This is a genomic window from Enterococcus aquimarinus (genome assembly GCF_001885765.1).
In the GTDB taxonomy this organism is placed as follows: Bacteria; Bacillota; Bacilli; order Lactobacillales; family Enterococcaceae; genus Enterococcus_I; species Enterococcus_I aquimarinus.
Genome location: NZ_JXKD01000009.1, coordinates 1 through 96,991, shown reverse-complemented (window position 1 = coordinate 96,991; position 96,991 = coordinate 1). Strand labels below are relative to the sequence as shown.

The window sequence follows — 96,991 nt, the reverse complement described above, 5'->3', positions numbered from 1 at the left end:
TCCGACGACTTTAGTCGTGTGGAGTGTCAACCCCTCAACTACCAATTGATCCAAAGACAGGTAACCTTGTAGGCGAAGATATTCAAACGCAAACGCCCAGTGTTTGACGCATATTCAAACGATTGTTGAAAGTATCGGACATGTCCTAGAAGATGTGGTCAAAGTGAATCTCTATGTCACGAATGTATCCGATATGCCAATAGTGGATGAAGTCTACGCAACGTTTTTCAAAACAGCGACACCCGCTTGTCGAGTTGTGGGTGTGAAGCATGTACCACAAGGGCATTAATTCAAATTGACGTTGTTGTTGGGAATGCGGAAGGAACGCTGATTAAATCATTCGTTTAGGAAAAAGATTCAAACGGAATCATTCAAAAAACGAGCAGCTTTCAAGGATAAACTTGAAAGTTGCTCGTTATTATTTTTATAACACTTCGATAATCCAGTTTTCTGGCGCTTCTTTATCACCAAATTGAATCCCCGTTAGTTCATCGTATAATTTTTTAGTCACTGGACCAACTTCTGTTTCGCTGTAAAAGACATGGAATTTCTCACCGTATTGAATGCCACCAATCGGCGAAATAACCGCAGCTGTCCCGCAAGCACCTGCCTCGATAAAACGATCGAGGTCATTGACAAAGACATCGCCTTCAATAGCAGTTAATCCTAGACGATGCTCTGCTAAATACAGTAAAGAGTACTTTGTAATACTTGGTAAAATGGAAGGAGATTGAGGTGTGACAAATTCATTGTCTTTGGTAATCCCAAAGAAATTCGCTGATCCCACTTCTTCAATTTTTGTATGAGTTTGCGGATCTAAGTAAATACAATCAGAGAAGTTTTTATCATGTGCCTCTTGCCCAGGTAATAAACTTGCGGCATAATTGCCACCAACTTTGATCGCGCCAGTTCCATTCGGCGCTGCTCGATCATAATCAGAAACGATGAAGTTCGTTGGTGTGAGTCCCCCTTTAAAGTAAGGACCTACCGGCATACAAAAAACAGTGAACAAGTATTCAGGTGCTGGTTGAACACCAATCATGTCGCCAATCCCGATTAATAATGGTCGGATATATAATGTTCCTCCCGTGCCGTAAGGTGGTACAAATGCTTCATTTGCTTTCACAACTTGTTCAACCGCGTCAATAAACATCTCTTCTGGAACTTCAGGCATATATAAACGACGTGCACTGCGATTTAAGCGTTGACTATTTTGGTCCGGTCGAAAGAGGTTCACCCCACCATCTTTTCTCCGATAGGCTTTCAAGCCTTCAAAACACTGTTGTCCGTAATGAAGAGCGGTCGAAGCTTCGCTGATGGTCAACTGGTTATCGCCCGTTAGAGCACCGTGACTCCATTGCCCATCTTGCCATTTCGCGGTAAACCGCCACGGCGTTTTGATGTAACTAAAACCCAACTCTTCCCAATTTATCTTATTTTCCATTGCGTTATCCCCTTTTTAATTTTCATTAGTATAGCATTTATGAAATTAATTGTCATTATTTTCTGACAATTAATGTAAAAAAGCAGAAACAATGAAAAAGTCTCATCATTTCTGCTTGGCGAATTTCAGAATTAAAAACTTCTGCCACCGCCACCAAATGTACCGCCACCGCTTGAATGGGTGGTGCTTCCGCCGCCGGAACCACCGCCAGTATTTGCTGGTGGCTTTGGAATCCGTCGAGTCGTGATGAAAGAATTGGTTAATCGATCTTCTTTTTTGTTTAATTGAAAGTTTGATTGTTCAAGAAACGGATAGGTGTACGTCCCAGATTTCATTTGATAGCGTGATTTGACGATAAAGAAGACGACGCCGCTAATAATCGCAGCCGTGATGATGGCAAAAAGGATTTCGCCAAACGTCAGCACATTATAATAGGTAATTTTCCCGGTGTCGCGATCAACCCGATAATGACCTCTTGGAACGCCACTTTCGATGAAGGATTGACTCATCGTTAAATAACTTCGAGCAGCTTGAATATAATTTGCTTCAGTCATGCCTTCATACACGCTATCTAAGATTTGCTCAATCCGCGAGTCCGTGAGGTAATCAATCATGTTCCCAGAAGTTGAAATATAAATTTCTCTTTGTCCCATATCTAAAAGTAAAACGGAACCGTTATTGTCATTGCCAATTTGTTCGCGTAAGAAATCATCGGCAAATGTTTCAGGATCTTGCGTATTGTCAGTCGTCGTGACGATGAAGACTTCCCCTTTAATGGTTTGGTTGATATCCGTCGCTAAGTCAGTTAATTCTGCGATTTCTTCAGCGGTAAAGAGACCCGCATTGTCTGTGACGGTCACGCCTTGCGCAAAGACTGCTGGTGTGAACAAAAGAAAACTGAAAATGAATAGGAGACTGACGAGCGTTTTTTTGACGTTCATATGAAATACCCTCCAATCATCAGCAAGATCGCGATCACGGCAAAAATGCCGCCTGTCACTAAACCAAGTCGCTTATAACTAATCGGTAAGACACCGCTCACTTTACCTGTTTGGCCATTCATCGCATAGTAAAAGATCGTATCTGAGTCTTGTTTGTTGCGATACGTCACTAACCAAACCGGTAATAGCATGTACTGCTTGTCAATTTTTTCGAGTGTTAACTGGCTATTTGATTGACGGAAATTCGTGTAGCCATTAACGGAATTTCGTAAGATTGATTCGCCGTACTCTGTTAATTCTTTTTTGACATTCTCAGAAAGGGTTTGGTATTCAATATCTCTTTTTTCTGCTTGAAAACCGGCTAAATATTGATTTTTAAAATCAATCGCTTGGTCAATCGGGAAGGGTTGTACACTTTCCACCATCTTTTGTTGCGTATTTTTCGACAAGGCATTCTTGACTAAATCATTAAATTGAATGTTCCCTTGACGCTCGACGGCGAATTGTTTGGTTTCTGTGTATTCAATCTCACCGACACGCCAAATGCGCAAGGTCGTGCCAGTTCCTGAGAGTTCTCCTTGACCATTCGCATTTACGACCCAGTAAGGGAAGTAGACACCTGTGAGTTTTTCAATTTGGCTTTGGTCAAAGAAATAAGGCGGCACGAACCACTTCTTCTTAGTCCAAGCAAGGAACTGTTTGACGGCTTCTTCTTTTTCAATTTTAAATGGCAAAACCTTATTTGGTAAAAAATCGCCACTTAAACGGCCAGATAAAACAACTGGGTTATGACAGAAATAACAATAGGTAGCAGCTGTCGTTTCATCCGTCACAATCTCAGCGCCGCAACTTGGACAAAGAAAGAGACTCATTGTGTTTTCAGGTGGTGACTCGCTGTGTTCGTCTGTCACAGGAGGTGCTTCGTTTTGCATTGTGGCTTCTTTTTGTTTTTCTTCAAAATCGGTCACTTCTTGCTCCGTAAAAATACTGAAACAATACGGACAGTGGAATTTTTGATCACTTGGATCAAAGGTTAACGCACCACCACAGTTAGGACATTTATGTGTAATAATATCCATCAGAATCCTCCTTTACTAGTCTAGGGGTACTCCTTGAAACGGCTGGCCGCACTCGGGGCAAAACTTTGGAACGCCATTTGCTAATTCGACAGGCTGGCCACAAGCGTGACATTTTAATTTGATACTCACTGCGGGCGCGGTTTGCGCTTTGGGTTTGGCTGTGCCGCACTGACTACAGAAGTTCCCGGTATTCTCAGTGCCACACTCGGAACACGTCCACTGATCGGCTTGTTGTGCTTGTTGCTGCGCTTTTTGTTGTTCCATTTGCTGTTGGTTGGTTTGCGAAGCTTGTTGGAAGAAACCACCTGAGGCATTCATGCCCATCCCAACACCCATAAAACCGGTTGTGGCACCCGCTGCGTTACTACCAGCTGCTTCCATTCCTTTGGCAATCGAACCTTGCACAAAGCCTTCGCGAATACTTGGATCACCAAGCATGGCTCCTTGGTTACGCATATTAATTAATTTGGTTGAATCATCCGTATAAGAAATACTTGCGACCGCAACGGAGACAATTTCCATCCCGCGTAGTTGGTTCCAACTTTCATCTAAGACAGTCCCCATGTAACGACTTAATTCCATACTTTTTGAAGGAACATACGAAATCCGTTCTCCGTTGGCTGACATTTGATTAATCGTTGCTTGCAGGGCAGTTAAAAATTCCGATAAGTACTGCTCGTTGATTTCGTTAATATCCACGCGATCTTTGTTTTTAGGAATCGCATTCGTATAAAATAAAATCGGATCGGTAATTCGAATCGAATAATTCCCATGTGCGCGCAAGAAGAGCTCGGCATTATAAAAATTATCAAAATAGTTTAAGGGCGAAGATGTCCCAAAACGGATGCCTTTAATTTCTTGTAAGTTCACATAAAAAACTTGTTGCTTTTGGGGCGTTACGCCACCGAATTTAAAGCGATCAAATGTTTCAGCAATCGCTCCTTTTAAGGAACCATTAAACATGGAAGGGGCTAGATCATTTTTGATTGTGTAATAGCCTTCTTCTGCGGTATAGTCAATAATTTTCCCGCCATCGACGAGTAGCATCATCATATTGGGATAAACGTGTACGACTGAACCATCGGTAATGACATCATCCGTGCCCTTGCGATTTGATCCTCTTTTACTGTCTTTACGAACTTTTACCCCTTTTGTAAAAACAGTCGTATCACTCATGTCGTTTGGCTCAATAATCTCTAACCATTGATCGGCAAAACCACCACCAATTGTACTTGTTGCTGCTTTAATTAAACCCATGTTAGATCCTCCATTCAATTTTTTTGATGAAAATATGATTATAAATTGATTATACCATAAGTCCATTTCTTTTTAGTATCCGTCGCAAGGAGGAGAGGCTAAGAATAGTTTTGGTAAATTGTAGTTTTTTCAGGAAATATTTCGTATAATAATAGATAGTGATTTAAAAATGAGGTGGATGAAGATGGCTTATCAAGCATTGTATCGTGTATGGCGTTCTCAGCGATTTGAAGATATTGTTGGGCAAAAGGCAATCACACAAACATTGAAAAATGCAATTGTGCAAAATCAAATATCCCATGCTTATTTATTTACGGGCCCTAGAGGAACAGGGAAAACAAGTGCCGCAAAAATTTTTGCCAAGGCCATTAATTGTCCCAATAAAGAAGACGGAGAACCGTGTAACACGTGTGAGATTTGCCAGTCAATTACGGCGGGAACGCAAGAAGACGTCATCGAAATCGATGCGGCAAGTAACAATGGCGTGGAAGAAATCCGGTTCATTCGTGAACGAGCTAACTATGCACCGACCCAAGCAACGTATAAGATTTATATTATCGATGAGGTTCATATGCTTTCTACCGGTGCCTTTAATGCATTATTAAAGACGTTAGAAGAGCCAAAAAAGAATGTCATTTTTATTTTAGCGACCACAGAGCCGCATAAAATTCCGGCGACCATTATTTCAAGAACCCAGCGGTTTGATTTTAAACGAATCCAAACGCAAGATATTGTCGACCACTTAGTCCATATTTTGACGGTTAATGAGATTGCGTTTGAACCAGAGGCACTACAAGTGATTGCGCAAGCGGCACAAGGTGGGATGCGCGATGCGTTAAGTATTTTAGATCAAGGCATCTCTTTTAGTGACGGTAAAATCACGTTAGCGGACGCCTTTGAAGTGACGGGAAGTTTAACGTTTGAGTTAATGGATCAACTCGTGTTAGCCTGGCATGAACAACAAGTCGCGATTGCTTTGCAGCAGTTGGATGACATTTTAGCTTCAGGGAAAGAAAGTCGACGCTTACTGGAAAATTTACTCGCGTATTGTCGCGATTTATTAATTTACCAACAGGCCCCTTCTTTGTTAGCGGATCAATCCAATACCTTGACGGATCAGTTTAAAGAAATGGCCCAAACGATTGATCCCACGCAAATATATCAATGGATTGATATTTTAAATGCAACCCAAAATGACGTGCGTTTAACGACAAATCCAAAGATTTATTTAGAAGTTGCGATGGTGAAGTTAGGAAGTACGCAAGCTAAACAGCCAACCACGCTTGCGCAAAGTAGTCCTGTTGATCAACAAGAAATCACGCAATTAAAAGAAGCGATTAAACAATTGCAACAAGAAGTTAAGGCATTTAAAACAAATGGTGTGCAAGTAGCGACTAATTCGGTGGATCAATCAGCCAAACGAGTCAAAGCAACACCGTCAAGTTTCCGCTTGCCAAGAGAAAAAGTATTTCGCGTCTTACAAGAGGCGACTAGACCGAACTTAGAACAAGTTAAGTTCGCTTGGGAAGAACTGCTAGGGTTTTTACCGGCTACGCATAAAGCAATGTTACGGTCGAGTGAACCAAAGGCGGCAAGTCCAAATGGCTTAATTATCGCCTTCGAATACGAAATTATTTGTCAAAGAGCCGCGAACGATGATGCGTTAAGCTTATCTTTACATAATCATTTAAGTAATTTAATTCAAGATTATGCACCTGAAATTGTCTTCATCCCGAAAGAAAATTGGGGAGAACTCCGGCAAGAATTTTTAAGTGGCTATCAGGCGCAAGCAAGTCAATTGTCAGTGGTTGAACCTTCGGAAGAAGAAAGTGGTACAATAGATCATATGCAACAAGAAGAACAAGAAGCCCTTGTCGTTGAAAAAGCGCAAGAATTATTTGGCGATTTAGCGACAATTATTGAAGAAGAATCTTAATTAAAAGAAATGGAGCGAGGCACAATGATGCGAGGAATGGGTAACATGCAAGGCATGATGAAACAAGTACAAAAAATGCAAAAAGAAATGGTTAAAGCACAAGAAGAATTAAATGAACGCGAATTTGTCGGTGAAGCGACGAATGGGTATGTCAAAGCTTACGGTAAAGGAGATAAACGGATTCAAGAAATTATCATTGATCCGGCGATTATCGATCCAGATGATGCGGAAATGTTACAAGATTTAGTGACAATGGCCGTGAATGATGTCATTCAAAAAATTGAAAAAGAAACGGAAGCTGTCATGGGTAAATACACCAAAGGGCTACCTGGATTTTAATCAAAAGTTAGGGGAATGAAGAGTGCAATATCCTGAGCCGATTGCAAGATTGATTGCAAGCTATATGAACTTACCAGGGATTGGTCAAAAAACAGCGACCCGTCTTGCTTTTTATACGATTGAAATGAAAGATGAAGTCGTGACGGAATTTGCAAAATCGTTGTTAAGTGCCAAAAGAGATTTAAGTTTTTGTCATATTTGTGGGAATTTAACCGAGGAAGATCCTTGTAGCATTTGTCGTGATAAAACAAGGGATCAAGGAACTATTCTCGTGGTGGAAGAAGCCAAAGATGTGATGGCTTTAGAAAAAGTTCGCGAATATCACGGACTCTATCATGTCTTACATGGGGTGCTGTCACCGATGGAAGGAACTGGTCCAGAAGACATTAACTTAGCAAGTTTAATTAGTCGTTTGCACAACGAAACGGTGAAAGAAGTGATTATCGCAACCAATGCGACGACCGAAGGCGAAGCGACAGCGATGTATCTTTCTCGTTTAATCAAACCTGCCGGGATTAAAGTGACGCGTTTAGCCCATGGATTATCGGTTGGTAGTGATATTGAATACGCCGATGAAGTGACGCTACTAAAAGCGGTTGAAGGTCGCAGAGAGCTTTAATCGATAGAAATCGAAAAGAAGGATTAGATGGGGGAGTAAATCGTGAGTGGAATTTTCATAACAATTGAGGGGCCAGATGGTGCAGGAAAAACGAGTGTCATTAATGAGTTGTATCCTCGCTTGCAAATGCTTGCAAAAAAAGGCATTATTAAAACAAGAGAACCCGGTGGGAGTAAGATTGCCGAAAAAATTCGTCAAATTATTTTAGATCCAAGACATGGCGAAATGGATGAACGGACAGAAGCGTTACTTTATGCAGCTGCTCGTCGTCAGCATCTAGTAGAAGTCATTTTACCTGCTTTAAATGCAGGTAAAATCGTGATTTGTGATCGATTTGTCGATAGTTCTTTGGCATATCAAGGAGCGGGACGTCGAATTGGGATGGCTGAAATTGCCCAACTAAATGAATTTGCAACAGAAGGGACCCAACCTGATTTTACCCTGTATTTAGACGTTGATTCGGATACAGGATTACGTCGGATTCAACAAAATCGGACGCATCAAATTGATCGTTTAGACTCAGAAGGACTAGAATTCCATCAGCGAGTGCGTCATGCTTACTTAAAATTGTTAGAAGAAAATCCGTCACGCATTCATCGAATCGATGCGCGAACGGGATTACAAGAAGTTGTCGATGAAAGTTTTAAAGTGATTGTTGCGAGTTATCCAGATTATTTTAAAGGAGATGGACGTGTATGAAATTAGTAATGGCCATTGTTCAAGATAAAGATAGTAACCGATTAGCGAATGCTTTTATTGATGCCAATATTCGTGCAACAAGATTGCCTTCTACCGGAGGTTTTTTAAAAGCAGGGAATAGCACGTTTATGATTGGGATCGAAGAAGTTCGGGTACCGGAAGCACTGGAAGTCATTAAAAAAACGTGTCAATCAAGAAAACAATATTTATCAAGTTCGATGTCACTCGATGTTTCGATGGATGGTCAAGTACCCTATCCTGTTGAAGTTGAAGTGGGAGGCGCAACGGTGTTTGTGTTGCCAATTGATGGTTTCTACCAATATTAATCGAGGAGGAAAGAAATGTCTGTGCAAGATTTTTTAACGACAAATCAAGCCCATGTCTTTTCTCTAATGAAAAAAAATATTAAGCATGGGCGAATCGCTCATGCTTATCTTTTTGAAGGAGACAAAGGAACAGGGAAACATGAGTTGAGTCTATGGTTAGCCCAACGTTTATTTTGTCAGCAAGTAAGGGAAGAAGAACCATGTGGGAATTGTGTTCAGTGTAAGCGAATTGAGATGGAGGAACATCCTAACGTACGCGTGATTCAACCAGAAGGACAATCGATTAAAGTCGATCAAATTCGTCAGTTACAAAGCGAATTTTCGCGTAAAGGGTTTGAAAAAGGGATGCAAATTTTTATCATCCAGCAAGCCGATACGATGAATGTCAGTGCCGCAAATAGTTTGTTGAAATTTTTGGAAGAGCCTGAAGGGGAAATGTTAGCGATTCTGGAAGTCGAGAGTTTAGGCAAGATGTTGCCAACAATTCAATCACGGTGTCAAATCATTCATTTTAACCCATTAAACAAACAACAATTAGTCAAACAATTACAAGATAATGGAATCAATGAAAAAAGTGCCAATCTCTTAGCTAGTCTAACAAATAGTTATCACAAAGCAGTTGAAATCTCGGAAGATGAATGGTTTAATGGTGCTAAGGATGTTATTGAGCAGTGGTTTCTTTATTTAAAGAAGAAAGATTCCCAAGCTTTTATTTACGTTCAAAAAGCGATTATGACAATCGCCAAAGAAAAACAGCAGCAACAAGATATTTTGGCAATTTTGTTGTTTTATTTTCAAAATGAGCGAAACCAAATGTTGCAGCATCAAGTATCTGGAGTCGCAGCCAACCGTGAAGTCGAAATTATTTTACAAGGACAACAAAAATTAGCAGCAAATGTCCCTTTTCAAGGAGTAGCGGAGCAACTGAGCTTAAGAATACTGTTCAAAGAATGAGATTCAATGGATAGGAGGAAACCCCATGGTTGAAGTCATAGGCGTTCGTTACCGTAGTGCCGGTCATATCTATTATTTTTCACCAGGTAAGACGCAGTTTTCGTACGGTGATTACGTTTTAGTCGAATCCCAACAAGCAAAATACATGGCCCAAGTGGCAATTCCCAATAAAGAAATGGCAGAAGAAGATGTTCCTGATGAACTCAAACCTGTGCTACATCTCGCTTCAGAAAAAGAAGTTCAGCAACATGAAGATAATATCAAAGAGGCGAAAGAAGCCTTGATTATCGCGAAGCAAAAAATCCATCAACACCAATTGGCAATGAAATTGGTGGATGTGGAGTATACGTTTGACCGTAGTAAGATGGTCTTTCAATTTACCGCGGATGGACGAATTGATTTTCGCGAACTTGTAAAAGATTTAGCGGGTGCTTTTCGAACGCGTATTGAACTGCGTCAAATCGGTGTGCGCGATGAAGCGAAAATATTGGGTGGTATTGGCCCATGTGGTCGTCAGTTGTGTTGTTCCACTTTCCTAGGTGATTTCGTGCCAGTTTCGATTAAAATGGCAAAAGATCAAGGCTTGTCTTTAAATCCAACTAAGATTTCGGGATTGTGCGGCCGTTTAATGTGTTGTCTGAAATACGAAAATGATGAATATGAAGCGGCGAAAAGAGAATTACCTGACTATGGGACAGAAGTGATGACACCAGACGGCAAAGGACGTGTCGTGGGGTTGAATCTTATGAGTCGTGTCTTAAAAGTTCGATTAGTTGGAAAAGAAGTACCGGTGGAATATGATGCAGAAGAAATTGAAAAAGTAGTCAAAGCAGGTGGCAAACATGTCCATGGATAAACGTTCTTTATATGATGGCTTGGATGATTTTGAAACTGAATTGCAAGGTCTCTTAAAAAAAATGGCTGAAATGAAGTCTTCCCTACAAGAAGTTGTCGAAAAAAATACGACGTTAGAGATGGAAAATCAGCGATTACGTCAGCATTTAAGAGAATTGGATCAACCCGCACAACATGCGAGCGGAAAAATGAAGCAAGAACTATCGAAATCACGTTTAAATCTTGAAAAAATTTATGAAGAAGGGTTTCATGTCTGTTATGATCTTTATGGCTCTCGACGGGACAATGATGAACCTTGTGCGTTTTGTTTAGAAGTGATTTATCGCGAAAGTGGTCTATCCTAAGAAGAAGTGAGACTGGTGCAAGATGATTGTGACCAGTCTTTTTTAAGAGGTGAAAGAAGTGGAAGTACAAATGAGTTTTAAAGGGGTTGAATCGGGTATTTTATATTTAGTCCCGACCCCGATTGGGAATTTAGAAGATATGACGTTTCGTAGCGTTCGGACGTTGCAAGAAGTGGCGTTGATTGCGAGTGAAGATACACGTAATACCCAAAAATTATTGAATCACTTTGAAATAACGACCCCACAACGGAGTTTCCACGAACATAATTATAAAGAACGCATTCCCCAATTGATTGAAATCTTACAAAGAGGCGAATCGATTGCGCAAGTGAGCGATGCGGGGATGCCATCGATTAGTGACCCAGGACACGAACTCGTCGTGGCTTGTCTAGCAGCAGGAATCAAGGTCGTGGCTTTGCCAGGGCCAACTGCCGGATTAACGGCTTTGATTGCTTCAGGGTTAATGCCACAGCCCCATTATTTTCATGGGTTTTTACCACGAAAGAAAAAGGAACAACTGACCGTCCTTGAGACATTTAAAGAACAAGAGGCGACAATCATTTTCTATGAATCACCGCACCGGATTCAAAAGACGGTTCAAGTCATGATGGAAGTCTTTGGAGAAAGCCGCCAAGCAGTCGTTTGTCGTGAACTAACAAAGCTCCATGAAGAATACTTACGTGGTACTTTAGAAGAACTAAATCGCTATCTAAAGGAGCATACCATTAAAGGGGAATGCTGTCTGATGGTTTCAGGCTCGACAGAAGTCGCTGAAGGCATCGTCGATCCACGCAGCTTAAAAGAGCAAGTCGAAGCGTTAATTGCATCCGGCTCTAAACCAAATGACAGCATTAAAGAAGTCGCAAAACGCAATCAATTAAAAAAACAAGTCGTTTATAATGAGTATCATGAAATTGAGTAGGAAAATAGGATAAGGGAAACAGAAGTCGAGGTAGGCTTCTGTTTTTCGTGCATCGATTCGTTAAAAACAGGAGGAACTTGATCATGAAACAGAAGCGGACTTTTTATTTTTTGCTCTTTATTTTTATCCTCGGGCTGCTAACAGGTTTACTATGGCCTAAAAAAAGCGTTGCGCACTATCTCGAGATAAAAAGTGAAGAAGCAATTGCTTTACCAATTGAAATTCGGCAAGTGGGTTTAAATGAAGAGAGTCTCCTTTATCAGGCTTCCACCATTAAAGGAGTTAAGATACCGTTACCTGAAAAAGAAATCAAAGGGGATACGCATCTTGAACTATTGATTAACAATGAATCACACGTCTTATTAGGTTATCTAGATGCCGGAGAGCAACTGTTACAGATTACATTGGAAATGACAAGTGCTTCGAAAGAGACGATAACCGTAAAAACCCTCGTTCATACAACCCTTGATACCTCAAAGAATGAGTTAACGTTTCCTCGGTAGTCTTTCTTTTGCCGTTCATCGAACCTTGCATGAGAACATCTGTTTGTATTATAATGATAATGAGGTGAGACAGATGACAGAAATGGCTTTTCCATTAAAAAATGATCTCTCAAGAAAAATTATTCATATTGATATGGACGCTTTTTTTGCTTCTGTGGAAGAGCGTGATCAGCCGGAACTCGCCAAAGCACCGCTAGTAATCGCACGCCATCCAAATGACACGAAAGGGAGAGGCGTTGTGACAACGGCCAATTACTTAGCCCGTCAATATGGGATTCATTCCGCAATGAGTGCGCAAAAAGCCTATGAACTTTGTCCGCATGCCGTTTTTGTTCCTGGAAATTATGAAAAATACCAACAAATCTCGCAAGAAATCCGCAAAATTTTTCACCGCTATACTGATATCATTGAACCGGTGTCAATTGATGAAGCGTATTTAGACGTCACAACGAATAAAATAAATAGTACCTCAGCGATTAAAGTTGCCAAACTCATTCAACGAGATATTTGGCGGGAACTGCAGCTAACCTGTTCGGCGGGAGTGAGTTATAATAAATTTTTAGCGAAACTCGCATCGGATTTTCAAAAACCAAAAGGATTAACCGTCGTAACGCCGGAAGATGCGCTCGATTTTTTGCTGCCCTTACCGATTGAGAAATTTCATGGCGTCGGCAAAAAAACAGTACCGAAAATGCATGAGTTTGGTATTTATACGGGACAAGATTTGTATGAAAAATCAGAGATGGCGTTAATTCGTCAATTTGGCAAAAGAGGATACTCGCTTTATCGTAAAGTTCGTGGGATTCATAATGCACCCGTTGAAACGACGCGCGAGCGAAAATCGATTGGGAAAGAGCATACGTATGCTTCCCCTTTAGTGACGGAAGAAGACGTGTTGCGCCAATTACGCCAACTCGCAGAAGAAGTTGCAGGTGCGTTAAAGAGACATCAGAAACATGGGAAGACGGTTGTATTAAAAGTGCGCTACGACGATTTTATGACGATTACGCGACGCGCCACGTTACCGGATTATCTTCATACAAAAGAAGCAATTTTCTCACAAAGTAGCACCATTTGGGAAGAAATTTTAGGTATCGAAAAAGGCATTCGTTTATTAGGTATTACGTTGACGAATTTAGATCCAATTACGTATGAGAATATTCGTTTACCGTTGTGGGAAAATACGAACCATTGAAATACTTAGTCAGGTAGCACGATAGCTGTCATACAAATGGCTCTAATCTGTTTCAATAGAATGCAAAACAGCGCCTCATTTTTTATGAGTGCGCTGTTTTTCGTTTAAATTGATTTTTGAATTTGTTCAAATTTTTGATCGGCATCATGACATTTTTCCCAGATGATAGCTTTTCCTTGAGCCAAGGATTTTTTAACATCAATGATTCGTTGATTTCGACTGCCGCGAAATTGTAAATTTAAATCTTTTTGATTTAATTCAAAGCGACCGTCTACTAAGATATCGATCGAAGCGAGGAGTTCTAATTTATCTTCGGTTTCTAGTAATAATTCCTCAAATGTATAACCCGACCAACTCCAGATATCTTTAGTATTGCCAAAGGTTTCTTTGACTCTTTTGACGACCGCTAAACAGACTGCTGTATTTAAGAAAGGTTCGCCGCCGAGTAACGTGAGTCCTTGGACGGAAGGGTGCGCGAGGTCGGCGATAATTTGCTCTTCCAATTCTTTGGTGTAGGGTGTGCCGTATCGGAAATTTTGGACAGCTTTATTAAAGCACCCTTCACAAGCAAAGAGGCAACCACTCACGTATAAACTATTTCTGACGCCTTCGCCATCAACGAAATTAAAAGCTTTATAATCGGCAATGTAGTTTTGGCTATAATCTTTTGCTGCCCATTCTTTCGGTTGGGGATTCCTCATGGCCTATTACTCCTTCTTTTTTTGGTTATTTCATGTGTTTAACACGAGCTGAAATTTCTTTGTGACGGCCGTGAACCATCGGACGCGCTTGCGGATTCCCTAAATAACCACACGTTCTTTTTACCACGTCACAGGTTTTTGGATCATGGTTTCCACATTGGGGACATTCAAATCCGCGTTCAGTTGGATTGAAGTCACCTTCAAATCCACACTCATAACAATGGTCAATCGGGGTATTTGTGCCTAAATAGCCGACACGATCATAAGAATAATCCCAAACAGCTTCTAATGCTTTTGGATTTTGTTGTAAGACAGGATATTCACAGTAATGAATAAAGCCGCCGGAACAAAATTCAGGATAGTCTTTTTCAAAATCTAGTTTTTCAAATGGTGTTGGATTTTTCCGAACATCATAGTGAAAACTATTCGTGTAATAATCTTTGTCCGTAATATCAGGTACGACACCGAATTTTTCGGTATCTAAACGACAGAAACGATCGGTTAGACTTTCACTCGGTGTGGAATAAACGCTAAAGTGATAGCCATATTCATTGGACCAATCATCGACGTGTGCTTTGAGCGATTTCAAAATAGCTAAGGTGAAATCTTTGGCTTCTTTATTTGTTTCCCAATCACCACCATAAAAGGCAGCAGCTGACTCGTAAAGACCAATATAACCTAATGACACCGTTGCCCGACGATTGTTAAACAGTTGATCGACTTTTTCGCCGCGTTTTAGACGATTACCAAAAGCACCATACATATATAAGATAGGAGCGTTTTCTGGTGAGGCTTCTTTGCAACGCTCGGTGCGGTAAATCAAGGCATCTTTGACAATACTCAAGCGTTCTTCTAACAGACTCCAGAAGCGTTCCATACTGCCATTTGCTTCCAAGGCAATTCGAGGGAGATTAAGCGTCACGACACCTAAATTCATTCTTCCAACATTGACCTCGTTGCCATTTTCATCTTTCCAACCTTGAAGGAACGAGCGACAACCCATAGGTACTTTAAAACTACCAGTCAGCTCGACTAATTTGTCATAGTTTAAAACATCTGGATACATCCGTTTGGTTGCACATTCCAAGGCGAGTTGTTTGATGTCGTAATTTGGATCTTCTGGATTCGCATTGACACCGCGTTTCATTGAGAAGATTAATTTAGGGAAGATAGCTGTTCGGCCTTCTTTACCTAGTCCTTTGATACGATTAAGCAAAATTGCTCGTTGAATTTCACGTTCGAACCAATTCGTGCCAAGACCGAAACCAAGTGATGTAAAGGGTGTTTGGCCATTTGACGTAAACAAGGTATTGATTTCATATTCTAGACTTTGCATGGCGTCATAAATATTCTTTTGCGTTTGTTGTCGCGCATAGGCTTGTTGGCGTTCCTCGCCGTCAATCCATTCTTTGGCATCTAGTAGATGTTTTTCATAGTTTAATTTCGCAAAAGGCGCAAGTAATTCATCAATTCGGTCAGCAGAACAGCCACCATATTGGCTAGATGCAACGTTTGCGATAATTTGTGAAATTTGAGCAGTCGCTGTTTGAATCGATTTTGGCGATTCGACTTCTGCATTTCCAATCTTAAAGCCATTGTTTAACATTCCTTGAAAATCAATTAAACAACAATTGGTCATTGGTGAATACGGATGATAATCCAAGTCATGGTAATGAATATCGCCTTTTTGATGCGCATTTGAGACATGTGGTGGAAGCATTTTTAGGCCAATCGATTTTCCGACAATTCCAGCGGTTAAATCGCGTTGGGTATTGAAGACATCACTGTCTTTATTGGCGTTTTCATTGACGACTTGCTGATCTTTATTCATCAGTTTTTCAATTGTAAAATTAATATCTGTCGCTTTACTACGTTCAAAATCGCGTCGTGTGCGATAACTAATATAATGTTCTGCTAGGGCATACTCGCCGCTTTCCAAGAGGATATGTTCGACGATATTTTGAATTTCATAAATTTTAATATTATCAACAAATCGTTGGGCAATTTCGAGATCAACTTTTTCAACAATCGTTAAAATTAGTTGATGATCAAGAGGAGAAAGTTCACCTGAAATTTGGCGTTTGGCATTAACTAATGCATCATAAATTTTCTGATCATCAAAATCGACTAGACGACCATCACGCTTGATAATCTTCATACTATCTAATCCTTTTTGTGCATGATGCATTTGTGTATCTTTTCTCTTAAGGTTCATCATTCGTACTCACTCCTTTAAATTCTACTCTCTTATAATAGGATAAAACTTTAGGATAATCAACCTATATATTGTGTTTAAAAGACTTGACAAGGAAAAAAAGACACCATATATAGTGTTTATACATTAAATATACGTTCGTAAAATAGATGAAATATCGCATTTTAGTTTGTTTTGTTCTACACATAATGAATAAAAAAAGATTGTATTGTATAATTCAAATTCAGAAATAAAAAGAGAAAGGCTAGTAAAGAAGATTAGAAATGCTATAATTAAGAGCGTATTCAAACTTAAAGGAGTGGCAATTCATGTTAGAACAAAAAGAAGAACAATTATTGATTGATTTAACTTCTGCTCGCGGTGTACCGGGCAATGAAGAAGAAGTTCGAGAAGTCTTTAAAACATATGCGAAAGACTATGCAGATGACATTTTCTTTGATGGTATCGGGAGCGTCATCGCAAAACACGCCGGCAGTAAAGGTGGTGGACCAAAAATCTTTATTAGTGGTCACATGGATGAAGTCGGTTTTATGGTAACAAAAATTACCGAAAAAGGCTTTATCGAGTTTCAAACGTTAGGTGGTTGGTGGGGTCAAGTCATGTTGGCTCAACAAGTCGAAATTAAAACGCAAGACGGTCAGATTATTCATGGCGTGATTGGGTCAAAACCGCCGCATGTTTTAAGCGTTGAAGCACGCAAGCAACCTTATGAAGTTAAAGATATGTTTATTGATATTGGGGCTTCTAGTCAAGAAGAAGCAAAAGGTTGGGGTATTCGTCCAGGCGATATGATTACGCCGTATATTGAGTACAAACGCATGAACGGCAGTAAATTTTTACTTGCAAAAGCATGGGATAACCGTGCGGGTACAGCTGTTGCATTACGTGTGTTAGAAAATCTAGCCAAAGAGGGACACGATAATTGTTTATTTGCTGGTAGTAGCGTTATGGAAGAAGTCGGTCTTCGAGGCGCACGCACGAGTTCTTATTTAGTCAATCCTGACATTGCGATTTCGCTTGATACAGGGACAGCTGGGGATACACCAGGTATGACACCTAAAGAAGCCGATTCTGTCTTAGGACAAGGACCGCAAGTCTTAATTTTTGATGCTTCTTTAATTCCGCACAAAAAATTATTGAACTTTGTCGTGAATGTGGCAGAAGAGCTAGAGATTCCTTTCCAATATACGGTGATTGCAGGTGGCGGCACGGATGGTGGACAAATGCACTTAAATCGTAAAGGAGTTCCAACGATTGCCATTACAGTTCCGATTCGTTATTTACATTCACACACTTCTGTGATGCATGAAGATGATTATTTAAATACCGTTAAATTAGTGACTGAAGTCGTTCGTCGTTTAGATGACGCTGCGGTGAAAGAATTATTGAGTTATTAATCACATAACGGTCAAAAAGACTTGAGTCGTACATGACTCAGGTCTTTTTGATGCATCGCACGCGAATAGGCAGCAATAGGCTATTCAAAAAATGCTTCATTTCATCTATTTTTTTGAATTTATGATAATCTATTGTTGGAGGTGTCGACCAATGAAAATTACGACTTTAGGCTGTTTAGGGGCTTATCCTTATCAAGGAGAGGGAACGACCAGTTTTTTGTTACAATCAGGTGAATTTAATTTATTGCTTGATGCAGGTAGTGGCAGTTTGCTTCAGTTACAAAAAGTACTCGATCCATTGGCGTTAGATGCGGTGATTTTGAGTCATTATCATCATGATCACATCGCAGATTTAGGCGTTTTACAGTATTACTGGCAACTGTACCCAAAAACAAGTGACCGCAAACTCTTGCCGATCTATGGTCATAAGGAAGATTCGGTTCATTTTGATAGCTTATCACTCCCGAATGTTTCACAGGGATATAACTACTTGGCAGACGAAAGCCTTGAAATGGGGCCTTTTTCCATTACCTTTATGAAAACGATCCATCCGGTTGTGTGTTACGCGATGCGGATTGTGGAAAAGTCGACCGGAAAAGTATTCGTCTTCACGGGGGATTCGGGCTATTTAGAAGGATTTATCGAATTTGCAAAAGAAGCGGACTTATTTTTAGCAGATACGTATTTATTTGCCGGAAATGAACGGCATTTTGCACATTTTACTTCCCAAGAAGCCGGTGAATTAGCGCGTTTAGCGGGTGTGAAACAGTTAGTTCTAACCCACCTACCTCAATTTGGGGATTTACAACAATTACAAGAAGAAGCCCAACTCGCAGCAGGGGAAGACGTGGTCGTCTCACTCGCAGCAGTCGGAAAAGTTTTTACACTCTAGGAGGAATCTTACATGATTTTTGTGCCAAATGAATTAACCGATCCACGAATCAATCTAGCCTTAGAAACATTTTTATTGCAGGAATTAACAGTGGATGAACCAATTTTATTGTTTTATATTAATGAACCGTCCATTATTATTGGGCGCAATCAAAATACGATTGAAGAAATTAACCAAGAATATGTCGATGAAAAAGGAATCCATGTTGTGCGTCGTTTAAGTGGCGGGGGCGCAGTGTACCATGATTATGGAAACTTAAACTTTAGTTTTATCATGCCGGACGATGGCAATTCATTCCGTGATTTTGCCAAAGTGACGCAACCAATTATTCAAGCGTTACATGAGTTAGGGGTGACGGGTGCCGAGTTAAAAGGGCGCAATGATTTGGTAATTGAGGACAAGAAGTTTTCAGGAAATGCGATGTATGCAACGAACGGCCGGATGTTTGCGCATGGAACGATTATGTTTGATAGTGAAATTGATGAAGTGGTAAATGCATTAAAAGTACGTGCGGATAAAATTGCGTCAAAAGGGATCAAATCGATTCGCTCACGTGTGACAAATATTAAACCATTCTTAGATGAACATCATGAAGCAATGGATACGAGAGATTTTCGTCAAGCTATCTTGCTTAAAATTTTTGGGGTTGATTCAATGGATGACATTAAAACATACGAATTAACCGAAGAGGATTGGCAAAAAGTAAACGAAATCTCCGCTAAATACTACGCGAATTGGGACTGGAATTACGGCAAATCGCCGAAGTTTGAATTGGAACGCCGTAAACGATTCCCAATTGGTTCCGTCGAAATAAAAATGAATGTCCAAAAGGGAGTCATCACGGATTTAAAAATCTTTGGCGATTTCTTTGGATTAGGTGAAATCAAAGATGTGGAAGAGCAGTTAATTGGCACAAAATATGAAAAAGAAGCCTTAAAAGAAGCTATCAGTAAGATTGATATTGCGAAATATTTTGGCAATATTACAGCAGAAGATTTATTCACATTGATTTACTAAGCAGTCAATCACCAGAGCATCGCGTCTAAGAAATTAGGCGCGATGCTTTTTTTAGGAGCAAAAGACCGAGAACAGATAAGGACTTAAGGCTGATTTTTTCCGAAAAAACCTGTGATAGATTTAATAAAGATACAAAATATGGAGGGAAAAGCAATGAAACAAAACGTTGTGACAGTGAATCAAGTAAAAAAAGTCTATGGAAAAAAGGGCAGTGAGCAGTATGAGGCCTTAAAGAAAATTGACTTTTCAGTCGGAGAAGGCGAATTTGTCGGAATCATGGGGCCTTCTGGTTCAGGTAAAACGACCTTATTAAATATGTTATCTGCCCTCGATCAACCAACGCAAGGGGAAGTGATGATTGCCGGTCAACCATTAGCGGGGATGAAAGAAAATCAATTAGCGCAGTTTCGTAGTCAAAACATTGGCTTTATCTTCCAAGATTTTAATTTACTAGAAAATTTAACGATATTCCAAAATATCGCTTTGCCCTTATCATTACAAGGCGTTGCGTCGAAAAAAATTGAGACACAAGTTCGAAAAATGGCTAAGATACTAGCAATTTCAGAAATCTTGGATAAATATCCGGCAGAAGTTTCAGGGGGCCAAAAACAACGAGCAGCAGCTGCTAGAGCCTTGATTCATCAACCCAAGTTATTACTAGGAGATGAACCAACAGGGGCCTTAGATTCTAAGAATGCCAAAAATTTACTTGAAGCGTTACGTCACCTAAATGAAGACTACCAAACAACGATTTTAATGGTGACTCATGATCCGATGAGTGCCAGTTATTGTAAACGAATCTTATTTATTCAAGATGGGAAAATCTATAAAGAAATTACTCGAAATGCCAGTCAACAAGTTTTTTACCAAGAAATCTTAACGATTTTGTCACACGTTGATTTCGATGAAAGTCAGGTGTAAGCCATGACTTGGAAATTATCCTTTATTAGTGTCAAAAAACGGTGGCAAGATTATGTCGTTTTATTAGCCGGTTTAGTGATATCTGTTGCTATTTTTTATCTCTTTCAAACAATGGCGTTTAATTCAACTTTTCTTGCAGAGGTCATCCCAACACTCGCAGATATTGGAATCATTTTTCAATTAGGGACAGTCTTGCTTGCTATGATTACGGTTGTTTATATTTTTTATGCCAATTCCTTCTTACTTTCAATGCGCAAAAAAGAATATGGTATGTATTTAATGCTTGGCGCAAAGAAAACGAAAATCAAACAAATGATGGCGATCGAAACACTCGTAATTGGTTGTGTCTCGTTAGTGATCGGGTTAGTCATTGGGATGGGCCTAGCGCAAGGAATGACGCAATCTTTAATGGCCCGTTTAGACGTGACTAGTGAACTTTACCAAGCCTTCTCACCGATGGCCATGAGCGTCACTATTCTATTTTTTAGCATCTTATTTCTATTCACGGCGCTTTTGAATGGCTTGAAATTTTCTCGCACGAAGTTATTACAACTCTTGAAAGAAGAAGACGTCGTTGAAACATTTCGTCCTTCTCCTCTTTTGACAGGTGGTTTAACCTTCTTTTCGCTCATTCTCTTAGGGGTTGGGTACGCCTCTTTATGGAATTTGATGACCCTTGGGGTGACAGGTCTAGTGATTGCCTTATTTACGATTACTTTTGGGACATTTTTATTCTTCAGCGCGTTATTTCCATTTGTCACCAATCGCTTAAAAAATCACCGTCGCTTCGCCAATAAAAAATTACGCATGTTTACCTTATCTCAATTAAGTTTTAAAGCCAGCGCCTTGAGTCGTGTTCTGGGAATGGTGGCGATGTTAGTAGCGCTTTCTTTAGGTGCGGTATCTGTCGGGAATGCTTTTAACAATTACAAAGAAGCGTTATTAAATCAAATGCCATATGATCTTGTTTTATACAATCCAGGAGAAGAAACGTTAAATCAAGTGGATTCGTTGTCAATCGAGAAAGAATATACGTACCATATCAAACAGGAAGGTACAACCTCTTTCTTTTTAGTAGATGAATTAAAAGAAGCACCGATTTTTGTGAAAGATGGCGGTGATTTTGGGAATAAAGTGGTTCCTTATACGAAAATAAAAGTAGGGGATAGGTATAGTTACGAAAGTGATGAAGAAGGCAATTATGACATCATGCAAGGATTTGGTTTATTAGCTGATCCATATACGCCATATCTTGGTGCGCCGGAATATCAAATCGTCGATCAAGCGACATTTGAACAATTGAGTGGTGAAGTTGGAACGATTCATACTTATCAAATGGCAAACTTTCAAGAGGCTATTCCAGTCTTGAAAACAATCGATCAAATCGAAAGTGCAGGCCTAGAAGAGCCAGCGATGGTTACGAGTAAAATCGTGATGTACACGACGATTGATGGTTTAGTAGGTGGCTTTGTCTTTATGGGTGTTTTCTTAGGGATTGCCTTCTTAGCGATGTTAGCGAGCTGCTTAATGTTCAAAGTGCTATCGAGTGCGTATAAAGATATCCAACGTTACAATATGCTACACAAAATTGGCGTCTCAAATAGCCTGTTATCCCGTTCAATCGCACAAGAAATAGCCGTCGTCTTTTTTGTCCCAGGATTGCTTGGTACGTTACATGTCTTGTTTGGCTTAAAAATGTTTGAACTGCTGATTCCAAAGCCTTATCAACATATTGGCGTGCCATTTTTAGGCTTTCTAGTCATTTATTTCCTCTATTATGTTCTCACAGTGATGTTGTATAAAAACATTGTATTGCCGAAAAAATAAGGGAAAGGTTGTGCGCCAATATCCTAGAAGTAATCTATAAAGTTCGTAGTTTTAAGCTGTCGTAGCAATTCGACTGTTTGACATTCAGTATCGTACTGAATGTCAAACAGTCGATTTTTTCAATCGTAACTTAAAAAGAATCGATTTCGATTTGTAAATAGCATTCCTCTGAATCTGTCGAAAAAACCTCCGAGATTGATGGTGATCAATCTCGGAGGTTTAACAATAGGGAAAAAATGATTTGATCCTATTTGACGATGTCTCACTCACTAACAAGGTAGTCAATCACAATCGCTTCTGTGACGACGAACCCTCATTAAATTAGTAAGCGCGAGCGATCCATAGTGTATGTTTGGCAGGTTCGCCTGTCACGATATCGGTTGCTTTTTCCATTGGGACTTCAAATGGAATATTACGAGTGGTGAAGCCTGTTTCTTCTTTGATTTTCGCTTCGGTTTCATCCGTGCCATCCCAACCAACTAACACAAAACCAGTTGGGGTATTTTCTGCTTTACATTTTTCAATGTGAGCTTTTAATTCATCTAACGTATTAATGTGGAAATGTTCGTTTTCTTTGTTACGAGCTTTCGCATTTGCTAATAAGCGAGGAGTCATCGCCGTTAAGTTTGCTTGGATGTTTTCAATTAACGTCTCAAAGCTCACTTTTTCTTTCTCTGCTAAGTCACGAACTTTTAGCATCACGTGACCATTTTCTAAGTCGCGAGGGCCACATTCGATCCGAATACATGCGCCTTTTAGTTCCCACTCATTGAATTTATAACCAGGTGAGTTATCTGAATCATCGAGACGAACACGGATACCGAGTGCTTTTAATTCAGCATAAATGTCATCGAGTTTTTCCATGATGGCAGGATTTTTCTTCCAAGGACCTACCGGCATTAAGACAACTTGATGCGCCGCAATCGTTGGAGGTAAGATCAAGCCTTTTTCATCGCCATGTGTCATGATAACAGAACCGAGTAGGCGTGTTGACACACCCCATGAAGTCGTATGCGCATGGACGTGTTTGTTTTCTTTATTTAAATAAGTGATATCAAAAGCTTCGGCAAATTTTGTTCCCATGTAGTGAGAAGTTCCAGCTTGAACGGCTTTCCCATCTTGCATCATGGCTTCAACAGAATAGGTATCTACCGCACCTGCAAAACGTTCAGAAGGTGTTTTTTGTCCTTTATAGACAGGAATCGCTAAGAATTCTTCACATAAACGAGCATACTCATCTAAAACAGAGAGCGTACGCGTACGAGCGTCTGCTTCATCTTGATGCGCTGTATGTCCTTCTTGCCATAAAAACTCAGATGTCCGTAAGAATGGCAATGTTTTTTTCTCCCAACGGAAAACGTTCGCCCATTGATTAATTTCATAAGGCAAGTCACGATAAGAATTAATCCAGTCTGAAAATGCCGAACCAATCATCGTTTCAGATGTTGGACGAAGTGCTAAAGGCTCTTCTAATTTTTCATCTCCAACCTCTGTTACCCATGGTAATTCTGGGGCAAACCCTTCAATATGATCGGCTTCCTTCATGAAAAAGTGTTTTGGAATTAACATTGGGAAGTAGGCGTTGCGAATCCCTTCGTTGCGTAAAAATTTGTTGAATTCTTCTTGAATGTGCTCCCATAATTCATAACCGTCAGGACGGAAAATAATTGAGCCACGAACCGGTGAATAAGACATTAACTCTGCTTTTTGGACGGTATCTAAATACCATTGTGTAAAATCATTTTTTTGTTCAACCATTACTAAAAATCCTCCTTTATAAAATAAAAAAAGTATCCCGTCCTAAAAAAGGACGAAATACTTGAATTTCGCGGTACCACCTTGATTGCTTTTTCTTTATCTGAAAAGGCCTCTTGCTTAAAGGATAAGGGCTTTCCCCCGATTACTTTCATAATCATTACCATTGGTAGGTTCGCAAAAAACAGGGGTTGTTTACCTCTCAGCCAAGGGTGAACTCTCTAAAAACATTTTTTTTGCTACTATTCCAAATCTTACTTCTATATACTAATCAGAATAGGCGAAAAAAGCAAGGTAAAGTTTTTTTCGATTGCAAGAAAAGCTGGAACTTCGTATAATAGCAAACAGTGAGAAAAGAACTGGAGGAAAAATAGATGCGAAACGAAATGATGCATCGTCCTGTCGTGAAACCGGAACTCGTCGATTATTTACGGACAGAACAAAAACAATTACCCGGTGAACTGGGACAGATTCAAAAAGAAGCAAATGAAAAAGGGGTACCGATTATTCCCCATGAGACGGTTGTCTTTATGCAATTTTTACTCGGACAACTGCAACCAAAAAAGATTTTAGAAATTGGAACCGCAATCGGCTTTTCATCTAGCTTAATGGCGCAATATGCAGGTGAAGGCGCTCATGTGACAACGATTGATCGGTTTGATGTCATGATTCGCAATGCGAAAGCGACGTATGCGCGTCTAGGTAATGAGGAGCAAATCACGCTATTAGAAGGTCAAGCAGCGGATATTTTCCCTACATTGAGCGGATCGTATGATTTTATTTTTATGGATAGTGCCAAATCCAAATACATTGAATTTTTACCGGAGTGTCTACGTCTCTTACGCAAAGGCGGCGTCTTGATGGTTGATGATATTTTCCAAGCGGGAACGGTATTAGATCCAATCGAAACGATTCCGCGTAGTCAACGAACGATTCATCGTAAATTAAAAAAATTCTTACATGTGATCAATACCCATCCTGATTTAACGACGAGTCTAGTCCCATTAGGCGATGGCGTCGCATTAATTACAAAAGAAGCAGATGACGTGCAGATTGTTGCCGAAGATTAGCTTGTCTTTGCGGAGGCATTTCCTTCGCAAAGCATCTTTTGTGTAAAAGAAGTTAAAATAACGAGTTGAAATGCTATTGCTTTAGCGCTTAAATTGTGATAAACTCATTTTTGTTGGTAAATTAGCAATTGAACATTTCAGCTTATTTGTACCAGTAGCTCAGCCGGATAGAGCATTCGCCTTCTAAGCGAACGGTCGGGGGTTCGAATCCCTCCTGGTACATCTTTAAACCTTTAGAGACGTTGGTTTCTAAAGGTTTTTTTTGTGTTTTTTTAATTTCTACTCCTGGTGAAAAGTAGGAGAAATGGTCGTTTTTTCATTGTCACAATCCTTATTGACTTGGTGAATTTTTAATTTTTTTCTTAAGAATAGGTTGTTTGATTTGTCATAAGGGATAATAAAAGTCTATAATGGATTTTGCAAATCGCTGATAAATAGTAAAAAAGAAAAAGCGAATAAAGATTACTGAAAGGAATGAATTTTAATGAAACTAACCAACGCGACTGAACAAGCACTTGCGATTATGGCGATGCTCGCCGTTCAACATCAAAGCATCCCAGTCTCTTCCGAAACGATTTATACAAAACTTGCGGTTTCGCCAAGTTATGTCAAAAAATTATTACGGAAGTTAGTCGTGGCTCGTTTAATTGGTGGGGTCTCGGGAAATAATGGCGGCTTCTATTTGGAAAAAGCCCCGTCAGATATATCTCTGTTAGAAATTGTCGAAGCAATCGAAGGGCCGTTCCTCTCTTTTCCTGATCAAGGAGTATTGCAACGAGCATTTACCGGCTTTGATGACTATGCGCAAAACGGTCATCACATCATCTCCTCTTATTTTTCAGAAGCCGATCGCCTTTGGGAGGCACGACTGCATCAAGTCTCGGTGAACGAAATATTGGAGAAAGTGTTTGAAAATGAATTTCCCCTTCCAACTAAAAATTGGAATGAACTCTAGGTTGAAAGAAGAAGATAGAAATGACTCAATGGATGAAAAAAACACTAAAACTATTTTGTTTAGATTGGCAACGAATTTTTCGTTCTAAACTGACTTTTATATTAATGATTGCGTTGATGGTCATCCCATCACTCTACGCATGGTTTAATATTGCCGCGCTATGGGATCCTTACGCCAATACGAAAGATATTACGATTGCGGTCTATTCCGACGACCAAACAGTGAGCGTATTGAATAAAAAAGTAAATATTGGCGATCAAATTGTCGAGAATCTGAAAGAGAATGAAACGATCGGATGGCAATTTGTTGATTCGAAGGCAGAACTCGATCAAGGAGTGAAGAGCGGAAAGTTTTATGGCGGGATTTATTTACCGAAAGATTTTTCTGCGAACTTGGTTAGTTTTGTGGATGGAGAGATTCAAAAACCCGAGATCAACTATAGTGTCAATCAAAAAATCAACGCGATTGCACCGAAAATCACCGATAAAGGTGCCAATACGATTAAAGATACGATTAGTCAAGAATTTATTGGCACGGTCAGTGAGACGTTACTCACGGTTTTTAATGAGGTTGGTTTTAGTTTGGATGACAACCTCATCAGCATTCATAAAATTACGGGTAAACTCCTTGATCTGGATGATCGTTTAGGAGAAATCGATGGGTATACGCAAGAAGTGGTTGCGCTGAATGAAAAACTACCCGAATTTCAAGAAAAGTTGAACAAAGCCAATGAGATGTTGGCCTTTATCCCTGAAGTCAATCAAATCGGTGAAAAAGTGCTTGAAGTGAACAAACTGATGCCGAAAGTAAAAGAATCGGGGCAGCTCATTTTGACGCTCGAAGAAAAAATTCCCGAAATTGAACATGCAGGGAAGCAAATTCAAATGATTGACGATGATTTTGATACCATTGCGCAGACACTGGATGACACATTACAAGAGGCAGCGAATGGATTGGTGCTGATCGAACAGGCACAAATGATTTTACCTGATGTACAAAAATTAGCGGTGACAGCAAATCAGATGATTCCGGAAATAGCTACGAGCATTGGAGAGATCCAAACGGCCTTGCCGCAAATTGCGAATGGGATCGGAACGGGGATTCAAATTGTGGCAACAATCGCCCAAGATATTCAACAAACAACGCAACGTTTAGCGGAGTTATTAGGCGATAACGAGTTGACTGACACGCAAAAGAGTGAAATCAAGACAACCTTGGCACATTTAAATGATCAATTGAACGCCTTATCGGAGATGCTCACTTCAACAATTGGGATGTTGCAGCAGCTTCAAGCGATGACGGAAAACACCTCTTTAGATTCACTAATTCAGCTATTAGCGACCGCTCAAAGTGAGATTCCAACACTGCAACAGACCATTGCTTTTGTGAGTGCGAATGTCGATCAATGGTCTTTAGCACAATTAAAACAACAATTGACGATTATTAGTCAAGAATCAGGGGACTTAGCGAACTTGTTAGCACCGATTACGCCAACTTTAATTAATGAAAAAGTCGCGCCGATGCTTGAGCAACTTCAAGAAATGTTAGAGACAGCCAAAAAAATTACGGGAAAAGTTGTGGATGAGGCCTTTATACAACAACTGGATACGTTACTGACGAATACAACAAAAACGGTCACCCAAGCGATGACTTTTCTAGAGAAGTATCAAGCGCAACTTCCGGCAGTGAAAGAAGAAATTCACCAAGCAAATGAGCTCTTAAATGGGAATATGACAACGATTATTGCGGCAATTCATACAGCTGCCGATTTATATGAAAATGAATTGCCAAAAATAGAAGCGAAATTAACGAAGGCGGCGACTTTTATTCAAAATGATCTTCCTAGTGTTGAAGCAGATCTGGTATCAACCGTTGAAATGATGAATGAAAAAATGCCACAAGTGACGGAAGCGTTAGCGCAAGCCACTACAATGATTGAAGAAGATTGGCCGAATATTCGAACCGGGATTCATAAAGTAGCCGATCTGGTTCGTCAAGGACAAGAAGATGTCAATTTAAATGAATTAATCAAACTGCTTAAATCCGATGCGCAAATGGAAAGTGATTTTCTATCAAATCCGATTACCATTGATCAAAAGGATGTTTATCCTGTCCCAAATAACGGTTCTGCCAGTGCACCGTTTTACACCGCACTTTGCTTATGGGTAGGAGCCGTCTTGTTTTCAAGTATTGCGGCGACGGAATTTGAATTAACAAAGGAAGAGCAAAAGTGCTATACAAAGCGACAGCAGTTTGTCGCACGAATGGGCACGTTCTTAGTTGTGGCGCTCTTTCAAGCGCTGATTGTGAGTGTGGGCAACCATTGGTTACTCGGTACGTACAACGTCAATCCTTTTTATAGTGTTTTATTTGCTTTACTAATCGGTCTCGCTTTTATGATGATGGTTTACGTCCTCGTTGCGCTTTTTGGCAATTTAGGAAAAGGAGCGGCGATTATTATTTTAGTCTTATCGATTTCAGGCGGTGGTGGGAACTATCCGGTAGAAATGTCTGGTAAATTCTTCCAATTCATCCACCCATTTCTACCATTTACGTATGCTGTTAACTTATTACGTGAAAGCGTGGGTGGTATTTATTGGCCGAATACGTGGCAGCCGATTCTTATTCTTACAAGCATCACCTTTATTTTTGGCATACTCGGAACTTGGCTCTATCCAAAAGTTCGACCATACTTTAAAAAACTAAATGAACAGTTACATGAAGGTAAAATTTTACATTAAGCTCCCACCCGTCATCTTAATAAACGGTGTTATGATAGTTGTCATAGCACCGTTTATTTTAGCTTTGCGAAAGTTGACGTAAAGCTAAAAAAGCTAGACACGTCAGTCTTTCATTGCTACACTAGAAGAAATGAATAGCGGAAGGGGCGTTTTGCATGGCTTTATTTTTTGATCCTTTTTCAGGTTTTGATTTTTTTTCGTTCGTTGTGCCCATTTTTTTCGGAATCACCCTGCTGATTATATTTGGCATGCTAGGTTATCGTTTAGTGGAGGGGTTGAAGAACTCTCAAGCATCAGAAGAAACCGTTCAAGCAACGTTAATCGATAAAGTCACCTCTACGAATCATTCGACGGACTCAAATGGGATGAATTCTTCGTGGACCAATTATACGTTGACGTTTGAACTTGCGACAAAAGAGCGAAAAACATTTGAGGTGAAACGAAAAGATTATTTGAAGTATGTCGTCGGAGATCGTGGTCAACTTTCATTTCAACGAAAAAGATTTAACGATTTTAAGATCTAAATGCATTTCTCATACAGAGCCTGCTTGCTCTGAGAGAGATGCTTTTTTGTTGTGCTGTTTTTGCTCGATTCTTTTCGGAAAAAATGATCGTTGTGGGATGCAAAGATGCAAAACGGAGTGTCTTATGCAAAAACGCGTAGCTTCCCTCATCTTTTTTTAATTTTTTTTTCATCTTTCGCTGTCGACTAATCAAAATAAAGTCATTTCTACTATAAAATAAAATGAACCCCATTTGTATTTATGTCGAATTTACTATAATTCTAAAAAGAGTTAGTTATCAATCTTTGTGAATTATAGTAAAAATTAATGTAATTCACGAGGTAAAAAGAGTGTTTTTTACTTTAATTATCAAGCTTTCTAGCTTATATTAGAATTGAAAATTTATTCTCAAATAGCGATTGACCCCTCAAAAACACTATGCTAAATTTGAACACGTTGCGTACAGAAGTGTATCTTAAAATAACATGTACGAAGAGCGTTTTTTAAAACAAGGGGGAATTATCGTGGAAATTCATTTAGTCGGATTAGGAAAAATGGGGTTAAACATTGCCATCAATTTACTGGAAAAAGGACACTCGGTCAAAGCATTTGACCAAAATACAGCGGTTGCCAAAACGTTAGAAGAAAAAGGTGGTCTCTTTTTTTCATCGTTAGAAACATTACTGGCAAGAACAAAATCAAATGACACGGAAGCCAAAATTGTCTGGTTAATGTTACCTGCTGGAGAAATCACGAAAATGGTCATGAATGATTGCTTAAGATTATTAAAGGCTGGCGATATCCTCATTGATGGGGGGAACTCTAAATATAGCGAAAGTAAAAAACATAACGAAGCATTTACAGCCAAAGGGATTACCTTTTTTGATGTCGGCACCTCTGGCGGTGTTTCAGGTGCTCGACACGGTGCTTGTATGATGATTGGTGGCAATCGTGAAGTCTTCCAATTGATTGAACCGATTTTTGCGAGCTTATGTGTGGACAATGGCTATGTTTTTTGTGGCGAAGCCGGTAGTGGCCATTACTTAAAAATGATCCACAACGGCATTGAATATGGTATGATGCAAGCAATAGGTGAAGGTTTTAATATTTTACACCATTCAGAATATGACTATGACTTAGAAGCGGTAGCGAAAGTCTTCAATCATGGATCGGTTATCCGGAGCTGGTTAATGGAGTTGACGCAAAACTTACTCTCACAAGATGCAGATTTAAGCGAAATTGAAGGCGTTATTGCTTCTTCTGGTGAAGGCAAATGGACAGTCGAAGAAGTCTTACGCTTAGAGTTATCCGCACCAGTGATTACGCAGTCGTTATTAACACGCTATGCGAGTAAAGATGAAGAAAAATACGGAGAAAAAGTGATTGCATCGCTCAGAAATCAATTTGGCGGGCATGCAATGACGAAAAAAGGAGAGTAATTCATGCAAACGATTCTGGGGATTGACATTGGTACCACCGCCATCAAATTCACCTTATTTTCATCAGAAGATTATGTCATATTAGATGCGATTAAATATCCTGTCCCTATGAATGAATCGGATGCAATCCAAAGTACACAAGTTCCCCAGGTCGTCTTGCAACTCGTTTTAAAAGGGATAAAAGCCCTCAGTGAACGCTATGGGATTGATTCGCTCGTCTTGAGTAGTGCGATGCATAGTTTAATACCCGTCGTCAATGGGCAGGCAGAGCAGATGTATTTGTGGTCTGATAAACGAGCGTCATCGATTATCGCGCAATTTAAAGAGAATCAGCCTGAATTGGCTAAACGATTTTATCGCCATACAGGCACTCCAATCCATGCGATGTCACCCTTTGCCAAACTGCTTTATTTTAAAGAAGAGCAGCCTGCTTTTTTTGCCAGCGTAGACCAATGGCTCGACATTAAAGCTTATGTCATGCAAGGTCTGACCGGTCAAACTGTAGTCGATTACTCGGTCGCATCGGCAACGGGCTTGTTCAATACGCTTTTGTTTGAGTGGGATCATGAAATATTGACGTATGTATCTGTTAATCAGAGTCAACTCCCCCAAGTAGTCGATACGAATCAAGCATTTTTCATCACACCAACAATGATTGAACGATTAGGGTTGCCTTTTGGTACTCAAGTTTATATTGGTGCGAGCGATGGTACATTAGCGAGTTATGCAAGCTTGATTGGAACGGGACGAAAAATTAGTTTGACCGTTGGTACGAGTGGGGCAGTTCGTTATTTGTCTTCAGAACGGAAAATTTCTGATAGACAAATAACGTTTTGTTACTATCTCGCAAAAAATCAGTGGGTGATTGGCGGAGCCACAAATAACGGAGGACGAACACTCGAATGGGTCAATGAGTTATTTTATGATCAGCCATTTAAGATTTTTACTGAGATACCAAAAGCACTCCTAAGTAGTCCGATTGGCGCCAATGGTCTTGTGTTTTTACCTTATATTAACGGTGAACGAGCTCCTTTATGGCAAGAAGATGTTCAAGGGGTGTTTGCGGGGATGACACTCGCTCATCAACGACACGATTTTATTCGAGCCATTTGCGAAGGAATCTTATTTAATTTAAAGGTGATTCACAGTGATTTGCGACTTCATGAAAAGGAAGGGATTGCCTTATCCGGTGGCTTCTTTGCGATTCCAAGTCTGGCGCAAGAAACAGCTGCGATTTTTGGCACTGAATGTCTTCAAAGTGACTATACAGAACCGGCTTTTGGTGCGGTGGCACTGGTTGGCCCATCGGTTGTTGCTGTGAAGCAAAGTGAACTAACCGTCATTGCGCCAGAACCAATCAAAGCAGATGCTTATCAAACGAGTTTTGAGCGTTTTAAAGAAGTCTTAGCAAAAGAACGAAATGAATTCAAAAAAGCCAAGTAAGATGGTAGGTGACTTGGCTTTTTTTAGCTAGTGTTATCGTAAAGTACTGAAATAGCGTTAAATGCTTTTCAATTTTTTTCTAGATGGAAATGATTAAAAGAGTGGTTAAATCAACGATGCAAGTGTTACTTGCGAACCAAAATGGTGTTGGCAAGAGAGTCTGGCTTGTGTGTCTTGAAGGAGCACTCTACACTAGGATTTGTCAGGAGGAGAGAACAGATGGATTTCAGTGAACAACTAAAAACGATTCGTAAAGAACGGGGATTAACCCAAGAGCAACTCGCTAACGAACTAATGGTTTCGCGACAAGCAATTTCGAATTGGGAAAACAACAAAAACTTACCCGATTTAGAAATGGTTGTCCGGATTTCCAAACTATTTCATCTTTCTCGGGACGAATTGATTCTAGGAGGAAACGAAATGACACACATGGCAGAAAAATTAATTCATGATGGAAAAGAAACACGGCGGGCGAAATTGAATCTTATTTCAATTAGTATTGGTGCCGTATTATTATTGATGGGGATTGGCTGTTTGGTCATAAAAAGTCTTTCAGTCGAATACATCGATGCACAAGGCGTGTTACACGAAAACTTTTTCTTACTACCAATTGGGTTTTTATTTATCTTTAGTAGCTTGATGACATTTATCGGAGTTGGTTTTAATAATTTACGCGTAAAATATCAAATGAAATAATCAGTGAACGGACCGGTAGCCAATGTGGTTATCGGTCTTTTTCTACTTTGAATCGTTATTAATTATTAAAAATCGATGATATGTATTGAATATTCAGAAAATTTAAACAAAAGGGTTGACTTCTTTTGTATAATTGGGTATCTTCTTACTTAAGAAAACTTTGGTTAGGTGATGAAAATGAAAAAAGAAAAGGTTAGCGTTCACGTACAAGTCGAAAATTCATTTTTATTATTATTATTTTAGGGAACTCTTTTTTCTGGTTAAAAAAAGAGTTCTGTTCGCATTGCATAAAGAAAAATCTTTATGGAATGCTTTTTTTATACTTAAAATAAAAGGAGACGATACGGATGCGCACAATTCAATTTTTTGACACTTCCTTAAGAGATGGCGAACAAACGCCAGGTGTCAATTTTAATACAAGAGAAAAAGTTCAGATAGCCCTGCAACTTGAAAAATGGGGTGTCGATGCGATTGAAGCGGGATTCCCGATTGCTTCTCCCGGCGATTTTGAAGCCGTTAAAAGCATCGCAGCAGTCTTGACAAAAGCAACAGTCGTAGGACTGGCACGCTGTCAACGACAAGATATCGATCGGGCTTATGAAGCCCTAAAAGAGGCGGTTCACCCTCAAATTCATGTTTTTTTAGCGACAAGCCCTATTCATATGAAAGATAAATTAAAAATGACACCAGAAGAAGTCTTAGCGTCGATTAAAGAACACGTCACTTATGCCGCGACGCTCTTTGAAAAAGTTCAGTTTTCACCAGAAGATGCGACGAGAACCGAACGTGCTTTTTTACTAGAAGCGGTTCAAACGGCGATTGATGCAGGAGCGACAATTATTAATGTCCCAGATACGGTGGGTTACTCGAATCCCACGCAGTACGGTGAATTATTTGCCTATTTAATTAGTCATATCAAAAGTGAAAAAGAAATCATCTTTTCTTCTCATTGCCACGACGATTTAGGCATGGCTACGGCTAATGCGCTTGCAGCGATTGAAAATGGTGCCAATCGTGTGGAAGGTTCAGTCAACGGGATCGGTGAGCGAGCAGGAAATACTGCACTCGAAGAAGTCGCGGTGGCTTTACACATTCGCAAAGACTTTTACGAGGCGAACTCAGCGATTCAATTACAAGAAACGAAGCGCACCAGTGATTTAGTGGCTCGTTTATCCGGGATTAACGTTCCAAAAAATAAAGCAGTGATTGGTGGTAACGCCTATGCCCACGAATCAGGCATTCACCAAGATGGCGTGTTAAAAAATCCTGAAACTTATGAAATTATTACGCCGCAATTAGTTGGTGTGCAGACCAACTCGTTGCCACTTGGAAAATTATCTGGTCGACATGCGTTTGCGACAAAAATGGAAGCACTCGGGTATCAATTAGAAGGGGAGCATTTAGCGCAATTATTTAAATCCTTTAAGCAATTAGCGGATAAAAAGAAACAAGTGAGTGATGAAGATTTGATGGCGTTAGTAGTCGATGATATTCGTCAAGAAAAGGTAAACTGTCACTTAGAAGCACTCCAACTACAATATGTTTCAAATGGCTTGCAAGGAGCGATTGTTTCGCTCAAAACAAAAGCAGGCGAAATTTTAACGTCATCGGCGATTGGATCGGGCAGTATTCAGGCAATCTATAATGCAATCGATCAGATTTTTCAACATAAACCGCAACTGGTTCGTTATGAAATTAACGCATTAACGAGTGGTGAAGATGCCCAAGCCGAAGTCTATGTAACACTAGAAGATAAAAATAAACAAAAACAGACGAATGGCGTAGGGGTTGACTTTGATGTCCTACAAGCTTCCGCCAAAGCCTATATAACGGCAAGTAGTCAATTGAAAGAAGCGGAGGAAAGATAATGGAAAAGAAGATTGTTGTATTAGCCGGAGATGGTATTGGACCAGAAATTATGGCGAGTGCTTTAGAAGTGTTAGAAGTCATCACCCAAAAGAGCGAGGTCACCTTTACCTTTGAAGCACATGACTTTGGTGGTGCCGCGATTGATTCTTGTGGTGAGCCTTTTCCAAAATCAACGCTTGAAGCTTGTGAATCAGCTGATGCGATTTTATTAGGCGCTATTGGCGGACCGAAATGGGAAAACGTTGAGAACACACCTGAGAAAGGATTACTCGCTCTACGCAAAGCCTTGAAATTATTTGCCAATATTCGACCGATTACCGTACCAGATGTTTTGTTGGATCGCTCGCCGATTAAAGAAGAAATTATTAAAGGGACAGACTTTGTCATTGTCCGGGAACTCACAAGTGGCATGTACTTCGGGGAACCACGTTTTCTAGGAGACACAGAAGCGTATGACACGAATTATTATCATGAAGCCGAAATTCGGCAAATTATGCGCCAAGCATTCAAAATTGCTCAAGGCAGAAAAAAACAAGTCTTATCTGTGGATAAAGCCAACGTTTTAGCAACGAGTAAATTATGGCGTCGCGTAGCAGAAGAAGTGGCCCTCGAATTTCCAGATTGTACGCTTAGTCATCAATATGTCGATTCAGCCGCGATGAAAATCATTCAAAACCCGCGTGCATTTGATGTCATTGTGACAGAAAACTTATTTGGTGACATCTTAAGTGATGAGGCGTCCGTGTTACCGGGCACATTAGGGGTCTTACCAAGTGCTAGTTACGGCGAAACGGGCATTGCGCTATACGAACCGATTCATGGCTCAGCACCTGATATTGCGGGTCAAAATAGTGCCAATCCAGTTTCAATGATGTTATCGGCGAGTTTAATGCTCCGTCAATCTTTTGGGTTAGAAACAATGGCTGATCAAATCGAAGAGGCTTGTTTTGCGACCATGGAAGCGGGTTTGTTAACGAGTGATTTAGGTGGAACAGCAAGTACAAGTGCGTTTACGCAAGCAGTGATTCAACGAATACAAGGAGAGGAGAAATAAGAATGGCAAAAACACTATTTGATAAAGTTTGGGAACGACATGTTGTCGATGGCGCAGCAGGTGAAGCGCAATTAATTTATATTGATTTACAAATGATTCATGAAGTAACTTCTCCTCAAGCCTTTGAAGGATTACGAATGGCAGGTCGTTCAGTTCGTCGACCAGATAAAACGTTTGGAACGATGGATCATAATGTGCCAACAAAAGATATTTTTACGATTACGGATTTAGTGTCGAAAAAACAAATGGATACTTTACGCACAAACTGTGAGGAATTTAAAATTACGTTGTGTGACAATGGCTCACAGCGCCAAGGAATTGTTCATATGGTCGGACCAGAAGTCGGCTTAACGCAACCAGGTAAAACGATTGTGTGTGGCGACTCTCATACAGCAACGCATGGTGCATTTGGTGCGATTGCCTTTGGGATTGGGACAAGCGAGGTTGAGCACGTGCTGGCGACGCAAACGCTTTGGCAAAAAAAACCAAAACGCATGGGCGTTAAAATTACTGGGGAATTACAACCAGGCGTTTATGCAAAAGATATTATCTTAGCTTTGATTGCGACATATGGGGTGGACTTTGGGGTCGGGTATGCAGTGGAATTTTATGGTGATACCGTGCAAAATCTGACCATGGAAGAACGAATGACTATTTGTAATATGTCGATTGAAGGAGGCGCTAAAATTGGCATGATGGCGCCAGACGCCAAAACCTTTGAATATGTGAAAGGCAGAGAGTATGCACCTGTTGATTTTGAGGCAGCTGTAGCCGATTGGCAAACACTCTACACAGATGATGAGTCTGCATTTGACAAAGTATTGACTCTTGAAGCCGATCAATTAGCGCCGTATATTACGTGGGGAACCAATCCTGAGATGGGCGTATCGATTGAAATGCCGTTTCCAGCGATTAAAGATCATAACGATCAACAAGCCTATGACTATATGGATTTACAGCCTGGTCAAGTCGCGTCGGATATTCCGATTGAGTATGTGTTTATCGGATCGTGTACGAATGGCCGTCTTTCCGATTTGGAAGAAGCTGCTCGTTTTATTAAAGGAAAAACCGTCAAAGAAGGCGTGACTGCGATTGTCGTTCCTGGTTCACGACCGGTTCGCCAAGCCGCTGAGAAAATTGGCTTAGATCAGATTTTCTTAGATGCAGGCTTTGAGTGGCGGGAACCCGGTTGTTCGATGTGTCTAGGAATGAATCCTGATAAAGTACCTGAGGGGATTCACTGTGCCTCAACGTCCAATCGAAATTTTGTCGGTCGTCAAGGTAAAAATGCGCGGACCCATCTTTGTTCTCCTGCAATGGCGGCATTAGCTGCGATTCACGGGCAGTTTGTGGATGTTCGTCAAGTCATGAAAGAGGTGATATAGATGGAGGCTTTTACACAATACCAAGGAAAAACTGTGCCATTTATGAATGATAATTTAGATACGGATCAAATTATTCCAAAAACTTATTTAAAAAGGATTGAGAAAACAGGCTTTGGTGAGTTTTTATTTGATGATTGGCGCTACTTAAGAGATCGGCGTTTAAATCCTGAATTTGTGTTGAATTTCCCTGAATACCAAGAAGCAACAATCTTAATTAGTGGGGAAAACTTTGGTTCGGGTTCTTCGCGCGAACATGCGGCATGGGCGTTGATGGATTATGGCTTTAAAGCAGTCATTGCTGAAAGTTATAGTGATATCTTCTATATGAATGCCGTGAAAAATGGCTTACTCCCGATTGAATTATCCAAAGCACAAGTCGCTGAATTAGCAAAACTATCACCAGCAGCACTCATTGAAATTGATTTGGTGAATCAACTCGTCAAAACACACGATCACGCGTATTCTTTTGAAATTGACAGCAGCTGGAAACACCGTCTCGTGAATGGGTTAGATGAAATTGGTGAAACCTTAATGGAAGCTGATAAAATCACCGCATATGAAGCAACGATTCCAAGTTATTGGCAAATAAACTAAAAAAATGCCTTTTTTAACAAGTTTTTGTTGACTCAGGTGTAACTTTTTGCTAGTATTGGATTGTTGTAATTGTGAGCACCACAACTACAACCGCACAGAATAAGTTATTAAGAACGTAAGTCACTTAGGATGGCGAGTCTAAGTCTAATAAAAGGAGGTGCTTGAGAGCATGTACGCAATTATCAAAACTGGTGGTAAACAAGTAAAAGTTGAAGTAGGTCAAGCAATTTACGTTGAAAAATTAAACGTAGAAGCTGGCGACAAAGTGACTTTTGAAGAGGTAATCTTAGTAGGTGGCGAATCAACAAAAGTAGGTGCGCCAACAATCGTAGGAGCAACTGTTGAGGGAACTGTGGAGAAACACGGTAAACAAAAGAAAGTTGTCACTTACAAATACAAACCTAAAAAAGGTTCACACCGTAAACAAGGTCATCGTCAACCGTATACAAAAGTAGTTATCGATGCAATTAACGCATAATAAGTTAAAGTAAGGACGAGCTATGATTAAAGGAACATTTAAACGCAATGACTCAGGACGGATCAAAACATTTGAGCTAACTGGTCATGCGGACGCAGGTGAATATGGCAGTGATATTGTTTGTGCCGCAGTTTCTGCTTTAGCGATCAATACCGTTAATGGGATTGAAGCTTTAGCTGGAGTAAAACCGCTAATTGACGCTGATGATACTGAAGGGGGTCAACTTTATGTTGAAATCCCAAGTAACATGACGCAAGAGCAAACAAACATCACACAAATTTTATTAGAAAATTTATTGCTAGGTCTCCAATCAGTTCAAGAAGAGAATAGCGAATCGATCCAAGTGGAAACATTAACAAAACAGTAGGAGGTGCATTTCATGTTAATGAAAATGAATTTACAATTCTTCGCTACGAAAAAAGGTGGAGGTTCTACATCTAACGGACGTGACTCACAATCAAAACGTTTAGGTTCTAAACGTGCTGATGGTCAAACCGTTACAGGTGGATCAATCCTTTACCGTCAACGTGGTACTAAAATCCATCCAGGCGCTAACGTAGGTATTGGTGGAGATGATACATTATTCGCTAAAATCGATGGTGTCGTACGTTTCGAACGTAAAGGCCGCGATAAAAAGCAAGTATCAGTTTACCCAGTAGCAGTAGAAGCTTAAAAAACAAAATAAAACGCTCCAAACTCTTGATAGGATAGAGTTTGGAGCGTTTTTTATAACGATATGCTAGAAATAGAAGGGAGTTCACAAGAATGAAAGCTGTTATTTTTGATATGGATGGCGTGATTGTTGATTCAGAGCCGATTTGGATTGCGTCAAAACAGCAAATGCTACGAGAACAAGGGATTGAAGTGCCGGATGCGTATCATCACCAACTTTTTGGGATGACCTTACGTACGATGTGGACTAAAATTCAAGCTGATTTTAATTTACCTCTCAGTGTTGATGCGTGCATCACGCGTGGTGAAGCGATTCGTCAAGCAATGCGAAAAGATTTACCTGTCAAAAGTATTCCGGGTTCAATCACCCTCATTCAAAGGTTGTTTGAAGCAGGGATTCCGTTAGCAATCGCTTCTTCTTCATCAAATAAAGATATTGCTCTCGCAGTCGACGCATTAGGGATTCGTCCTTATTTCCAGGTACTTGTGTCAGGAGAAGACTGTGCGCGTTCAAAACCCTTCCCAGATGTCTTTTTGAAGGCTGCTGATGCATTAGGCGTGAAACCGGAGACGGCCTTGGTAATTGAAGATGCTGTCAATGGCGTTAAAGCCGCAAAAGCTGCAGGCATGGTGTGCCTTGGTTTTGAAAATCCCGCATTTACCAAACAAGACTTGCGTGAAGCCGATGGGATTATCCGTGATTTATCGCTATTAACCATCGAACAGTGTCAGCAGTATTTTGGTGAAGAGCAGGAATAAACCAGTCAAGGCCCTTGTTCAACGAGGGTCGTGATTGGCTTTTTTTGGCTATCATTGGTAAAATGAGAAGATTGTGGTTATAATAAAAAAAACGGCGGAAGGCAAGGTATTCGTTGGAAGAGGTGGAAAGTTTTTTGAGTAAACGAATCGATGCGATTTATGCGTATGTAGTGGAACAATCAAAGAAGATGAATGGTGACTATTTGATGACAACACAAGAAGTTTCTGAAAAACTAAACTTTCAGCGAACGAATGTCAGTAAAGATCTGAATGACTTGGTTCGTGCAGGAAAGTTAGTGAAAATAGGCGGTAGACCAGTTCAATATCGCTTAGCAGGACAAGTGTCAGAGGAAGCGCCATCTGTTGTGCCGCCGATATCGAATGTGAAAATGGTGGCGCCAGCGCCAGTCAAAGAGTTTTTTAATCAACGTGAAAAAGATGATGTTTTTATCCATTTAATTGGTAGTCGAGGGAGTTTAAAAAATGCTGTCGAACAAGCGAAAGCTGCGATTTTATATCCTCCAAAAGGGCTGAATTGTTTAGTGACGGGACCAACCGGATCTGGGAAAACGTATTTCGCGCATGCGATGTTTCAATATGCCAAGGAAAATAAAGTCGTGCAAGAAACGAAAAAACTCGTCGTATTTAACTGTGCCGATTATGCGCACAATCCCGAATTATTAATGAGTTACTTGTTTGGTTACGTCGAAGGTGCTTTTACGGGAGCGGATAAAGAAAAATCAGGGTTGATTGATGAAGCGGATGGCGGGATGTTATTCTTGGATGAAGTCCATCGCTTGCCGCCAGAAGGCCAAGAGATGATTTTTTATTTGTTGGATCATGGGTTATATAATCGCTTAGGTGAAGTTGGGAAAAATCGACACGCAGATGTTCGAATTGTCGGTGCCACAACAGAAAATCCTAACTCGGCGTTACTTGATACTTTTTTGCGCCGTATTCCGATCCATATTCAATTACCGTCCTTTGAAAAACGGACGCCACAAGAAAAAATTGATTTCATTCAATTAATGGTTTCTCAAGAAGCGACGCGCATTCAACGGCGGATCTCGCTAACGGAAGAAGTCATTAAAGCACTCATTGGCAGTGTGACCTTTGGAAATATTGGTCAATTAAAATCAAGTGTTCAGCTGGTTTGTGCGCGAGGGTTTTTAAATCATATGCACCGCGAGCAAATTGATATTACTTTAGGTGATTTACCAGAAGGTATTCGAGCTGGTTTGCATTCGTTAACGAGTCGTCGCGAGTTATCGATGGGCTTGGCTGGTTATTTACCGACGAAGTTGATGGTCTATCCAAATCAAGAACTAGTCAATCCATATACCGATAGTTACGAATTGCCTTATAATTTGTATGACATTATCGGAAATAAAGCAGCATTACTAAAATCAGATGGGGTCGATCAAGAAACGATTAATCATTTTATTTCGACTGATATTAATGTCCATTTGCAATCGTTTTATAAAGATCATGGGTTTTCGTTCTCAACAGAAAATAAGTTAAGTGAATTTGTGGATGCAAAAGTCATTGAAGTGACGCATCAACTATACCAACATGTACAAGAGTATATTCCAGAAAAATCGCAACAAAACTTTATTTATGCCATGAGTTTGCATATTGCTTCCTTTTTAAAGAAATTTGAGTTAGGAGAAAAAAGATCGATTCATTCGAATATTCGTTTGATGGTCTCAGATTATCCACTGGAGTTTCGCTTAGCCCAAGAGATTCAAGAAAAAATTGCCGCATTTTTTACAATTCAAATTCCAAGAGATGAGATTTACTATTTAGCGGCGTTACTGATTTCGTTGCGGTACAGTCAATCCGAAGGCAAAATTGGATTGATTATTGCGGCTCACGGTAATAGTACAGCCTCTAGTATGGCAGAGGTGGCCCGACAGTTATTAGAGATGGAGCAAGTATTGGCGCTTGATATGCCACTGGATATGTCACCAAAAGTTGCTTTTGAAAAATTGAAAGCCTTAATCGTACAAGCTAATCAAGGAAGTGGCGTTTTATTATTAGTTGATATGGGCTCGTTGGCTCATTTTGATGAACGATTAGAACAAGAGACGGGTATTCGTGTGCGGACGATTGATATGGTTAGTACACCGATTGTATTAGAAGCGATACGTAAAGCAGAAACATTGGGATCGACGCTCGATGATCTCGTTGAATCGCTCCAAGGCTTCCAAGGTTACGGAATCTTAAAGGAAATTCAATCTTCCAAGAAAAAAGAATTACCGTTAGGAATACTGGCGATTTGTGCTTCAGGGGAAGGAACGGCGCAACGATTGAAAGAGATGCTTGAAAAAGTCCTCGCCGAGAAGAATTTGACGAAGATTCAAGTCATTACGGAATCAATGCTCCATTTAGCGGAACGCTTACCAGCGATTCAAGAAAGTTATCAGCTCATCGCGACGACAGGTGTGATGGATCCAGGCGTAAAAGTACCGTTTATTTCACTTGAGACTTTTTTAGAAGCTGACTTAGGAGAATTGTTAGAAAGCATCTTATTAGGAGAGGAACTCTTTACTTCTCCACAACAACTACACGAAGCGGGCGGTCGAGAAGTTTGCTTGTCGTATTTAGAAGAAAATGTCTTGTTTTTAAATCCAGCGAAAGTGATCGATGTGTTGTGGGGTGTAGCCGCAACGGTATGCCAATTGTGGTATGGTGAAAATTCATCGATGCACTTTCAAATTAATTTCACCTTACATCTTGCAGGAATGATTGAGCGTATTTTACTCCAACAAACACTGTCTGTGACAAGAGAAGAAGAGGAGCAAGCAGTTGCTCATCCCCGTTCTCTTCAATTAACAGAGTGTTTGGCGGAGTTAGAAACGACCTTTAATTTAAGTGTGCCGCTAAGCGAAAAATACTATTTATTCGTGATGCTCGATACACAAAACAATACACAAATAATACACTAAAGAAACAGTTTTTCTTTAGTGTATTATTTTTTTAGGAGTTCTTAAGGTTTTGTGAACTAGTGTATTGATTAAAAGTTGGCACGGAACTTGCTTATATACTATACGAGGAGGCGAATAAGGTGGAAATAGGAGGCGAAGAAAGTGGAGATTCAATTAGCGCGAATCGATGACCGACTCATTCATGGTCAAGTAGCAACTGCTTGGACTAAGGAAACCGGTGTGAATCGAATTATCGTCGTTAGTGATGACGTTGCCAAAGATCCTCTTCGAAAATTTATGTTGCAGGAAGCAGCACCCCCGGGAGTCAAAGCCAATGTAGTCACAGTGGGCAAGTTATTATCGATTTATAACAGTCAATTATTTACGGATCAAAAAATGATGCTTTTATTTACGAATCCACACGATGTCGTTGCTTTAATTCAAGGAGGAGTCAAAATTTCTTCGGTGAATATAGGTGGCATGCACTTTGTCGCTGGTAAAAAAATGATTACGAACTTTGTTTCTGTTGACGAAAAAGATATCGCGGCGTTTCAGTATTTGGATCGTTGTGGTGTGATTTTGGAAGTTCGGAAAGTTCCAGCAGATCGAAAAATTTTTTTAATGGACTTACTAAAAAAACGTAGTAAGGAAAAATGAATATAGGAGGTAAGGTAATGGTAGGAATTATCCTCGCAAGTCATGGAGAGTTTGCTAATGGACTGATGCAATCAGGCGCAATGATTTTTGGAGAACAACCAAACGTTGCAGCGTGTGTGTTGCATCCAAGTGAAGGACCAGATGATATCAAAGCTAAGATGCAAGCAGCAATCGATTCCTTTGACGATCAAACAGAAGTATTATTTTTAGTCGATTTATGGGGAGGAACACCATTCAATCAAGCGAATAGTTTGTTTGAAGCGCACAAAGAAAATTGGGCGATTGTTTCAGGTATGAATTTACCAATGTTAATTGAAGCGTATGCTGCAAGATTATCAATGGAAAAAGCGCAAGACGTAGCGAAAGCCATTTTGGGAACAGCTAAAGAAGGCGTAAAAGTGAAACCAGAAGAGTTAGAACCAGAAGAAGTTATGGTGGCAAATGCGCCAGCAGCACCTCAAGGAGCGATTCCAGCAGGGACGGTTTTAGGTGATGGCGAAATTAAATTTGTGTTAGCACGTGTCGATTCTCGCTTGCTTCATGGGCAAGTCGCAACAGCTTGGACAAAAGCAACCAATCCATCACGGATTATTGTAGTGTCTGACGCGGTAGCGAAAGATGAATTACGTCGTAAACTGATTGAACAAGCGGCACCTCCAGGGGTGAAAGCGAACGTTATTCCAATTAGTAAAATGATTGAAATTTCAAAAGACCCTCGCTTTGGCGATACAAAAGCATTACTACTTTTTGAAAACCCACAAGATGTTTTACGCGTAGTTGAAGCTGGCGTGAAAATCAAAGAAGTGAACGTGGGTTCATTGGCGCACTCCACAGGAAAAGTTGTGGTAAGTAAAGTATTATCAATGGGACATGAAGAAGTTGCCGCGTTTGAGAAACTAAAAGATCTTGGTGTGACTTTTGATGTTCGAAAAGTACCAAATGATTCAAAAGATAACTTAGATGAATTATTGAAAAAAGCGAAGAAAGAATTAGCTTAAATAAAAGAAATTGAGGAGGTTTATTATGTCTGATTTAAACTTAATCCAGATGATTTTAGTTGTATTCGTCGCTTTCTTGGCAGGTATGGAAGGGATTTTAGATGAATTCCAATTCCACCAACCATTAGTAGCGTGTACTTTAATCGGTCTAGTAACAGGGAATTTAGAAGTTGGTATTATTTTAGGTGGTTCATTACAAATGATTGCTCTAGGATGGGCAAACATTGGAGCGGCGGTTGCACCAGATGCGGCATTAGCGTCGGTTGCAGCAGCAATTATTTTAGTTTTAGGTGGCCAAGGCAAAGCAGGGATTCCTTCTGCAATCGCAATTGCGATTCCTTTAGCCGTTGCAGGTCTTTTCTTAACAATGTTAGTAAGAACATTAGCAGTGCCAATCGTTCACATGATGGACAAAGCAGCATCTGAAGGCGATTTCCGTAAGATTGAAGTATTACAAGTTGCCGCAATTGCGATGCAAGGGGTACGGATTGCGATTCCAGCTGCAGCGTTACTATTTATCCCAGCTGAAACCGTTAAAAACACACTCGAAATGATGCCAGCATGGTTAACAGATGGTATGGCAATCGGTGGTGGAATGGTTGTAGCAGTAGGGTATGCACTTGTAATTAATATGATGGCGACAAAAGAAGTTTGGCCATTCTTTGTTTTAGGATTCGTTATCGCTGCCATTTCTGAAATTACCTTAATCGGAATTGGCGCAATCGGTGTTGCTTTAGCATTAATTTACTTAAACCTTTCTAAAATGGGTGGTTCTTCCACTGGTGGCGGAAGTAGTTCAGGTGATCCGTTAGGTGACATCTTAAACGATTACTAAATCTAAAAAAGGAGGAAATCAAACAATGGTAGAAGAAAGAATTCAATTAACGAAAAAAGATCGTTTAGCAGTTGCTTGGCGTTCAACGTTTATCCAAGGATCTTGGAACTATGAGCGTATGCAAAACGGTGGTTTCGCATTTTCAATGATTCCAGCGATTAAAAAATTATATTCATCAAAAGAAGATCGTACAGCGGCGTTACAACGTCACTTAGAGTTTTTTAATACTCACCCATATATTGCATCACCAATTTTAGGAGTAACCTTAGCGTTAGAAGAAGAACGTGCGAATGGTGCACCCGTTGATGATGTCGCGATTCAAGGGGTAAAAGTCGGAATGATGGGACCTTTAGCTGGTATCGGCGATCCTGTCTTTTGGTTCACGGTACGTCCAATGTTAGGCGCACTCGGAGCATCACTTGCCCTTAGTGGAAATATCTTAGGCCCAATTATTTTCTTCGTCGCTTGGAACCTTATCCGTTGGGGCTTCATGTGGTATACACAAGAATTTGGTTACCGTGCAGGTTCTGCTATTACAGATGACTTATCAGGTGGTTTACTACAAGACGTTACAAAAGGGGCATCTATCTTAGGGATGTTCGTACTAGCGTCCTTAGTTCAACGTTGGGTAAATATTTCCTTTGTCCCAGTTGTCTCTAAAGTAACGTTATCTGAAGGAGCATATGTTGAATGGGATAAAATTCCGATGAACGCTCAAGGATTGCAACAAGCTTTCCAAGAAGTTTCTTCTGGAAAAGCGTTATCCAATATTCAAGAAACGACTTTACAAGCCAACTTAGATCAATTAATCCCAGGATTAGCTGGCCTATTGTTAACATTAGGTTGTATGTGGTTACTTAAGAAAAAAGTTTCACCAATCGTGATTATCTTAGGTCTATTTGTAGTCGGAATTCTTGGTCACCTTATCGGTATTTTATAAAATATCGGTTATAATGAGGTATGAAGCAATTGAAGGAGTGATAAAATGGTCGAATCATTAAATACGAAAGTAGACTTTGTCATCGACGCTACCTCTTTTTCAGGGTTAACGGATTATGGAAAGATCATGATTGGCGATAAAGGCTTTGAATTTTATCATGGTCGTGATCCACGTAAATTTATTCAAATACCGTGGGAAGAAGTCGATTACGTTGTCGCCTCGGTCTTTTTCAAAGGAAAATGGATTCCGCGTTATGGCATTCAAACGAAGAAAAATGGCACGTTTATCTTTTCTTCAAAAAAACCTAAAAAAGTCTTGAGAGAGATTCGTCATTATGTTGATCCCGATCGGATGATTCATTCTTTAAGCTTTTTCCAAGTCGTTAGCCGGGGAATCAAAGGTTTTTCTTTTAAAAAGTTAAAGAGAAGTCCTAAAATAAAATAATAATCAAAACGAGCGACCGATCTAGCCGATTGGTCGCTCGTTTTTTCGTGAGAATAACTTGCGTCACAGTCTTTAATGCAACACTTTCTTTTAGAAACACAATATATTATTAGGAGAAAATAATGATTATCGTGTTCTTTTTATGATAAACTAGAAAAAGAAATAGCAAGACGAGGGGGATGACGATGGATTTTTTAGGGACAATGTTAGCGGGTGCTGTGATAGGTATCTTAGCCAGTTTTGTAACAGGGGAACGAAGAGGTTGTATCTTTAATATTATTGCTGGAATTGTGGGGTCCGTGATTGGTGAGCGTCTCTTTTCTTTAGGCGGACCGACAATCGGTGGACTACCGATTCTTTCATCCGTGTTAGGTGCGATTATTTTTGTCGCAGTGATTTCGTTATTTTTTGGTCGAAAAAATGACTAATTCGATTTGAAAGTCAAGAAACTTTGTTATAATAAGTTTATGGAATAAGAAAGAAGGAATGTAGAAATGTTACGTGTGAATAATTTAAGAGCCGCCATGGCCAAAGAAGCGATTGATGGTTTTTTAGTCACGAATCCTTACAACTTACGCTACTTAGCGAATTTTACGGGAACGGCTGGGGTGGCAGTTATTACACCTACAAAAGCGTTCTTTGTGACTGATTTTCGTTACACGGAACAAGCCGCTGAACAAGCGTTAGGCTTTGAAATTATCAAACATACTGGACCGATTTTTGAAGAAGTCGCGAATATTTGCCGTCAAGAAGGAATCGAGGTATTGGCTTTTGAAGAAACGGTCATGAGTTTTGCGGAATATACGCAATTAGAAGATGTCGTGGAAGAAAGTTCTCTTTTACCAATTAGTGGTCTGATTGAGTCCTTGCGCGAAGTGAAAGATGAAGCGGAAATCACGTTGATTGAAAAAGCATGTGCGATTGCTGATCAAGGATTTGCCTATATTCTTGAGCAAATCAAACCAGGAATGACGGAAATTCAAGTTGCCAATCAGCTTGATTTTTATATGCGTTCGCTAGGTGCAACAAGTGTTTCTTTTGATACAATCGTCGCAAGTGGTGTTCGTTCTGCCATGCCACACGGTGTTGCAAGTACGAAAGTGATTGAAAAAGGCGACTTAATCACATTAGATTTTGGTTGTTACTATGAAGGTTATGTTTCGGATATGACAAGAACGTTTGCGCTTGGCGATCCAGGTGAGAAATTAAAAGAGATTCATCAAATTGTCTTAGAAGCACAACTCATGGTCAATGCCGTTGCCAAAGCTGGCATGTCTGGTGTGGAACTAGATGCTGTTGCGCGTGATTACATTGCTTCTCACGGTTATGGCGAGGCATTTGGCCATTCAACAGGTCATGGTATTGGGTTAGAAATCCATGAAGGACCAAACGTCTCTTTTAAATCGCCAAAATTATTTGTACCGGGTAATGTGATTACGAATGAGCCGGGGATCTATTTACCAGGTATTGGTGGGGTTCGAATTGAAGATGATTTACTCATTACGACCACTGGTAATCGTATTTTAACGCATTCACCGAAGGAATTGATTATCTTATAATCTTTTTTTCCTTTGTAAAACGGTTTCGACTATAATAATCAGCAAACATATTGTATAATAAGGCTTAATGAACGAGTTACGCTTCACTAGAAATAACTAGGAAATGGAGGAATGAAAAATGGTAGATGAAACGAGCTTAGTATTAGATACGGATCATGGATTAGGTGAGATTGTCATTGCACCAGAAGTCATCGAGGTGATTATTGGGATTGCCGCTTCAAAAGTTGACGGTGTTCACCGTATGCAAGCAAGCTTTACGAATAACGTGACGGAATTACTTGGCCGCTCTGTTTATGGTAAAGGTGTCCACTTAACCATTGATGAAGAGGGAATCAAAGTTGATTTATATGTCAATTTAAAATATGGTGTGTCCGTACCAAAAGTTGCGATGCAAGTGCAAAGTCGCGTGAAGCAACAAGTGCTATTTATGACGGATATTGAATTAGACGAAGTCAATATACACGTTGTATCATTAGTTCCTGAAAAAACAGAACAATTGGATTTAGAAGAATTATTTGAAAATGATGAGGCTGAAAATGAATAAAGAATTATCAAGACGTGAAATTAGGCAAATGGCGATTCAAGCGTTATTTCCTTTAGATTTTAATCAAGAATTAACGAAACACGATGCCATCGTGCATGCAATTGAGTTAGAACACGAAGATATGATTGATGAAGAACAAGAACATTTTGTTCCAGCCTATCTTGATTTATTAGTCACAGGTGTCTGTGAACGTAAAGCAGAACTAGACGAAATCATTCAAAAGTATTTACGAACAGGATGGACGTTAAAACGGTTATCCAAAATGGATTTAACCATCTTACGCTTGGCGTTGTTTGAAATGCTTTATGTTGACAATGTACCAAATAAAGTGGTGTTAAACGAAGCGATAGAATTAACGAAAGTATTTAGTGACGATCAGTCAAGAAAGTTCGTGAATGGGATCCTTTCGAATGTTAATAACGAAATAGAAGCTAGCAAATAAGCTAGCTTCTTTATATTTATACTGAAGTTATGCTAAAATAATCGGGTAATGAATAAAGATTAAAGGGAGCGACTGACAATGGGTATACGGATTGATGGCAAAGCATTAGCAGAAAAAATGCAAGAGGATATGAAACAAGAGGTTAAAGAACTGAAGACAAAAGGGATTACCCCTGGTTTAGTCGTCTTGCTTGTAGGAGAAAATCCAGCAAGTCAAACATATGTAAAAAATAAAGAATTAGCGGCAACGCGTTTAGGCTTGCATTCAGAAGTTTCACGTTATGACGCATCGATTACAGAAGAAGAATTACTTGCTGAAATTGCGCGATATAATCAAGATGAGGCATTTCACGGGATTTTAGTGCAATTGCCGTTACCAAATCATATCGATTCTGAAAAAATCTTGTTGGCCATTGACCCTGCAAAAGATGTCGATGGTTTTCACCCGATGAATCTCGGAAAATTATTTATGGGTGCACCGGAAATGATTCCTTGTACGCCTTACGGGATTATGAAAATGTTTGAGGCGTATCAAATTGATTTAGAAGGGAAAAATGCGGTCATTATTGGTCGTAGTAACATTGTCGGTAAACCAATGGCACACTTATTACTAGCAGCCAATGCGACAGTGACCATCGCCCATTCTCGTACGAAAGACTTAGCAAAAATCGCTAGCGAAGCGGATATCTTAGTCGTAGCGATTGGTCGCGGCCATTTTGTCACCAAAGAATTTGTGAAAGAAGGCGCGGTAGTCATTGACGTTGGCATGAATCGAGATGCAGAGGGCAAGTTGATTGGCGATGTCGCGTATCAAGAGGTCGAACCACTAGCAAGTTATATTACACCAGTGCCAAAAGGTGTGGGTCCAATGACAATCACGATGTTGATGGCACAAACGATAGAAGCAGCAAAACGCAAACGGTAAATAGGAAAGAAAGTTAGGTGAGAACATGGCGCAACAGTATTTGACTGTGACTGCTCTAACCAAGTATTTAAAACGTAAATTTGAAGCCGATCCATACTTACAAAGGGTTTTTCTAACCGGTGAAATCTCTAATTTCCGACTACGACCGGGCCACCAATATTTCAATTTAAAAGATGAGAATGCCAAGATTTCTGCCGTCATGTTTAAAGGACCTTTTAGCAAACTCCAATTTCAACCCGAAGAAGGAATGAAAGTACTGGTTGTCGGTCGTTTATCGCTCTTTGAATCAAGCGGTGGCTATCAAATTTATGTCGAACATATGGAACCCGATGGCATCGGGGCTCTCTACCAAGCGTATGAACAATTAAAGAAAAAATTATCGGCAGAAGGGCTTTTTACTGGTGAAAAAAAAGGGCTACCTAAATATCCGAAACGCATTGCGGTGTTAACTAGTCCAAGTGGCGCCGTGATTCGCGATATTATGACGACGATTGAACGGCGTTATCCGATTGCGCAAATTGTCCTTTATCCAACGATTGTTCAAGGGAATCAAGCGGCTGATGATATCGTTCGTAATATTCGGCGCGTGGAAGAATCGGGCGATTTTGACACGATGATTATTGGACGAGGGGGTGGGTCGATTGAAGACTTATGGCCTTACAATGAAGAACGTGTCGTCCGAGCCATTTTTGCGGCCCATACGCCAGTGATTTCTTCGGTTGGCCATGAGACAGATACAACCTTAGCGGATTTAGTCGCAGATGTACGTGCTGCGACACCGACTGCGGCAGCGGAGTTAGCCGTTCCGGTTTTAAATGAAGAAGTCTTACGGATTCAAGAAAGAAAAGCACGGATCCAACAAGCCATTTTCCATCTGATACAAGGAAAATGGCAACAACATCAACGGATCATTCGCTCGTATTTATTTGAACAACCTGAACGACTTTATGAAGGGCAAGCCCAAAAGCTCGATCAACTGACGCAACGATTATCACAATCGTTACAAAATCAATTATATGAAAAAGAAAAAATCAGCAACCAATTACACCATCGTCTGAAGCAAATGAGTCCTTTGCATCAAGTGCGAGAAGAAAACATGCATGTGAAGCATTTAGATCAGCGCTTAAACCAGCAAATGGTTCGTCTATTGAATCAAAAACAAACTGATTTTGCCCAACAAGTTCAAGCGTTGAATTTGCTAAGTCCTTTAAACATTATGGGACGTGGCTATAGTTATACCGTTAATGAGGCCGGGAAATTAATCGCTTCTGTTAAGACACTAGCGGTGGGGGAACAAGTGACGGTCCACTACCAAGATGGGACAGCGCGCATGAAAGTAATCGATGTAGGAGGAGAAAATGAATGACAAAACCAACATTTGAAGAATCATTACAAGAATTAGAATCAATCGTTCAGCGCTTAGAAAAAGGCGATGTTCCTTTAGAAGAAGCCTTGACGATCTTCCAACGAGGAATGGAATTAAGCAAACAATGTGAAGGAACGTTAAAGAGTGCCGAAAAAACATTAACCCAGATGATGACACAAGAAGATGAATTAATCCTATTTGATGGAGAGCAGTCATGAAGTCCTTTGAAGCGATTCAACAAGAAATTATTGACGCAGTTGAAACAGAAATGGTGCGCTTTATTTCAGAACAAGTCACCGAGGAGCAGTTACAAGAAAGCATGCGCTATTCGATTGAAGCGGGCGGCAAACGCCTACGCCCCTTGCTGTTGTGTCTAACTGCGAGTGCTTTTAAAAATCCGCTTGAGCAAGGGACGATTCAAGTGGCCGCTGCGTTAGAAATGATTCACACGTATTCGTTGATTCACGATGATTTGCCTGCGATGGATAATGACGACTTACGCCGTGGGAAGCCGACAAATCACAAAGTCTTTGGTGAAGGCTTAGCCATTTTAGCGGGAGATGGGTTACTGACATTGGCGTTTCAATTGGTGAGTCAAGCGTCGATTGATGCTGATAAAAAAATTACCTTGCTGCAATTGCTTAGTCAAGCGGCAGGAAGTTCTGGTATGGTTGCGGGCCAAGTAGCCGATATTTTAGGCGAAGGACAACAACTTTCTTTAGAAGAACTTATCGCGATTCATCAGCGCAAAACAGGTGAACTGATTCGTTTTGCCGTGCTTGCTGGAGGAATTTTAACTAATCAATCAGCGAGTACCTTAGCAGATTTGGAAGCTTTCGCCATGCATCTTGGGCTAGCTTTTCAAATTCGTGATGATATTTTAGATGTCATCAGTTCGACTGAAGAATTAGGCAAAGCAACGCAAAAAGACGCCTCGCTTGAAAAAAATACCTATCCGGCATTACTCGGCTTAGATGGCGCAAAGGAAGCCTTCGCGCATGAAATGGCGCAGGCCCAACAAAGATTAGCGATGCTTGAACAGGTAAATTGTGATGTCGTTTTATTATCTATGGTATTCCAATGGTTTGCGCTCGAAGGAAAAGGTGTGAAATGATGAAAAAAGAAAGAGTGGATGTTTTAGCGGTGCAACAAGGGTTATTTGACAATGTCGATCAAGCGAAACGCAGCGTGATGGCTGGTTTAGTATTGACTGAAAAACATGAACGGTTAGATAAACCTGGTGAAAAAATCCCAACAACGACTCAATTAGAAATCAAAGGCAAAAAAATCCCTTACGTTTCAAGAGGTGGACTGAAGTTAGTGAAGGCGATGAATGTTTTTGGCTTAGATTTTAAGGACAAAATCGTTCTTGATATCGGTTCTTCAACGGGCGGCTTTACGGACGTAGCGTTACAACATGGCGCAAAATTAAGTTATGCACTTGACGTGGGTTACAATCAACTCGCTTGGAAAATTCGTCAAGATGAACGGGTTGTCGTGATGGAACGGACAAATTTTCGCTATAGCAAACCAGAAGATTTTTTATATGGCTTACCTGAAATGGCGACGATTGATGTGTCGTTCATTTCACTCAAATTAATGTTACCGCCGCTCCATCAAATTTTGGTCGATAATGGGGAAGTGATGGCTTTAATTAAGCCGCAATTTGAAGCCCAAAGAGAGGCAATCGGCAAAAATGGGATTGTTCGCGATCCTAAGACGCATCAAGCCGTCATTGACATGATTGTTCAGTTTGCCTTAAAAGAACGATACGATGTCGAAAATTTATATTTTTCACCAATTACTGGTGGAGAAGGCAATATTGAATTTATTGTTCATCTTCGAAAAAGTAAGACGGTCGGTCATTTAAATCCAGCGATTGAGATTGAACAAGTTGTCGCACGTGCTCATGAGACGCTAGGATTCCGATGATGAATTGGTTCTAGTGATAGGATGCTTTTTTCGATGCTTTTTCGAGGAAATGCGTCCTTTTTACGCTAGATAGGAAAAGGTAGGAATCGTTCGTCGTTTTTTAGGAACCTACGGCTGTCTGAGTCGTCTAAACGATTTGTTGTAAAAAAATCATTTTAGGAGGTGACGGGATGATTTCTTTAGAAAAAGTTCAGCAATCGGAATTAGCCCAAATTCATTTTTTGCAAAAGGTAGCCTTTGAATCATTGTATGACACATACCAAGATGAAGGTTCTCCGTTTAAGCAAACGCAAGCGTCATTGCTTGCAAAATTTAATCGACCGCTTGAATGCTATTTTTTTATTAAGCAGCAGGACAAAAGAATCGGTTATCTTCGAGTTGTCATGGATGATTCGGGAACTACAGCGAAAATCGGGCCGATTGGAGTGGATCCATTAGTCGAAGGACAAGGGATTGGCACACAAGCGATGCAACTAGTGGAGCAAACATTTCCCGAAGTGAAGGAGTGGCGCTTAAGTACGATTTTACAAGAAACAACATTATGTCATTTTTATGAGAAAATGGGCTATCAAAAAACTGGAGAAATCGTATGGATTCAGGAAGAGATGGCGCTTGTTTTTTATATAAAAACGATTGAAGACAAGGATTAAAGCCTTTTTTTAATAAAATCGTTGTTAAAAATAGCATCCTTGCGTTTTAAAATGATGATGACTGATCTAGCTCAATGATAACCGTAAGAGGTGAAATCCGAATGTCAAAGGATTTTACTTCTTTTTTTATTGCTGATGAGTGCTAACAAAAGGGTTTATCTTCTTTTTGAGAGACTATACGCCTAGTCTTTAGTGGAATTGATTGAAGGTTGAAAAAAGCTTGTCATCGTTACTTTGATGAATGTTTTTTTGAAACGCCGATATCCGAGCGTATCCGCACTAAAGGCGGGAGAATAAATCGAATCAAAAATAAAAAAAGCGGCATATTTCTCTTTTTTTATGCGAGCTTCTCGTATGAACGACTTTTATTCTTTCAAAAAATAAGCTATGATAGATAAGACTTTAACGAGGAGGATTATTCCATGAAAAAGAAAGAACGCCAGCGTTTATTGACTCGTTTTTTAACAGAGCATGAAATTCAAAAACAAGAAGAATTTGTGGATTATTTAAAATTACAAGGGATCGAAGTGACGCAAGCGACGATTTCAAGAGATATTAAAGAACTAAAACTGATTAAAGTTCCTTCAGTCAACGGCGGATACCGTTATAGCTTACCGAATGAATCGCAAGAAGATGTGATTGAAAAATTAAATAAGCTACTTCAAACGGCGCTTGTTTCGGTCGATCAAATGGAGAAATTCGTCATCTTACGGACGTTACCCGGCAATGCTTCGGCAGTAGGAAACTTGGTCGATAAATATTATCAAAAAGAGCTCTTTAGTAGTCTCAATGATGATGATAAAGTCTTAATGATTACTTGGACGGAAGAAAAAGCGGTCGAATTAGCCGAAAACTTTCGGAAATATCAACGTTAGGAGCGAATCCAATGTTATTAGAATTAACGATTAAAAATTTTGCGATTATCCCTTTCTTACACATCGATTTTCATCAAGGAATGACGGCTCTTACAGGGGAAACCGGTGCAGGGAAATCAATTATTATCGATGCGATGGGCTTACTTGCAGGTGGGCGCAGTTCCAGTGATTATATTCGTCATGGTGAAGAGAAGTGTTTACTAGAAGGTGTGTTTGAATGGCCAACACAACCAGAATTTTTCGCATTGATGGAAGAATTAGGCATCGATCAGTCCGAAAGTTTTCTGATTGTGCAAAGAGACATGTCGCGCTCAGGTAAAAATATTTGTCGTTTGAACGGTCGTGCGATCCCGCTCGTCCAATTACGACGGGTAGGGACGTACTTGGTTGATATTCAAGGTCAAAATGAGCATCAAGAATTATTGCAACCTGAAAAACATCTCTCTTTAATGGATCATTTTGGTTCAAAAGCTTTCAAACAGCAACTAAAGGTCTATCAAGAACACTACAGTGACTATCAAAAACTTCTAAAAAAAGCCCGGGAAATTAAACAAAATGAGCAATCCTATGTTCAACGAATCGATATGCTTCGTTTCCAACAAGAAGAAATCGAGCAAGCTGAACTGGAGCCCGGAGAAGAAGAGTTATTATTGGAAGAGCGAGCGAAATTGGTGAATTTTCAAAAAATCGTTGATGCATTAGGGAAGACGCACGAAATTTTATCTGCTGATACGCATAGCCTGACTGATGGTGTGGGACTTGCATTAAGCGAAATCCAAGAAATCGAAGGATTAGATGAGTCTTATCTTAAAATTAGCGAGAATCTTCAAAGTGCCTATTACTTATTACAAGATGTTGCGAGTGAAACCTCGCGGCAATTAGATTATTTAGAATTAGATGAGGCGCGACTGGATGAGGTAATGTTACGCTTAGAAACGATTCGTCAATTGAAAAGAAAATATGGCGAGTCTATTCCAGCAATTTTAACGTATTACGCTGAAATCTCTGAAGAATTAGAGGCGATGACGGGATTTGAGAATCAATTAGAAGAATACACCAAACGATTGCAAGAAAAACAAGCGATTGTCTTTGAATACGCACAAACGTTGCATCAAGAACGACAAAAAATTGCGCGCCAACTTGAAAAAGCAATTATGCAAGAAGTAACGGAGCTCTACATGGAAAATACTCGGTTTGAAATTCGCTTTAAAACAGATTCCGAAATGTTAAATGAAACGGGCATGGATCAAGTGGCCTTTTATTTAAGTACCAATTTGGGAGAAGACTTAAAGCCACTTGTTAAAGTTGCTTCAGGCGGCGAATTGTCGCGTATTTTATTAGCCTTAAAAGCAATCTTTTCTCGTGAGAAAGAAATGACGAGTATTGTGTTTGATGAAGTGGATACAGGAGTGAGCGGTCGGGTCGCACAGGCTATCGCTGAAAAAATAGCAAAAATTGCGCGCCACTCACAAGTCTTGTGTATTACGCATTTGCCACAAGTTGCGGCTCAAGCGGACTATCAATATTTTATTAGTAAAGAAGTTCAAGATGGTCGTACTCAAACAAGTATTACCCAGCTAGATGATCAGATGCGCGTCCATGAAATAGCTCGAATGCTTGCAGGTTCTGAAATCACTGCCTTAACGATGGAACATGCTACGGAGTTATTACAATTGGCTCAAAAAAATCCACAGAAATAAAACAAAAAAGGTGAACCAAGAGCCTAAATCGGCGGTTGGTTGACCTTTCTGTGTTTGTTTTTTGATTATTGTAAAGCAGAAAGCGCAGTGAGGACAGTTGTTCCAAGCATAACAATTAGCATAATCCAAACGACGATTTTGGTTACTTTTGAAAAGGTACTTGTTTTTTTGTTTTCCTTCATGACGTTCATCCTTTATTTGGTTGATAGGCACAGTGTACAACCAAATTCATCATAACTCAAGAGTAGAATAGCAGATTTATAAAAGATTTTTCTTTTTTAAATAGGCAATCGTCCATGCACATAGTAAAATTGTTAAGAACGTAATAAATAAAAAGGCGTTCTTGTGTTCGGCGAATGGAATGGGAACATTCATACCATACATACCTCCAACAATTGTCGGAATCGTTAGGACAATGGTCAAAGAAGTGAGGATTTTCATAACATTATTCAAATTATTTGATACGACTGCCGAGAAAGTGTTGTTCATTTGTTGGACGAGTTGCAGCTGGATATGCACGGAAGTCATCGCTTGACTAACTTCTACTAAAATATCGTGTAAATGATTATGGTATGCGTGTTGTTGTTCAAACATTTTGGTTTCAGAAAGTCCTTTTAAGGTTTTGAAATTAGCGGCCGTTGCTGCATCAAATAATACAAGACTTTTTTGCAAATTCAATAATTGATAGAGCTGTTTATTTTCAGTCGAGACTTGAATTTGACCTTCCAGCTCATCCAGTTGTGCTTTAATTTTTGTTAAACTATGGTTATACGCTGTGACTAATCGCCAAAGAACTTGCAAGAAAAGGTTCATCGTTGGTGTGATATCGTTTTCTGGAAAAACATGTTCTCTTAAAAAATTAAAAAATAAAGGAGGCTGTTTGGAAACGGTAATGATTTTGAGATCCGGTGTAATAATTAAGGCCAACGGATAAGTGTCAAAACGGATAAAGCCGCTGGAACTAAGGACTTCGTGTGGAAATTGTAACAAGACTAATACTGCTTTATGAAAGGTTAGTTGTTGAAGCCCCTCACTGCGTGAATTTTCAGCATCATCTAAAATAGACGTAAAATACGAATGTGGAACATTATATTCTTTTGCCAATTGATGAATGACCTTTTCGCTAGGGTTAGAAATGTGAGTCCAAATTGTGGAAGACTCACGCGTGGGTTGTTCGACCAATTGTTGATTAGAAATCGTAAAATAAGAAAACATCTCTTAGCCTCCTTAGTATCGAAACACATTTTGAGTGTTTTCTTCTATTATAGTACGAACATGTGAATATTTAAAACGAATGAAACAATTATGTAAAGAAAATAGAGTATAGTAGCGATAGTTACTTCATAGAAAGGACGGCTTTAGATGCCTTCAATCACGATTAATATTATTTTTTGGTTTATTTCTCCGATTATCATTTTATTTGCTTCAGCCTTTGTTACATCCCTTTTCTCATTAAAAAAACGCTATGGAATCAAAGCGCCAGACATTGCGGTGCCTTTTTTATTTATTGCGATTCACCGCTTGTCTTATCTTGTTTTTAAGGAATCGCTTTTTCCTTATTTCTTGATTACGATTAGCTTATTAGGAATTGGCTTAGCTTTTTTTCACGCGTATTTTTACGAAGAAATTGATTATTCGCGTTATGCCAAAATGTATTGGCGTTCTGTCTTTCTTTTTTCGATGGTTACCCAATTTATACTGATTGTGCTGAGTTTAATGTTACGTTTTTAATCAAGGTTTTTTAAAAGTTTTTTAAAAGATTTGCCAAGTGAAATTGGTAAAAATAAATCAAAAAAAAAGAGTGAATTCTAGAGAAAATGTGGTAGAAAGTGGGGGGATGTGGTAGACTGAGGATATCAAGTGGTAGATGGGGGTATAATCGATGTTCATGGGGGAATTCCAACATACAATCGATACCAAAGGCCGACTAATCATGCCAGCTAAACTTCGAGAAAAACTCGGCGAAAAGTTTGTGGTAACAAGAGGGTTAGATGGCTGTTTATTTGGTTATCCGTTATCCGAATGGGCTGTGCTAGAGGCTAAGCTAAATGAAATGCCACTCGCAAAAAAAGATGCTCGTACGTTTGTGCGCTTTTTTTATTCCGCTGCTACTGAATGTGAACTTGATAAACAAGGACGAATTAACCTGCCTATTTCTTTAAGAAATCATGGAAACTTAACAAAGAATTGTGTGATTGTAGGGGTTTCTAACCGTATTGAAATATGGGATGAAGAACGTTGGCACGCATTCTCCGAAGAAGCAGAAGAAAACTTTGATGAGATTGCCGAGTCGATGATTGATTTCGGTTTATAGAAAGAGGAATAAAAATGACAGAATTTCAACATTATACAGTGATGAAAAAAGAGACTGTTGATGGCTTAAATATTAAACCAGATGGTATTTACGTCGATTGTACCTTAGGTGGTGCTGGACATAGTGAATATCTTTTACAACAATTAAATGAACAAGGGCGTCTCTATGCGTTTGATCAAGACCAACATGCAATTGATCATGCGAAAATTCGTTTAGCGCCGTTTGTAGAAAAAGGCCAAGTTGTGTTTATTAAACGCAATTTCCGTCATTTAGCCCAAGCGCTCGCAGAACAAGGAGTCACAAAAGTTGATGGGATTCTTTACGATCTAGGAGTTTCTTCGCCTCAACTCGATGAAGCACAACGCGGATTTAGTTACCATCAAGATGCGCCGCTTGATATGCGGATGGATCAACATGCGCCATTGTCAGCGTATCATGTCGTCAATGAATACGAGTATAGTGAATTAGTCAAAATCTTTTTTAGATATGGGGAAGAAAAATTCTCAAAACAAATCGCGCGCGAAATTGAACGAGTTCGACAACAAAAACCCATAGAAACAACAGGGGAATTAGTCGAAATCATTAAAGATGTTATTCCAGCTCCTGCAAGAAGAAAAGGAGGCCATCCAGCAAAACGGATTTTCCAAGCGATTCGCATTGCGGTTAATGATGAACTCGGTGTGATTGAAGATACACTCGAACAAGCCATTCCGTTACTGAATCTCCATGGACGTATTAGTGTGATTACCTTCCATTCTTTAGAAGATCGTATCGTGAAAACAATCTTTAAAGAATATAGTACTGCTAAGGATTTACCACCGGGGATTCCAATGATTCCAGAAGCTTTTCAACCGGAGTTAAAACAAATTACAAGAAAACCAATGACGCCTAGCGAAGAAGAATTAACCGAAAACAATCGTTCGCGGAGTGCGAAATTACGAATAGTTGAAAAAATAAAGTAAATGAATGACGAGAAGGGAGAGAGTGTGTGTGGCTGAATTAAAGTTCGAAGAATATTCTTATGAAATGAAAGAGCAATTGGATCAACCAACACCGATTGCTCCAGAAAGACCGGAAGTCATTGTCGTTCCACTATCTCCAGCTCGTCATTTACAACGAATTAGCAAGTTAGAAAAAACGATTGCGAGTATTTTTATTGTTGCGTTAGTCGGCGTAGGATTATTAATGATTCAACTACGAACATCTATTACGCAAGTTGAACAAGAAATTTCGTTAATCCAAGGTGAAGTTGTGGTAGATAGTGCCGATGTTTTACGCTTAGAACAAGAGAAGAGCGAGCTTTCAAAGAGCGATCGTATTCGTGAAATTGCTGAGGAAAATGGGTTGGCGATTCAAAGTGAAAATTTAAGGAAAGTGAAATAATAAAGGCCTATGATGAAAAAAATAAAACGTTATTTTACCAATAATAAATTGTCTCCCAAGAACAATCGCAAAAAAGTAGGAATTATTCTCTTTACTACGAGTATTGGATTGTTCTTTTTATTTGTGTCTCGCTTAAGTTATATTGTTCTTGTAGGCGATGTTGCTGGAACAGCTTTAGAAGATAAAGTTGCTTCTTTATATGAAGGGGAAAAAGTAGTCAAAGCCAAACGAGGAACCATTTATGATCGCAATGGTGTGGTGATTGCAGAAGATGCAACTTCTTATTCCGCCTTTGCAATCTTAAGTACGTCTTACATGAGTGGCAATAAAAAACTTTACGCGCAAGAAAAAGATTTTGAAAAAATTGCGACGATTTTAGTCGATGTTTTGGGCGAAAAAGTCAAAAAAGCGACGATTATTGACGTATTGACTGAAGGCGTTAAAAACGATAAATGGCAAGTCGATATTCCAAATGGCAAAGGAATTACGTTACAACAAAGACAAGCAATTGAAGCGGCGATGGAAAAACAAGACCTTGTAGGAATTGATTTTAATGAACATCCTTCAAGGATTTATCCCAATGGTATCTTTGCTTCTCATTTTATCGGTTTTGCTGATATTCAAGTAGAAGATGGCCAAGAAGAACTTCAAGGTGGATTTGGCTTAGAAGCAGCCTATGATGATATTTTAAAAGGGACTGATGGCGAAATTGTGTTTCAAAAAGATAATTTCCAAAATCCGTTACCTGGAACTGTTGCGGAATCAATTCCCGCTCAAGATGGTCAAGATATTACGACAACGCTTGATAGTCGCCTCCAAAGTTATTTAGAAATGTTAATGGATGAGGCTTGGGAAGAAGCGGAACCTGAATATTTAACGGCGGTTTTAGTTAAATCAGATACGAATGAAATTATTTCGCTCGCACAACGTCCAACCTTCAATCCTGAGACGAAAGATGGAATCAATGAGAAGGACTTTTTGTGGCAAAACTTATTTGTGGAAGAAACATATGAGCCTGGTTCTACGATTAAAATTCTAACGGTAGCTGGTGCAATGGATCAGGGAATTTTTGATCCAAATGAGCAATTTACTCCCGGGAAAATGGAATTAATCGATGCAGAAATCCGCGACTGGGATATTAATATTGGCGCAAAACCCGTTTTAACGATGCGTCAAGCACTATCGTGGTCGAGTAACGTCGGGATGGTCAAATTAGAACAACGAATGCCTGAGCGTTGGCAACAATATTTACAGGAATTTGGTTTTGGTCAGACGACTCAATCGAATTTATTTGGTGAAGCAAGAGGATTATTACCAGAAGATAATATTGTCAGTCAAGCGATGAGTTCATTTGGCCAGGGGATTGCGGTTACGCAATTTCAAATGTTACAAGCTTTTTCAGCAGTTGCCAATGACGGCGAAATGCTTCGTCCATCTTACATTAAGAAAATAAGTGGCACACAGGGAGAGATGGTGACCCAACCAGAAGTGGTAGGTAATCCAATTACTGCACAAAGCGCGCGTCAAGTAAGAGAATACATGCGTGATGTCGTTGAAAGTGAAGAATTTGGTACAGCCTACAATCGTTACCAAGTAGATGGATATACGATTGCGGCAAAAACCGGTACGGCGCAAGTAGCGGAAGGTGGCCAGTATTTAGAAGGCGATAATACGAACCTTTATTCCGTGGTTACTATGCTTCCAGCTGAAGATCCAGAATATACGTTATATATTACCATGAAAAAACCAAAAGAATATAGTGCGGATACGATTCCTTCAATTGCTAATCCACTATTACAACGCGCGATGGATTTATTAGAAGTCGATCGCGTTGGGATGGATGATACGGCAAGTGATCAAGTGACAGTGGCTGACTATCGTAATCTTGAGACGAGCTTAGCCACTCAAGATTTATCGAATAACGGACTAACACCGATTGTGATTGGGGATGGCAAAAAAGTCGTCGAGCAATCCAGTGCGAGCAATACAGTCTTGTTACCAGGTGAAAAAGTATTGTTATTAACGGATGCAAAAACAAAAGGGATGCCCGATACTACCGGGTGGTCCAAAGCGGATCTTTTGAAGTTGGCGAATCTGCTTTCAATGGAAGTCTCGTTTAGTGGAGAAGGGTATAGCACAAAACAAAGTATTGAACCGGGACAAGTAATCGAAGGTGACACATTGACCTTTACCTTAAAAAAAGAAAATTGATTTAGGAGCGAAAAAAGAGATGAACTGGACAGAGATGATCTTACCAATTGCGAGTGGCTTTGGTATTACAGTAGCGACGATGCCACTGTTTATTGGCTATTTTCAAATAAAAAAATACGGGCAAGAAATTTTGGAAGAAGGGCCGAATTGGCATCAAGCAAAAGCTGGAACACCAACAATGGGCGGGACTGTTTTTTTAATCGCCATTATTATCAGTGCGCTTTGGGTGGCAGTCTGGCAACAAGCACTCACACCGGCTTTATGGATTTCTTTGTTTATATTACTTGTGTATGGCGGACTAGGGTTTTTAGATGATTTTATTAAAATCTTCAGAAAACGAAATATGGGTCTTAATTCGAAACAAAAATTAATTGGACAAATCATTGGCGGAATTATATTTTATGCAGTCCTTGTAAGTGAAGGCGCAACGAATACGGTAAATGTATTCGGTTATGATTTGCATCTTTCCTTTTTGTATGGATTGTTTGTAATCGTATGGTTAGTCGGTTTTTCAAATGCCGTTAATTTGACAGATGGCATTGACGGCCTTGTTTCAGGATTAGGCGCAATTTCCTTTGCAACTTACGCCATTATTGCTTGGAATCAACAACAATATGACATCCTAATTCTTTGTTTAAGTGTAGTAGGTGCTTTGATTGGTTTCTTTGGTTATAATCACAAACCAGCGAAAATCTTTATGGGTGATGTCGGTTCCCTTGCTTTAGGTGGATTACTGGCAACCATTTCTATCTTATTGCATCAAGAATGGACGTTGCTATTGATTGGCTTGGTTTATATTGTGGAGACGTTAAGTGTGATGATCCAAGTCACATCATTTAAATTAACTGGTAAAAGAGTCTTCAAAATGTCACCGATTCATCACCATTTTGAAATGGTTGGTTGGTCGGAATGGAAGATTGATGGTGTTTTTTGGCTAATCTCCCTTCTATTTTCGGGCATTACCTTATTCATCTATTTTTTATAAGCGCATAATAGGCAGACAATTACCTTGTGGAGATGAAAAACATGAAAAATATAACAAAATATCAAAATAAAAAAATTCTAGTATTAGGATTAGCAAAAAGCGGATTCAGTGCGGCCAAATTGTTACATGATTTGGGCGCACTTGTTACCGTTAATGACGGGAAACCTTTTGAAGAAAATCGTGAAGCTCAAGACTTACTATCTTTAGGAGTAAAAGTGATTACGGGAAGTCATCCGATTGAATTGTTGGATGAGGAATTTTCATTACTTGTGAAAAATCCTGGAATCCCCTATAGCCACCCCTTACTTCAAGCCGCATCTGCCAAGCACATTCCAATCATTACGGAAGTGGAATTGGCTTATGAAATCTCGGAGGCACCCATTATTGGTATTACGGGGACAAATGGTAAAACGACAACGACGACCATGATTGAAATGTTGTTAAACCAAGGATTATCGAAAGGAACGGCTTATCTCTCTGGGAACATCGGCTATCCTGCAAGTTCGGTCGCACGCGAAGTTACGCCAGAGGATGTATTAGTCATGGAACTTTCAAGTTTTCAGTTGATGGGCATTCGTACGTTTCATCCAGAGATTGGTGTTATTACCAATCTATATGATGCGCACTTAGATTACCATACTTCACGTGACGAATACGTACAAGCGAAATGGGCGTTACAAAAAGAGATGACATCAGAAGATTATTTAATTTTGAACTGGAACCAAGCAGAAATTCGAACGCTCGCACAAACAACGCAAGCAACAGTGATCCCTTTTTCAACACAAGAAAAAGTAGCGGGGGCGTATACATTTGATGGTTATTTTTATTATTTAGATGAGTGTATTTTAGCAATTGATGAATTAGGTGTTCCAGGTCAGCATAACGTTGAAAATGCGCTGGCTGCTATTGCAGTAGCGAAGCTCAAAGGGATAAGTAATGACGCAATTCAAAAAACGTTAAAAAGCTTTTCAGGTGTCCCACATCGAACACAATTTGTCGGTCAATTGCATGGCATCACGTTTTATAATGATTCGAAAGCGACAAATATCTTAGCGACTAAAATGGCCTTGAGTGGTTTTACAGCAGAAAATGTGATTTTATTAGCGGGTGGTTTGGATCGTGGAAATGGTTTTGATGAACTTATACCTTCGTTGATTGGTGTCAAGGGAGTCGTATTATTTGGTGAGACGAAACAAAAATTAGCCATGGCTGCCCAACAAGCGCAAGTGCCTCATATTCTTTACGCTCAGGACGCTTCACAAGCGCTTGAAGTTGCGTATGAATTGGCCCAACCAGGTGATAACGTGTTATTGTCTCCTGCGAATGCTAGCTGGGATCAATACCCCAACTTCGAAGCTCGAGGCGATGCTTTTATTCACGCATTTGAGAAAATAAAAAATAAAAATAAAGAGTAAAAGGAGGCGTTTTTAACAATGAAAATTGTCGTGACCGGTGGTGGTACAGGCGGCCATATTTATCCCGCGTTAGCATTTATTCAGTATGTAAAAGAAGTACAACCAGACGCCGAATTTTTATATATTGGGGGGACTCGTGGACTTGAAAATAAGATTTTACCGCAAACGGATATCCCGTTTGAGACATTGCAAATTCAAGGATTTAAACGAAGCGTCTCTTTTGAAAATGTGAAAACTGTCTATCTTTTTTTAAAGAGTGTATCAGAAGCAAAAAAACGTTTAAAACAATTTAAACCAGATGTCGTGATTGGAACTGGTGGGTACGTTTCTGGCGCTGTGATGTATGCTGCAGCGAAATTAAAGATTCCAACGATTGTACATGAACAAAATAGCGTGCCGGGAATCACGAATAAGTTTTTAGCACGCTACGTGGATCATATTGGGATATCGTTTCCAGATGCAGCCGCGTATTTCCCTAAAGACAAAACAACCCTTGTTGGAAACCCTCGTGGGCAACAAGTAAGTGGTGTGCATCAATCGACGATTTTATCGAACTACCATTTAGACCCAAATAAAAAAACGGTTTTGATTTTTGGTGGAAGTCAAGGAGCCTTAAAAATCAACCAGGCAGTGATTCAAGCATTACCCGCCTTTGCGACAAAGGATTATCAAATCTTATATGCATCGGGTGAGCGTTATTACAAAGAAATCGAAGAATCGATTGGCATAATGAAAGATGCAGCGAAAAATATTAGCATCCAACCGTACATCGATGAAATGGCAGAGGTTATGGCCAATTGTGATTTGTTAATCGGCCGCGCGGGGGCGACCTCAATCGCTGAATTTACGAGTCTTGGTTTACCAGCTATTTTAATACCTAGTCCGTACGTGACAAATGATCATCAAACCAAAAATGCCTTAAGTTTAGTACAAGCAGGTGCAGTGAAAATGATTGCTGACAGTGAATTGACAGAAATCAACTTAGTTGCTACAGTAGATGAGATTATGAACGATCCAGCTGTTCACCAAAAAATGGCAAAAGCTGCAAAAAAACAAGGTATCCCTGATGCGTCGACACGTTTATATGCGCTTGTTCAACAAAGCATTCGATCATAACAGGTAAAAGAGGAGGAGAACGCTATCATATGAAAGACAAAGAAAAAAATTCTTCTTCTACTGAAGAGCATGATGCACTCACGCCTTGGCAAAAGGAGCACTTGTTATACCTTGAATCACAAGGAATTGATCCGAAGATAGCAGAAGAACCAGAAACAGAGATACTTCTAGATAAGACGCTTGATTCTTTTGAAGAGGAAGCTCTTGACGCGTCGAATGAAAAAGATGAAGGAAACAGTCAATCCACCATCGATAAACCATTTTCTTTTTCAGATCATTTGCCGAATTTTAAAGCCTATCGAGATAAAAAATTAAGGAAACGCTTATTGATTCTCGTTGTGATTTTTTTAGTCCCACTACTGGGATCGCTTTATTATATTTCACCGTTAAGTAAAGTCTCGGCGGTCGTTGTGGCAGAAAATCCGCTAACGCCTAAGGAAGCCTTAATAGAAAGTTCACAAATTGTTAAAAATGAACGTTTATGGCCGCAGTTTTTTGCTCGACAAAGAATCGCAACAGCCATTGAAAAAGCGAATCCAAGGGTGAAAAAGGCGACGATTACCTTACAACAATGGAATCAACTTCATCTTCACGTAGAAGAATATTCGGAAAGTGCGTATCTCGTTAAGGGCAATGACTATTTGCCAATCTTAGAAAATGGTACAATCTTACAAGAGCCACAAAAAGAAGTAACAAAAGGGCGAGTCATTGTTGAAAATTTTACTGATGAAACGCTTATTTTAGAAACGTTAAAACAATATAAGGAACTGCCGAAAGAAATTCAAGATGCGATTTCTCAGATTACCTATGCCCCTTCAAAAAACAATGAGGAGTTACTCACCATTTTTATGAACGATGGCAATCAGGTCATTGTCGGGATTTCGAAGCTTGCTGATCATATGAAATATTATTTACAAGTGGCCAAAGAAATGTCGGAAAAAGGTGTGATTGATATGGAAGTGGGGATCTACTCTTATCCTTATCCATCAAATGAGACAGAAAAAGAAGAAAATACCGAGTCGAGTGAAAGTTTTTGATAAAAATTGCGGATATTTTTCGGAACTTCTACCTCACAGCCGCATAAATATGGTAAAATTAGTAACAGTGAATAAAAGAATCATTGAATTGAAATACGAATGCTTTTTATTCGATAGATAAGGAAATGAAGTAGGAGGAATTCCATCCATGGCAAAAACAGGAATGTATGTTGGTCTCGATATTGGGACAACATCTGTTAAAGTAATTGTAGCTGAATATGTAGACAGTCAAATGAACATTATTGGTGTAGGAAATGCAAAATCAGAGGGGATCAATCGCGGGATTGTCGTTGATATCGATAAAACGGTTCAGGCAATTCAACGAGCAATTGGTCAAGCAGAAGAAAAAGCGGGAATTAAAATTCGTCAAGTCAGCGTCGGCGTACCGGCAAATCTTTTAGAAGTAGAAGATTGTCAAGGGATGATCGCAGTGAGCGGCGAATCAAAAGAAATTTCCAATGAAGATGTGCGAAACGTGGCTTCTGCAGCACTTGTTCGTTCAGTGCCGCCAGAAAGACAAATTATTTCAATCCAACCCCAAGAGTTTACGGTTGATGGCTTTGAAGGGATTAAAGATCCACGAGGCATGATTGGCGTACGTTTAGAAATGTTTGGTCATGTGTTTACAGGACCGAAAACAATTATTCATAATATTCGCAAATGCGTTGAAAAAGCGGGCTTAGTTGTTGCAGAGATGGTTATCGCACCTCTTGCTTTAACTGAAACGATTTTATCCGATGGCGAAAAAGATTTTGGAACGATTGTCATCGACGTGGGTGGCGGTCAAACGACAACAGCGGTCATGCATGACAAACAATTGAAATTTACGCATGTGAATCAAGAAGGAGGCGAATTTGTCACTAAAGACATTTCGACCGTCTTGAACACGTCGTTCAATAACGCTGAAGCTTTAAAAATCAACTATGGCGATGCGTATCCAGCACGTACTTCTGCTAGTGAGGAATTTCCAGTCGATGTGATTGGTAAATCTGAACCTGTCAAAATTGATGAGCGTTACTTATCAGAAATTATTGAAGCGCGCATGGAACAAATTTTTAATAAATCCAAAGAAGTTTTGGAAGAAATTGATGCCTTAGAATTACCTGGTGGCGTCGTGTTAACAGGTGGTGCGGCAAGTATTCCTGGAATTGTTGATTTAGCACAAGAAATTTTTGGTGTAACTGTTAAATTATACGTGCCAAATCATATGGGGCTTCGTAACCCAGTCTTTACAAACGTGATTAGTATTGTCGATTACTCAGCTAACCTTAACGAAGTTTACCAACTAGCTAAAGGTGCGGTAACAGGTGAAGTAATGCCAACAGAACAATCCGTGGTGTATCAACAAGAAACCAATTATGAAACAACCTATGATGGGCCACAAGAAAGTCCATTAGCACAAGATGAAGAGACAAGTGACGAAGGCTTTGTAAACAAAGTAAAAGGCTTCTTTTCAAATATTTTTGAATAATGAGTTCAGGAGGAAAATAAACGATGGAATTTTCAATTGATAGTAATATCCATGAAGGTGCTGTAATTAAAGTAATCGGTGTCGGTGGTGGTGGCGGAAACGCTGTGAACCGTATGATTGAGGAAAATGTTAAAGGGGTAGAATTTATCGCCGTTAACACAGATGTTCAAGCATTAAAAAATTCAAAGGCTGAAACAGTCATTCAATTAGGCCCTAAATATACACGTGGTTTAGGAGCAGGTTCTCAACCAGAAGTTGGCGAGAAAGCTGCTGAAGAAAGTGAACAATTCATCCGTGAAGCACTTGAAGGCGCAGATATGGTCTTCATTACTGCTGGTATGGGTGGTGGAACAGGTACTGGAGCGGCACCAATCGTTGCTGCAGTAGCAAAAGAATTAGGGGCATTAACAGTCGGTGTCGTGACACGTCCGTTTACATTTGAAGGACCAAAGCGTGGTCGTTTTGCCGCTGAAGGAATTGCAAAATTAAAAGAAAACGTGGATACGTTATTAATTATTTCTAATAATCGATTACTAGAAATCGTCGATAAGAAAACACCAATGTTAGAAGCTTTCCGTGAAGCAGATAATGTGTTACGTCAAGGGGTTCAAGGGATCTCTGATTTAATTACGGCTCCAGGTTACGTGAACTTAGACTTCGCTGACGTGAAAACTGTCATGGAAAACCAAGGGACAGCACTTATGGGAATTGGTGTGGCAAGTGGTGAAGAACGTGTGATCGAAGCAACGAAAAAAGCGATCGCTTCTCCATTATTAGAAACATCCATTGAAGGGGCAGAACAAGTCCTCTTAAACATTACTGGTGGTTTAGATATGACGTTATTTGAAGCGCAAGATGCTTCTGATATTGTTGCAGCAACTGCAGGTGGTGACGTGAATATTATCTTAGGAACTTCGATTAATGAAGAACTAGGAGATGAAATCCGTGTAACGGTGATCGCGACTGGAATTGACCCTACAAAAAAAAAGGAAGTTAGAACAAGTCGTCCCGTGAGAAACACACAAGTCCAATCGACTCCACAACGACCTGTTCTAGACTTAGACCAAGCAAGACCGGTTCAATCAGAAGACGACAATGCCTTTGGGGATTGGGATATTCGCAGAGATCAAAATGTTCGCCAAAAGGTTGAAGACACCCAATTCGAAACAATTGAGAAAAAAGAATTTGATACATTCAACCGTGAAGAAGTAAAATCCAATGACGATGAATTAAGCACACCGCCTTTTTTCCGTCGTAAAAGATAAGGAGGCCAGAGCACATGATTTCTGAAAACTTGCTGGAAGTGAGGCAAGAGATACAGAATTCCTGTGCTCTTGTTTCGCGTAATCCAGAAGAAGTTAATCTTGTTGTCGTCACGAAAAGTGTCGGCACGCAAGAAATGACGGCACTCTATCAACTAGGGGAAAGGAATTTCGCGGAGAATCGGGTAGATGTTCTCCTTGAAAAGCAAGAAGCTTTAAAAGCATTCCCGGGAATTCAGTGGCATTTTATTGGGCATTTGCAAAGAAGAAAAGTAAAAAAAGTGATTCATACGATTGATTATTTTCACGCACTTGAAAGTTTAAAGTTAGCGGAGGAAATTCAAAAAAGAGCAACTAAAGTTCTTTCTTGCTTTGTAGAAGTGAATGTTTCTGGTGAAGAAAGTAAACAAGGCGTTTCGCCAGCAGAATTGTTGTCTTTTATTCAAGCGTTACAACCGTTTGATAAAATTAAAGTTGTCGGTTTAATGACAATGGCTCCCTTTGAAGCAGATGAGGTAGAACAACTCGCTATTTTTAATCAATTACGGTCTTTACAAGAAATGATTAACGATTTAGCGTATGATTATGCGCCTTGTACTGATTTAAGTATGGGGATGTCAAATGACTTTTCAGCAGCGATTCAAGCAGGTGCAACGTATGTTCGAGTAGGAAGTGCGTTATTTAAAGAATAAATCAAGGAGGAATATACCATGGCAAAAACAAGTTTTTTGGGCAAAATGGGTAGCTTCTTCGGGTTAGAGGATGATGAAGTCTTCGAGGAACAAGCTTTCACGCAACCTCCACGAAGAAGTAAGCCACAAGCAACATCCGTACCGAAACCACAAGCAGGGTCACAAGCAAACGCTGCGACGACTAATCGGACGTCACAAACGAAAACAACTGTTAATCCGGGTGCGTCAGCGTCGGCGAGGAGCCAAGTCAATCGTCCATCGACTACGGGACGCAAACCTTCAAAACCTGAGAAAAAAGTCGTTCCGATGCAGTCCGAACGATCAACGACTCGCAGTCAAAATCAGGCCAATGATTCTTCTAATACGATTATGGTCTTAGAGCCTAGAAGTTATTCTGAGGCGATGACCATCGCCAAGCAAATCATGAGCGGGAAATCGGTAATCGTTAATTTTCACTTAATGCAAGAACCACAAGCACGTCGAATTGTTGATTTTTTAACCGGAACTGTATATGCTGAAGATGGCGATATTAAACGTGTCTCAAACGAAATGTTTTTATGTACGCCGAAATCAGTCGAAATTGAAGGGGCAGCGAAGTCACTCATGCAAAATGACATGTTTGACTTAAACGAAATGTCGCTTTAAAGGAGGAAGGACTTATTATTTCTATTTTAATTACGCTCATTGGAATTCTAAGTAGAGCTATTGAAATTTATACCGTATTACTGGTTGTATATGCGCTACTCTCTTGGTTTCCAGGGGGCTATCAATCTGGATTTGGCCGCATTTTAAGTAAAATATGCGAACCCTATTTAGGATTGTTTGATCACTTAAATCTATCTTTTGGACCAGTGAACTTCAATATTGCTTTTGCGATTATTGTGCTTCAATTGGCTTCACAAGCGATTGTTTTATTACTTCAACGATTGATTCAAGTATTATTATAAAACAAGCGTAACAAACTGAAAGGAAGGAGTATGATTCGATGAATACCAATGTCTATCAACATTTTCGCCACGATGAGCATCCTTTTATTGATTTGGTGGGGGATTGGCTTGAGCAAGTCGCTTTTCAATACGCTCCTTATCTAACGGATTTTCTAGATCCTAGACAAGCATACATCGTAGAAACATTGGTCGCACAAGAATCGGATTTGAAATTTCAGTTTTTCGGAGGATATGAAGCCGCTGAAAGACGCCGGTGTATGATTTATCCAGAGTACTATGAAGCGACGAGAGATGATTTCGGAATCTCATTATTTGAAATCAACTATCCAAAGAAATTCACAAATTTGAGTCATGGAAAAGTGTTAGGGACATTGATTGGTTCAGGGGTAAAACGCGAAATGTTTGGGGATATCATTTCAGACGGGGAGAATTGGCAAGTATTCGTAGCGGATGAAGTGTCCTCCTTTGTGCAATTACAAGTCACTAAAATGGGAAATGTGGCTGTTCGTTTAGAACCCAAAAATTATACGCAATTGTTACTACCTAAAGATGGTTGGACGCAAGAGAAAGAAACGGTTTCTTCTTTACGATTGGATACAGTTATTTCAACTGTCTTTAATATTTCTCGTCAACGTTCAAAACAATTGATTGAAAGTGGAAAAATTAAGGTCAATTGGGTTGAAAGTGAGCGTCCAGATTTTATGCTTGATCTCTTAGATATTGTTTCGATTCGCGGCTTTGGACGACTACAAATTCAAAGTATCGAAGGCAAAACAAAAAAAGAAAAAATCAAGTTAACTTTAGGTGTCCTAAGAAAATAAAACTCAGAGGTGAAGAAAATGGCATTAACTCCATTAGATATTCAAAATAAAAGTTTTCCAGTAAAAATGCGTGGTTACGAGAAAGATGAAGTCGATGATTTTCTCGATTTAATCGTTCGTGATTATGAAGATGCGGTCCAAAAAAACCGTGAATTAGAAAAAGCTCTAAAACATGCAGAAGAAAAACTAGAATACTTCAATGAATTAAAAGATGCGCTTAACCAATCGATTATTGTCGCGCAAGATACGGCCGATAAAGTGAAAACAAGTGCAAGTAAAGAATCTGAAGTTATCGTGACTTCTGCACAAAATAAAGCGGATGAAATGGTTGCGAAAGCAGAAAAACGTGCGCATCAATTAATGACAACTGCGGAAGAAAAAGCCAAAGAAATTTTAACTGAAGCGACTAATAATGCGCGCCAACTAGCCGTTGAAACGAACGACCTGAAGAAAAAAACACGTGTCTTCCATAGTAACATGCTCTTAATGTTACAATCGCAATTAGAAATGGTCAAAACACCCGAGTGGGAAGAGATTTTAGCACCATTTTCAAGTTACGTGCAAGAAAGTCATCAAGTGATTCGTGAAGTATTATCAAAAGAACTTGACAGCGAAAATGTTTCTGAAGTAAACTCAAGTGAAGCATTCGAAACAGCAGACGGTTTTTCAGTCGTGGAAGCATCTGAAAAAGTGGTTCATGTGTCAGATTCAGAAGTAGAATAAAAAAAGTAATAGAACAGAAAAATCAATGATTATTTTTTTAGCGAGTCGGTGAGAGTGAAAGTCCGATAAACCCTGACATTGATTAGATCCTCTATTGATACTTTGATTTTGAAATGAGTAAAAATCAACGTTTAATCTCGTTATCGATTACAAAGGAAAATGATTCGTCATTTTTAAACTTTGGGTGGTACCGCGATACGTTCGTCCCTTTTTATGAGGGGAGGAACGTTTTTTTTGTACAAAATTAAAGGAGAGAACTAAAAATGAAAATGAAAGAAACGTTACATTTAGGAAAAACATCTTTTCCAATGCGCGGCAATTTACCGACGCGTGAAATCGAGTGGCAAAAAGAATGGGAAGAAAAAGAGCTTTATCGCTTACGTCAAGAATTAAATGCAGGCAAACCAAGCTTTGTTTTACATGATGGACCACCGTTTGCCAATGGGAATATTCACTTAGGACACTCCTTGAATAAAATTAGTAAAGATATTATTGTGCGTTCAAAATCAATGTCAGGCTTTCGTGCACCGTACGTTCCGGGCTGGGATACACATGGACTACCAATTGAACAAGTGTTAACCAATAAAGGAATTAAACGCAAAGAAATGTCGATGGCGGAGTACCGTCAAAAATGTTATGACTACGCAATGACACAAGTTGATGCGCAAAGAGAAGACTTTAAACGTTTAGGTGTGTCAGGCGATTGGGACAATCCTTATATTACGTTAACACCTGATTTTGAAGCAGCTGAAATTCGTGTGTTCGGTAAGATGGCAGAAAAAGGCTATATTTATAAAGGATTAAAACCGATTTACTGGTCACCATCGAGTGAATCTTCTTTAGCAGAAGCTGAAATTGAATATAAAGACGTGAAGTCTGCATCGATTTATGTGGCCTTTCAAGTGAAAGATGGTAAAGGATTATTAAGCGAAGACACGGCTTTTGTCATCTGGACAACAACACCTTGGACTTTACCAGCAAATATGGGGATTTCTGTCAATCCAGATTATGTGTATTTAGAAATTAAAGCAGACGGACGTCAATTTGTCGTGGCTAAAGATTTACTTGAAACGGTTAAAGAAGCAATCGGCTGGCAAGAAATCGAAATTTTACAAGAGCTAGCAGGGGATCAGTTAGATAAAATGACTGCTCAGCATCCATTTTATGATCGAGAATCATTAGTGATGCTAGGCGATCATGTCACACTTGAGGCTGGGACAGGCTTAGTTCATACAGCTCCTGGACACGGGGAAGATGACTACATTGTGAGTCGTCGTTACGGATTAGAAGTTCTTTCACCAGTTGACGGGCGTGGCTGTTTCACCGAAGAAGCACCAATGTTTGAAGGGGTCTTCTATGACAAAGCCAATCCAATGATTACCGAATTATTAGCGGAAAAAAATGCATTATTAAAACTAGACTTCTTTACACATAGTTACCCGCATGATTGGCGGACGAAAAAACCGGTTATCTTCCGTGCGACACCACAATGGTTTGCATCGATTGATAAATTCCGCCAAAATATGTTAGATGAAGTTGAAAATGTTGATTGGCTATTACCTTGGGGCAAAACACGCATCTACAACATGATTCGTGACCGTGGTGATTGGGTTATTTCAAGACAAAGAGCCTGGGGCGTTCCACTACCTGTTTTCTATGCAGAAAATGGCGAACCAATTATTACACCAGAAACAATTGAACATGTGGCACAGTTATTCGAAGAACACGGATCGAATATTTGGTTCCAAAAAGAAGCGAAAGATTTATTACCAGAAGGCTTTACGCATCCAGCGTCACCAAATGGCGAATTCACGAAAGAAACGGACATTATGGATGTGTGGTTTGACTCTGGCTCTTCACATGAAGCCGTGTTGCGTCAACGAGAAGAATTGACGTTCCCAGCTGATATGTACTTAGAAGGGTCTGACCAGTACCGTGGTTGGTTTAACTCTAGTTTAACAACGAGTGTCGCGATCAATGGTGTGGCACCGTATAAAGCTGTCTTATCACAAGGATTTGTATTAGATGGTGAAGGACGCAAAATGAGTAAATCAATCGGGAATACGATATTGCCAGATAAAGTGATTAAACAAATGGGTGCCGATATTTTACGTCTTTGGGTTAGCAGTGTGGATTATGAAGCAGATGTTCGTGTGTCAATGGATATTTTGAACCAAGTATCCGAAGTGTATCGTAAAATCCGTAATACCATGCGTTTCTTATTAGCAAATACGGAAGACTTCAATCCAAGTACGGATCGAGTAGCCTATGAAGATTTACGTTCTGTCGATAAATATATGACGATTCGTTTAAATCAAACAATCAAAGAAATTCGTGAAGAAGGATACGAGAAATATAATTTCTTACAAATTTATCGCACGGTTATGAACTACTTAACGATTGATTTATCCGCCTTTTATTTAGATTTTGCGAAAGATGTGGTGTATATTGAAGCGCAAAATGATTACCAACGTCGCTGTATGCAAACCGTCTTTTATGATGTTGCAGTCGCTTTATCAAAATTATTAACACCAATCATTCCGCATACGGCAGAAGAAATCTGGTCACATTTGAAAGAAGAAGAAGCTTACGTTCAATTAGCAGAATTCCCTTCTTATCAAGATTTTGCGAACCAAGAGGAACTTTTAGATACGTGGGCAGCCTTTTTAGACTTCAGAGACAAGGTCTTAAAAGCACTTGAAACAGCTCGTAATGAAAAACTAATTGGTAAATCATTAGAGGCAAAAGTGACGATTTATCCAAATGAACAAATTCATACACTCTTAACGGCTGTGAATGCTAATATTCCACAATTATTAATTGTGTCACCTGATTCCTTTGAAATCATGGGAGCACACGTAGAAGCGCCAGCATCTGCCGTTCAATTTGAAGATGTTGCCATTTTAGTCGAAAAAGCAGAAGGTGAAACGTGTGATCGTTGCCGTCAAGTGAAAAAAGATGTTGGTACCGATACGAAGTTACCAACGCTTTGTGCACATTGCGCGCAAATTGTTACCAAAGAGTATCCAGAAGCAGTCGTTGAAGGTTTTGAAGCGTAAGAATTTCATAGCAACTGTTTAGAAAATGTCGTTTTAACAAGAGATTTTGATCAAGTAGTGTACTTTGCTACTTGATCTTTTTTTATTTACTTTCTACAGCTTCCAGCGTTACTAGACGCTTGTTTTATCTAACAGTCGAAGGAGAGACGAAAAAGAGGCTGCGACAAAAGTCACAGCCTCTTACGTGTATATGCACGTTTGATGGATAAGTGGGAGATAACAGTCGGCTCTTTCGAAAAACTTCACGACATTCGACCAACTGAAGAACGAATTGCTCGAATAGGCTTCTGGTTTTTCAGAGTGAAACGACTTTTGTCAGATCTCCGCACTCAAGGGATTAAAGTAAGTTGCGATCACGGTACCATTGATCGGGTGTCCAAATCCATTTAAAGCCATCTTTTTTAAGTAACTCAAATGCCGCATCTGGTCCCATTGAACCCGCTGGATAATTTGGGAATTCCGGTGTGTTTTCATCCCAAGTTTGACGAATAACATCGACAATACGCCATGATTGAGCCACTTCATGCCAATGAGTGAAATTGGTGCCATCACCATTTAACGCGTCGAGTAATAATTTTTCGTAAGCTTCCGGTGTATTTTCCATCGTTTCGGTACTGTTACGGTAAGCCATTTGAATTGGTAACATGTCGAAGGAAGGGCCAACTTCTTTGCCGTTTAAGGATAAAGAGAAGCCTTCTGTTGGTTGAATGTAAATCGTTAGAATGTTTGGTTCCAACGTCGGTTGTTCGCACTTTTTTCCAACTTCTGATTTAAATAAGTTAATTGGTACTTGTTTAAAGACAATGTTGATTCGGGTCCCTTTTTCAGTGAGGCGTTTTCCGGTACGAACATAAAAGGGTACGCCTGACCAACGGAAGTTATCAATCGTAAACTTACCAGCGACGAATGTCTCCGTTTCTGATTCTTCGTCAACACCCGGTTCTTGGCGATAGCCGGTATACGATTCTTGATTTAAGAGACCAGTATCGTATTGTCCGCGAACAAAGTTTTCTTTGACTTCTTCTGGGGTATAAATACGAACGGCTTCAAGAGCTTTGATTTTCTCTGCTCGAATTTCTTTTTCCGAAAAAGCAACTGGCGGCTCCATTGCGAGTAATGATAACACTTGTAAAATATGGTTTTGAACCATATCTTTTAAAGCGCCACTCTTATCGTAGTAACCACCACGGTCTTCAACACCTAAGTTTTCAGCAATCGTGATTTGGATATTGTCAATGTAGCGGTTATTCCACATGGATTCAAAAATATTATTAGCAAAACGAATGGCAGAAATATTTTGAATCATTTCTTTGCCTAAGTAGTGATCGATGCGGTAAATTTCATTTTCAGAAAAGACACTTGTGATTTCATCGTTTAATTTATTCGCCGTTTCAAAATCAGTTCCAAATGGTTTTTCGATAATCACACGATGGTAACCATCCGATGAAAGCATGCCTTGTGATTCGAGATGGGAAACAATCGTTCCAAAGAAGTTCGGTGACATCGCTAAGTAAAAGAGCAAATTGCCTTCTAACTGGTATTGTTCATCGAGCTTATTAGCGAGTATTTTTAACGTGTCATAGTGATGGGTATCATTGACATCATGTGCTTGATAATAAAAATGAGAAGCAAATTCAACTGCTTCTTGTTCAGTTGGATTCAAGTAAGCGATGGTTTCTTTTACGATGTCACGATAGGTTTCATCGGTCCAGGGACGACGAGCTGTACCAATCACCGCAAAGGATTCCGCTAGACTTCCTGTACGGTACAAACGAAATAAAGATGGATAAAGTTTTCTTTGTGCTAAATCACCCGTAGCACCAAAAATCGTAAATAAGACTTTCTTTTGATTCATTTCATTCACTCCTCTTATAATAAATCAACAAAAATGGAATTGGCGGCTTTATAGCTCACCACCACGGTTTTCTCCCCATTCGTCAGGGTAATCGGACCTTCGTAAGGTGAAATATCAATAATTTCATATTCTTCTTGTAAATGCAAATCAATCATCACAAGATAGTCTAATAATTCGCGCTCATCAATCACACGAGCGATGCGAATTTTCGAATGAACCGCATAGGAGCAAAGAAGTTCTCTTTTTTGTTCATAAACGAATTGATTTTCTTTCGGAATCATCCCACCGTGAGGGCAGGTTTTTGGAGAATCTAAATATTGTTCTAAGCGTGTGGCTAAAGTATTGGATGTGATATGTTCTAAGACCTCTGCTTCATCATGTACATCATTCCATGAATAACCTAAATGCTCAACGAGAAAGACTTCCCATAAGCGATGTTTACGAATAAGGGAACTTGCTAACGATAAACCTTTGGGCGTTAGTTGTACGCCTTTGTAGGGAATGTGATCAATGAGTTCTTCTTTAACGAGCTTTGTAATCATTTCACTGACAGAGGCAGCAGAAATATTTAATCCAATCACAATCTGTTTATTACTAATTTGTTGCACATCTCCACCAAGTTCTAAGATTAATTTTAAATAGTCCTCGCGATTTGGTGTCATCTATTTTCATCCCTTCTATATATGAAGTAAATTCTATCAAAAAAACGATTGCTTTACTACATAAAAGAAAAAAAAGTCAGAAAAGCGGGCGTTTTTTAGGTAATAAGCTAAAAAGAGGGTGTGACAGTGATGAATGTCACACCTCTTACTTTTTATTAAGCGAAAATCTCGTTACGCCCAATCACCATTGCGGAAAACAGGTACTTTTGTGCCATCTGCTCGAATTCCGTCAATATCCATTTCAGCAGATCCAATCATAAAGTCGACATGAGTATGACTACGATTTAAGCCAGCAGCAGCTAACTCTTCTTCTGTCATTTCGGTGCCACCTTGTAAATTGAAAGCATAAGCTGAACCAAAAGCTAAATGGTTTGAAGCATTTTCATCAAATAATGTATTGAAGAAAGTAATACCTGATTGTGAAATTGGCGAAGGATCTGGAACAAGAGCGACTTCCCCAAGACGACGTGCGCCTTCGTCAGTGTCGAGCAATGTTGCCAAAACTTCTTGTCCTTCTTCGGCAGAAAAATCAACGACTTTTCCATCTTTAAAAGTGAATTTCATTCCAGAAATAATACTGCCAGCATAGCTTAATGGTTTTGAACTTGAAACATAACCATCAACGCGATTAGCATCGGGAGCTGAGAAAACTTCTTCGGTCGGCATATTCGCATTAAATTTCTCACCACGGGCATTTAAACTACCAACGCCTTCCCAAACATGATTTTTTGGTAATCCAACCATCAAATCAGTACCAGGTGCAGTGTAATGAAGCGCTACAAATTGTTCTTTATTCAGTTCTTCCGCTTTCCCTTGTAAAGTATCCGTATGTTCTTTCCAAGCAGCTACGGGATCTTCTGTATAAATTCTAGTAGTCTTGAAAATTTGTTCCCATAAAGCATCGAGAGCTGCTTCAGGTGCTAAATCTGGAAAGACTTTATTTGCCCATTCTTGTCCAGCAGCAGCAACCACTGTCCAAGATACTTTATTCGCTTGTGTTGCTTTACGTAAGTTTGCTAATGCTTTTCCAGCAGCTTTTTGATATGCTGCAATTCGTGTCGAATCGACACCAGCAAGTGCGCCTGGATCAGAGGAAACGACACTGATACGACTCGCACCTTTTTCAATCCAGTCATCGGATTCATCAATGCGGTATTGCGGAATGTTTTCGAGACGTTCTTGCTCGGCATGTAGTAAGAATTCTTTTTGAATGAAAGAGTCATTCCATTTAACAATGACTTCTGCTGCCCCTAATTCATAGGCTTTTTTCGTAATTAAGCGCGCAAGTTCTATTTGTTGAACATCAATTTGTAAAATAACGGTATGTGACTTTTGCACATTAACGCCAATTGCGACGATTAGCTCTGCATATTTTTCTAAGTTTTCATTGAAGTTTTTTAGGACCATTTTATCTTCCTCCTCATTAAAAGTTGTTTGAATATTAATTATAGCATTATTTACGTTTGATGATAGTCATCTTGTTGATTTATTTTTTCAAAAAACAAAGATAATTTATAGAAAAATTAAAAAAGGGCTTCTTAGCAAAGCGATAAATTACTCTTTTTATAAAAAAAATGCTAAAATAAAACAAAGAGTTGAAAATCATTAGGAGGAGAATGAGGAAAATGGCAAGAAGAAAAACGATTACTAGAGACCAAATTTTAACTGCTGCTCATCAAGTGATATCGGAAAAGGGATTTTCTCATTTTACCGCCCGAAATATTGCGACTCAAATGAACTGTTCGACGCAACCGATTTATTTGGAATTTAAAAACATGAATGATTTAAAAGTAGAATTGTTTAATGTGATGGCAGATCAATTTTCAGATGACTTTTTGAAAGAGTCTGAGATGAAGGATCCTTTTACCGAATTAGGACTGCGATTCATTTTGTTCGCTAAAAAAAACCAGCAACTTTATCAATCGTTATATATCGAAGATGTTGAAGGGGCTCAGAAAATGCAAGCGGCATTTAAAAAGGTGTTTTTCACTTTGTTAGAAAAAGCGGGAGAAGCGATCAATGAGACGAAAGAGTCTTTTTTCCTAGCATACTTTATTTATGTTTCAGGGCTAGCCGCGATGGAAAATGAGAAAATATTGTCTTTTGAGATGGAAGACTTAAGAACAATGCTAACGACTTTTTTAAAATCCGTGCGCGAAGGTAAAAATGCCGGTGCTACCTTATTTACATTAGGAAATTTTGCTTAAACGTAAAAAGCCAAGACAAGAGATATTCGCTTCTTGTCTTGGCTTTTTTTTATCCGTTGAGACTTTCTACTAGCTCTTTGGCGAAAGCTTCTAAGTTCTGGATATCTTCTTCTTCGGCAGCTAAATCAACTTTAACGCTGCTAGCGCCTTTTTTAGCACCCGTTTTTAAGAAACGTTCTTCGAAATCATCGATGGCTTTACAGTAGAAATCATAAAAAGTATCGCCTGATCCACAGACTCCAAAAATTTTGCCGCTTAAATCTAATTCACCTAAATCATCATAAAAATCCATAATCTCATCCGGCAACTGCCCCTCGTCATACGTGTAAGTGGCTACGATACAAAGGTCTGCGTCTTCAAAGTCACTGGCATCTACTTGCGTGCATTCATTTATTTCCACTTCAAGTCCTAAGTTCTCTAAGGCTTCCGCAACAATATCGGCAATTTCTTCAGTATTGCCTGTCATACTTGCATAAACAATTTTGGCTAAAGTCATGATTATCCCCCTACTATAAATAAAATCTATCTTCGTCATTATAGCAAAAGAACGAATGATTGGAAACTATCGAATGAAAGAAGAAGGAGATTTGGAAAAGAAGCGCAAACTATGGTAGAATAGACAAGATTTAAAGGAGAGGATCGTAAACAATGATAACATTAAAATCAAAACGTGAAATTGAGAAAATGGCTGAATCTGGAGCGCTTTTAGCAAGTGTTCATCAGGCACTTCGTAGCTTTATTCAACCAGGAATTACCAGTTGGGATATTGAAGAATTTGTTCGTGACTATATCGAAAGTCATGGTGGTGTAGCGGCGCAAATCGGCTATGAAGGCTATAAGTATGCGACGTGTTGTAGTATTAATGACGAAATTTGTCATGGATTTCCGCGTCGGAAAGTCTTAAAACAAGGCGATTTAATTAAAGTGGATATGTGTGTCGATTTAAACGGCGCCATTTCGGATTCTTGTTGGGCGTATGCGGTTGGTGAGCCAACGCCTGAAGTTGCTCGTTTAATGGAAGTAACAAAGAAAGCTCTCTATTTAGGAATTGAGCAAGCCAAAGTGGGAAATCGGATAGGTGATATTGGTCATGCCATTCAGACTTATGCCGAAAAAGAAGGCTATGGTGTGGTACGTGATTTCATTGGCCATGGAATTGGACCAACGATTCATGAGAGTCCAGCGGTTCCGCATTATGGTGAGGCTGGCAAAGGTCTGCGCTTAAAAGAAGGAATGGTTATTACAATTGAACCCATGATCAACACGGGAACTTGGAAGATGAAAATGGATCCAAATGGTTGGACATCCTATACACTAGATGGCGGCATTAGCTGTCAATATGAGCACAGTATTGCGATCACAAACGAGGGTCCAATCTTGTTAACGTCTCAAGGAGAAGAGGGAACTTACTAAAGATATCGGCTGAAGTAGTTGATAGAGGAGGAGATGAATATGCGGAACTTTTTTAAAAAGCAAAAAGTGAAACGATTTATCAACACGGTGAGAAGACGCGTGAAAGAATCACAAATGACGCAAAGTTCGATTGTGATTGCGTATTATTTGCTTTTATCGTTATTTCCACTACTAATTGCAGTTGGGAACTTATTACCTTTTTTAAATATTGACCCTAATACGGTTTTACCTTACTTGCAGGAGTTTATTCCGGAAACCATCTATGAATTTTTAGAACCTGCAATAGGGGATTTATTGACGCAAGGTTCGGGAGGATTGTTGTCATTATCGGCAATCCTGACAATTTGGACAGCGAGTGCTAGTATGAATGCCATTCAAATTGCCTTAAATAAGGCTTATGGCGTTTCGAGTCGGGGGAATTTTATCGTTGTCCGCGCCGTTTCCGTCATTGCCATGATTATCTTGTTATTTGCGATTGTTGGTGTCACATTAGTCGTTGGATTCGGGAAATATATTTTAGAACAAATTCAACCAATCTTTTTATTCCCAGACACGATTATTTCAACCTTCCAAACCTTAAAATGGCCACTTACCTTGCTGATTTTAATGGCCTTAATGGTCGTTATTTACGGTTTTATTCCAAATGTTCGTCTTCGGGCACGTTCAATTTTCCCTGGCGCAGTGTTTGCGACAGTTGGGTGGATGATTTTGTCCCAAGCCTTTGGAATTTACGCGAAATATTTTACAACGAGAATTAGTGGGTATCAAATTATTGGAAGTTTCATCGTTCTGATGCTGTGGTTGAATTTTGCCTCTATGATTATCATTCTAGGCGGTATTATTAATGCGGTAACGGAAGAGTTTATTGCCGGAAAAGTAGAAGAACGGGCAGATCCAATTAATTTCTTGCAAAAACACATGAAAGATAACGAGAAGAATTCGTAAGAAAGTGAGAAAAAAAGATGGGATTTACCTTTCAATTTATTATTCGATTATTTTTAACGATGTTATTGTCAGCCATTTTAACCCCACTGATTAAACTGTTAGCCTTTAAAATTGGGGCCGTGGATGCGCCAGGAGAACGAAGAATTAATCAAAAAACGATGCCGACAGCAGGTGGATTAGCGATTTTTCTTTCCTTTTCTTTGCTTGCTTTGTGGGAATTTTCTTCTGTTTTAGGTTTTTCCAACCTTAGTTTCGTGCTATTGGGTGCGTTGATTGTGGTTGTGACTGGTTTAATCGATGATATCAAGGAATTAAATCCGCGCCAAAAAACACTTGGCATTACATTGGCTTCTTTGGTCATCTATTTTTGGGCAGACATTGGCTTTCATACATTTTCGATTCCCTTTATTGGTGTTGTAGAAATCGGTTGGCTGAGTTTACCGATGACAATTATTTGGATTTTAGCGATTACCAATGCGGTAAACTTGATTGATGGCCTGGATGGGCTAGCAGCAGGCATTTCAATCATTGCCCTGATTACAATGGGATTAATTAGTTATTTCTTTATTCCTGGAAATGGTGTTGTGCTAGCAATTTTAATTTTCTCGCTCATTGCTGCAATTGTCGGTTTTTATCCGTACAATTTTTATCCAGCTACGATCTATTTAGGAGATACGGGAGCATTGTTTTTAGGTTTCATGATTGCCGTTTTTTCTTTGCAAGGATTAAAAAATGCGACGTTTATTTCTGTCATGACGCCGATGTTTATTTTGGGTGTCCCGATTACAGATACCGTCTATGCCATGATTCGTCGCTTTTTTAATAAGCAATCGATTTCTTCACCTGACAAAATGCATCTCCATCATCGCTTATTATCTTTAGGATTCACGCATCGTGGAGCCGTTTTAACCATTTATGCGATGGCTTTAGTCTTTTCTTTTATTGCTTTATTGATGAATTACGCGAGTACGTGGGCAACCGTTTTATTAGTCTTATCGACTTTAATTGGGATGGAATTGTTCATTGAATTGATTGGCTTAGTAGGAGAAAATCGCCAGCCATTAATGAAAGGATTAAAATTTATCGGGAACCGTAAATATCGACAAGAAATTCTCGAAAAACGAAAAAAATAAAAACGTCGCTTGCGATTGTTTTTATTTTTTTGGATAAAAAAGGTGTTGAAAAGGTCGTTATGCTCCGAGTCACTGGAAGTAGAGTGAATCAATCGATTTTTGATTGACTCGCTCTACTGAAGAGACCGAAGGAGCAGACCTTTGTAACCCGTGGACAAAAAGGTGTTGAAAAGGTCGCTATGCTCCGAGTCACTGGAAGTTTAGTATGACAGTTGATGATAATTGGCAAATCGTTAGAAAATGAATAAAAAAAGCTTATTTCTAAATATTTCTAATATAAAAAAGGATGGCTATCGACTCTAAAAGTGGTAAAATCAAACAGTATGAATCTTGAAAGGAAGTCGTAAAATGAAAAAAATCTTTTTTAGTTTAAGTGCATTGTTATTGATGACACTTAGCGCATGTAGTAACAGTGAAACAAACAATGCATCAACTGATGTAACGAGTGAGCAAGGAGAACAATTGGTTCCTTTGAAAATTGGTGTGATGCCGTCAATGGATAATATTCCCCTAATCGTGGCACACGAGCAAGGATTTGATCAAAAACATGGCGTCGATTTGCAAATTGAAGCATTTAAATCAGGAAAAGATCGCGATGCGGCTTTTCAAGCTGGAGCCGTTGATGGGATTAATGCGGACTTAATTGGAATTGCGATGTATTTACAAGGTGGTATGGATATCAAAATCACCAGTGCAACCCAAGGACAATTTGATTTAATTGCGTCTTCTGAAGTGCAAGATATTACCGACTTAAAAGGCCAGCAAATTGCAGTTCTTAAAAATCAAGGACCAGAATTTGCTGCAGAAGAGTTTATCAAACAAGCAGGATTATCTGCAAGCGATGTGTCAATGGTCGATGTTCCTCAAGTCCCAAGTCGTGTTGAATTATTAACAAATGATCAAGCAGGAGCAGCCATTTTACCAGAACCGTTCGTGACCATGACGACAGCCCAAGGGATGACGAATCTAGGGTCAACGCTTGATTTAGACATTAACTTATTTGCATTGACGTTTACTCAAGAAGTAATTGAGGAAAAAGAAGCAGCGATTCAAGGAATGTATGAGGCGTACAATGATGCAGTAAAATGGATGGCAGCCAACGATCAATCGGCTTATATTCAATTATTTATTGATGAAATTGGTTTTCCCGAGAGCCTGAAAGAAAATATCCAAATTCCAGAATACCAAGAAGCGTTCCAAACAAAAGAATCAGATATTCAACGTGCTTTCGATTGGGCGATGGAAAAAGGCTTACTGGAAAAAGAAATCGATCCGAAAGATGTTTTAAGCAATGTCTATTTTAAATAATCTCTACCAAGTGAAAAATGTCTCCCATCAAATCAACAATCAGACTATTTTAAAAGATATTAATTTAACGATGGAAGATGGGAAGATTTACAGTATTATTGGCCCTTCTGGAGCCGGGAAAACGACGTTGTTACAATTGCTTAGCGGCTTACAAACCGTACAATCAGGTGAATGCTTGTTCAAAGGTCAGACGATGGAGGATGTCGTTGTCGCACTAGTACCCCAAGATTACGGGTTACTTCCTTGGCAAACGGTCAGACAAGCAGTGACAGCCGGCGCAAAACTTAGTCAAAAGAAAAAGCTGACTCAGGCTGAGCAAGAAGATATTACCACGTTGCTTGAACAAATGAATCTCCTTGAACATCAAGAAAAATATCCGAATCAATTAAGTGGGGGGCAAAAACAACGAGTGGCGATTGCCAGAGGATTTGCCACACAAGGTTCCTTACTTCTAATGGATGAACCTTTTTCCGCGCTCGATGCGTTCACGCGCGAAAAAGCCCAAGCTTTGTTTTTAACTCGGTGGCAAGTGTACCAGCCGTTGACGGTGTTTGTAACGCATGATATTGAAGAAGCTATCCTAATCGCAGACGAAATCATTGTGTTATCGGCAAATCCGGGAGAAGTCAAAAAAATTATTCCTTCGCCATTCAAAGATAAAACAAGATTAGCTGAAAATCGGCAATCCATGGCGCTCTTTGAAATGATCCTTTTACTCAGAAAGGAGATTGAGGCATGAACCGTGAATGGAGCAAACGTGTAATCGGTGCTAGCGGAGCGATTTTTCTATTTGTGGGCGTTTGGTGGCTCGCTTCTTTGATTTTACAAAAAACATTACTGCCATCGCCGTGGACCGTCTTTGTGAATATTCCATCTCTGTTTCAAAAAGAGATGGGACTACATATCCAAGTTAGTGGCTATCGCATTTTTTTAGGGATGCTTTATGCGCTCAGTGGAGGCTTTATTTTAGGATTATTAATGGGCTCATTACCAAAATGGCGTTATTTCTTTGATCCTCTGATATATTTGACTTATCCGATTCCGAAAATGGCACTGTTACCAATTGTCATGCTTTTAGGTGGACTTGGGGATTCGTCAAAAATTATGATGATTGTTTTGATTGTCTTACCGCAAGTCGCGATTTCGGTGCGAGATGCTGTTCGTCAGATTCCAGAGAATAATTATGATGTCTATCGCGCGTTGAAAGCGAACAAGTGGCAGCAATTTTGTCAAATTACGTTACCAGCAACTTTACCAGGTGTACTGAGTGGTGCGCGTATCTCTTTGGGGACGGCTATTTCGATTTTATTTTTCACTGAAAATTATGGGACACAGTACGGTATGGGTTATTTCATTATGGATTCCTGGACCAGAATGGATTATCCTGCGATGTACGGAGGGATCTTGATTTTGAGTAGCTTTGGCTTAGTGTTATTTTTACTCTTGGATCTCCTATCCTTTTGGTTATGTAAGTGGCAAAGAGACTAGATGACAGGTTTAAAAAGTAGAAGGAGTGTTCATACTCTTTCTGCTTTTTTATTTTTTCCTATGAGAAATCACGTCATAAATCAAAAAATCTAATTGACGCATGGGTTAGTGATTAACTATACTGATATTTGTAAGGCTTTACATGAAAAGGAGAGTTGAAATAATGGTAAAAATAACAGTAGAAACAAGGGAAAAAGTCGGAACGATTTATACAATGACAAATGAAAATGGGGTTCAATTATCTGCGATTGCGCATGGGGCGCGTTTGTATGAGTGCCTAATTCCTGTTGATGGCACAAAGCGCGATATCGTAGTGGGATATGAATCACTCGAAGATCATCAGCGTACGCGGTATTATGGGGCAACGATTGGACCGATTGCCGGCCGAATTGCGCAAGCACATTTTGAACTTGAAGGGAAAACCTATCACACTGAGGCCAACGAAAAAGGAAATACCCTACATGGTGGCTCCCATAGTTTTGATACAAAGGAATGGGCAGCGACTCCTTTTCAAACAGAAGAAGAAGCCGGTGTTGCCTTTTCTTATGAAACGGTGGATGGTGAAGGTGGATTTCCTGGAAATATCAAAGTGACAGTTACCTATGCGTTGAATGAAGAAAATGCCTTTCGGATTACTTATGAAGCGACAAGTGATCAAGCGACGATTTTAAATCTAACAAATCACGGATATTTTAATTTAATAGGAGAAGCGTCCCAAGCAATCGACGAACACTATTTGATGGTCGATGCTGATTATGTTGCAAAAACAAAAGAAGACACGACAACTACAGGTGAAAAAATTGGCGTTACTGAAACCGTTTTTGATTTTACAAATGAAAAACAAATCGGCGAGACATTCCTTGATACACCATTTATCTTAAATCATGCACTGGAAGAAGATTTACGTTTAGTGAGTCCAGATCGTAAAGTGACACTCGCAGTAAAAACGACGGAGCCAGGCATCGTGCTATACACGACGGGAGCAGGCGAAGCTGGTGAAGTGATGAAGACAGGAACACTCGTTCATCATGGAAGTATCGCCATTGAAGCCCAAGGCATTCCAGGAACAGAGAAATATCCGCAATTTGGGAGTTTCATAGTGGATGCAGCGACGCCTTATCATGCGGAAACCGTTTATCACCTGACTTTTTAAAACGATCAAAGCGAAGCTGATAAAACTCATTTTGCTCTGAGAAACGGGCGATACATTCGAACAACTGGCTCTTTCAATTGCTCGAATGTCGTGCGTTTTTCGAAAGAACAGATTTTTGTTACCAGTGGAGCCATCAGATGTTCGTCAAAATAAGGGCCTTTGACTTTTGTCACAGGTTCTTTTTTAGAGTAAGCTCCTTAATTTTGACAAAGAAAGATTACGAGTGTAAATTGATAGTATTGAATCATTAAGGAGTCGAGAGCGGATGACCAAGGAAGAGACCATGAAAATTAGCGAGGCAGAATGGGAAGTTATGCGTGTTGTTTGGACGTTAGGTGAAGTGGATGCGCAAACGATTAGTGAAACACTCAGTCACCGTATGCAGTGGAAGTTGGCCACCATTAAAACACTTTTAGGTCGGCTTGTAAAAAAAGAAGCACTACGAACCCAGCAAGTGGGGAAAAAATTTCTTTATTCGGCTAATGTCAGTGAAGAAGAGACGTTTCGGAGTGCGCAAGTAGAATTATTTTCACATCTTTGTGCTAGGAGAGTCGGAGAACAATTGAATCAGATGATTGAAGAAGTGCCATTAACGCAAGCGGATATTGATCAGATTCGGCAAACGTTAGATAAAAAAATCGCCACCAATATTATTCCATGCGACTGTTTACCGGGGCAATGTCACTGTCATCATGCTGCTGAGTCACTCGAGTAAGGGACTAATTTTCTTTCAACTTATGCTATAATGAATGAGCGAAAGAAGGAGTGAAAAGGATGACGTTAAAAAAATTAGAAGTTCCGACTACCTCGATTACAGAAGTTAAAAAATCTCCGATGGATGTTTTTCAACAGGCACGTGATGCGAGCACAGGAGTCTATGTCTTTAACCGAGAAAAAATTGCGGGAGTCATGCTAACCCAAGAACAATATGAAACCTTATTACAAGAATTAGAAGAGAGTCGCCAAAAAATCGCACTCACTGAAGGAGCAGCCACCCAAGCAGCGAGTGTGTCGATTGCAGAGAAATTAGCACCAGAAAATGCGAGTGTCGAAGATTCAACCATTTCTGGTTTAGAAGATTTCTTTCAGGAAATGCGCCAAACGATTGTGACAGGAAGTTTAGTTTCTGCCAAAAATCTAGATGAACGCATGGTTGCTTTAGGTTTTATCACTAAAAAAAGCGGTTTTGGTGGGGTTATTGGGATGATTACGGAATTAAAAGAATCAGGGAAAATCATTTACCATCTACGGCGCAAACCAGAAGGTAAGACGATTGTTGCCGAGGTGATTGGTGAGCCGGATAACCAAAGTCAGTTGTTTGATAAACTCATCGTCAAACGGATCCATTTACGAGAAAACTAATACGAAAGAGTAAAAGGCCGACTGAGAATAGCGTCGAGGGACTTTTACTCTTTTTTTGCTTTTTATAAACAAAAATATCCCAAGAAGTCTTGGCTTTATGGTAAGATAACAACAATTAACTTTTTAGGAGGCCTTTATGAATCCATTACAACATCGTTTTAATCCACAAGTCAATAAAATTGCTGTTTCACTCATTCGTCAGTTTGACGAGCGTGTCTCGAATATTCCCGACATTTTAAAATTAACGCTAGGGGAGCCTGATTTTGATACTCCTGAAGAAGTAAAAAGAGCGGGGATCGAAGCCATTGAACAAAATTTTAGTCACTATACGGGGATGGCCGGATTACCAGAAGTTCGGGAAGCTGCCTGTACGTTTGTTGAGAAAAAATACAATGTTCATTATGATTGGCAAACGGAAGTTCTTGTCACTGTAGGCGGAACGGAAGCGATTACGGCAACCTTATTAAGTATATTAGAGCCTGGTGACAAAGTATTGTTACCAACACCGATTTATTCCGGTTATGAACCTGTTATTACGTTAGCGAAAGCGGAATTAATTCAAATGGATACCAGTCAGACGGATTTTGTTTTGACCCCAGACTTACTAGAAGCAACGTTAGAAGAACATGGCGATCAAGTAAAAGCCGTGATTTTAAATTATCCAAGCAATCCAATCGGCGTTACCTATACCCGTGAGGAAGTGAAAAGCTTAGCCGATGTGTTAAAAAAATATCCCGTTTTTGTGATGTGTGATGAAATTTATAGTGAATTAGTCTATGATGAAACGCATACGTCAATTGCGGAATTTATTCCAAATCAAACGATTCTGATTAATGGACTATCCAAATCGCATGCGATGACAGGCTGGCGAATTGGCTTTCTTTTTGGGCCAAAAGAATTAATTAAAGAAATTGTCAAAGTTCATCAGTATCTAGTGACCGCAGCTAGTACGATTTCACAAAAAGCGGCTTATGCAGCTTTAACAACCAGCATGAATGCGGGCGAAGAAATGAAAAAAGAATATCAAGTGCGCCGTGACTTTGTGTTTAAAGAAGTGTCGCGTTTAGGATTTGAAGTTGCGAAACCAAGAGGAGCCTTTTATATTTTTGCTAAAATACCGACTGGTTACATTCAAGATTCCATGGAATTTTGTATTGATTTAGCGGAGAAAGAACAACTTGCGGTGATTCCAGGAATTGCTTTTGGACAAGCAGGGGAAGGGTATATTCGCATCAGTTATGCCGCTAGTTTCGAAAAATTAGAAGAAGCGATGCGCCGTTTAGACCGTTACATGAATCGTTAAAGACTAAAAAAAGCGGATGATTTTGTCATTCGCTTTTTTTTTTTTTTGAAATAAATGATAACTTTACTTAAACTTTACATTGATGGAGACAATCTTAACCTATTATCGATAGTAGCTTTACAAGAGATTGGTAGACTATAGAAGTAATCAAGAAGGAGGAAAACAATCAATGAAAAAAATTAGTTTTATGTTATTCGCTATTACAGCATTTGCAGCAGGATGTGGCAGTGCAGCGACAAACTCAAGTGGGACATCTACAGAAACAACACCTGAACAGGTTAAAATAGTTGCCGTTGGTTCAACAGCTTTACAACCATTAGTCGATAGTGCCGGTATTTCTTTCCAAGAACAAAATCCGAACTATGAGATTTCCGTTCAAGGTGGCGGAAGCGGTACAGGACTTAGTCAAGTCGCTAATGGCAGTGTGACATTAGGGAATTCGGATGTTTTCGCGGAAGAAAAAGATGGCATTCCGGCAGATGAACTAGTGGATCATTTAGTCGCAGTTGTCGGCATGGCGCCTGTTGTTCATAAAGAAGTCGGCGTGACTGATATTACGCAACAACAATTGATTGATATTTTTACTGGGAAAATTACGAACTGGAATGAAGTCGGTGGGAACGATCAAGAAATCGTCGTGATGAATCGTGCTTCAGGAAGTGGTACAAGAGCCACTTTTGAAACATTTGGGTTAAATGGTGCTGTTGGGATTCAATCACAAGAGCAAGACTCTTCTGGTACCGTGAAGAAAATTGTGGCGGAAACACCTGGTGCAATCAGTTACTTGGCGTTATCTTACATCGATGATTCGCTTCAAGCGTTATCGATTGATGGCGTAGAACCAACGATTGAAAATATCCAAACAAATGATTGGGTAATTTGGTCTTACCAACACGTTTATACAAAAGGTGAGCCAGCTCCAGGAGTGCAAGAGTTTCTAGATTATTTAGTTTCAGATGAAGTCCAACAAGGTGTGGTCCAAGATTTAGGTTATGTGGCGATTACAGATATGAAAGTTGAACGTAGTGCTACAGGCGAAGTTACTAATAAATAATGTTGAGACACGGTCGTCATTTAAGCCCCCACGATGATGACCGTGTTTTTTTGTCGTGAAATGATGGATCGCTTACGTCCTAGTATTAGCCGTGTAAATGTTAAAAATTAAACGCCCTCTTTCTAGAACGGATATTTTCAGTATCCTAGAAAGAGGGCGTTTTCGTATCTTATTCGTATTTTTAGTAAGCGAGAATCGTTGGTCGTCCTAATGAGTGCCTTCAAGATTGGGTAAATGAATCGTGAAAGTCGTACCGATACCGAGATGACTCTCAACTTGAATCGTTCCGCCTAATCGTTCAACATAATCTTTTACAATCGCCAAACCAATTCCCGAACCCCCAGTGTTGCGTGTTCGGGCTTTATCGACGCGATAAAAGCGTTCAAAAATCCGTTCTAAATCGGATTGACTAATGCCAATACCGAAATCTTGAATGGCTATTAGCAGACCATTTTGATTGGTATAATGAATCAAAATTTTTCCATTCGGTATTGAATAATGAATCGCATTTTCAATTAAATTTTTGATAACAGGATAAAATAACTCCATTTTAGTTTGAAAAACAACATCGTTTGGTCCCTCAAGAATAAGAGAAAGATTTTTTTCTTGAATGATGCGGCGATACCCGGCGATTAATTGATTAAAAAAAGGTCGGAGTTGAATTTCTTCTTCATCATACACCATTTCGGTTCCTTTAGATAATTGAATAATTTCTTGCGTCAAGCTTTCGAGGCGTTGTGCTTCTTTTTGCATGATTTCCAAGAAAGTAGTCAAGGTTTCGGGATCATCTTTTGCACCATCGAGCAAGGTCTCTGTAAAGCCAATTAAAGAAGTAATCGGTGTTTTTAATTCGTGAGAAACATTGCCGACAAAATCTTTTTGCATTTTTTCCAATTGATGAATTCGTGTGAAATCATACGAAACACCAAGGATTTGTTCGGTTTCAGAAAAGTAACTAAGTGAAATATCCAACCGTTTTTTTCGCTGATTCGTGACGATTTCTTGATGAATAAAGGGGACTTCTTCCGTTAACTGATAGACCATTTGAATGAGTGCTGGTTCCATAATAATACTCTCAAATGCTTGATGACCATGGATTTCTTGGTAAAATCCTAGTTGCTCTTTCATGGCTTGGTTGATAAACGTGATGTCGTGTTGATTATCAAGTAAAAATACCCCAATCGTCAATTCTTCTAAGAGAAAATAAAATTGTTTTTCCGTGGCCCGATAAGATTGATACGTACGACTCAAGCCTTCACTGAGTTGATTGACACTTTGATACAGCTCATCCCACTGCGAAGTATCAGAGATAATCGTTTCCGCATGGGTAGGATCTTGAATCATCCGTTTTAAAACAGGTAAAATTGTTTCGACGGGTCGATTTCGTTGACGCATTAATTTAAAGATAAAAAAAGTAATTAAGGCACACAAGGTCACATAAACGAGAAAAATGGCTTGTTTCATCTGTCTTGATTCTGGCCAAAAAGCATTGACTGGCTCTGCAATCCGTAAGATCCCGATGAGTTTTTTGTCTTGCTTAATCGCAACGGCGACATAGAGTAATTTTTTATTTAACGTAGGACTTTCCCGCAACGAGCGACCAATCGGATTGTTTTTTAACACTGCTTGGATTTCAGGGCGGTCAGAACGAGTTCCGGCGATGCTCTCATCAAACGTATCAAAGAGAATCTGTCCATTCGCATCAAGTGCGGTGATTCGCTCTTCTTCCCCTAAGGTCTCACTGGTAGCCAATGAGGCGATCGCGTTCAAATCATCATTAGATAACGCTAAAAATAATTCTGCTTTCTTTTCAAGATAGGTCGCTTGTTGCGAAATCACTTGTTGATCGTAAAATTTATTAATAAAGAACCAACCAAAAGAAAAAAGAAAAAGAACGAGAATTAGCCAACTCCCATAAAGGGGACGTTTCTTTTTAACCATTGCTTGGTGCTTGGAATTTATATCCGAATCCACGAATCGTGAGTAAATATTGAGGATTTTTAGGATTCGTTTCGATTTTTTCACGCAAATGACTAATATGAACGTCAACAATCCGCGTTTGGCCATCAAAATCAAAATTCCAAATCTGGTTTAATAAGGTATCACGATCAATGACATGATTCTTTCGACGCATAAAATAAATCAATAATTCAAATTCTTTCGGGGTTAAAACGACGGGTTTACCAGCTACTTTTACTTGATAGCTCGATAAATTGGCTTCGATTTCTCCCACCGTTAATTGGCTCTCCATTTCACTTGGCGGTGTTGTTTCTGTCCGTCGTGGTTCCATACGACGAAAGATGGCTTTCATACGGGCCAGGACTTCACGTGGACTGAACGGTTTGGCTAAATAATCATCAGCGCCAATTTCTAATCCTAAGATGCGATCGATTGGATCGTCTTTCGCTGTTAAAATTAATATCGGTGTATCAATTTTTTCTTGACGCAGGCGTTTCATAATTTCAATCCCATCAATGGAGGGTAGCATGACATCTAAAATAATAAAATCAAAAGCCTCATTTAACCCCATTTGCAGACCAATCGCGCCATCCGTTGCCGAAGTAACTTGATAGCCTTCTTTTTCTAAATTAAATGTCAATAAAGTCACAATTGATGGTTCATCATCAACAACTAAAACTTTTTTCATAAGCAACTCCTTTTGAAATTTATCTTCCTTTGTTATTTTAGCATGAATTGGTCATAAGCACTATGGCACTAGGCAATTAAATGGTATAATGATAGGCGACTGTAAAAATAGAGGTGAGAAAATGATTGGTGTGAGTGCTTGTCTTGGTGGCTGTCCGGTACGTTATGATGGGCAAGATCAAAAGGTCGCTGAAATCGCAGACCTTGTCAAACAAAAAAGGGCAATTCCGGTTTGTCCAGAAGTTCTTGGTGGGTTACCGATTCCTCGGACGCCTGCAGAAATTGTAGGAGGTGACGGGTTTGCAGTCTGGCAAGGAAAAGCACGCGTTGTCTCTTGTCTTGGAGAAGACGTCACAGAAATGTTTACACAAGGCGCAATCACCGCTTATCAACAACTCAAAGAAAAAGGGATCGAGATCCTTATTTTAAAAGAAAAAAGTCCTTCGTGTGGGAGTCAATGGATTTATGATGGCACATTTTCAGGAACGACCGTTAAAGGTGTGGGTGTCGCGACTGCTTATTTTTTAAATCAAGGATTACGCGTATATTCTGAAACACAGTGGTTACAAGAGGAGGCAATCAAATGCAAATAGATAAGACGAATCGAATGAATGCCCTTTTCGAATGTTATGCAACGCTTCTAACGGAGAAACAAATGAATTATATGGAGCTGTATTACGCCGATGACTATTCATTAGGAGAAATTGCAGAAGAATTTGGCGTGAGTCGCCAAGCAGTTTATGATAATATTAAGCGAACAGATAAAATTTTAGAGGATTATGAACGCAAATTACATATTTATTCGGATTATGTCATGCGGGAGCAAATTTTAAGTCAACTCGAAGAATACCTCGTGGGACACTATCCCAAAGATGAAACATTAGCTAGTTACGTAAAACAATTACAAGAAATTGATGAATAAAGGAATGAGACAAAAAAATGGCATTTGAAAGTTTAACAGATCGATTACAACAAGCGATGGGGCGGTTGCGCCGTAAAGGGAAGGTAACAGAAGCCGACGTCAAAGAAATGATGCGAGAAATTCGTCTCGCATTACTTGAAGCCGACGTTAATTTACAAGTTGTGAAAGAATTTACCAAAAATGTACGTGAACGAGCAATTGGGGTAGAAGTCCTCGATAGTTTATCGCCAGCGCAACAAATCGTTAAAATTGTGGATGAAGAACTAACGAAAACGTTGGGTTCAGAAACAGTCGGGATTGAAAAGTCACCAAAAATTCCAACCGTCATTATGATGGTCGGATTACAAGGTGCCGGTAAAACAACTTTTGCTGGGAAATTAGCCAATCATTTAATTAAGACAGAAAAAGCGCGGCCGTTGATGATTGCAGGAGACGTCTATCGTCCAGCAGCCATTGATCAATTAAAAGTCCTAGGCCAACAGCTAGACGTTCCAGTTTTTGATATGGGGACCGAGGTTAGCCCAGTCGAGATTGTTCGTCAAGGAATGGCGTTAGCGCATGAAAAGAAAAATGACTATGTCTTAATTGATACAGCAGGTCGTTTACACATCGATGAGCACTTAATGGATGAGTTATCACAAATCAAAGAAATTGCTCAGCCAAATGAAATCCTATTAGTTGTCGACGCGATGACCGGTCAAGATGCAGTGAACGTGGCAGAGAGCTTTAACAAACAACTAGGAATTACGGGTGTTGTGATTACAAAACTTGATGGTGATACACGAGGCGGGGCAGCGCTATCGATTCGAGCGGTTACGGGCGCACCAATTAAATTTACGGGGATTGGGGAGAAATTAACCGACTTAGAAGTATTCCATCCCGATCGAATGTCCAGCCGAATTTTAGGCATGGGGGATATGTTAACCCTCATTGAAAAAGCGCAACAAGATTTTGATGAGAAAAAAGCAGAAGAACTTGCAACGAAAATGCGTGAAAATACGTTTGATTTTAATGATTTTATTGAACAACTAGATCAAGTAATGAGTATGGGCCCACTAGAGGATCTCTTAAAAATGATTCCTGGTATGAGTCAAGTTCAAGGGATGGAAAACTTTAAAGTCGATCCAAAAGATGTCGCACGTAAAAAAGCGATTGTCCTTTCGATGACGAATGCAGAACGCGAAAATCCTGAATTACTCAACCCAAGTCGTCGTCGTCGCATTGCGGCCGGTTCTGGCAATAGCGTGGTCGAAGTCAATCGGTTAATCAAACAATTTAAAGAATCACAAAAAATGATGCAACAAATGAGTAAAGGCAACATGAACGCCATCCCTGGCATGGATCAAATGTTTGGTAAAGGCATCAAAGGTAAGCTCGGAAAAATGGCCATGAATCAAATGGTTAAAAAGAATAAAAAGAAAAATAAGAAAAAAAGAAAATAAGTTTTATTAGGATTGGAAGGGCTAAATCAGGTCCTCCAATCCTGGCTCTTTGTCAAATAGGACTGATGGCTCA

The 96,991-nt window shown here is 39.6% G+C and carries 97 protein-coding genes, 1 tRNA gene and 2 other annotated features; of the genes, 83 read left to right on the top strand and 15 right to left on the bottom strand.

Annotated features, from left to right (window positions below):
- Positions 1 to 103 precede the first annotated feature (103 nt).
- A complete protein-coding gene (locus RU93_RS07695) occupies positions 104 to 289 on the top strand; it encodes a RidA family protein (protein ID WP_071875033.1) in 186 nt (61 codons plus the stop codon).
- A gap of 135 nt (positions 290 to 424) precedes the next feature.
- Here RU93_RS07695 and RU93_RS07690 read toward each other — a convergent pair whose 3' ends face one another.
- The 4 genes from RU93_RS07690 to RU93_RS07675 all read right to left on the bottom strand — a co-directional run bounded on the left by RU93_RS07690 (position 425) and on the right by RU93_RS07675 (position 4,721).
- Positions 425 to 1,444 carry a branched-chain amino acid aminotransferase gene (locus RU93_RS07690; protein WP_071875032.1) on the bottom strand — a complete coding sequence of 340 codons (1,020 nt, stop codon included), beginning with the start codon at positions 1,442 to 1,444 and terminating at the stop codon, positions 425 to 427.
- Positions 1,445 to 1,575: 131 nt separating this feature from the next.
- Positions 1,576 to 2,385, bottom strand: a complete 810-nt coding sequence (locus RU93_RS07685; RefSeq protein WP_071875031.1) for a TPM domain-containing protein — start codon at positions 2,383 to 2,385, stop codon at positions 1,576 to 1,578.
- Positions 2,382 to 3,464, bottom strand: a complete 1,083-nt coding sequence (locus RU93_RS07680; protein ID WP_071875030.1) for a TFIIB-type zinc ribbon-containing protein — start codon at positions 3,462 to 3,464, stop codon at positions 2,382 to 2,384. Before RU93_RS07680 ends, RU93_RS07685 begins: the two co-directional genes overlap by 4 nt.
- A 15-nt stretch (positions 3,465 to 3,479) precedes the next feature.
- A complete protein-coding gene (locus RU93_RS07675) occupies positions 3,480 to 4,721 on the bottom strand; it encodes an SPFH domain-containing protein (protein WP_071875029.1) in 1,242 nt (413 codons plus the stop codon).
- A 184-nt stretch (positions 4,722 to 4,905) separates the two neighbouring features.
- On the opposite strand from RU93_RS07675, the gene dnaX reads away from it, so the two are divergent.
- The 11 genes from dnaX (at position 4,906) to dinB (ending at position 13,413) form a co-directional block, all read left to right on the top strand.
- On the top strand, positions 4,906 to 6,657 hold the full coding sequence (gene dnaX / locus RU93_RS07670) for a DNA polymerase III subunit gamma/tau (protein ID WP_071875028.1): 1,752 nt from the start codon (positions 4,906 to 4,908) through the stop codon (positions 6,655 to 6,657).
- Between the two features lie 24 nt (positions 6,658 to 6,681).
- Positions 6,682 to 6,996 (top strand): YbaB/EbfC family nucleoid-associated protein, encoded by a 315-nt coding sequence (locus tag RU93_RS07665; RefSeq protein ID WP_071875027.1) that lies wholly within the window; start codon positions 6,682 to 6,684, stop codon positions 6,994 to 6,996.
- Positions 6,997 to 7,018: 22 nt separating this feature from the next.
- A complete protein-coding gene (recR, locus tag RU93_RS07660; protein ID WP_071875026.1) occupies positions 7,019 to 7,615 on the top strand; it encodes a recombination mediator RecR in 597 nt (198 codons plus the stop codon).
- Positions 7,616 to 7,657: 42 nt separating this feature from the next.
- Positions 7,658 to 8,314: a dTMP kinase gene (gene tmk / locus RU93_RS07655; protein WP_071875025.1), complete on the top strand. Its 657-nt coding sequence runs from the start codon at positions 7,658 to 7,660 to the stop codon at positions 8,312 to 8,314.
- Positions 8,311 to 8,640, top strand: coding sequence for a cyclic-di-AMP receptor (locus RU93_RS07650; protein ID WP_071875024.1), 330 nt, complete (start codon positions 8,311 to 8,313; stop codon positions 8,638 to 8,640). The genes tmk and RU93_RS07650 overlap by 4 nt, the downstream gene beginning before the upstream one ends.
- Positions 8,641 to 8,655: 15 nt before the next feature.
- Entirely contained in the window at positions 8,656 to 9,594 is a 939-nt protein-coding gene (gene holB, locus RU93_RS07645; protein ID WP_071875023.1) for a DNA polymerase III subunit delta', read from the top strand.
- 25 nt (positions 9,595 to 9,619) lie between these two features.
- Entirely contained in the window at positions 9,620 to 10,450 is an 831-nt protein-coding gene (locus RU93_RS07640) for a PSP1 domain-containing protein (RefSeq protein ID WP_071875022.1), read from the top strand.
- Entirely contained in the window at positions 10,443 to 10,793 is a 351-nt protein-coding gene (locus tag RU93_RS07635) for a DNA replication initiation control protein YabA (protein WP_211272570.1), read from the top strand. The genes RU93_RS07640 and RU93_RS07635 overlap by 8 nt, the downstream gene beginning before the upstream one ends.
- A gap of 70 nt (positions 10,794 to 10,863) precedes the next feature.
- Positions 10,864 to 11,715, top strand: a complete 852-nt coding sequence (gene rsmI, locus RU93_RS07630; RefSeq protein ID WP_211272571.1) for a 16S rRNA (cytidine(1402)-2'-O)-methyltransferase — start codon at positions 10,864 to 10,866, stop codon at positions 11,713 to 11,715.
- An 83-nt stretch (positions 11,716 to 11,798) separates the two neighbouring features.
- Positions 11,799 to 12,218, top strand: a complete 420-nt coding sequence (locus tag RU93_RS07625) for a hypothetical protein (protein ID WP_071875019.1) — start codon at positions 11,799 to 11,801, stop codon at positions 12,216 to 12,218.
- 73 nt (positions 12,219 to 12,291) lie between these two features.
- Positions 12,292 to 13,413 (top strand): DNA polymerase IV, encoded by a 1,122-nt coding sequence (dinB, locus tag RU93_RS07620; protein WP_071875018.1) that lies wholly within the window; start codon positions 12,292 to 12,294, stop codon positions 13,411 to 13,413.
- Between the two features lie 104 nt (positions 13,414 to 13,517).
- On the opposite strand, the gene nrdG is transcribed toward dinB, so the two are convergent.
- Positions 13,518 to 14,114, bottom strand: a complete 597-nt coding sequence (gene nrdG / locus RU93_RS07615; RefSeq protein ID WP_071875017.1) for an anaerobic ribonucleoside-triphosphate reductase activating protein — start codon at positions 14,112 to 14,114, stop codon at positions 13,518 to 13,520.
- Between the two features lie 25 nt (positions 14,115 to 14,139).
- Positions 14,140 to 16,332 carry an anaerobic ribonucleoside-triphosphate reductase gene (gene nrdD / locus RU93_RS07610; protein ID WP_071875016.1) on the bottom strand — a complete coding sequence of 731 codons (2,193 nt, stop codon included), beginning with the start codon at positions 16,330 to 16,332 and terminating at the stop codon, positions 14,140 to 14,142.
- A 305-nt stretch (positions 16,333 to 16,637) separates the two neighbouring features.
- Between nrdD and RU93_RS07605 the strand changes: the two genes are divergently transcribed.
- The 5 genes from RU93_RS07605 (at position 16,638) to RU93_RS07585 (ending at position 22,383) form a co-directional block, all read left to right on the top strand.
- Entirely contained in the window at positions 16,638 to 17,726 is a 1,089-nt protein-coding gene (locus RU93_RS07605) for a M42 family metallopeptidase (RefSeq protein WP_071875015.1), read from the top strand.
- Between the two features lie 151 nt (positions 17,727 to 17,877).
- Positions 17,878 to 18,618, top strand: a complete 741-nt coding sequence (locus RU93_RS07600; RefSeq protein WP_071875014.1) for an MBL fold metallo-hydrolase — start codon at positions 17,878 to 17,880, stop codon at positions 18,616 to 18,618.
- Between the two features lie 12 nt (positions 18,619 to 18,630).
- Positions 18,631 to 19,635: a lipoate--protein ligase gene (gene lplA / locus RU93_RS07595; protein ID WP_071875013.1), complete on the top strand. Its 1,005-nt coding sequence runs from the start codon at positions 18,631 to 18,633 to the stop codon at positions 19,633 to 19,635.
- Positions 19,636 to 19,788: 153 nt separating this feature from the next.
- The gene (locus RU93_RS07590) at positions 19,789 to 20,556 is read left to right on the top strand and encodes an ABC transporter ATP-binding protein (RefSeq protein ID WP_071875012.1); all 768 of its coding nucleotides are present in this window, start codon (positions 19,789 to 19,791) and stop codon (positions 20,554 to 20,556) included.
- Between the two features lie 3 nt (positions 20,557 to 20,559).
- Complete coding sequence (locus tag RU93_RS07585) at positions 20,560 to 22,383, top strand: FtsX-like permease family protein (protein WP_071875011.1); 1,824 nt, start codon at positions 20,560 to 20,562, stop codon at positions 22,381 to 22,383.
- Between the two features lie 321 nt (positions 22,384 to 22,704).
- Here RU93_RS07585 and proS read toward each other — a convergent pair whose 3' ends face one another.
- Positions 22,705 to 24,141 carry a proline--tRNA ligase gene (gene proS / locus RU93_RS07580; protein ID WP_071875010.1) on the bottom strand — a complete coding sequence of 479 codons (1,437 nt, stop codon included), beginning with the start codon at positions 24,139 to 24,141 and terminating at the stop codon, positions 22,705 to 22,707.
- 45 nt (positions 24,142 to 24,186) lie between these two features.
- Positions 24,187 to 24,397: a binding site (T-box leader), on the bottom strand.
- A gap of 115 nt (positions 24,398 to 24,512) precedes the next feature.
- On the opposite strand from proS, the gene RU93_RS07575 reads away from it, so the two are divergent.
- From RU93_RS07575 to recN, 34 genes are all read left to right on the top strand, one after another.
- Complete coding sequence (locus tag RU93_RS07575; RefSeq protein WP_071875009.1) at positions 24,513 to 25,208, top strand: O-methyltransferase; 696 nt, start codon at positions 24,513 to 24,515, stop codon at positions 25,206 to 25,208.
- Positions 25,209 to 25,356: 148 nt separating this feature from the next.
- A tRNA-Arg gene (locus RU93_RS07570) sits at positions 25,357 to 25,430 on the top strand.
- A 262-nt stretch (positions 25,431 to 25,692) separates the two neighbouring features.
- Positions 25,693 to 26,163: an RrF2 family transcriptional regulator gene (locus tag RU93_RS07565; protein WP_071875008.1), complete on the top strand. Its 471-nt coding sequence runs from the start codon at positions 25,693 to 25,695 to the stop codon at positions 26,161 to 26,163.
- Positions 26,164 to 26,195: 32 nt separating this feature from the next.
- The gene (locus RU93_RS07560) at positions 26,196 to 28,904 is read left to right on the top strand and encodes a YhgE/Pip domain-containing protein (RefSeq protein WP_245785387.1); all 2,709 of its coding nucleotides are present in this window, start codon (positions 26,196 to 26,198) and stop codon (positions 28,902 to 28,904) included.
- Positions 28,905 to 29,059: 155 nt separating this feature from the next.
- Positions 29,060 to 29,428: a DUF2500 domain-containing protein gene (locus tag RU93_RS07555; protein WP_084131281.1), complete on the top strand. Its 369-nt coding sequence runs from the start codon at positions 29,060 to 29,062 to the stop codon at positions 29,426 to 29,428.
- A gap of 503 nt (positions 29,429 to 29,931) precedes the next feature.
- Entirely contained in the window at positions 29,932 to 30,846 is a 915-nt protein-coding gene (gene gnd / locus RU93_RS07550) for a phosphogluconate dehydrogenase (NAD(+)-dependent, decarboxylating) (protein ID WP_071875038.1), read from the top strand.
- 3 nt (positions 30,847 to 30,849) lie between these two features.
- Positions 30,850 to 32,289: a gluconokinase gene (locus tag RU93_RS07545; protein ID WP_071875006.1), complete on the top strand. Its 1,440-nt coding sequence runs from the start codon at positions 30,850 to 30,852 to the stop codon at positions 32,287 to 32,289.
- A gap of 219 nt (positions 32,290 to 32,508) precedes the next feature.
- Entirely contained in the window at positions 32,509 to 32,985 is a 477-nt protein-coding gene (locus tag RU93_RS07540; protein ID WP_071875005.1) for a helix-turn-helix domain-containing protein, read from the top strand.
- 347 nt (positions 32,986 to 33,332) lie between these two features.
- Complete coding sequence (locus tag RU93_RS07535; RefSeq protein WP_071875004.1) at positions 33,333 to 34,853, top strand: 2-isopropylmalate synthase; 1,521 nt, start codon at positions 33,333 to 33,335, stop codon at positions 34,851 to 34,853.
- On the top strand, positions 34,853 to 35,908 hold the full coding sequence (gene leuB / locus RU93_RS07530) for a 3-isopropylmalate dehydrogenase (protein ID WP_071875003.1): 1,056 nt from the start codon (positions 34,853 to 34,855) through the stop codon (positions 35,906 to 35,908). Before RU93_RS07535 ends, leuB begins: the two co-directional genes overlap by 1 nt.
- 2 nt (positions 35,909 to 35,910) lie before the next feature.
- Complete coding sequence (gene leuC / locus RU93_RS07525) at positions 35,911 to 37,293, top strand: 3-isopropylmalate dehydratase large subunit (RefSeq protein WP_071875002.1); 1,383 nt, start codon at positions 35,911 to 35,913, stop codon at positions 37,291 to 37,293.
- A complete protein-coding gene (gene leuD / locus RU93_RS07520) occupies positions 37,294 to 37,887 on the top strand; it encodes a 3-isopropylmalate dehydratase small subunit (protein WP_071875001.1) in 594 nt (197 codons plus the stop codon). It abuts the gene before it with no gap.
- 78 nt (positions 37,888 to 37,965) lie between these two features.
- Positions 37,966 to 38,037: a sequence feature (ribosomal protein L21 leader region), on the top strand.
- A gap of 19 nt (positions 38,038 to 38,056) precedes the next feature.
- Complete coding sequence (rplU, locus tag RU93_RS07515; RefSeq protein WP_071875000.1) at positions 38,057 to 38,365, top strand: 50S ribosomal protein L21; 309 nt, start codon at positions 38,057 to 38,059, stop codon at positions 38,363 to 38,365.
- 22 nt (positions 38,366 to 38,387) lie between these two features.
- Positions 38,388 to 38,732, top strand: coding sequence for a ribosomal-processing cysteine protease Prp (locus RU93_RS07510; RefSeq protein ID WP_071874999.1), 345 nt, complete (start codon positions 38,388 to 38,390; stop codon positions 38,730 to 38,732).
- A 12-nt stretch (positions 38,733 to 38,744) separates the two neighbouring features.
- On the top strand, positions 38,745 to 39,038 hold the full coding sequence (gene rpmA, locus RU93_RS07505; protein ID WP_071874998.1) for a 50S ribosomal protein L27: 294 nt from the start codon (positions 38,745 to 38,747) through the stop codon (positions 39,036 to 39,038).
- 92 nt (positions 39,039 to 39,130) lie between these two features.
- A complete protein-coding gene (locus RU93_RS07500; RefSeq protein ID WP_071874997.1) occupies positions 39,131 to 39,796 on the top strand; it encodes an HAD family hydrolase in 666 nt (221 codons plus the stop codon).
- 134 nt (positions 39,797 to 39,930) lie between these two features.
- Positions 39,931 to 42,744, top strand: coding sequence for a sigma-54-dependent transcriptional regulator (locus RU93_RS07495; RefSeq protein WP_071874996.1), 2,814 nt, complete (start codon positions 39,931 to 39,933; stop codon positions 42,742 to 42,744).
- A 141-nt stretch (positions 42,745 to 42,885) separates the two neighbouring features.
- A complete protein-coding gene (locus RU93_RS07490) occupies positions 42,886 to 43,380 on the top strand; it encodes a mannose/fructose/sorbose PTS transporter subunit IIB (RefSeq protein WP_071874995.1) in 495 nt (164 codons plus the stop codon).
- 17 nt (positions 43,381 to 43,397) lie between these two features.
- The gene (locus RU93_RS07485; protein ID WP_071874994.1) at positions 43,398 to 44,378 is read left to right on the top strand and encodes a mannose/fructose/sorbose PTS transporter subunit IIA; all 981 of its coding nucleotides are present in this window, start codon (positions 43,398 to 43,400) and stop codon (positions 44,376 to 44,378) included.
- 25 nt (positions 44,379 to 44,403) lie between these two features.
- Positions 44,404 to 45,213 (top strand): PTS mannose/fructose/sorbose transporter subunit IIC, encoded by an 810-nt coding sequence (locus tag RU93_RS07480; protein WP_071874993.1) that lies wholly within the window; start codon positions 44,404 to 44,406, stop codon positions 45,211 to 45,213.
- 25 nt (positions 45,214 to 45,238) lie between these two features.
- On the top strand, positions 45,239 to 46,153 hold the full coding sequence (locus RU93_RS07475) for a PTS system mannose/fructose/sorbose family transporter subunit IID (protein ID WP_071874992.1): 915 nt from the start codon (positions 45,239 to 45,241) through the stop codon (positions 46,151 to 46,153).
- A gap of 45 nt (positions 46,154 to 46,198) precedes the next feature.
- Complete coding sequence (locus RU93_RS07470; RefSeq protein ID WP_071874991.1) at positions 46,199 to 46,597, top strand: DUF956 family protein; 399 nt, start codon at positions 46,199 to 46,201, stop codon at positions 46,595 to 46,597.
- A 185-nt stretch (positions 46,598 to 46,782) separates the two neighbouring features.
- Positions 46,783 to 47,025 (top strand): GlsB/YeaQ/YmgE family stress response membrane protein, encoded by a 243-nt coding sequence (locus RU93_RS07465; RefSeq protein WP_071874990.1) that lies wholly within the window; start codon positions 46,783 to 46,785, stop codon positions 47,023 to 47,025.
- A 66-nt stretch (positions 47,026 to 47,091) separates the two neighbouring features.
- Entirely contained in the window at positions 47,092 to 48,156 is a 1,065-nt protein-coding gene (locus RU93_RS07460; protein ID WP_071874989.1) for a M24 family metallopeptidase, read from the top strand.
- Positions 48,157 to 48,274: 118 nt separating this feature from the next.
- Positions 48,275 to 48,700: an Asp23/Gls24 family envelope stress response protein gene (locus RU93_RS07455; protein ID WP_071874988.1), complete on the top strand. Its 426-nt coding sequence runs from the start codon at positions 48,275 to 48,277 to the stop codon at positions 48,698 to 48,700.
- The gene (gene nusB, locus RU93_RS07450) at positions 48,693 to 49,142 is read left to right on the top strand and encodes a transcription antitermination factor NusB (protein ID WP_071874987.1); all 450 of its coding nucleotides are present in this window, start codon (positions 48,693 to 48,695) and stop codon (positions 49,140 to 49,142) included. The genes RU93_RS07455 and nusB overlap by 8 nt, the downstream gene beginning before the upstream one ends.
- Before the next feature lie 78 nt (positions 49,143 to 49,220).
- A complete protein-coding gene (locus RU93_RS07445) occupies positions 49,221 to 50,066 on the top strand; it encodes a bifunctional methylenetetrahydrofolate dehydrogenase/methenyltetrahydrofolate cyclohydrolase (RefSeq protein WP_071874986.1) in 846 nt (281 codons plus the stop codon).
- 25 nt (positions 50,067 to 50,091) lie between these two features.
- The gene (xseA, locus tag RU93_RS07440) at positions 50,092 to 51,432 is read left to right on the top strand and encodes an exodeoxyribonuclease VII large subunit (protein ID WP_071874985.1); all 1,341 of its coding nucleotides are present in this window, start codon (positions 50,092 to 50,094) and stop codon (positions 51,430 to 51,432) included.
- Entirely contained in the window at positions 51,429 to 51,650 is a 222-nt protein-coding gene (locus RU93_RS07435) for an exodeoxyribonuclease VII small subunit (RefSeq protein WP_071874984.1), read from the top strand. The genes xseA and RU93_RS07435 overlap by 4 nt, the downstream gene beginning before the upstream one ends.
- Positions 51,647 to 52,546: a polyprenyl synthetase family protein gene (locus RU93_RS07430; RefSeq protein WP_071874983.1), complete on the top strand. Its 900-nt coding sequence runs from the start codon at positions 51,647 to 51,649 to the stop codon at positions 52,544 to 52,546. Before RU93_RS07435 ends, RU93_RS07430 begins: the two co-directional genes overlap by 4 nt.
- On the top strand, positions 52,546 to 53,364 hold the full coding sequence (locus RU93_RS07425) for a TlyA family RNA methyltransferase (RefSeq protein ID WP_071875037.1): 819 nt from the start codon (positions 52,546 to 52,548) through the stop codon (positions 53,362 to 53,364). Before RU93_RS07430 ends, RU93_RS07425 begins: the two co-directional genes overlap by 1 nt.
- A gap of 170 nt (positions 53,365 to 53,534) precedes the next feature.
- Positions 53,535 to 54,014 (top strand): GNAT family N-acetyltransferase, encoded by a 480-nt coding sequence (locus RU93_RS07420; protein ID WP_084131279.1) that lies wholly within the window; start codon positions 53,535 to 53,537, stop codon positions 54,012 to 54,014.
- Positions 54,015 to 54,436: 422 nt separating this feature from the next.
- Positions 54,437 to 54,889, top strand: a complete 453-nt coding sequence (locus RU93_RS07415; RefSeq protein ID WP_071874982.1) for an arginine repressor — start codon at positions 54,437 to 54,439, stop codon at positions 54,887 to 54,889.
- 11 nt (positions 54,890 to 54,900) lie between these two features.
- Positions 54,901 to 56,589 carry a DNA repair protein RecN gene (gene recN, locus RU93_RS07410; protein WP_071874981.1) on the top strand — a complete coding sequence of 563 codons (1,689 nt, stop codon included), beginning with the start codon at positions 54,901 to 54,903 and terminating at the stop codon, positions 56,587 to 56,589.
- Positions 56,590 to 56,654: 65 nt separating this feature from the next.
- Here recN and prli42 read toward each other — a convergent pair whose 3' ends face one another.
- A complete protein-coding gene (gene prli42, locus RU93_RS07405; protein WP_071874980.1) occupies positions 56,655 to 56,771 on the bottom strand; it encodes a stressosome-associated protein Prli42 in 117 nt (38 codons plus the stop codon).
- A gap of 76 nt (positions 56,772 to 56,847) precedes the next feature.
- Positions 56,848 to 57,804, bottom strand: a complete 957-nt coding sequence (locus RU93_RS07400) for a magnesium transporter CorA family protein (RefSeq protein WP_071874979.1) — start codon at positions 57,802 to 57,804, stop codon at positions 56,848 to 56,850.
- A gap of 147 nt (positions 57,805 to 57,951) precedes the next feature.
- On the opposite strand from RU93_RS07400, the gene RU93_RS07395 reads away from it, so the two are divergent.
- The 17 genes from RU93_RS07395 (at position 57,952) to ileS (ending at position 76,025) form a co-directional block, all read left to right on the top strand.
- A complete protein-coding gene (locus tag RU93_RS07395) occupies positions 57,952 to 58,320 on the top strand; it encodes a DUF3397 domain-containing protein (protein WP_071874978.1) in 369 nt (122 codons plus the stop codon).
- Between the two features lie 151 nt (positions 58,321 to 58,471).
- Entirely contained in the window at positions 58,472 to 58,903 is a 432-nt protein-coding gene (gene mraZ, locus RU93_RS07390) for a division/cell wall cluster transcriptional repressor MraZ (protein WP_071874977.1), read from the top strand.
- Between the two features lie 14 nt (positions 58,904 to 58,917).
- Entirely contained in the window at positions 58,918 to 59,865 is a 948-nt protein-coding gene (rsmH, locus tag RU93_RS07385; RefSeq protein ID WP_071874976.1) for a 16S rRNA (cytosine(1402)-N(4))-methyltransferase RsmH, read from the top strand.
- 28 nt (positions 59,866 to 59,893) lie between these two features.
- The gene (gene ftsL / locus RU93_RS07380; protein WP_071875035.1) at positions 59,894 to 60,286 is read left to right on the top strand and encodes a cell division protein FtsL; all 393 of its coding nucleotides are present in this window, start codon (positions 59,894 to 59,896) and stop codon (positions 60,284 to 60,286) included.
- A gap of 9 nt (positions 60,287 to 60,295) precedes the next feature.
- The gene (locus tag RU93_RS07375; RefSeq protein WP_071874975.1) at positions 60,296 to 62,497 is read left to right on the top strand and encodes a penicillin-binding transpeptidase domain-containing protein; all 2,202 of its coding nucleotides are present in this window, start codon (positions 60,296 to 60,298) and stop codon (positions 62,495 to 62,497) included.
- A 19-nt stretch (positions 62,498 to 62,516) separates the two neighbouring features.
- Positions 62,517 to 63,482: a phospho-N-acetylmuramoyl-pentapeptide-transferase gene (gene mraY / locus RU93_RS07370; protein ID WP_071874974.1), complete on the top strand. Its 966-nt coding sequence runs from the start codon at positions 62,517 to 62,519 to the stop codon at positions 63,480 to 63,482.
- Positions 63,483 to 63,523: 41 nt separating this feature from the next.
- On the top strand, positions 63,524 to 64,897 hold the full coding sequence (murD, locus tag RU93_RS07365; RefSeq protein ID WP_071874973.1) for a UDP-N-acetylmuramoyl-L-alanine--D-glutamate ligase: 1,374 nt from the start codon (positions 63,524 to 63,526) through the stop codon (positions 64,895 to 64,897).
- A gap of 18 nt (positions 64,898 to 64,915) precedes the next feature.
- Positions 64,916 to 66,013 carry an undecaprenyldiphospho-muramoylpentapeptide beta-N-acetylglucosaminyltransferase gene (gene murG / locus RU93_RS07360; RefSeq protein WP_071874972.1) on the top strand — a complete coding sequence of 366 codons (1,098 nt, stop codon included), beginning with the start codon at positions 64,916 to 64,918 and terminating at the stop codon, positions 66,011 to 66,013.
- Positions 66,014 to 66,042: 29 nt separating this feature from the next.
- The gene (locus tag RU93_RS07355) at positions 66,043 to 67,050 is read left to right on the top strand and encodes a cell division protein FtsQ/DivIB (protein ID WP_084131277.1); all 1,008 of its coding nucleotides are present in this window, start codon (positions 66,043 to 66,045) and stop codon (positions 67,048 to 67,050) included.
- A gap of 148 nt (positions 67,051 to 67,198) precedes the next feature.
- A complete protein-coding gene (ftsA, locus tag RU93_RS07350) occupies positions 67,199 to 68,521 on the top strand; it encodes a cell division protein FtsA (protein WP_071874971.1) in 1,323 nt (440 codons plus the stop codon).
- Between the two features lie 23 nt (positions 68,522 to 68,544).
- Complete coding sequence (gene ftsZ / locus RU93_RS07345) at positions 68,545 to 69,786, top strand: cell division protein FtsZ (RefSeq protein ID WP_071874970.1); 1,242 nt, start codon at positions 68,545 to 68,547, stop codon at positions 69,784 to 69,786.
- A 14-nt stretch (positions 69,787 to 69,800) separates the two neighbouring features.
- On the top strand, positions 69,801 to 70,475 hold the full coding sequence (locus RU93_RS07340) for a YggS family pyridoxal phosphate-dependent enzyme (protein WP_071874969.1): 675 nt from the start codon (positions 69,801 to 69,803) through the stop codon (positions 70,473 to 70,475).
- An 18-nt stretch (positions 70,476 to 70,493) separates the two neighbouring features.
- Positions 70,494 to 71,120 (top strand): cell division protein SepF, encoded by a 627-nt coding sequence (locus RU93_RS07335; protein ID WP_071874968.1) that lies wholly within the window; start codon positions 70,494 to 70,496, stop codon positions 71,118 to 71,120.
- A 38-nt stretch (positions 71,121 to 71,158) separates the two neighbouring features.
- A complete protein-coding gene (locus RU93_RS07330) occupies positions 71,159 to 71,422 on the top strand; it encodes a YggT family protein (RefSeq protein ID WP_071874967.1) in 264 nt (87 codons plus the stop codon).
- A 38-nt stretch (positions 71,423 to 71,460) separates the two neighbouring features.
- Positions 71,461 to 72,243, top strand: coding sequence for a YlmH family RNA-binding protein (locus tag RU93_RS07325; protein WP_071874966.1), 783 nt, complete (start codon positions 71,461 to 71,463; stop codon positions 72,241 to 72,243).
- An 18-nt stretch (positions 72,244 to 72,261) separates the two neighbouring features.
- On the top strand, positions 72,262 to 72,966 hold the full coding sequence (locus tag RU93_RS07320) for a DivIVA domain-containing protein (protein WP_071874965.1): 705 nt from the start codon (positions 72,262 to 72,264) through the stop codon (positions 72,964 to 72,966).
- 263 nt (positions 72,967 to 73,229) lie between these two features.
- Complete coding sequence (ileS, locus tag RU93_RS07315; protein WP_071874964.1) at positions 73,230 to 76,025, top strand: isoleucine--tRNA ligase; 2,796 nt, start codon at positions 73,230 to 73,232, stop codon at positions 76,023 to 76,025.
- A 337-nt stretch (positions 76,026 to 76,362) separates the two neighbouring features.
- Here the strand turns inward: ileS and zwf are convergent, their stop codons facing one another.
- The 3 genes from zwf to RU93_RS07300 form a co-directional block, all read right to left on the bottom strand.
- A complete protein-coding gene (zwf, locus tag RU93_RS07310; RefSeq protein ID WP_071874963.1) occupies positions 76,363 to 77,880 on the bottom strand; it encodes a glucose-6-phosphate dehydrogenase in 1,518 nt (505 codons plus the stop codon).
- A gap of 14 nt (positions 77,881 to 77,894) precedes the next feature.
- Entirely contained in the window at positions 77,895 to 78,542 is a 648-nt protein-coding gene (locus RU93_RS07305) for a metal-dependent transcriptional regulator (RefSeq protein ID WP_071874962.1), read from the bottom strand.
- 171 nt (positions 78,543 to 78,713) lie between these two features.
- A complete protein-coding gene (locus RU93_RS07300; protein ID WP_071874961.1) occupies positions 78,714 to 79,949 on the bottom strand; it encodes an aminopeptidase in 1,236 nt (411 codons plus the stop codon).
- Between the two features lie 218 nt (positions 79,950 to 80,167).
- Here RU93_RS07300 and RU93_RS07295 point away from each other — a divergent pair, with 218 nt between their 5' ends.
- Entirely contained in the window at positions 80,168 to 80,749 is a 582-nt protein-coding gene (locus tag RU93_RS07295) for a TetR/AcrR family transcriptional regulator (RefSeq protein WP_071874960.1), read from the top strand.
- Positions 80,750 to 80,798: 49 nt separating this feature from the next.
- On the opposite strand, the gene RU93_RS07290 is transcribed toward RU93_RS07295, so the two are convergent.
- Complete coding sequence (locus RU93_RS07290; RefSeq protein ID WP_071874959.1) at positions 80,799 to 81,245, bottom strand: flavodoxin; 447 nt, start codon at positions 81,243 to 81,245, stop codon at positions 80,799 to 80,801.
- A 152-nt stretch (positions 81,246 to 81,397) separates the two neighbouring features.
- Between RU93_RS07290 and map the strand changes: the two genes are divergently transcribed.
- From map to RU93_RS07235, 11 genes are all read left to right on the top strand, one after another.
- Entirely contained in the window at positions 81,398 to 82,162 is a 765-nt protein-coding gene (gene map, locus RU93_RS07285; RefSeq protein WP_071874958.1) for a type I methionyl aminopeptidase, read from the top strand.
- A gap of 33 nt (positions 82,163 to 82,195) precedes the next feature.
- Positions 82,196 to 83,107: a YihY/virulence factor BrkB family protein gene (locus tag RU93_RS07280; protein ID WP_071874957.1), complete on the top strand. Its 912-nt coding sequence runs from the start codon at positions 82,196 to 82,198 to the stop codon at positions 83,105 to 83,107.
- A gap of 17 nt (positions 83,108 to 83,124) precedes the next feature.
- The gene (locus tag RU93_RS07275) at positions 83,125 to 84,240 is read left to right on the top strand and encodes a glycosyltransferase family 4 protein (protein WP_071874956.1); all 1,116 of its coding nucleotides are present in this window, start codon (positions 83,125 to 83,127) and stop codon (positions 84,238 to 84,240) included.
- 348 nt (positions 84,241 to 84,588) lie between these two features.
- Positions 84,589 to 85,548 (top strand): ABC transporter substrate-binding protein, encoded by a 960-nt coding sequence (locus RU93_RS07270; protein WP_071874955.1) that lies wholly within the window; start codon positions 84,589 to 84,591, stop codon positions 85,546 to 85,548.
- On the top strand, positions 85,532 to 86,287 hold the full coding sequence (locus tag RU93_RS07265; protein ID WP_071874954.1) for an ABC transporter ATP-binding protein: 756 nt from the start codon (positions 85,532 to 85,534) through the stop codon (positions 86,285 to 86,287). Before RU93_RS07270 ends, RU93_RS07265 begins: the two co-directional genes overlap by 17 nt.
- A complete protein-coding gene (locus RU93_RS07260; RefSeq protein ID WP_071874953.1) occupies positions 86,284 to 87,036 on the top strand; it encodes an ABC transporter permease in 753 nt (250 codons plus the stop codon). The genes RU93_RS07265 and RU93_RS07260 overlap by 4 nt, the downstream gene beginning before the upstream one ends.
- Before the next feature lie 163 nt (positions 87,037 to 87,199).
- Positions 87,200 to 88,189, top strand: coding sequence for an aldose epimerase family protein (locus RU93_RS07255; RefSeq protein WP_071874952.1), 990 nt, complete (start codon positions 87,200 to 87,202; stop codon positions 88,187 to 88,189).
- A 265-nt stretch (positions 88,190 to 88,454) separates the two neighbouring features.
- Positions 88,455 to 88,904, top strand: coding sequence for a CopY/TcrY family copper transport repressor (locus RU93_RS07250; RefSeq protein WP_071874951.1), 450 nt, complete (start codon positions 88,455 to 88,457; stop codon positions 88,902 to 88,904).
- A 59-nt stretch (positions 88,905 to 88,963) separates the two neighbouring features.
- Positions 88,964 to 89,551 (top strand): type II toxin-antitoxin system Phd/YefM family antitoxin, encoded by a 588-nt coding sequence (locus RU93_RS07245; protein WP_071874950.1) that lies wholly within the window; start codon positions 88,964 to 88,966, stop codon positions 89,549 to 89,551.
- A 136-nt stretch (positions 89,552 to 89,687) separates the two neighbouring features.
- A complete protein-coding gene (locus RU93_RS07240) occupies positions 89,688 to 90,854 on the top strand; it encodes a pyridoxal phosphate-dependent aminotransferase (protein WP_071874949.1) in 1,167 nt (388 codons plus the stop codon).
- Positions 90,855 to 91,023: 169 nt separating this feature from the next.
- Positions 91,024 to 91,908 (top strand): phosphate ABC transporter substrate-binding protein PstS family protein, encoded by an 885-nt coding sequence (locus RU93_RS07235; RefSeq protein WP_071874948.1) that lies wholly within the window; start codon positions 91,024 to 91,026, stop codon positions 91,906 to 91,908.
- Positions 91,909 to 92,115: 207 nt separating this feature from the next.
- Here the strand turns inward: RU93_RS07235 and RU93_RS07230 are convergent, their stop codons facing one another.
- Both RU93_RS07230 and RU93_RS07225 read right to left on the bottom strand, forming a co-directional pair.
- Positions 92,116 to 93,882 carry a sensor histidine kinase gene (locus tag RU93_RS07230; RefSeq protein WP_342741499.1) on the bottom strand — a complete coding sequence of 589 codons (1,767 nt, stop codon included), beginning with the start codon at positions 93,880 to 93,882 and terminating at the stop codon, positions 92,116 to 92,118.
- The gene (locus RU93_RS07225; protein WP_071874946.1) at positions 93,842 to 94,555 is read right to left on the bottom strand and encodes a response regulator transcription factor; all 714 of its coding nucleotides are present in this window, start codon (positions 94,553 to 94,555) and stop codon (positions 93,842 to 93,844) included. The genes RU93_RS07230 and RU93_RS07225 overlap by 41 nt, the downstream gene beginning before the upstream one ends.
- A 121-nt stretch (positions 94,556 to 94,676) precedes the next feature.
- Here RU93_RS07225 and RU93_RS07220 point away from each other — a divergent pair, with 121 nt between their 5' ends.
- Genes RU93_RS07220 through ffh form a run of 3 tightly spaced genes read left to right on the top strand, consistent with a single transcriptional unit; the run spans position 94,677 to position 96,918 of the window.
- Positions 94,677 to 95,147 carry a 2-thiouracil desulfurase family protein gene (locus RU93_RS07220; protein WP_071874945.1) on the top strand — a complete coding sequence of 157 codons (471 nt, stop codon included), beginning with the start codon at positions 94,677 to 94,679 and terminating at the stop codon, positions 95,145 to 95,147.
- The gene (locus tag RU93_RS07215) at positions 95,138 to 95,476 is read left to right on the top strand and encodes a putative DNA-binding protein (protein ID WP_071874944.1); all 339 of its coding nucleotides are present in this window, start codon (positions 95,138 to 95,140) and stop codon (positions 95,474 to 95,476) included. Before RU93_RS07220 ends, RU93_RS07215 begins: the two co-directional genes overlap by 10 nt.
- Before the next feature lie 17 nt (positions 95,477 to 95,493).
- On the top strand, positions 95,494 to 96,918 hold the full coding sequence (ffh, locus tag RU93_RS07210) for a signal recognition particle protein (RefSeq protein WP_071874943.1): 1,425 nt from the start codon (positions 95,494 to 95,496) through the stop codon (positions 96,916 to 96,918).
- Positions 96,919 to 96,991 lie beyond the last annotated feature (73 nt).

What these genes read in the sequence shown, in the direction of transcription:
- RU93_RS07690 (WP_071875032.1), bottom strand. Translation starts at nt 1,444, where the DNA reads ATGGAAAATAAGATAAATTGGGAAGAGTTGGGTTTTAGTTACATCAAA.
- RU93_RS07685 (WP_071875031.1), bottom strand. Translation starts at nt 2,385, where the DNA reads ATGAACGTCAAAAAAACGCTCGTCAGTCTCCTATTCATTTTCAGTTTT.
- RU93_RS07680 (WP_071875030.1), bottom strand. Translation starts at nt 3,464, where the DNA reads ATGGATATTATTACACATAAATGTCCTAACTGTGGTGGTGCGTTAACC.
- RU93_RS07675 (WP_071875029.1), bottom strand. Translation starts at nt 4,721, where the DNA reads ATGGGTTTAATTAAAGCAGCAACAAGTACAATTGGTGGTGGTTTTGCC.
- dnaX (WP_071875028.1), top strand. Translation starts at nt 4,906, where the DNA reads ATGGCTTATCAAGCATTGTATCGTGTATGGCGTTCTCAGCGATTTGAA.
- RU93_RS07665 (WP_071875027.1), top strand. Translation starts at nt 6,682, where the DNA reads ATGATGCGAGGAATGGGTAACATGCAAGGCATGATGAAACAAGTACAA.
- RU93_RS07650 (WP_071875024.1), top strand. Translation starts at nt 8,311, where the DNA reads ATGAAATTAGTAATGGCCATTGTTCAAGATAAAGATAGTAACCGATTA.
- holB (WP_071875023.1), top strand. Translation starts at nt 8,656, where the DNA reads ATGTCTGTGCAAGATTTTTTAACGACAAATCAAGCCCATGTCTTTTCT.
- RU93_RS07640 (WP_071875022.1), top strand. Translation starts at nt 9,620, where the DNA reads ATGGTTGAAGTCATAGGCGTTCGTTACCGTAGTGCCGGTCATATCTAT.
- RU93_RS07635 (WP_211272570.1), top strand. Translation starts at nt 10,443, where the DNA reads ATGGATAAACGTTCTTTATATGATGGCTTGGATGATTTTGAAACTGAA.
- rsmI (WP_211272571.1), top strand. Translation starts at nt 10,864, where the DNA reads ATGAGTTTTAAAGGGGTTGAATCGGGTATTTTATATTTAGTCCCGACC.
- RU93_RS07625 (WP_071875019.1), top strand. Translation starts at nt 11,799, where the DNA reads ATGAAACAGAAGCGGACTTTTTATTTTTTGCTCTTTATTTTTATCCTC.
- dinB (WP_071875018.1), top strand. Translation starts at nt 12,292, where the DNA reads ATGACAGAAATGGCTTTTCCATTAAAAAATGATCTCTCAAGAAAAATT.
- nrdG (WP_071875017.1), bottom strand. Translation starts at nt 14,114, where the DNA reads ATGAGGAATCCCCAACCGAAAGAATGGGCAGCAAAAGATTATAGCCAA.
- nrdD (WP_071875016.1), bottom strand. Translation starts at nt 16,332, where the DNA reads ATGATGAACCTTAAGAGAAAAGATACACAAATGCATCATGCACAAAAA.
- RU93_RS07605 (WP_071875015.1), top strand. Translation starts at nt 16,638, where the DNA reads ATGTTAGAACAAAAAGAAGAACAATTATTGATTGATTTAACTTCTGCT.
- RU93_RS07600 (WP_071875014.1), top strand. Translation starts at nt 17,878, where the DNA reads ATGAAAATTACGACTTTAGGCTGTTTAGGGGCTTATCCTTATCAAGGA.
- lplA (WP_071875013.1), top strand. Translation starts at nt 18,631, where the DNA reads ATGATTTTTGTGCCAAATGAATTAACCGATCCACGAATCAATCTAGCC.
- RU93_RS07590 (WP_071875012.1), top strand. Translation starts at nt 19,789, where the DNA reads ATGAAACAAAACGTTGTGACAGTGAATCAAGTAAAAAAAGTCTATGGA.
- RU93_RS07585 (WP_071875011.1), top strand. Translation starts at nt 20,560, where the DNA reads ATGACTTGGAAATTATCCTTTATTAGTGTCAAAAAACGGTGGCAAGAT.
- proS (WP_071875010.1), bottom strand. Translation starts at nt 24,141, where the DNA reads ATGGTTGAACAAAAAAATGATTTTACACAATGGTATTTAGATACCGTC.
- RU93_RS07575 (WP_071875009.1), top strand. Translation starts at nt 24,513, where the DNA reads ATGCGAAACGAAATGATGCATCGTCCTGTCGTGAAACCGGAACTCGTC.
- RU93_RS07565 (WP_071875008.1), top strand. Translation starts at nt 25,693, where the DNA reads ATGAAACTAACCAACGCGACTGAACAAGCACTTGCGATTATGGCGATG.
- RU93_RS07560 (WP_245785387.1), top strand. Translation starts at nt 26,196, where the DNA reads ATGAAAAAAACACTAAAACTATTTTGTTTAGATTGGCAACGAATTTTT.
- RU93_RS07555 (WP_084131281.1), top strand. Translation starts at nt 29,060, where the DNA reads ATGGCTTTATTTTTTGATCCTTTTTCAGGTTTTGATTTTTTTTCGTTC.
- RU93_RS07545 (WP_071875006.1), top strand. Translation starts at nt 30,850, where the DNA reads ATGCAAACGATTCTGGGGATTGACATTGGTACCACCGCCATCAAATTC.
- RU93_RS07540 (WP_071875005.1), top strand. Translation starts at nt 32,509, where the DNA reads ATGGATTTCAGTGAACAACTAAAAACGATTCGTAAAGAACGGGGATTA.
- RU93_RS07535 (WP_071875004.1), top strand. Translation starts at nt 33,333, where the DNA reads ATGCGCACAATTCAATTTTTTGACACTTCCTTAAGAGATGGCGAACAA.
- leuB (WP_071875003.1), top strand. Translation starts at nt 34,853, where the DNA reads ATGGAAAAGAAGATTGTTGTATTAGCCGGAGATGGTATTGGACCAGAA.
- leuC (WP_071875002.1), top strand. Translation starts at nt 35,911, where the DNA reads ATGGCAAAAACACTATTTGATAAAGTTTGGGAACGACATGTTGTCGAT.
- leuD (WP_071875001.1), top strand. Translation starts at nt 37,294, where the DNA reads ATGGAGGCTTTTACACAATACCAAGGAAAAACTGTGCCATTTATGAAT.
- rplU (WP_071875000.1), top strand. Translation starts at nt 38,057, where the DNA reads ATGTACGCAATTATCAAAACTGGTGGTAAACAAGTAAAAGTTGAAGTA.
- RU93_RS07510 (WP_071874999.1), top strand. Translation starts at nt 38,388, where the DNA reads ATGATTAAAGGAACATTTAAACGCAATGACTCAGGACGGATCAAAACA.
- rpmA (WP_071874998.1), top strand. Translation starts at nt 38,745, where the DNA reads ATGTTAATGAAAATGAATTTACAATTCTTCGCTACGAAAAAAGGTGGA.
- RU93_RS07500 (WP_071874997.1), top strand. Translation starts at nt 39,131, where the DNA reads ATGAAAGCTGTTATTTTTGATATGGATGGCGTGATTGTTGATTCAGAG.
- RU93_RS07485 (WP_071874994.1), top strand. Translation starts at nt 43,398, where the DNA reads ATGGTAGGAATTATCCTCGCAAGTCATGGAGAGTTTGCTAATGGACTG.
- RU93_RS07480 (WP_071874993.1), top strand. Translation starts at nt 44,404, where the DNA reads ATGTCTGATTTAAACTTAATCCAGATGATTTTAGTTGTATTCGTCGCT.
- RU93_RS07475 (WP_071874992.1), top strand. Translation starts at nt 45,239, where the DNA reads ATGGTAGAAGAAAGAATTCAATTAACGAAAAAAGATCGTTTAGCAGTT.
- RU93_RS07470 (WP_071874991.1), top strand. Translation starts at nt 46,199, where the DNA reads ATGGTCGAATCATTAAATACGAAAGTAGACTTTGTCATCGACGCTACC.
- RU93_RS07465 (WP_071874990.1), top strand. Translation starts at nt 46,783, where the DNA reads ATGGATTTTTTAGGGACAATGTTAGCGGGTGCTGTGATAGGTATCTTA.
- RU93_RS07460 (WP_071874989.1), top strand. Translation starts at nt 47,092, where the DNA reads ATGTTACGTGTGAATAATTTAAGAGCCGCCATGGCCAAAGAAGCGATT.
- RU93_RS07455 (WP_071874988.1), top strand. Translation starts at nt 48,275, where the DNA reads ATGGTAGATGAAACGAGCTTAGTATTAGATACGGATCATGGATTAGGT.
- nusB (WP_071874987.1), top strand. Translation starts at nt 48,693, where the DNA reads ATGAATAAAGAATTATCAAGACGTGAAATTAGGCAAATGGCGATTCAA.
- RU93_RS07445 (WP_071874986.1), top strand. Translation starts at nt 49,221, where the DNA reads ATGGGTATACGGATTGATGGCAAAGCATTAGCAGAAAAAATGCAAGAG.
- xseA (WP_071874985.1), top strand. Translation starts at nt 50,092, where the DNA reads ATGGCGCAACAGTATTTGACTGTGACTGCTCTAACCAAGTATTTAAAA.
- RU93_RS07435 (WP_071874984.1), top strand. Translation starts at nt 51,429, where the DNA reads ATGACAAAACCAACATTTGAAGAATCATTACAAGAATTAGAATCAATC.
- RU93_RS07430 (WP_071874983.1), top strand. Translation starts at nt 51,647, where the DNA reads ATGAAGTCCTTTGAAGCGATTCAACAAGAAATTATTGACGCAGTTGAA.
- RU93_RS07425 (WP_071875037.1), top strand. Translation starts at nt 52,546, where the DNA reads ATGAAAAAAGAAAGAGTGGATGTTTTAGCGGTGCAACAAGGGTTATTT.
- RU93_RS07420 (WP_084131279.1), top strand. Translation starts at nt 53,535, where the DNA reads ATGATTTCTTTAGAAAAAGTTCAGCAATCGGAATTAGCCCAAATTCAT.
- RU93_RS07415 (WP_071874982.1), top strand. Translation starts at nt 54,437, where the DNA reads ATGAAAAAGAAAGAACGCCAGCGTTTATTGACTCGTTTTTTAACAGAG.
- recN (WP_071874981.1), top strand. Translation starts at nt 54,901, where the DNA reads ATGTTATTAGAATTAACGATTAAAAATTTTGCGATTATCCCTTTCTTA.
- prli42 (WP_071874980.1), bottom strand. Translation starts at nt 56,771, where the DNA reads ATGAAGGAAAACAAAAAAACAAGTACCTTTTCAAAAGTAACCAAAATC.
- RU93_RS07400 (WP_071874979.1), bottom strand. Translation starts at nt 57,804, where the DNA reads ATGTTTTCTTATTTTACGATTTCTAATCAACAATTGGTCGAACAACCC.
- RU93_RS07395 (WP_071874978.1), top strand. Translation starts at nt 57,952, where the DNA reads ATGCCTTCAATCACGATTAATATTATTTTTTGGTTTATTTCTCCGATT.
- mraZ (WP_071874977.1), top strand. Translation starts at nt 58,472, where the DNA reads ATGTTCATGGGGGAATTCCAACATACAATCGATACCAAAGGCCGACTA.
- rsmH (WP_071874976.1), top strand. Translation starts at nt 58,918, where the DNA reads ATGACAGAATTTCAACATTATACAGTGATGAAAAAAGAGACTGTTGAT.
- RU93_RS07375 (WP_071874975.1), top strand. Translation starts at nt 60,296, where the DNA reads ATGATGAAAAAAATAAAACGTTATTTTACCAATAATAAATTGTCTCCC.
- mraY (WP_071874974.1), top strand. Translation starts at nt 62,517, where the DNA reads ATGAACTGGACAGAGATGATCTTACCAATTGCGAGTGGCTTTGGTATT.
- murD (WP_071874973.1), top strand. Translation starts at nt 63,524, where the DNA reads ATGAAAAATATAACAAAATATCAAAATAAAAAAATTCTAGTATTAGGA.
- murG (WP_071874972.1), top strand. Translation starts at nt 64,916, where the DNA reads ATGAAAATTGTCGTGACCGGTGGTGGTACAGGCGGCCATATTTATCCC.
- RU93_RS07355 (WP_084131277.1), top strand. Translation starts at nt 66,043, where the DNA reads ATGAAAGACAAAGAAAAAAATTCTTCTTCTACTGAAGAGCATGATGCA.
- ftsA (WP_071874971.1), top strand. Translation starts at nt 67,199, where the DNA reads ATGGCAAAAACAGGAATGTATGTTGGTCTCGATATTGGGACAACATCT.
- ftsZ (WP_071874970.1), top strand. Translation starts at nt 68,545, where the DNA reads ATGGAATTTTCAATTGATAGTAATATCCATGAAGGTGCTGTAATTAAA.
- RU93_RS07340 (WP_071874969.1), top strand. Translation starts at nt 69,801, where the DNA reads ATGATTTCTGAAAACTTGCTGGAAGTGAGGCAAGAGATACAGAATTCC.
- RU93_RS07335 (WP_071874968.1), top strand. Translation starts at nt 70,494, where the DNA reads ATGGCAAAAACAAGTTTTTTGGGCAAAATGGGTAGCTTCTTCGGGTTA.
- RU93_RS07325 (WP_071874966.1), top strand. Translation starts at nt 71,461, where the DNA reads ATGAATACCAATGTCTATCAACATTTTCGCCACGATGAGCATCCTTTT.
- RU93_RS07320 (WP_071874965.1), top strand. Translation starts at nt 72,262, where the DNA reads ATGGCATTAACTCCATTAGATATTCAAAATAAAAGTTTTCCAGTAAAA.
- ileS (WP_071874964.1), top strand. Translation starts at nt 73,230, where the DNA reads ATGAAAATGAAAGAAACGTTACATTTAGGAAAAACATCTTTTCCAATG.
- zwf (WP_071874963.1), bottom strand. Translation starts at nt 77,880, where the DNA reads ATGAATCAAAAGAAAGTCTTATTTACGATTTTTGGTGCTACGGGTGAT.
- RU93_RS07305 (WP_071874962.1), bottom strand. Translation starts at nt 78,542, where the DNA reads ATGACACCAAATCGCGAGGACTATTTAAAATTAATCTTAGAACTTGGT.
- RU93_RS07300 (WP_071874961.1), bottom strand. Translation starts at nt 79,949, where the DNA reads ATGGTCCTAAAAAACTTCAATGAAAACTTAGAAAAATATGCAGAGCTA.
- RU93_RS07295 (WP_071874960.1), top strand. Translation starts at nt 80,168, where the DNA reads ATGGCAAGAAGAAAAACGATTACTAGAGACCAAATTTTAACTGCTGCT.
- RU93_RS07290 (WP_071874959.1), bottom strand. Translation starts at nt 81,245, where the DNA reads ATGACTTTAGCCAAAATTGTTTATGCAAGTATGACAGGCAATACTGAA.
- map (WP_071874958.1), top strand. Translation starts at nt 81,398, where the DNA reads ATGATAACATTAAAATCAAAACGTGAAATTGAGAAAATGGCTGAATCT.
- RU93_RS07280 (WP_071874957.1), top strand. Translation starts at nt 82,196, where the DNA reads ATGAATATGCGGAACTTTTTTAAAAAGCAAAAAGTGAAACGATTTATC.
- RU93_RS07275 (WP_071874956.1), top strand. Translation starts at nt 83,125, where the DNA reads ATGGGATTTACCTTTCAATTTATTATTCGATTATTTTTAACGATGTTA.
- RU93_RS07270 (WP_071874955.1), top strand. Translation starts at nt 84,589, where the DNA reads ATGAAAAAAATCTTTTTTAGTTTAAGTGCATTGTTATTGATGACACTT.
- RU93_RS07265 (WP_071874954.1), top strand. Translation starts at nt 85,532, where the DNA reads ATGTCTATTTTAAATAATCTCTACCAAGTGAAAAATGTCTCCCATCAA.
- RU93_RS07260 (WP_071874953.1), top strand. Translation starts at nt 86,284, where the DNA reads ATGAACCGTGAATGGAGCAAACGTGTAATCGGTGCTAGCGGAGCGATT.
- RU93_RS07255 (WP_071874952.1), top strand. Translation starts at nt 87,200, where the DNA reads ATGGTAAAAATAACAGTAGAAACAAGGGAAAAAGTCGGAACGATTTAT.
- RU93_RS07250 (WP_071874951.1), top strand. Translation starts at nt 88,455, where the DNA reads ATGACCAAGGAAGAGACCATGAAAATTAGCGAGGCAGAATGGGAAGTT.
- RU93_RS07245 (WP_071874950.1), top strand. Translation starts at nt 88,964, where the DNA reads ATGACGTTAAAAAAATTAGAAGTTCCGACTACCTCGATTACAGAAGTT.
- RU93_RS07240 (WP_071874949.1), top strand. Translation starts at nt 89,688, where the DNA reads ATGAATCCATTACAACATCGTTTTAATCCACAAGTCAATAAAATTGCT.
- RU93_RS07235 (WP_071874948.1), top strand. Translation starts at nt 91,024, where the DNA reads ATGAAAAAAATTAGTTTTATGTTATTCGCTATTACAGCATTTGCAGCA.
- RU93_RS07225 (WP_071874946.1), bottom strand. Translation starts at nt 94,555, where the DNA reads ATGAAAAAAGTTTTAGTTGTTGATGATGAACCATCAATTGTGACTTTA.
- RU93_RS07220 (WP_071874945.1), top strand. Translation starts at nt 94,677, where the DNA reads ATGATTGGTGTGAGTGCTTGTCTTGGTGGCTGTCCGGTACGTTATGAT.
- RU93_RS07215 (WP_071874944.1), top strand. Translation starts at nt 95,138, where the DNA reads ATGCAAATAGATAAGACGAATCGAATGAATGCCCTTTTCGAATGTTAT.
- ffh (WP_071874943.1), top strand. Translation starts at nt 95,494, where the DNA reads ATGGCATTTGAAAGTTTAACAGATCGATTACAACAAGCGATGGGGCGG.